The organism is Leptospirales bacterium, assembly GCA_019694655.1.
Classification (GTDB): Bacteria; Spirochaetota; Leptospiria; order Leptospirales; family Leptonemataceae; genus SSF53.
Map to the genome: position 1 here is coordinate 172,295 of JAIBBN010000004.1, position 115,343 is coordinate 287,637.

Genomic DNA, 115,343 nt, shown 5'->3' on the forward strand with positions numbered 1-115,343 from the left:
CCAATCCTGAACGCATTCGGCTCGATGGCGCAAACGGCGCTCAATTCAACTGGTTTGGACAGGCCGACGACAAGAAGTTGCGCGAGGAATCAGAACGCTTGCGGAAGCTGTACCTCAACCATTTCCTTGTGTCCCAGGAACAGTTTTTCTATTTCAGTAAAGTATTGCGTCGCGCCCGTCAGTCGGGGGCTCGGATAGTAGTCTTCTGGCCGCGGGTCAATCCATACCTGCAGAAGGCCTACGCTGGCGAGCCGGCAATTGCCGCAGTCTGGCGACGCGTCGTGCAAATGACTGAAGCCGCAGGCGGCGCAGCGCTCAATCTGAATGAGACCGGCGCCATGCGCTGCAATCTGTTTTACGACGCCAGCCACATGTCCTATAGCTGCTTTCCAGAGGTCAGCGCCCTGCTGTTAGCCCACACGCCGCACTGAAATCCTCTTGCCCAATGCTGTCAGGCGGGCGATACTACAGGCATGAAGCGAGTGCTGGAGCTATTTGATCGCCTGACGGCGGGACTGCCGCCAGCAGCGCTGCAAATCATACGACTTGGCGCCCTGCTGCTGTGGCTGTTGGGCGCTGTGGTCGTATCTTATTTTGCCTGGAATCGCGGCGGTCAAAGCGCCCCGCAGCGTGGCCAGGACCTGTCGCTTTCTGAAATTCGGGAGCGCGTGGAGCGCGAGCAGAACCTGCATCGCACCGGCGACCTGAATATTCCTGATCTGAATGAGCTGGTTCCCGAGCAACGGCCCTACCGCAGTCCCTACGAACACGAAGACCAGCGCGCCGTCGATCTGGCCGGCGAGGATTCTCGATTGCAAGCGCCGGCGCCGCCGCAGGCAATGGAGGGCCGTAATGAGAGTTTGCCCTTTGTCGGCGAAAACCGATTGAGTCCGGTGATGCCGCCGCCGGGGCGCAGCGTCGAACCGCCGCCGGTCTCTTCTGGAATGCTGCCCCTGCCCGAGGATCGTCGACCGCTGCCTGATGCTCGCCCCTCGAACCTGGAGCGAAGCGGCGACCGGTCGACGCCGACGCCATCGACTTCAGGCGCAAGGCCAGCGTTGTTGCCCTCTGCCGCAGAGGACAGCAACGGCGCAAGCGGCCGCGCCAACACGGACGATCTTCCCTTTCTTCCGGAGTAATCTGGGATGACCGCGCGATGCAGTGTGAAACTCAGCGCAACGCTGGCTTTGCTTGCGGCGAGTTTGCTGCCGCTGGCGGCGCAGTCGCCTTCGGATTTGCCGGGCGACAATGCAAGGGTCAACTACGAGCTGGCTTACATTTATCTCTTACGGGACGACTCCGAAGGCGCCCGTCCTTATCTGGAGAGCGCCATCCAGAGCGGCGGACCGTACGCCGACCTTTCGCGCATTGAACTGTTGCGCATTGAAGCGCGGGCGGGCGAGGAGGATGCAGCGCTGGCTGCCGTGCGCAGTCGGACGTTGAGCATGGAAGATCGCCGTTTGTTGCCGCGGGCCTGGCTGGCCGGCGCCCAGGCGCTGGCCGCCGCCGGTCGAAGAGCTCAGGCCTTTGCCTTTGCCTCCGAGCTTGCGCTCCGCTTTCCGGAAGCGGACGAGGCCCTGCGGGCCCTGCTGCTGTGCGCACGTTTGGCGCGCGAAGATGAGCGCACCGACGCCGCCGCTGAGCTGTTGTTGCGAGCAGTGCGGGACTACAGCCAGCTGTCCGGAGCGGATGAGGCTTACCTGTCAATTGCACGCCTCTACCTTGCGCCGGGACCGCGACTGAATCCTTTTCGCGCCTGTTCCTTCCTGACCAGGATGCTGCAGGCGCCACAATTTCGGGAATCGGCGCTGCGGCCGGATGCAACGACGTTATCCGTCGAATTCTGCGGCTACGAGCCCCGCGACAGCCTGGAAGAGCCCCTCTCGCCGGCGGAATAGTTATTGATAGCCTCTCCCGCGCCCGGCACCCCGACGGGGAGGGGCGGCATGCAATTTCGCGCATTGATTGAGTATCCAGAGCTATCTTCAACAGAAACGACTTTGGCGCATCTGTTGTTGCAGATTGAAACGCCGCCGGTCTCCGATTCGCCCAATCGGCGGCCGCTGGTTGTTGGCCTGGCGATTGACAAGAGCAAGTCGATGTATGGCGATAAGATCAGCGCAACGCTCGAAGCGGCTGCCTCGCTGGTCAACTGGCTGACGCGACACGACAGTCTGGCGGTCATTGCATACGACAGCCAGGTGGAAGTGATCCAACCCCTGACTCCCCTGACAGACAAATTCTCCGTTATCAAGAAACTCGATAACATCCGCGTGGGCACCTCCACAAATCTCAGCGGCGGCTGGCTCCAGGCCTTGCGCTCGGTCGAGGAGGCGGAGGTTGAGAACGCTTACCGTCGGGTCATTTTGCTGACAGATGGCATGGCCAACACCGGCGTGGTAAGCCAGTCCGAGCTGGTTCGCATCGCCGAGGATCACTACCAGCGCGGAATCAGCACCACCACCATCGGCTTTGGTCGCGACTTTTCAGAGTCCCTGTTGCGCGAAGTGGCCCGCGCCGGCGGCGGCAACTTTTACTTTATCGAAGGTCCGGAGCAAGCGCACGAAGTATTCTTCAAAGAGTTTGGCGATATCGCCGCCTTGTTTGGTCAGGGCCTCGAGATTCGCCTGCGGCCCTTGCCAGGGGTCACCGTCAAGGAGATCCTCAACGACGCGCCGCATACAACGGATGAGCAGGGCGACATCGTAATTCGACCGGGCGACTTACGTTCCGACGACTTGCGCAATATTGTTATGGTTCTCGAAGTGCAGGGAGCGCAGGCTTCGGCTGCGTCCGGACCGCTGGTGGCCGCGGAGGCATCCTACTACAATATGCTGGAGGGCTCGCGGATGGAGCGCTTCAGCGCCGAGGCAATGGTCAATTTTAAGGCTCGCGCCTCTACCGGCTTCAACCGCCAGGTGCGACTGGAGTCGCTGCTGGCCGCCTCCGGTCGCGCAATGATCGAGGCTTCGCGCATCGCCAGCGAGAAAGACCTGTCCGCGGCGCGGGAAATCCTGGCGCAAATGGCGCGCCGGCTTGAAGAAAATGTCAGCGTCGAACCGGATACGATGAAGCGGATGATTCGTCGCCTGCAGGAGATGGAGCGCAATCTGGAGGAGAATTTGAATCTGGCGCGCAAGCACATGATGGCCGGCGGAGCGGAACTGAGTCTTCGCGGCGGCGGCGAGGTATTCTTTGGCGGCGCCACTCACGATCGCGTGCTTGAGCTGCCGCTGTCGGGGCAGCTGGATCTCTATCGTTGTCCAGATCTGAAAGGCGAAATCAAGAGCCAGATCGACAGCGGCTATCGCTATGTAATTTTTGATCTGACCGATCTTTCCTACATCGATTCATCGGGGATTGGCGCCATGATCCAGATCTCAAACTGGATGAAGCATCGCGGCGGATTGATGGTGCTGGTCAACACGCAGGGTAGCGTCGAAAAGATATTCCAGATGAGCAAACTGGATGAATTCTTTGTGTTTAAGGACTCGCCCACAGAGGCGCGTATGTTTCTCGAGGAATTGATCGAGAACCGAAAGCGTAGCTGAGCGCCCGACTGTCCCGCCGGGAATTGGCTTTCCGCTGCAAAATGGCGGGGAGCGAGGCGTTATACGATACTGTATACAGTGCGGTCCAGTCGGAACAATTTCCACAAATGGATCGTCTAAAGCGATACGCGCAGCCATGCCCCGATTTCGAAGAGGAAATTGGAGCGCCAGCCAGAGGGCGGCGTTCATACTGTTCGCCGGCCTGGCGCTGATCGGCCCGGCGGAGTCGCTTTGGGCGGAGACCTCCAGCCTGCAAAACCTCTGGACGCCGGCAGGATACGGCTCCGGCGCCAACCTGGAGGGAACCGGCTTTGGCTTCAGTACTGGCTTCAAAGAGCTGAACAACGATTACTATCTGGAGGTTTCCCCCTTTCTGGAAATCCCGCTGGGCGGTTTTGCAATTGGGCTGCAGATACCGCTGGAAGTCCTGGTTGTAGATCGCGATCCAAAGGAAGAAGGTAAGACGCCAAGCATCCGCGCCGGGACCTTTGATGACGCTTACGACTATATCAAATTGATACAGTACGTCCGCTACGGCACGCACCTCTATTTTGATCCTGATGATAGTTTCAACTGGTCCTTTTTCTACGGAAAGATGACCGATGGCTGGCTTGGTCACCGCACTGTAATATCGCAATACGTAAACAACTACGATGCTACCGTCTTTCGCGCCGGTTTGATGGCTGATATCAACAATACCTGGGGCGGCCTCGAGTATTTTAGCTCGGATGTGTGGCGACAAGAGGTGGTCGGTTATCGCGGCTACATTCGTCCGGTTGGAATATTTATCTCGGCCCGCAATCTGCTTTTTGCCGATTCCGGGCGCCGGGCGCGGGCCATCGCGTTGCAGTCAATGCCGGAACTCAATCCGGAGCTGGCGCGCACCGGCGGCTACTTCTTACAGCAGCATATCCCGGAGCAGGGGCGCGGCGGTCGACTGCAGCAGCATTTACATGGCCGGGTGCGTGAAGATTTGCGTTCGCGCGGCGTGGATCCTGATCACCCCGATGGCAGCGGATCACAGGCCGGCGGCGCCAGCGGTCCGGGAGGAAACGGCGGAGCTGGACCGGCCAACGGCAGCCCGGGGACGCAACCGCGCTACGAAGAAGTCATCGATCCGATCACGGGGGAACGCAGCGTGCGCGAGGTTGCGCCAGCGGCGGCGGACGAAGCCGCAGGCAGCGAGAGCGACTCGAACGCCTGGGATGCCTCCTTCTGGAGCAGGATCGCCATTGGCGCCTTTCGCATCAGTGATATCGATGCTCCATTGACGCTCGAATCAGACGGTTCGGGAAACCTGGTGGTTGATCCCGATACCTTGCGACCGCGCGGCCTGAGCGTCGAGACGCTGACCTTCGAAGGCTACGACGCAGAGTTTCGCCTTTCGCCGCTGCGCTGGATGGACCTCACGCCTTACGCCGACAGCATCCGGATCAAAGACCTCGATGGCAGCGAAGGCATCCACGCGGGGGTCAACTTTGAATTGAAACTTCCGCTGGATATCAACCTGAGCATCAAGCCGGAGTACCGCGAACACAGCGCCAACTATATTCCAACTTACTTTGACCAATTCCACGTTATTGAACGCACCGTCTATGATCCGACGGCCTCCGGCGTGAGTATTACCAAGCTCAAGTACTTGCAGTCGCTGGACGCTGACGGAGAGCGGGTCAAGGGCTACTTCATTGACCTGCGCTTTGATTGGCTGCACACGCTGGTCGTTCAAGGCAACTACCAGGACTATGATGGTCCGGACAACTCGCAGATCTTTATCGGCATCTACCTGCCTGGTCTTTGGCTGTTCTACTTCAATGGCTACTACACCAAGAAGGACTACGATGCACTGGCCGATTCGTTTGAGTTTGACGATCGATCGCTGGCGGCGGCTCAGCTTGGTCTCAATCTGTTTGCTGGCTTTGCGGTTCAAGTGAACTTTCAGCGTACCTGGGAATGGGATGAAACGCAAAGCGCCTACATCGCGCAGGATGAAACTACCTACGGCTTTGGCTATTCCTCCAATTTTTGAGGCCGGGCGTTTGGCGGGGTTCGCACCGGCCGGCAGACGGCGCTGCAATGCGCCGCGGTCGATTTGCTTCCGGCGGGAAAAAATGCAAACTCCGCTGCGCTTTCTGCCGATTTCTGTGCTATGGAAATACGCGGTCTCAATCCTGAACTTTCGGCCATGGCCCTTCGCGGTCAGCTCAGCGGTCGCAAGCTGGCCGACCTGATTCGGCTGCGGGAAATCGTCGATCGCATTGCTACCAGCCGCTACGTGAGCGAAGAGGCGCTCCGCAAGTTGCAGGAGCGTTTTGGCGTAGGCCCTGATATTGTCAGCTGGGGCGACTACTTTCAGACTGAGCTGGCCAGCCTCTACCATGGCCTGAATGATACGGAATTCAGCGGCATCATTGATACTGTGCGTTTCGATCTAATTGCCGCGCATAAGGTCTTTCTGGGCAAGCCGCCGGAATTTCTGTCCAGCGTTGAAGCCGAGGGCCTTGCCGTCTACGGCAAGGATCGCAATGACTGGACGCCAGCCGACGAGGAAAGCGCGCACCTATATATCCTGATGCAATACTTTCGTGAATTGGGCCTGAACCAGGCGCGACTTGGCGCTGAAGACGAAGAGTGGTTCAATGGCTTCGTTTCTCAGGAACGGCGCCATGCTGCCGGCTAGATTTCACGGTTCGCTTCTTGTTCTGCTGCTTGGCGCTCCGGCAATTCCGCTGGCGGCCCAAAACGCTCCCGCTCAAAATCAGAATGCCGCCGCCAATGCAGATGTGAGTACGCCAGCGACCCCGGCGTCAGGCGGCCAGAACGACTCGTCGCCCGGCGCTGCGGAATTGCCGACACAGGGCGAGCGCGTCCGCCGTCTGCGCCGCGAACAGATTCTGCGCGAAGGCGAGCAGAGTTATGGCTACGCGCGCGAACTGGCCGACGACGGCATGCAGACGCGCGCCATTGAAATTCTCCAGGATTTTCTCGATTTGCACGCTGATCATCCGCGACGTGCAAGCGCACTGCAATTGCTGGCGCGCTTGCAAAGCGAAGCAGGTCATATCGAGCAAGCGGTCAGTGCGCTGGCGCGCGCCTACCGCGAGGCGCCGGCCGCTGAGACTGCGGCGCGCGCCTATCTTCAAGCCGGGCGTTTGCTGGCCGGGCAGGGCGAAACCGAACGCGCCCGCCGCATTTTTGTAGAGGTGCAAGCGCGGGACCCAGGTTCTCTGACCAGTCGGCTGGCCGAGCAGGAACTCCTGGCCCTGGACCTGCCGCCGGCGCAGCGGACGCCAGCCGCCAATGGCAACCGGGAGGCGCCAGCAGAAGCGGCTTCGACGCCCTTGTTCCCCGCGGAAAGGACCAGAGCGGACGACGCGGCGCAGCCGAGGGGGGCGCAGCCGATCCCCGCCAATCCGATGCCCATGTCAGCCGCAGACGGCGGCGAGGCGGCCGCCGGCCGCGCAGCGCAAGAGAGCGCAAACAATATGCGCTCTGCCGCGCTGGACCGGATGGGCGAAGGCATAGAAGCTATGCCAGATGAGCAGAGGGCTGCCGACCAAAATTGATTTACGCTGCCGGGGCGCATAGTTTCCTTCCCGTCAGTCGGTAATCCGGACCCCCGTCTGGCGCCGATATAGATACGCAGCAAGCAGCAGGCGCCTCCGGTCCCGCGCTGCTTCAAGGGACGGACGAGCGAGGGATCGCTTGCGTCGTCTGGCCTTTGTAGTTGAGAGAGTGTGACGGTTTTAGAGAACTATGGCCTTCCAGATGGTACAATTCAAGGCGAACTCCTACGCCATCATCGAAGGGAAAAAGGACGCCAACAAATTCTATATCATCATCCAGGGCAAGCTGCGCACGCAGAAGTCCGCTCCCGTTGTCGGCGAGGAGAGTTCGATTATCCTCGGGCCGGGCGACTTTTTTGGCGTAGAAAGCGCCATGTCCAACCACAGCCGCATTGAAACCGTGGTGGCCATGTCCGATTGCAATCTCATTGAAGTCGGTTCGGATCAATTTGGCCTGCTGATTCAAAAAAACGCCCCGGTGGCAATGAAGATCATTCGCAGCTTCTCGCAGAAGTTGCGCTCCTTCGATAATACTATTGCACGCATCTCTTTTCGAAACGTAGTGGAAGAAGATCCTTCGCACCTCTTCGACCTGGGCGAGTACTGGTTCAAAGAGCAGCGCTTCAACCATGCAGCGTACGCATTCCAGCGCTATTTGCAATGGTGTCCCAAGGGCGAACACATCAGTGAAACGAAGATGCGTTTGCAGGGAATGAATAAGCCGCTGAAGGCCCCGCCCGTGGCAGAAGCCAGCATTAATCGTCATGTAAAATCAGAGGATATGATCTTCTGCGAAAACGAACCCGGCTATGAGCTCTACATCATTCAGGGCGGTCGCATCAAGATCACCAAGATGGTGGATGGACAGGAAGTGATGCTGGCCGTCCTGCAGCCTGGCGATATCTTCGGCGAGATGGCGATCCTGGACAACAAGCCGCGCAGTGCGACTGCCAGTTGCGCGGAGGACGCAACGCTGCTGGCAATCAACAAGGCGAACTTCGAAGGCATGGTTAAGGCGCAGCCGCAGCTGGCGACCAAGCTGATCACGTTGTTATCAGAGCGGATCTGGACGGCTTACCGTCAGCTGGCTAACTTAATGATCAATGATCCAGCCGGCCGCCTCTACGATACGCTGTTAACCCTTGCAGAGAAAAACCACGTAAGAATTGCGGCTAAAGCGGCGTACAATTTCGACATTGGCGGCAAAGACCTGCTGAAGATGGTGGGTCTCGATCCAATCAAAGATGAGCGACTGTTGATGGAGCTGCTCAAGTCGCGCTGGCTAAAGCTTGATGCAGGCAAGCTGATCTGCATGGACCTGGGCGAGTTGGAAAAACAGGTTGCCTTCTACAAAAAGAAAGCCGCTATGGAGCGCAAGCGGGAGCAAACCGCGGCCGTCAAGTAGCGCACCGAGCGCCTGCTTTTTCCGTCGCTCGCTCCCCGGAGCCCACATGAGCGACACTGCCCGCAGCGCAGATTTGTTTTCCGAATTTACTGCTCTTAGCCGCGAACAATGGGAAGATCGCATTCGTAAGGATCTCAAGGGCGCCGACTTCGACAGGAAGATGATCTGGCAGAGCGAAGAGGGCTTCGCTGTGCGTCCCTTTTATACTCGCGCCGATCTTTTGGCAATGCCAGAGAGCTATCCAGGTATGCCTCCCTATTTGCGAGGTTACCGCGCTGGCGGCAACGCCTGGGAGCTTCGTCAGGATATCGTTGCCGAGAATGCCGGCCGCGCCAATGCTCTTGCGCTGGCGGCGCTGCAGCACGGCGCCGAAGCGGTAAGCTTCGTTGGCCGCACTCGATTCCTGAACGGAAGGCTTTCTGGCAGCGGCGCCCTGGCGGCCTCTGCGGCCGAACTTGGAGCGCTGCTGGACGGCATCTGGATCGATCGATGCGGCATTGAAATTGTCGCCGGCGAATTCTCGGCGCCGGCCTTTGATTGGTTGCTGGCCGAATTTGAGAAACGCAAGCTCTCCCCGCGCAATCCCGGACTGCGCCTGGCCTGCGATCCCGCTTCGGACCTGCTGACCAGCGGCGTTAGCGCACTGCCGTGGCCCCAGGCGCTGAAACAATGCGCCGACCTGATGCGTCGCTCTCATGAGTTGGGCCTTGGCTGGCGGACGCTGCGGTTGTCCAGCGACGCAGCCGGCGGCGCCGGCGCCAATCTCAGCCAGCAAACCGCCATTGTGCTTGCGGCGGGACACGAACTGTTGCTGGCGGCCTTGGACGGCGGACTCTCGGCGGAGCAATTTGCTGGCGCAGCCTACTTCCATCTTGGCGTGAGCTCCCAGTATTTCCCGGAAATTGCGCGCTTGCGCGCCTTGCGCGCACTCTGGAGCCGCATCGTTGGCGAGTACGCTGGCGAAAATGCCGCCGCCGGTCGACTATTTGTAAGCGCTGCATCAACTTTATCCAACAAGACAATCTATGATCGTCACAACAATCTGCTGCGCAGCAATGTGGAAGCGATGGCAGCGCTGATTGGCGGTTGCGATAGCTTCAGCGCCATGCCATTTGATCTGGCACTGGGCAAGAGCGATGAATTCTCGCAGCGGCTGGCGATCAACACCCAACTTCTGTTGCGCCATGAGACGCACCTTGATAAGACCATCGATCCGGCCGCCGGCAGCTACTATCTTGAGTCCCTGTCGGAAATGATCGCTGCTAACGCCTGGCTTCTTTTTCAGCAGATCGAAGCGCAGGGCGGTTTCTTCGCCGCCGCACAATCGGGTTGGATAGCTGCAGAGTGCGCCAAATCAGCGGCGCAAACCGAAAAGGCCATTGCCACGCGACGGCGCTCGCTGATTGGCGTGAACCAGTATCCCAATCGAGAGGAGCAGGTTCTAGAACTCTTGCATCCGACCGCCGAACGTCTGCTGGACTCAGAAAATCGTTCCCTGGTCTGCGCGCCCTTGAAGGAATACCGACCGGGCGCAAGTTTCGAGGAGCTGCGTATGCAAACGGAACGCGCGGCCGCCTCCGGTCGCAGGGCGCCAGCCGTCTTCCCGCTGCTTTTTGGCGATCGAGCGCTGCGAACGGCGCGGGCCAGCTTCTGCGCCAACTTCTTTGGCTGCGCCGGATTTACAGTACTCGATCAACCAGCGGCAGAATCGGCGGAGGCGGCCGCGGAAGCGGCTCGTCAGAGCGGCGCCGAAATCATTGTCCTCTGCGCCGGCGACGAGGATTATGCGGCGGAGGGCGTAGCCATCCTCCAGCTCTTGCTGCAAAAAGTCCCGGCCGCCTTGCGGGTAATTGCCGGAAATCCAGAGTCGGCAATAGAAGCGCTGAAGGCGGCAGGCGCTCAGCGCTTCGTTCACCTGCGAACGCCGCTGCTTTCTGAATTGAGCGAGTACCAGAGGATCCTGGGCATCAGCGCCTGATTCTGCCAATACCGGAGACCCCACGGAGCATTGCAATGGTGCGCAAAGATTTCAGCAAGATTCCATACCTTCCCGTGCATCAAAAGGCAAGCGAAGACGTCGCTGCCTGGAAGGCGGCGCTGTTACGTGAAGCGGGCGCCAGCAGCGAGCAGGAATTGCTCTGGCGTACGGCGGAGCAAATTGACGTAAAGCCGGCTTATACGGCCGAGGAATTGGCGGGCCTCAGCCATCTTGAATTTGGCGCAGGAGCGCCGCCCTTTCTACGCGGCCCCTATGCGCCAATGTATGTCACGCGCCCCTGGACCGTACGCCAGTACGCCGGATTTTCTACGGCGGAAGAGTCGAATGCTTTTTATCGCCGCAACCTGGCTGCCGGACAGACCGGTCTATCCGTTGCATTCGATCTGGCCACGCATCGCGGCTATGATTCGGACCACGAGCGAGTTGTAGGCGATGTGGGCAAGGCCGGCGTAGCGATCGATAGCATTGTCGACATGCAAACGCTTTTCGATCGCATCCCGTTGGATGCGGTCTCCGTTTCGATGACCATGAATGGCGCAGTCATTCCGGTGATGGCCTTCTTTATTGTCGCCGGTCTGGAGCAGGGCGTGCCGCTGGCGAAGCTCTCCGGCACCATCCAGAATGATATTCTCAAAGAGTTTATGGTGCGCAATACCTACATCTATCCGCCAGAGCCATCGATGCGCATCATTGCCGATATCTTTGCCTATACCGCGAAGAATATGCCAAAATTCAATTCGATCAGTATTTCCGGCTACCACATGCAGGAAGCCGGCGCCACCAATGATCTGGAGCTGGCCTATACTCTGGCCGATGGCCTGGAATATCTGCGCACCGGTATTCAGCGGGCTGGCTTGAAAATTGACGACTTTGCCCCGCGGCTTTCCTTCTTTTGGGCGATTGGCATGAACCACTTCATGGAGATTGCCAAGATGCGCGCCGGACGTATGCTCTGGTCGCGCATTGTGAATCAGTTCGCACCGGCCAACGCCAAATCGATGGCTCTCCGCACGCATTGCCAGACTTCCGGCTGGAGTCTGACCGAACAGGACCCCTTTAACAATGTGCAGCGTACCTGCGTCGAGGCTCTGGCTGCGGCCCTGGGACATACCCAATCGCTGCATACCAATGCCCTCGATGAAGCGATTGCACTGCCGACGGACTTCTCAGCGCGCATTGCCCGCAACACGCAGACCTTGCTCCAGGAGGAAACCGACATCTGTCGCGTCATTGACCCCTGGGGAGGTTCATACTACGTAGAATCTTTGACGGCGCAGCTGGCCGAAAGGGCCTGGCGACTGATTGATGAGGTTGAACAGCTGGGCGGGATGGCGAAGGCTATTGAGCAGGGCTTGCCAAAAATGCGCATTGAAGAAGCAGCGGCGCGCAAGCAGGCGCGCATCGACTCCGGCCGCGAAGTGATTGTCGGGGTGAATCGCTACCGTCCCAGAGAAGAAGCTCCGCTGAAAATCCTGGAGGTCGACAATACGGCTGTGCGTCGTTCGCAGATTGAACGACTCCAGAAACTGAAGGCGGAGCGCGACGCCAGCGCCGTGGAGTCGGCGCTGAATGCCATCACCCGGGCGGCCGAAGGCGGCCAGGGGAACCTGCTGGAACTGGCCGTCGAAGCGGCCCGCAAACGAGCTACTCTGGGCGAGATTTCCTACGCCATGGAAAAGGTTTACGGGCGCTACCAGGCTGTGATCCGCTCCATATCAGGCGTGTATTCCTCGGAGATTGCAGGCGATGCGGACTTTCAGAAGTCGCAGAAGCTGGCCAACGATTTTGCGGCGTTGGAGGGGCGGCGTCCGCGCATTATGATCGCCAAGATGGGTCAGGACGGTCACGATCGCGGCGCCAAGGTTATCGCTACCAGTTTTGCCGACATGGGTTTTGATGTTGATATCGGTCCGCTGTTTCAGACGCCCGAAGAGGCCGCCCGGCAGGCAATTGAAAACGATGTACATGTAGTCGGCGCCTCCTCGCTGGCCGCGGGTCACAAGACTCTGGTTCCACAATTGATCGCCGAACTAAAGCGACTTGGGCGGCCCGATATTCTGGTCACCTGCGGCGGCGTGATCCCGCAGCAGGACTACGAGTTTCTTTTTCAGGCTGGCGTGGCCGGCGTCTTTGGTCCGGGCACTGTTATTACCAGAGCAGCCATCCAGATCCTGGAGCTTTTGATCCGGCAGGCCCAGAAGGCAGGCAGCGCCAGTTGAGGCTCGCCCGCCATGGCCACCTTTGATCCTGCTTTTTCGCCGGCATCGCGGCCCAGGCGCACTTGCACTGAGTTTGTCGAGGGAATTCTGGCTGGCGACCGAACCATTCTGGGCCAGAGCATTACGCTTCTGGAAAGTGCGCGCAGCGATCATCAGGAACTGGGCCAGCAGATAATTGAGGCAATTCTGCCGCACAGCGGAAAGAGCTTTCGCCTGGGCGTCACTGGAGTCCCCGGCGTTGGTAAGAGCACCTTCATCGAGGCTTTTGGAAAACTGCTGCTGCAACAGGCGCCGCTGAGCGGCGGCCGCGGCCGTCTTGCTGTGCTGGCGATTGATCCATCCAGTGCGCGCAGCGGCGGCAGCATCCTTGGCGACAAGACGCGGATGGTGGAGCTCTCGCGCGATGAGCGTGTCTTCATCCGTCCCTCGCCGGCGGCGGACAGCCTGGGCGGCGTGGCGCGGCGGACGCGCGAGTGCATCATGCTTTGCGAGGCGGCGGGCTATGACACGATCCTGGTAGAGACGGTAGGCGTGGGGCAAAGCGAAACAGCCGTGCATTCTATGACCGACTTCTTTCTGCTTCTAATGCTGTCCGGCGCCGGCGATGAGTTACAGGGTATCAAGCGCGGTATCATGGAGATGGCCGACGCCATTGCCATCACCAAAGCTGACGGCGACAATGTTCTGCGGGCCCGTGCGGCAGCGGCGGAGTATCGCGCCGCAGTGCATTTGTTTCCAAGGCATCCATCGGAACAGCGTATCGAAACGCTAACCTGCTCCGCGCAGAGCGGCGAAGGGCTGAACGAACTGGCGGCTCTGTTGCGACGGTATCGCGAATCGGCCATCGCCAGCGGCTATTTCCTGCGACGCCGCAGCGAGCAGACGCGCTACTGGTTTCAAGAAAGCGTGATGACGGAACTCAAATCAGCGCTGCTTCAAAAACCGCTGGCGGCTGGCGCCGTCGCGGAGATGGAGGAAGCGGCCCTTGCCGGTCGACTGAGTCCCTTTCGCGCCGCGCAGCAGGCCGTCGCAAGGGCGCTCAGCCTGGCGCCGCATGCATGATTGCGTTCAGTCGGCGATGGCGCTGAATGCGCCGCGCAATTGCCCCATCGAATAACCGGTAGCCTGGTCATCGGGATAGCTGGCCTGAATGACTCTTCTTGTCGCAAGGTCGATATCAGCCGGGCCGCCGTGGCAGCGCAGACAGAGGGCATTGCCAATCACAATCGGACTCATGATGCGCAAGCCTTCCGGCCGGCGCTGGTAGTGCAGGCGAGGCGCGCGGCCGGCAGCCAGATCGGCGCGCCAGCTATCCAGAATGGCGCGCTCATAGTCATCGGCCAGATGGGCGGGATTGCGCGGTCGATCGCTGATACGGCGCATAGCTATTCCACTCTCGTGCGATAGCCGTTGCTCGAGCTGTGGGGAGATGGAGGCGCAGACTCGAATCGCCGATTGCGGACCTCCCTGAGCGATGGCCTGCGCCAGTTGTTGTTGCAAATTGGTTTGCAATCTGGCAAAGAGTTCGGCGCTGCGCGCCGCTTGCGCCGCGTCGTCTGATGCACAGGAACTTGATGTGGCAGCAGCGCTCAAACAAGTCGCAAGGACGATGGGGAGCAGGGTTTTGCGGCTCATCCGCCCAGAAGGCTAAGGGCAAGCGACATTGTCCAGAAAATCGCTGAAATCATCTTCGTCGCTCAATCCAATCGAGAGCTCTCCTTTTCCGCCGCCGCAATCCATTCCTGCAGGGCCGGCAGCTGCAGAATAGCCCGCGCATAGTTTGCCGGCTCATGATCCAGTTCGATTTCATAGGTCTGCAATCGACAGATTACCGGTGCGTACATTGCATCAGCAATGGAAAAAGCGCCAAACAGGAATGGGCCGCCCTTGCCAAAGCGCGCGCGGCAATCGCCCCAGAGTTCCAGGATACGGGCGATGTCAGCGGATACTTCCGGCGTAGGCGCCCGACGCAGGCGGGCGCGAATGTTCATAGGGAAGTGGGTGCGCAATGCTTGAAAGCCGGCATGCATCTCATTGGCAACGCTGCGCGCTACAGCGCGCGCCGAACGATCGCCCGGCCACATCGCTTTTTCTGGAAACAATTCCGCCAGGTACTCGCAAATTGCCAGGCTTTCCCAAATGCCCAGATCGCCATGCTTCAGCGCTGGTACGCGAGCGGTCGGCGAGTGGCGGAGCAACTGCTCTCTGGTTTGCGGCTGACGCAGCGGAATCAAGATTTCATCAAAGGGGATCTGAAAATAGCGCAACAGCAGCCAGGGTCGCAGCGACCAGGAGGAATAGTTCTTATCGCCAATGACCAGTGTCAGAGCTTCCATAGACCAGAGCTGCTGTGCTGGTCGCGGCCGGCAAGCCCCTTGGCGCAGCCTGGCCAAAGACAGGGCGCCTCTGCAGGCAGCCGACAAGCGGATTGACGGCCCGCATTGCCGGTCGGCATCGTCCGGTGGCAGGAAGCAGTCGCCTGCGGAGTCGAATGGATGAAAGATGCCAGCGCCAATGCAGAGGGAAAGCGTGCAGCGGGTCTCGCCGCCGCCGCCCTGGTCGAAAATGGACAGTGGGTCGGTCTCGGCACCGGTTCCACGGCGGCCTTTGCCATTTCTGAATTGGGCCGGCGTGTGCAGGAGGAAGGGCTGCAGATCCAGTGCGTGGCCACGTCGCTACAATCGCGCAACCTTGCGCTGGAATCAGGCCTGCGGGTGATGCCGCTGGATCGCGTGGCGCGCATCGATTTGAGCATCGACGGCGCTGACGAAATTGATCCGCAATTGAATTTGATCAAAGGCGGCGGCGCAGCGCATACGATAGAAAAACTTGTCCATAGCATGGCGGATCGCTTTATAGTAGTCGCTGATCCCAGCAAGCTGTCGCCGCGGCTTGGCGATCGCTTTGCAGTGCCAGTGGAAGCGCTGCCTTCCGCCTGCGCTTTTGTGATACGTCGCCTGGAGCAATTGGGCGCAGCGGAAATCAAGCTACGCCATGGCAGCGGCAAAGACGGACCGGTGATCACCGACAACGGCAATCTGGTGCTGGACGCGCGCTTTCAGATCGAGGACCCCTTGCAACTGGAACGATCGATCAAATCCATTCCAGGAGTGGTAGAAAGCGGCATCTTCGCCGCCCGCAAGCCGCGCTCCGGCGACTGTTTGATTGGCGAAGAAGGCGGAGTGCGCCAACTACAATCCGTCTGACGCGGCAACTATGTACTCCATCGATAGTATCAAGCGCATCTATATCGATAGCAGCCTGCAGGGCGGAATGCTTCTGGAACAAATGCTGCCGCGTTTGCCGGAAGGAATTGCCGTGGAGTACACCGACGAACCGCGAGCCATTCTGGATCGCTTCCTACATCAAGGTCGCCGCATTGAAAAAGAGGAGCTACTGCTCTATCGCTTTCCGGGTCGCTTTATTTCCAGCTGCCCTGGTTCGGACGGCATGGTATGTTGCGCCTATCATGTGATCAACTTTGGCATTGGCTGTCTGTACGATTGTCATTACTGCTATCTTCAAAGCTTCATGAACAACCCTTTGATGACGCTGTTTGGAAACATCGAGGATCTGTTTGCGGAGATTGATGAACGCACGCGCGGTAAGAACTTTCATTTTCGCATCGGCACCGGCGAGTACACCGACTCGCTGGCCCTTGAACCGCTCACCGGCCTCTCCTCGCTGTTGGTACGCTACTTTGCCGACCACCCCAACGCCAGCCTGGAATTAAAAACTAAATCGGCTAACGTTGAGGGTCTGCTGGAGCTGGAGCACCGCGGTAATACCGTCGTCAGCTGGTCGTTGAATCCCCAGGATTGGATCGATCAGATCGAGCCCGGTACGGCCAGCCTGGAACAGCGTCTGGCCGCCGCCGAAAAGGTGCAGAGCGCCGGCTATCGGCTGGCCTTTCACCTGGATCCGCTGGTCTATTTCCCGGACTGGGAGCGCCAGTACCATCGCCTGCTGGAGCAACTTTTTGATCGGATTCGGCCCGACCGCATCGCCTGGATTTCAACCGGCAGTTTCCGTTACACCAGGGAGTTGAAAGAGGTCATTCAGGCCCGATTTCCTGAGGATCGACTGACGCGCGAAGGGGAAATGGTTCAAGCGGCCGATGGCAAGAGCCGTTACTTTAAGACGATACGGCAAGAGATGTTTTCCTCCATAAAGAGGAAGATTGAGGCCGCTGACCCGCGCCTGTTTCTGTACCTCTGTATGGAGACGCGTCGCATGTGGCAGGATGTATTTGGTAGTGTTCCAGGCTCCGGCAAGAACCTTGATGCGCTCTTTGAAGGGCGGCGTCAGTACATGGAGACGCAGGCTGGCCGCGCGCCGGCTGGCGCAATGGACCATAGCAGCGATGCTGCTGCTGGCTCAGTGGCTGCCGGCTCAGCCAGCGGCGCATAACCAGGATCTGGCCGGCGCCCAGACGACCGCCGCTGAAGTCAATCCGGCGGCAGATTCGCCGTCCACGCGTTCGCCGCAAGATTCAGTCCTGGTGCAAAATCTGGAGCTGCCCAACTGGCAGGGCGACGATTACGCTCCACAGATCAGTCCCGACGGGCGCTTTCTGGTCTTTCAATCGGATCGCCCCGGCCGATTCGAGAATCACAATCTCTGGTACTCCGAAAACAAGAACGCTGCCGATCGTCTGGGCCCCGCGGACTGGACCATCCCTGCGCCCCTGGCCCTGCCGCTGGAGGAACGTCCCTCGCCGACGATGCGCATAACAAGGCCCATTGGATCGCTGGAAGATCCGGCCGGCGCGTTTTCGCCCAACACCAACGGATTCGACGGTATGGCTTCGCTGGTCTATCGCAACGGCCAGCCGGTGGAGATCTATTTTACGGCAAGCGCCGACGGCCAGAACGGGCGAGTCGGCCAGGCCGGAATGAATCTCTATTTTTCGCGCTATCGCGATCAACGATGGAGTGAAGTGCGCGAGATCCAGGAAGTCAGCAGCGATTTCGATGATCGCATGCCCTTTGTTTCGCAGGATGGGAAGCGGCTTTACTTCAGCTCCAATCGACCCGGCGGGCAGGGCGGCTACGATCTGTGGTACAGCGAGCGAGATCTCAGCAGCGGCCTGTGGTCGCGTCCGGTGAATGCCGGACCGGCGGTCAATACGCGCTTCCATGAAATTTCCCCGCAACTGGATCCGCAAGGTCGCCAGCTTTTCTTTTCTTCCGATCGGCCTGGCGGGCTTGGCAGTTATGACCTTTACGTCAGTCGCTGGTCGGAGGATTCATGGGGCGCTCCACAGAATCTGGGCGAACCCTTCAACAGTAGCCGCGATGAGGAGTATTTCAGCATTCCGGCGGACGGTCTCTGGGCCTATTTTGCCAGCGATCGTCGCTTTGATCGAGCGCGCGGTGAATTTGATCTGTATCGCGTGACCTTGCCGGAGTACTTGCGGACTCCGACGGCAGTCCTCTTCAGCGCGCAAATCCTGGATGGCGTCACGCGCCGCGCGCTTGGCGTAGCGGCAACTGTGCGAATCATCGGCGGCGCTCAAGAAATGGTGGAACGCAGTCGGATCATGCGACGCGACCCGGGCGATGAAGAAGTGAACAACTTCAGTCAGCGACTGGCCAGCGGCCGCATCTATCGTCTGGTTTTTTCGGCGCCCGGTTACGCTCCACAGGAACTCAGTCTGGACTACCGCGGCAACCTGCCAGCCGAGGCTCTGGACCGTCGCGTAATTCTGCTGCGACCGCTTGAAACGCAAAATCCGGACGGCGGCGCAGAAACTCAACCGCCCGGCGCCGCCGAGGAGCAGCTGATCGAGGGGCGCGTGGTCGACGCCAGCAACAACCTCCCGCTGCCCGGGGCCAGGGTCTTGCTGGCAATGGCCGGCAAGCCGCCCGCCGAAGTGCGCATTGGTCGCGAGGGCGAATTCAGACTGCGCATTGCGGCAGGGCAGCAGTTCCGCCTGGATGCAAGCGCTATCGACTTCAGGCCGCGCAGCGAGTCCTACCGTGCCACTCCCGATTTACGTCGCATCATTCTTGCGCTGCAACCGCTTGGCGGCGGCGGGCCGCCCTGTCCAGGCGAGGCGCCCGAGTGTCTCGATAATCTGCGCGTTTATTTTGACATCAACAGTAGCGCCCTTCGACCAGCCGAGCAGCGGGCGCTTGATGCGGTGGTGCGCATTATGAAGGCCCATCCGGAAGTGCGCATTGAGATTCGCGGCCATACCGACCATACCAACACCCAGGAATACAACCAGCGCCTTTCGGAGAGCCGGGCGCGGAGCGTGCTGGAGTATTTGCTTCGTGCTGGACTGGCCCCGGAGCGGTTAGCGCAGACCGGCCGCAGTTTTCTGGAGCCGGCCGTCACGCCGGAGTCAGGAGTTCGCGAAAGATCGCAAAATCGCAGGGTAGAATTTCGTCGAATACTTGAGAATCCTTGAGGCTCCTCGCCGCCGGTCGGCCGGGCATCTACCGTAAAGGCTTGAAATTTTACGGGGGAAGCTCAGGCTAACTGGATTAGCGGGATCCGCGGTCCGGCCTGGCGGCTGACGCTGCGGGGGGAGTCTCGATCGAGGCTATTGAATGGTCACAGCAGGCGCTAGCAAACTGGACGTGCTCCTGGAGAAGGATCGGGAGTGGGACTTTGTCAAGGAGAAGGATCGCATATTGTTTGTACTGCGCGAGCGCCTGCAAGCGGCGCGCTTCTATCTGAAGCATACCGATCCGCCGGCCGAGTTTTATCGCGGCGAGGCCTCGGGCGAAGGCTTCATCTTTCATTGTTCGCCGGAGCTTGAGCTGGATGGGCGTATTACGCTCTATACAACCCAGAAGCGTCAGATTGAGATCGACTTTGAAGTCGGCGCCAAGCCAGAACCAGGCGCCGTGGAGTTGACGCCAGTCGAGGCGCGGATCGGCAAGATCGAACGCTCTTATCCGCGCGCCTTGATTTCCAACGGCGCCATTCACGCCGCTAATTTCCAGATTTCCAAGAGTGAAATCACGGTCGATCCAACCCGGCCGCAGGTAGCCAACAAGGTAGTCTATGCTGAGTTTGAACGTCAGCTGGGCCAGCACATCCCGGGCATCAAGATCTATGAGTTTGCGCAGAAGGATCGCCCCGACGAAACTCTCTTGTTGAACAAGAAGACCGAGGGCATCTTCATAGCCGAGACAGGCGACACGGAAAGCTGGCGGGGACGGGCGCCGGGTTGCCTGGATTACTTTGCGTTGCTGGAAGATGAGGAAAAGGGCCTGGCCGATCGCAAACGGCGTCAGTATACAGACCGCTCCATCCAATCATTGTTAGCCCTTCCCATTCTTTACGAAATGCCCGACGGACGTCAGCAACCGATCGCCTTTTTCTACTGTGAGACGCGCCGCGGCCTGGCAGCGCTTACGCCGGCGGCCGTCAGTCGCCTGCAAGATGCTAACAAGGATATCATCGATCGCATTGAAGACGCAAATCTGATTACGGTAAAGGACAAGCAGACGGTGGTAAACATCAGCGAGGGCGGCGTGGCCCTGGAACTGACCAATGCTGAATTGCTGAAGTATTTGCCCCACCGCCGTACGGTTACCTTCGATCTTGTGTTTCGCATGCAGGCCCCGCTGCGTTTTCGCGGCGCCGTGTGCCATATCCACCGCAGTACGCCGCAATCAATGGTGGTCGGCGTCAACCTCGAGGGATCCGGCCACAGCGACTTTCGCAAGGGGGTCCGCGAAAGACTGAAGAGCCTGGTCAGCATGCTCAAGGGCTAATCTGCCGGGCGCTGCCTGCGAATTGATTTGCCGGCAAATCGCGCGCAGACAGATTGTCCGCGTTCATGGCGCTTTCCACCAAACCCTACATTGGCTCGCGTGACTTTTACCCCGAGCAGATGGAGTTCCGCAACTGGATGTTCGGCGTACAGCGCCAGGTCTGTCGCAGCTACGGCTTCGAGGAGTATGCGGCGCCGTTGCTTGAACCGCTGGATCTCTACCGCGCCAAATCTTCGGAAGAAATCGTAAGCGAACAGCTCTACCGATTTGTGGATCGCGGCGAGCGCGAGGTGGCCATTCGGCCGGAGCTCACCCCCAGTCTGGCGCGTATGGTCGCCGCCAGGCTGCAGGAATTGCCGCGTCCGCTGCGCTGGTTCAACATTGGGAATTTCATGCGCTACGAGCGGCCTGGTCGGGGAAGGCTTCGCGAATTCTTCCAGTTGAATGTCGATTTGCTGGGTTCGACATCGCCGCTGGCCGATCTCGAGTTGATTACGCTGGCAGTGGATTTGCTGCGGGCCTATGGGGCCCAGCCACAAAGCTACCAATTGCGCTATAGCGACCGACGCCTGCTGGATAGCTGGCTCAGCACTGTTGATGTCGATATGCGGCGCGCCATAGGTCGACTGATCGACAAGCGCGACAAGATTGGCGGGCCAGCCTTTGAGGAGCAGCTGCAGGCGCTATGCAACGATCCCGGACTCTGCGAATCGGTGCAGCAACTGCTGGCGCTCAAGAGCGAGGAGCTGCCGGCGCTGGCCGCCGCCGGGCGCGTCGACGCTAAGGCCGCCGAGCTGCTGGCCTGGCTGCCAGGCGAGCTGCAGCGCCGCGGCTACGGCGACGAATGCCGCTTTGATCCGGCAATCGTGCGCGGTTTTGACTACTACACCGGCTTCATCTTTGAACTCTACGACTTGCATCCCGACAACAATCGGGCGCTCTTTGGCGGCGGTCGCTACGACCGTCTGGTCGGCATGTTTGGCAAGGAGGAGCTGCCGGCGGTTGGGTTTGGCATGGGCGACGTTACCCTGGAGAATTTTCTGCGCAGCCGCCAGCTGGTTCCGGACTTCGCGCTGCGACGTCAGGGCGCTTATCTTGTGATGATGGGTTCGGAGCTGGCCGGCGAGCTTGGCCGCCTGGCCTTTGAATTGCGCAGCGCCGGTCTGGAGGCCGAGATTGCTCTGGAAAGCACAAAGAAGCTGGGCCGACAGCTGGAGACTGCCGATCGAAAGAAGCGTCGCTTTGCCTTGATCCTTGGCGAGGAAGAGCTGCAGAAGGATGTCGTTCGAGTGAAGGACTTCGACCGCGGCGATCAGGCCGACTGCCCGCGTTCCGGCCTGGTCGAATTCTTGCGGGAGCGACAGGCGCCGGGTGCGGCCAGAGTCGAACCGAAGTCCTGACCGGCGGACGACACAAATTGATTTGACCCGGCCAGGGCGGGGACTCGGCTCAGGCGCAAATGTGGCGTCGCAATGTCGTCTTCTTCCTGGCAATCCTTTGCTTGCCAGGCGCCTTACTGGCCGAAGGAGGCGAGCATCCGCATACGCCGATTTCAGTTTTCTGGGTGGCGCCCTTTGCCTTGATGCTTCTGGCAATTGCCGTTGTTCCGATGATCCACGCCCATTTCTGGGAGAAGAACCTGTGGTGGATCTCGCTGGGCATTTTTGCTGCGCCAATGGCTGCGGCCCTGGCCACGGTGCTGCGCGATCCGCTGGGCGAATTGGCCATTGAGAAAGCCGAAGAATACATATCTTTTATTCTGCTGCTTGGCAGTCTATTTGTGATTTCTGGCGGCATCCTTGTAACAGGCAAGATTCGTGGAACGCCTTCGGTCAACACGCTCTTCCTGCTCTTTGGCACAGTGCTGGCCAGTTTTGTAGGCACGACCGGCGCATCGATGCTCTTGATTCGACCGCTGTTGCGCGCCCTGCAGGAGCGGCGCAGAAAGGCGCATGTCATAGTATTCTTTATCTTTCTGGTAAGCAATGTCGGCGGGCTGCTGACCCCGCTGGGCGATCCGCCGCTGTTCCTGGGCTATCTGTCTGGCGTTCCGTTTGAATGGACTTTACGACTGTTCCCGCAATGGGCGCTGGCCTCTGGCATTCTACTTACGCTTTTTTTCTTTCTCGATTTCTACATCTACCGGCGCGACGGCCATGCACATTTTGATACGGGACCATTGCTGGAAAGCGAGCTGGAAGTGCTGCGCAGCGAAGTCGATGATAGCATCGAGCGTCTGGACATTCCTAAATTGCGCGAAGGACCAGGCGTCAGCCTGAAGATGTTGTTACGAGTTCGCGAGACGCTGCTGCGCACGCGCGAGGCCCTTGAGCACCTTGCTGCCGAACGGCGCGGCGGAGGATTGCGCATTCGCGGCGGCCTGCAATTCTTGCTGCTGGTCGGCGTGGTTGCCGGAATCTACGGGCAGGGTCTGCTAAAAAAGGCCTTCCCCGACTGGTGGCCGTCCTTTGGACCGCAGGAGTTGTGGATGCTGTTGCTGGCTGGCGTTTCGTTGTTGGTCGCTCCAGTGAAGGGCGATCTGCGTACGCGCAACGGTTTCAGCTTTGGTCCAATCAAGGAAGTGGCGCTGTTGTTTGCCGGAATCTTTGCCACAATGATTCCCTCGCTCTATATTCTGGAGAGCCATGGCGCGAGCCTGGGTTTAAAAAGCGAATGGCAATTCTTCTGGGTCACGGGAGCGCTTTCTTCTTTTCTGGACAACGCACCGACTTATCTGACCTTTCTGGCGGTGGCCAAGGGTCTGGCGGCAAGCGCCGGGCTGCCAAACGACCTTGGATTCGTGCTCAATGACGGCGGCCATTTGACGGCAGGCCTGCTGGCGGCCATCTCCACTGGCGCCGTATTCATGGGCGCCAATTCCTATATTGGCAATGGACCCAACTTCATGGTACGTGCCATTGCCGAGCAGGAGGATGTCAAGATGCCAAGTTTCTTTGGCTATATGGCCTACTCCGGCGCCATACTGATTCCGATCTTCATCCTGTTGACCTTTGTGTTCTTTATATGATGCGCCGTTCTCCCGGCGCAGCTCTTGCGTCGCAGTCTGCTGCCGCTGCGGCAAGCGCGCCCGATACCTAAAAAAGCGCTGGCCCCGTCGCGCATTTCATCGAATCTGCCAGCGTGCTGGCGGTGCGTATCATTCCCTGTCTGGATGTAAAGGACGGCCGGGTGGTCAAAGGCGTGAACTTCGTCGATCTGCGCGATGCTGGCGATCCTGTTGAGAATGCGCGCTTTTACGCGGAGAGCGGCGCCGATGAGCTTTGTTTTCTGGACATCACTGCCAGCTCCGATCGGCGCGAAATCGTTCGCGATCTGGTGGAGCGCGTGGCGGAAGAAATCTTCATCCCGTTTACGGTGGGCGGCGGCATCCGCACAGTGGACGATTGTTACAGTATCCTGCATGCCGGCGCAGACAAGGTCTCGATCAATACGGCGGCTTTCCAGGACCCCCGCTTGCTGGAGCAGGCTGCCGGAAAATTCGGTTCGCAATGCATCGTTTGCGCCATTGATGTCCGGCGTCGGCAGGGTGCGGATGAGACCATGCAGTTCGAAGTATATTTGCATGGCGGTCGCACCGCTACTGGCGTCGATGCCATCGTCTGGGCGCGCGAGGCGGAGCGCCGCGGGGCCGGCGAGATTCTTTTGACCAGCATGGACCGCGATGGCGCTCGCAATGGCTACGATCTGGAACTACTGCGCGCCGTGCGCGGGGCGGTGTCCACGCCAGTCATTGCGTCGGGCGGCGCCGGCGAACCGCAGCACCTGGTCGAAGCGATCGTCGAGGGCCGCGCCGACGCCGCGCTGGCCGCTTCCATTTTTCATTTTCGAGAGTACACTATTGATCAGGTAAAAGACCAGCTGGCGGCGCGCGATTTGCCAGTGCGGCGGAGAGAGAATGCAGTTTTTCATTGAGCTCGAAAACTTGCTCCGTCGTCGTAAGGCGGAGCTGCCCGAAGGCTCCTATACAGCGCGGCTGTTTCGCGAGGGATTGGATCGCATTCTCAAAAAGGTGGGCGAAGAAGCGGGCGAGGTTATTATCGCGGCAAAAAACAATGACCGTGAGGAATTGATCCACGAAACTGCAGACCTCGTTTTTCACCTGCAGGTAATGCTGGTGGAACGCGGCCTTTCAATCCAGGAGATCGAGGCGGCGTTGCGAAAACGCCATGCAGGCGCTTGAAAGCATCGGGGTCCGCAGATTCAGCTTGATCCTGCGGCAGCGCCGCCAAGCATGACCGCCACAAACTGCAAACGCGCTTTGGAGCGCGTATTTCCACTGGAGCAAGGCATATGACTCACCCCCGCGAGGCTCTTTTTCCGGGCGAGAAGGAATTTCCCGTAATTCCAAGCTGCGAGCACTTCGCCGGCAATGAAAAGATGATCCAAAAGGCGCTGGCGCTGCAGGATGAAAAGGGCCCGGTCTTTGATATCACGCAGGATTGCGAGGACGGAGCGCCTACCGGTCAGGAAAAAGAACACGCCGAGATGATTGTGCGCATCACTAACTCGGATGCCAACAAGTTCAAGATGGCCGGCGCACGCATCCATGATCCCAGCAGCAAGCACTGGAAGCAGGACGTCGAAATCCTGGTTAAGGGCGCTGGCGAACGACTGGCCTACCTCACCATCCCCAAGCCGACGGCCGCCGTTCAGGTGAAGGAGATGATCGAATATATCCAGGCCACGGCCCAGAAGGCAGGCCTGAAGCGCAGCATACCAATTCACGTGCTTGTGGAAACCCATGGCGCCCTGCGCGAAGTGGACCAGATTGCTTCGTTGCCCTGGATGCAGGTGCTGGATTTTGGTCTCATGGATTTTATCTCCGGTCACTTTGGCGCCATTCCGCTTATGAATATGAAAAGCCCGGGACAGTTCGAACATGAACTGTTGCGTCGAGCAAAAGCGGAAATGGTCTCCACCGCGCTGGCCCACGGGGTAATACCGGCGCACAACGTTACACTGGATCTGAAAAACTACGAGCAAACCAAAGCGGATGCGAGCCGCGCTCGCTACCAATTTGGCTTCCTGCGTATGTGGTCGATTTATCCGACGCAGATTGACGCCATAGTTGAGGCAATGAAGCCGGATCACAGCGAGGTAGAAAAGGGCGTGCAGGTCTTACTGAAGGCTCAGGACGCCAATTGGGGGCCCATTCAGCATGACGGCGAGCTACACGATCGCGCCACCTACCGCGGCTTCTGGACCCTGGTGCAACGCGCCAAGCTTTCCGGCCAGCCCGTAGGCGCGGCGGCGGATCAGCGCTGGTTCAGTTAATCCCGCCGTAGACGGGCAATAGTCCCACACTTCGAAAAGGGGCGTTTGCTGACTTGACGTCGCAGGCGCCCCTTCCTTGTTTGCGGGTATGGGCGAGAATATTTTGCAATGGCCGGTCTTCAGCTGGGCCTTTGCCGCCCCGGGCCTCATTTTCATTTTCATTCTACTGGTGATCGTATTTATCAGCAGGCTGCGCTACTTGAAAGAGGGCCAGCGTAAAGCGCTGTGGCTGAGCCTGGCCAAATTTGCAGTAAAACGCAAGCTGACGCCAGGCGAACTTTCGTTGCTCAAGCATTTCTATGATCATTTGACGGAAGAAGAACAGGACGAAGCGATGCATAGCAAGCGCAAGCTGCATGCGCGCCTCCATGACTACCTTGCCCATCACAGCCAGATTCCCGCGCGAGAACGCGTGCAGATGATGGACAAGCTTTTTCCCGAAATTGACTTTCACATGGAAGTGAAGTCGATCAACGATGTGCAGCTTGGCGAACTGTGCAGCGCCGAGTTTGAAGAGCACCGCATGCTTGGCGCAATCGTAAAGAAATCGGATGGCGCCTTATTTGTTTCGCTTCCAGATTGGCGTCCCCATCATGACTACGCTGGCGTAGCGGCGCGCCTCTATTTTTTCCGGCTGAACATTGGCGGATTCTTGATGGATGGGTCTCTGCAACGCGCCTCGCCCGGCGGCGTCGTTTTTGAACCCAGCGGCGCTGTAGAGTTCCTGGGCGAAAGGCATCTGATGATGCAGATCTCAATTCCGGCGCTCTTTACAGCGTGGTCCGTGGAGGCCCATGGGCCGGTGCAGGTTGCAGCGCCGCCGCAGGAATCGGGCAGCGCGGCCAGTGCAGCGGGCGCGGATGCGACGGCTGCCCCGCCCGCTGCCAGTTTGCCTTTGCAATTTCAAGGCGTCACCGATCGCGTTTCCGATCGGGCGCTGGTCTTTGTCATCAATCGTCCCTCTTCGGCAATTGAGCAGTTGCTCCATCGCTATGAGGTGTGGGAAGGCGATCTGGAACTGCCTGGCGGCTTCCGATTGCGCTGCCTGGGAAAGATTACGCGCGCCCCCGGTCCGGACCGCTTTCTGTTTCGCTATCTGAATTTAAGCGAGGCGGCCAGGAACGTTCTCTGGCAGACCATCCAGACGCACAATCCGGAGCGTGAAAAGCTGCTCTGAAAGGAACGTCGAATCGGACCCGGGCATGGCACAGGCAATCAGGCAGCTCGACTCGACTCAAGACGCGCCAGCAGACTGTAGGCGGCCGGGGTAACAAAGAGCGTCAGCAGGGTTGAAAGCGCCATGCCTCCAATGACGGCGATGGCCATGGGAATGCGACTTTCGGCGCCCGGCCCCAGAGCCAGGGCCGGCGGAATTGCCGCTGCAATCGATGTTAAAGAAGTCATAAGGATCGGGCGCAGGCGTACGCGGCCGGCCTCCAGCAGCGCGTCCGTGACGCTGGCGCCGCGCCTGCGCGCTTCATTGGCAAATTCCACCAGCAAGATTGAATTCTTTTTGGCAATGCCCATCAACAGCACCAGTCCAATCAGGCTGTAGAGATTGATCGACTGTCCGCTCAAAAAGAGCGCCAGCATGGCGCCGCTGACGCTGAAGGGCAGGGCCAGCAGTACGGCAATGGGGTGCAGAAAACTGTTGAATTGGGCTGCCAGAATCATATAGGCGGCAAGCACGCCCAGCCAGAGTGCAAAGTACAGACTGTCGAAGCTCTCGGCAAATCCGCGGCTGCCGCCGCCGGCATGGTAGGAGTAACCGCGCGGCAGTTCGCTGTGCGCTATTTGAGCGGCCAGAGCGATGGCTTCTGATTGCGAGGCCTGCGGCGGCAGATTGGAGCGTATGCTGATCGCCCGCTGGCGATCCACTCGCGTCAGCGTCGATAAGGCCGGGCCGCTGCTGAAGCGCGCCACGCTGGCCAGCGGAGTGAGTTCGCCAAAGTTATTGCGCACCAGAACATGATTCAGGTCGGAGGGTCGTTGCCATTCGTCAGGCCGCAGGCGCAGACGAATATCATAGCGTCGACCATCGTTGGTAAAGCGCCCGGCGCGAACTCCGCCCATGGCGGCGGCGACCGTGTTGACAATGGCGCTGATGCTTACGCCGCGAATGGCGGCCTGGTTGCGGTCTGGAATCACTCTGGTTTCAGGCATTCCCTGGCGGTAGTCGCTATCCAGATCCAGATACTGTCCGCTGGCTTCCATTCGCTGGATGATGCGTTTTGAGGCCGACTCCAGCTCGCTCCATTGTGGTCCGCGAATTGAGAATTCCACCGGAAAGCCGCGCCGAGCCGTAAGTCCGCGCGTCGAAAAATCGAAAAGCGAAGCGCGCATGCCGGAAATCTGCAGGGCTTCCTTGCGCACCTGCTCCATAATTTGCTGCTGTCGTCGCTGCCGCTGTTCTGCAGGCTTGAGCGTCACAAACATGATGCCGCTCGATGATTCGCCTCCGCCCACGCCGCCGACGATTGACAGGTAGCGAGCGACTTCGGGGATCCGACTGAGTCGTTGCTCCAGCTCTTTGAATTTCTCCGACGTGTACTCCAGCGATGATCCAGTTGGCAGCAGCAATCGTACGCCAAACTGGCTTTGGTCCTGCGCCGGAACAAATTCCTTTCTCAGGAAGAAGGCGGCCAGCATCGAAAGGCAGAATACGGCAAGCGCCAGACCAAGCGTCCAGAGCCGGCGACGCAGTGCGCGTTGCAACCATCGCTCATAGAATATGCCGGCGGCGGCCGTCCAGCCTTGCACGACTCGCACGATGGCCGGCGGCCGTTCGTTGCGACTGAGCAATCGCGAGGCGCGCATTGGCGTCAGCGTTACAGCGTCCAGCAGGCTGAGCGCGACCGCCGCCGTTATTGTTACTCCGAACTGGAAAAAAAACTTACCGATGACGCCCTCCATGAAGGCTACTGGCAGGAAGATGGCAGCCACGGCTGTCGAAGCGGCCACTGCAGCGAAGTATATTTCGCGCGCCCCCTCGCGAGCAGCGCGCAGGCGATCTTTGCCCATATCAAAGTGACGGACAATGTTTTCCAGTACCATGATGTTATCGTCGACGACGATGCCGATGGCCAGCGAAAGCCCCAACAGGGTAAAGAGGTTGAGCGAAAAATCAAGAAAGTAGAGGACCAGGAATGAGCCCACGACGGAAGTCGGAATGGAAAGGACAACATTCAATGTAGACTGAAAACTGCCGAGAAAGAGCCAGCATACTGCAGCGGTGAGTATCCCCGAAAGGATCAGCGTGAATTCCGTTTCCTGGATCGCTTCGCGTACAAATCGCGTGCTGTCAAAGACCGTCTCCAGTTTCATGCCGGGCGGCAGTTCGGCCTGCAGCAGCGCAACCTCGGCCTTGACGCGCTCGCCAACCGCCACCGTGTTGGCGCCGATTTGCTTGCGAACGCCGATCGAAAGCGCGTTGCGCCCGTTGACGCGCGTGATGCGCCGATAATCGCTGAGTCCATCTTCTATTTGAGCTACATCGCGCACCCGAATATCGGCGAAATAGATTGGCGCGCCGGCGCGGCGCGTGATGCGCAGCGATCCGGCCTGTTCCGGGCTAAGCGCTTCGCCCAGAACACGCAGGTTGCGTTCCTCGCGTCGATCGTCCAGATAGCCGGCGGCGCCCTCGGCGTGCTCTAGCTGAAAGGCCTGCTGTAAGTCCAGGATCGTCAACTGTCGCGCGTTCAGCGCGCTGCTGGAGGCCCAGATGCGCAAATTGCGTTCCGGCTGTCCGCCAGCAAAGACCTCGCCTACGCCAGGCAGCAATTGCAGTCGATCAACGATATTCTGATCGGCATATACGAACAACGCATGGGTATCCGCCTCTCCCGAAAGCCCGAGCCACAGGATCGGATCGTCCTCGGGATTGGACTTGCGCACCGTTGGCGGAAGCACGCCGACTGGCAGCTCCAGTCTACTGATAGCGGTTTGCACCTCCTGCAGCGCGACGTCAACGTTGCGGTTGATATCAAACTCCAGATTGACTGTGGCCGATCCCTGGCGGACCGAGCTGGTCATCTCTTTCAGGCCTTCGACAGCAATCAAGCGTCGTTCCAACCGATCGACGATCTCCGATTCCATGACCTCCGGCGCAGCTCCCTCCCAGCTAACGCTGACCGAAAGCAGCGGAAAATCGACATCAGGCATGTAACTGACGCCCAAGCGGCCCAGCGCCACCGCCCCAAAAACAATCAGCGCAAACATGATCATCCAGGCCAGCACCGGGCGAGCGATGGAGAGGTCGGAGAGCCTCATGGCGGCGACCGTCCGGCGGCGATTTGCAATCGAATCGATGCCAGCCTGGTTTGCATCTCGGTTTGAACAATGCTGCGCTCCAGAACAAAGACGCGCGTCAGGGCGCTCAGCGCCTCCAGGTTGGTAACGATTCCCAGGCGGTAGTCGCGAACCTGCACGTTGTAGTTGGCGCGCGCCAGCGCTGCCGCTTCGCGCAACAACAACAGTCTGGCCGCGGCGGAACTGAAATCGCTGTAAGAAGCGCGGACCTCGTAGTCGCTCAGTCGGCGCAGTCGATCAAGATCGAGTTCGCTGCCGCGCAGCCGGGCGGCGGCCTCATCGACGCGCGCCGCCGTGGCGCCCCCGGAGAAGAGCGGCAGATCAATGCGCAGCGTGACGCGCCAGTCGCGACTGCTGTCGGGGCGCTGGCGCAAATAGTATTCTCCCTGCAGGCTGGCCTGCGGCCAGTGTTCGCCGCTGGCGACCTCGCTGCGCTGGCGCGCGGCGCGCAAGGCGGCCGCCGCCTGCAAAAGATCGCTGCGTTCTCCTGTATGTTCCAGGTAGGCGGCAATGTTTTCCGGCGCCGGCGGATCGCTGGCCGGCGCCAGTCGCGTATCGGCTGGAGTGCGACCGATCAAAAATCCAAGCAATTCCGTCGTGGCGCGCGCCAGGCCGCGCTGCAGTTCCGCCTCCACGCGGTTCTGGGCCAGATCGCTTTCAGCTTGCAGTAGATCGCCCTGCCGCGAGCGTCCAAGTCGCACCCGAGCGCGCAACTCCGCTATGCGCTCTTTCAGCGCAGTCTGTTCGCTATCCAGCGATGCCAGAATCTGCGCATACATCAGCGCCTGGTAGTAAACTTCGGCCAGATCCTGGTAGAGCAGCTCGCGAGATCGCTGTCGCTCAAATTCCAGGGCCTGCCGTTCCTGTTGCAAGGCGCGCGATTCATGCAGGGTGCGAAAGCCGCTGAACAGGGGCCAGCTGAGCGCCACTCCGCCGACGTAGGGATTGGTTCCCTGTGCATCGCTTTCCCGCGCCGGCAGGAGCGCCAGCAGCTGCGACTGCTGGGCCGGCGCCAGCAGTCGAATGGCATCTTCGGCCTGCTGCCGCCGACGGTCCTGTTCGATGCGGTCCTGCCAGGTTGGGGCGGCAAAGAGACTGAATTGAGGAAAATAGGCGGCCAGACTCTGGCGGTACCTTGCCTCTGCAGCTTTCAGGTTCTCGGCGCGAATCTGATCTTGCTCGCTGAGTTCCAGCGCCAGGCGGTAACAGTCCTGAAGAGTAAGCCGCCGGCTGCCGCCGATGCCGTCCGCAGCCGCGGCCCGGGTTGCATCGCCCTCGGCCTGCAGCGAAGCGACGGCGATGGTTGCCGCCGTCAGAAATCGAAGGTTCAAGAGCCAGCGCGACAACTGCTCCAACTTAGGCGCCGCATTGCGGACTGCCAGCCAAAAAAGCGGCGCGCTCTCACCGCTAAGCGTCAGCTGCCGTAGATATCGCCCGGATATTCAGCCGGCGCTCGCACGCGGTAATGCATGATCACTGTCTTTTTTTCGCCCGGCCGCAGCTCCACGTTCCAACGGTATACGCCGCTGCCGCGCTCGGTCTCCTCGGCGCCGGCAGTCGTTTCCGGGAGCAAATCTACTTTGACGCTGGCTACGTCGGAGACGGGCGCGCGTTCATAAAGCCGCATCCTTTGCGGCTGCTGGCTTTCGTTTTCCAGCGTCAGCTCCACGCGAGTGTAGAAGTAATGATCGCTGGTCAGCGGGCCTACGTCCTCCCGTCGGCGACTCAGGCTGCGCAAAGTTTTCACACTGCGGTCCGCGCCAAGGCCGGCGTTGAAGCTGGCCCCGGGCGCAGTATAGCGTACGGTGGAGCGGCCTACGAAACCGGAATTGCGGAAGGCCTCCGCCGGGCCGCTGAGCAGCGGAAAATTGCGTGAGTTGCGCAGCTTGAGCGCCAGCGCCGGCGTCAATTGCAGGGCGCCTGCATAGTGCAGGTAGCTCTCCGTTGGCGCCTCCGTAAATTCGGCAATCATCACCCGACGGCTCTCGCGGCTGGAAGGCACATCACTGCGCCGTGGAATGCGAAATATTACCGATTCTCCGGAGCGCTCCAGCTCCGACAGGCCGCCGGTCTGCTGCTCCAGCGGCGCTTCGCCGCCGATGACGTTTTGTTCCTGGGCGCGCGCATCTTCCACTGCGGCAAATTCAGTCCGCGTCTGGACCTCGCGGGCCGAAATGTAAAGCGGTCGTAAGAAATCGCGACGCGCGCCGCGCGCTGGCTGCGCCGTAGAGAGCGAGAGCGAGACGTTGCGCCAGTCCTCGCCGGTTTCCTGTCGGATGACGCCGTAGTATTCAATGCGCACTTTGCCGTCAGTTCCAAGGTGCAGGGCGTAGCTGACATTCCAGCTGGCGCCCGGTATTACATAGGAAAAGCCAAGGTTGCTATCCTCTGCGGCCAGGCTTTGCACCGTGATTTCAACCACGGAATAGTTTTGACCGGCCTGCGAGCGCAGCTGCTCAAGGTTGCCGCGCAAAATCCCCAGCTGATCCTCCAATCTGGCTGCCGTTTCGTCCGACTTCTGGATTTCGGTTTGGGCATTCATCCGCCGCTGCAAGAGGGTGCGATAGGCGCCGCCCCAGCGGCCCGGGTCCTCGCCTGCCGCCGGCGCCTGACGCGAAATCAGCGCATTCAAAAATTGTGCGTAGCGATCAATACTTCCCAGGTCCAGTCGCAGGCGCGCGGACTGTTCGCGCTGTTCGTCGCGCGAGCGTTCCAGCTTGCGAATCTGCTCTTGCAGGCGACGCACCTCTGGATTTTCCGCTTCGTTGCGTCGTTCCAGGCGCCGGCGAATTCCCTGTACGATCAATTTGTCGCTATCGGAGAAGGCGCGCAGCGAGTCGGCGTCCAATGCGGCTGGAGCGCCCGGGAAGAGCAGCGTGTGCTTGCCGGGATTCAGATGCAGGCGCGAAGAGCGCGTAACCAGCGCACGATCGGGGTAGACCAGCGCTTCGGTAATTGGCGCCTGATAGGCCGGCGTCGAAGGACGGCCTTGAGCTACAAGCAGGCCTGGCGTCGCCGCCGCCAGGAGAGTAGCAAGTAACAGGCAACTTGCAGTGCGATTTACCATTGCGGGGCGCCTCCCTCGGCTTCGGCCGGCAGTACGTCGGCCGGATGACGAATTTCATATCGAATCGTGATTGTCTTTTGCTCGCCGGCGCGCAGCGAAAGTCGGTAACGGATCAGTCCGTACTCTTCTTTGCGCTCCGCCGGGGCCTCGCTGAATTCTGGAGCGCTGATGCGAATCCTTTCATCCGAGGAAACGGGTAGTCGTTCAAACAAATCGAGCTGAATATTGTTTCGCTTTTGATTGTGAATCTTGATCTGAACTTCGCGACGTAAAATGCGCTGCGTGCTGATCAATCCGCCGTCCTCGCGCTGATCGGTCACGTGACGCTGGATGCGAATGTCATCCACAGCGCCAAGGTGCACCGGAAATTCAGCAGCGGGGCCCACTGTGGCAATGCTTGCTTCGCCCACATAGTCGCGGTTGTGGAAGATAGCGGCCGGGCCGGCCAGCAGCGGGCCGCCGGCGCTATTGGCAGCTCGCCCTACCAGAAAGGCCAGTTCGCGCCGCTCCGGCGCAGCCTCGTAGCTCAAAGTCAGCGGCAACTCGCGCGATTCCAGCAGGATGCGCGTAAAGCCGGGTTCGGAGGGTGCGCTGTCGCGTCCGGGCGCCTGGTAAGCGACATCAAAGCCGCGCGCCGAGCTGGAAGGCGGCGTCAGCGATCGCATCATGCCCTGCAGTTCCAGCATGTTCAAGGCCATGCGCCGCGTTTCCAGCGAACGGCGCAGGTCTTCGGCAAAGAGTCCCTGATAGCGCGGGTCCAGCGAACGAACACGTTCGATGATAGCTTCGCTTTGAACCAGTGCGCCCTGAAAGTCATCGCGAGTGACTGCCTGATCGCGCGCCTGGACAGAGCTCTGGATGCCGCGCAGTGCATTGCCAGCGGCTTCATTGCGCTGATTGGCCTGTTCTTCCTGTACCAGACGACGATTTTCCATAAAGTAAGCGTTGGAGCGATTGCGCTGCGACTGCAGACTGCCGTAGCCCCCGCCGCCGGGACCGTTGCCTGCCTGGCCGTCGGCAAAGCTATCGATGGCTTCGTCGGCGGCTGCTTCCGGCGCCGGCTGCATCGGCGCAGTACTGGCAACTGCGCCAGAAGACACGGCAGGGGAATCCTGACGTCGACCCGAGCGACCGCTTTCGCGCTCCAGGTCGTCAGCCACCACGCGTTGCTGGATGCGCCAGGTGGGCAGCTGCGCCAGATCGCCGGATTCGCGCGGGTCTGCCGCGGAGAATCGCAAGCGGACGTTGTCCCAATCCTCTCCGCTCTGATTCTTGAGAAGTGCATAGCTGCTGAGCTGCATGTGCGTCTGGCTGCCGGAACTATCGACGCGAGCAGTGTAGATGGGAAACCAGGCGACGCCGCCTACGGTGTAGCGTAGCTCCAGCTGAACGGGGCGCGAGGCATCGCAACGTTCCGGAGCGCACTCAATGGCAATGCTGACCTGCTTGCTTTCAATGTTGCGGGCATCATGATAGCGATCGGCGACAGCGATTGCCACCAGCAACTCCTCGCGCGCCAGATCGATAGACCCCAGCAACTCGCTGACCGCAGCCTGGTTTTCGCGCAGCGAATTCTGGATAAAATCGAGCGTGCGCGTCCAGCGGCCGGAATCGACGGGCGCGCGCCAGGCGGGGTCCTCTGGATCTTCTGGGACGCGCGCCACCTCCAGCTGCGAGAGTTGCTGGGCCTCTTTCTTGAGCGCCGCATAGCGGTCGGTCAGTCGACGCAGATTGCTCTCTGCGGTCTTCAATCGTTCCTCGGCCTGACGCGCCTCATCTGAGAGAAAACGTTCGCGGAAAGCGCTGCGCACGGCCACTTCCTGGATGCGGAGATCATTGCGATCAAAGGCAACGCGCACGCTGGAATCATCCAGCTGCGGCGTAAGTTCATTGATTCGCAGAACATTCTGGCCGGCGTGGATCCGCAATTGCACCCGGCGCGTGACAACGGCCTGATCGCTGTAGACCTGCACCGAGTCGATGCCGGCCGCTACTGCCTGTTGCTGTTCGCCCTGCGAGAGCAAGGGCGCTGCCAGTAGAAGGCCGAGTATGGATACAAAACGGGAGGGGCGCACAACCCTTCGACGCAGCGGTAGTTTCATGGTTCACACGACCACGCCGCAGCCGCCAAAATCTGGCAAGTTTTCTGCAAAGCCCGCCAGGCGCGCTTTGCAGCACGGGATCGTCGGCTGCTTGAACGCGACCCAAAACCCCATCCGTGGGGTTTTGGGACGAACGGAACGGTAATCAAAATTCATTGCATCGCCATCGGCAATGGCGAATTCCCTGGAGAATTCGCACGAATTTTTCAACCGTTCCTCACATTCGCTTTGCGAATGGCGCGACCTCCTGTCGCTAAGAGCCGGTTTTGAGACCGGCGCTCAGGGCGCTGCCGGGCGTCGGAGCTCTGGGGCGCGAAAGCAGGCCAATCAAAAGAAAGAAGCCGGCGCTCAGCAGTCCCAGGACCATGAAGATGGCGCCTACCAGCGGTCCGGCGCGGCCCTCAAAGGAGTAGCTGTAGCCGCTTTCTGCGACCTCTTTCACATACACCGCCTGCGTCAGCTTCAGGTCGGGAAAGATATCCTGAATGTGTTTTTCCAGGTCTGAGGCTGGCGAAAAGCTCCCGACGCGAAGTAGCATCGATTCCTTCGTTTGTGCTTCCTGTGGAATCAAACCAACCATGGCAAAGCCGGCTGAAGACAACATCGCCACACGCTTGTGGTCTACGCCCGGAAAGGCCAGATATTGGCCTTCTGGCGCATAGCGAAGCTCGCGACGCATGGTGCGCAGCCGCCAGGCGGGACCGGCAATCAGCGGCGTAAAGAGCTCCCTGAGTTTTGCATTGCCTTCAGCGCCTTGCTGCAGCGGCGCATTTTGCTTTGTCTCATAACGGTAGACAGAGAGCGGATAAAGCAGGGCAACATTGTTTACACGGTAGGTTTGGCCGCTCACCGGCGATTCCATCATCTGTTCGAAACTCACGGCCTCCGGCGGATGATCCCAGTCCCTACGAATCTGCTGGTAACTCTCGCTGCTTACAATCAGCGCAGCGATTCCAACAACAGTAAGCAGCGCCAGTCCCCCCAGCGTAAGCATTGCAATCGAAAGAAAACTGCTGCCCGAGCTGGCCGACGGCGAACGACTTGCTGCGCCGCCGCCCTGGCTCTGGTATCCAATCGCAGGCTGTGAGGAAGGCGGCATATTGCCGGAGGCTGTGGCCACGGGTTGCTTTTTCTGGAGCCGCGCCTGCAAGAATAAAAAGGCCTGTGCAGGTTGAACGCCGGCCGCTGCCGCAGTACGCTGGCAGGCATCTTCAATGCTGCCGCCGCCGTTTAGGACTTCCACCAGGATCGACTCCTGGGCGGCGATACGCTGGATTTCATCGGCGCTCAGCGTGGGCCGGCGCGCGCCTACCGGCGGCGATTGCAGATCTCTGGTTCCAATGTAGCTGAACAGCGTGGCCAGCAGATAGAAGGGCGTGACGATGAAAGATATGACGCCCCACCAGCCAGCGAAGAGCGTTGTGAGAAAATAGCTGCTGAACAACGAATCCCGGCAGGGGCGACAGACCGCGCCCTCGAAAGTCTGGTACTGGCGCATCACCAACAGACCAATGTTTTTCTTGTAGCTGACTTTCGCCAGAGGGGCCTCGATGCCACAATTGATGCAAAACATGGGCGCTAATGAGGTCGGCGCCTTCTTGCAGTCAATCGGCTTTTGGCGCTGCAAGTGTGAAATTCGCATCTACGTCGAGCGGCCGTTCGGCGAAGCCTGGAAGCGGAGGATGTAACATGATTCTCAGGTATTTTCATACAGAACGAGTCGAGAGCCTGTTCTTCGTAGCGGCCGGCGCAATGGCAATCGCGCTGGCGCTCTGGTTCTGGTTTGGATTGCGCAAGCCCTTTGCTCAGGGCGCGGCGATCCCGCTGGCGCTCATCGCGTTGATTCAGCTGCTGGTGGGCGTTACCGTTTTTGTGCGAACGCCGGCGGATATCGCCCGGGCCGATCAAATCGTAAATCATGAGCGTGCGCGATTGGCCAGCGAGGAAATTCCGCGCATGGACAAGGTTATGCAGAATTTTGTCTATTACCGCTGGACTGAAGCGGCGCTGGCCGGCGTCGCACTGTTCTTGCTGCTTGGCCTTCGCGAATTTCCTTTCTGGAACGGACTGGGGGCCGGCCTGCTTGCACAATCAATTCTGATGCTCTTTCTTGACTTCTTTGCTGAGCGCCGCGGCGCAGCCTACCTGGAATGGCTGCAAGGGCTTGCCGGATAATCGCCGTCTGCGCTGCAGGCGTAATAGAGTCGGATGACGCGACGCAAGCGTCGATGTTTTGCAAGCCTGTCGATGGCGGAACTGACGGCGCTGGCGCGAGCTATCAGCTACCACGAATGGCGACCGGAGCTGCGCTGCGCGGATTCGCTGGCGCATCGTTTTCTGCCCTGGCCATTGCGCGCGGCCATCGCCCTGCGGCCGCTGCGTCGCCTGATTCGACTCTATGGAAAACTATGCTATCCAGGCGCTTACGAATACGTTGCCGTTCGTACACAAATCTTTGACGAGGCCGTCGCTGCCAGCGAATTTCAGCAACTTGTGATTCTGGGCGCCGGGGCCGACAGCCGCGCCTGGCGATTGACTTTGCCGCCCGAATGCCGGGTCTTTGCGGCGGATCATCCGCAGGCCCTGCAGCGCCGCTGGCGGCAGCTGCAGTCGCTCTTTGCCGAGAATGCGCGACCGGTACGTACGGCGGCGATCGACCTTGACCAGGAAGATCCGGGCAGGGCGCTCGTTGAAGCCGGATTCGACGCGGACAGGCGCAGCCTCTTCCTGCTGGAAGGAGTGACCATGTATCTGGACGCTGCAAGCGTATTGCGGCTGCTTGCTTTTGTCGGCAATCGCTGCGCCGCCGGCAGCGCTATCATCTTTGACTACGCAATTGCCGACGCCCTGCACGGCGGAGGCGACTATCCTGGTTTAGGTCCTTTGCTGCGGATCAGCGCGCGCAAGGGCGAGCCGATGCGCACGGGCTTTGATCCGCTGGAACTGGTTCAGCGCCTGGCCCAACTCGGCCTGGAGCTGGAGTGGATGCGCACTGCGCAAGATCTGCGGAGCGGCCTGGAGTCCGCCGCAACGCAGTCGTACTCCTTGCCTGGCTTCTATGGCCTGGTCAGGGCCCGGCGTCCGCAATGAAATCGGCCCGCGCACAAAGCTTGACGCCCCGGCGCGCGCAATCTGTCCTGAAGGGCGCGCTTGCAGGAATATGTCTATGACTGTTGGCCGAGTCCTCATCTTGTGCATCGTTGCCAGCGGGGTGTGCATTTCGGCCCCCGCCTGCATTCCGGCCGATCTGTGCCAGAACAGTGATTCCAGTTGCAACAGTTTTGCCCTCTACGCGCTATACGGAATCCAGAGCCAGGCGGCGCCCTGCAATCCCTGCCGGGTCTTTTTCACCAATGCCACCACCACCGGCGGCGTTGGCGGAAAGGTCGGCGCCGATGCCTTTTGCATGGCCGATACCGCGCGTCCCTTTGTGGCGACGTTCAAGGCGCTGCTGGTAGATCCAACCAATCGCAAGGCCTGTAGCACTGGCTTGTGTAGCGGAGATCCCGCCGAACATGTGGATTGGGTAATGTATGCAAATACTCAGTATTTGCGCAGTCCCGATGGCCTATCGATTGGCGTTACGGATGCTGTGGGTCTCTTGACAGCACAGTCCGCGCCAATTGCGACCGCAGCACAGAATGCCTGGCTGGGCATGTTTACTAACTGGATTCCCAATCCCGGAAACAATTGTACCGGATGGACGGATGGAACAGGCGGGGTTTCTGGAGCTAACAAGGACTTGAGCGCCACGGGCCTGGACAATACTATCAACAATGCATGCAGCAATACTTTTGCGCTACTCTGTGTGCAGCAGTAGGTCGGCGCGAGGCTATAGGGTTCTGATTCTCCAGCGGAGGATTCTTGCCTGGTTTCGACGATGACAGCAGAATTTTCGGAAGAATTGCGGGGGCTGTGGACGGCGCTGCGCCACTTGCTCCACGAATTTGGTCTGATTCAGGATCGACTGGACCCGGCGCGCCTTGGCGAATTCCGCAACCGTCTGGAACTCGCCGCCTCGCCCTTGCGGGCTCAACTGCAGTCTCCAGGCCCGACTTTGCGCGATCAGGATCAAGCAGCGTATGCCGCGCTCAGCCGCTCGGCAACTCAGGCCCTGCAGGGGGCGGCGCGCTTTGCCGCCGCCGGCGATGGCCAGCGCGGTCTATTGCAGGCCTTTCAATCTTTGCGCTCCGTGGCCCGCTCCCAGGAAATCCTCTATGCACTGGCCGGCGTCTCCAGCGAAGTCAGTCGCTTCTTTCTGACTCCTGAGCTCAGCGACGATGCTGAGCTGCTGGATGCACTGCGGCGATCCGCCGGCGCGGCAGCGGAGGATTTCGGCGGCGTCCATGCTGTGGATCATGAACGCGGCAAGCGCGGCGGCTACTCCGTATATGTTCCTGAGTACTACGTAGCATCCCGGGACTGGCCATTGATTGTCGCCCTGCATGGCGGCTCCGGCCATGGCGCCGATTTCTTGTGGAGCTGGCTGCGCGAGGCGCGCACTTTTGGCTGCATTCTGGCGGCCCCCAGTTCCCAGGATCGAACCTGGTCGCTGCATCGACCGGGCGTCGATGCGGCTGCGCTCAATGCAATGCTGGCTTCGATTTCCGAACGCTGGAATATTCGATCGCAGCGCATCCTGCTGACCGGCATTTCCGATGGCGGCACCTATGCCATGTTGCTGGCGACTGCAAAGCAATCGCCCTTTACGCACTATGCGCCGGTGGCCGCAGCAGTTCATGCGCTGCTGGGTCGCGACGGCGAAGCGGCCGTTCCACTGCGCGGATGCAAGGTGTATGATGTCCACGGCGCTCGGGATTGGATGTTTCCGGTCGAGCATGCTCGTCTGGCGGCTGAGGCCCTGCAGCGCGCCGGCGCCGAGCTGGTCTATAAGGAGATCGAGGATCTCTCACATAACTATCCGCGCGACGCGAATACCGGTATTGTTCGCTGGTTCCTGGATCGCGGATGACTTTGGCCGTCCAGGCGACGCAAAGCGAGCAAGTAGCCCGCCGCGCGGCCGCTGGCAACGAACCGGCGGCCGGGCTGGCGCCCAGGCTAAGCCTGGGCCAGGATCTGCTTCACTTTTTCGCCAATCAAGTCGCGGATTTTACGAAATTCTTCAGGCGCCATCTCGCGCGGGTCAGGAATTTGCCAGTCTAGGCGCTGCTTCGCCGGAATCCAGGGGCAGGCATCGCCACAGCCCATTGTTACCACGCAGTCAAACTCAATGGCCGGCAAATCGTTCAGCGATTTCGAGGCGTGAGTTGAAAGATCATATCCCAGCTCCTTCATAGACTCGACAGCCTTCGGATTCACTTTCCCCGAAGGTCTGGAACCGGCGCTGTAGGCCTCTACATTCTCGCCGCCATAGATGCGGGCAAACGCCTGGGCCATCTGGCTGCGATTGGAATTTTCTATGCACACAAATAGCAGTCGCTTCAAATCATCCTCCTCAGGCCGCCGCTGTCCGCGCTGCGCGTCGATTCTTGATATATAGCGCCAGCTTCACCAGCAGGATCATCACGGGCACTTCAATGAGAGGGCCAATGACTGCCGCGAAGGCCTGGCCTGATTCGATGCCAAAGCAGGCAATGGCCACTGCAATCGCCAATTCAAAGTCGTTGCTTGCCGCGGAAAAGGCTACAGCGACTGCGTCATCGTGCGCCGAACCCAGTGAACGAGCCGAAAAAAAGGTCAAGAGCCAGAGCAAAGCGAAGTAGACGATGAAGGGAATGGCGACACGCAGAACATCAAAAGGCTGGGATACAATGACTCTTCCTTTGAGGGAGAACATGACGACGATTGTGAAGAGCAGAGCGACCAGGGTCAACGGACTGATCTTTGGCGCCAGCACCGCATCAAACCATGTGCGCCCTTTGGTCTTCAACACGACGTACCGCGTAAGGAAGCCGGCGATAAAGGGAATTCCCAGATAGATGAAGACAGTTGTGGCAGACTCCGTCATCGAGATAGAAGCAGTCGACGTCGACCCCAGGCCGAAGAGGCGCAATCCAAGAGTCAGAAACAAATACATATAAACCGCATAGAAAAGAATCTGGAATAGCGCATTTAACGCGACGAGCGCCACGCCAAGTTCTCTATTGCCCTGAGCCAGGTCGTTCCAGACGACAACCATGGCGATACACCGCGCCAATCCGACAAGGATGACTCCGGTCATGAGGTCCGGCTTGTCCCGGAGCAAGAGGACGGCCAGGAGAAACATGAGTGCGGGTCCCAGTAGCCAGTTCACGATCATCGAGAGAGTGATCAGTTTTCGCTGCCCCAGGCGTCGGCCGAGATCCTCATAACGCACCTTGGCCAGCGGAGGATACATCATGACAATCAGTCCGACGGCAATCGGAATCGACGTGGTCCCCGCCGACAGGTTTGCAATGGAACTGGCGAACGCCGGGGTAAGATGGCCCAGCAGAATGCCAAGCGCCATAGCAAGAAAAATCCAGAGCGTGAGCCACCGGTCTAATGTTCCCAATCCGCTCGTTTTCACTTTCAAGATCTTCTCCTGTTGCGCGCCGTCATCCTCTGGCCTGGCCCAGCATAGAATTTAGCGAACAATTGCTCTGCATCGCGCCAGCAATCGCCATTGATGCAGTATTTGATTCGCGGCGGTTCGTTACAGGCCTTGATGAGGCCAGCTTTGAGCAGAACTTTAAGGTGCTGGGAGAGCGTTGATGCGGCGACTGGAAGGCGGTCGGCCAGGCTTCCCGCATAGCAGCCCGCTGTTTCCGCGAGCAATCTGGCGACCCTGATCCGGATCGGATGTCCCAATGCTCTGGCATACAGTGCAAGCTTTCTGTCTTCGATCTTTGGCACAAGTATTTCGTTATTCGTAGAATAACGAAATACGCTTTGCAGATACAGGGGAGGGAGGAAAGCTCTTTTTGCGTATCAAACAGGAATTTGGCTGGATGTCGGCTGAGCTGCCGCTACTGCGCAGATCTGCAATCCATCGCAGAGCGACCCATGGGGAGGCCGCCTCTCAACATCCATGTCTCTGGCGGCACTTGTCCATCCATGGACATCGCAAGCGCCCGATGCTTTGCATCGGGCGGAGGTTCAAGGGAATCGCGCGATCAACTGTGAGTCGAACCGCAAGCGAAGTGCAGTTTGCAATTGCGCCCAGGAGAGGCGCGAACCCGCAGAGCGACCCATGGGGAGGCCGCCTCTCAACATCCATGTCTCTGGCGGCACTTGTCCATCCATGGACATCGCAAGCGCCCGATGCTTTGCATCGGGTGGAGGTTCAAGGGAATCGCGCGATCAACTGTGAGTCGAACCGCAAGCGAAGTGCAGTTTGCAATTGTGCCCAGGAGAGGCGCGAACCCGCAGAGCGACCCATGGGGAGCGATGCGCCCGATGCTTTGCATCGGGCGGAGGTTCAAGGGAATCGCGCGATCAACTGTGAGTCGAACCGCAAGCGAAGTGCAATTTGCAATTGTGCCCAGGAGAGGACTTGAACCTCCACAGGATTACTCCCACTAGTACCTGAAACTAGCGCGTCTACCAATTCCGCCACCTGGGCAGGTGCGAAGAGCCATGGACGCACGCCTCGCCGGAGGGGCAAGTCTTTTGCATTGGCGGGGCGCAGCTGCGCGTCAGAAGGAGAGGGTGCGTGTGGCAATTGCATTCACGATGGCCGTGCTGGCCGGCGAGAGCGCCACGCGCCAATCGCTAACAAGTCCCGTTGTCGAGTAGAGAAAGGTTCCATTGGCGCCGCCGGCCAGAAAGCCGCTATCGCTGCAAGCGATGGCATGGAGATCTGCGCTGCAGCCGCTGACAGCAAAGGGCGCCGGATCATAACTCTGTCCATTGGCGCTGACGCTCAGTTCGCAGGCTGTTCTCACGATAACAAAGCGTCGGTTGTGGCAGTAGGCCGCAGCAAAGGGCGCGCCGGCTACGCCGCCAAAGGGAACCGGCGTCGCGCTGGTCCAGAGTCCGGCGGCGTCATCGCTCCAGCGACCGACCGGACTGCCGCCGCTTGCTCCGCCCACCAGCAGTCTTGCCGTGCCATTGATTTCCGGTCCATTGACCACAAAGGCCGGGTCCAGGCCGATGGCGCTGCCGATGGTATTCCAGGAACCAAAGGGCGTGCGCGCCTTGGTCAGCTGTGTTTGTTGCTGCATGGCAACAAACTGGTTCAAGCGAGGAATGTAGGCGATGGACTCGATGGAATTTGCCGCTGTGGCCGCCCCGTCCATGTAATTGAGATTGAGCCAGCTGCCGCCGCCATCCGCCGAGTACATGGATTCGTATCCGCCAGCAAAGCCCTTGCCGACGATGGTAAATACGCCGCCGCCAAAGGCGATTCCGGTGAGCGCGGCGCTGGCGCCGACACAGGAGAGCTGCGTCCAGCGCTCGCCGTCGCGCGACGTCCAGAGGCCGCAGGTATTTCCGCCACGATCGCCGACTGCGACGAAAAGGCCTCCGGCATAGGTCATGGCGTTGACTGCGCCGGCGCTGCAACCGGGCAGAGCATTCAGCGCCGTCCAGTTGCGCCCGTCGAAGGAACGCCAGATGCTGCAGTTTGTGCCGCCGGCCATGTACAGCGGCGGGTACTGATAGAGCAGGCTGGCCAGAATCTGACAGTTGACATCATTGCTGCTGCATACATCAGAATCGGCGCAGGCGGCGCCGCCGAGGCCGGCCGTCAGCGTTAGAATGAGGGCGATGGGAAGAAGCCTGCGCATAGGGCCGCGGGGCGGCGCCTTCTCCTGCCAGGCCCGTCGCCGCCGGCAAGCCCGAAGCGAAAAAGCCGCGCGGCGCAGCGGAATTTCGTCGCTGACGGCGCCGATCCTTATATTCAAGTGACCTCAGCGTTATGAGCCAACCGCCTCGAGCCGATGCCAGCCCCCGACGCGCTCAGCTTGCGCGTCAGACAAGCGAAACCGATATCCGCATGGGCATCGATCTCGACGGGACCGGTCGTTACCAGCTGGACAGCCAGATTCCGTTTTTTGACCACATGCTCAGCCACATCAGCAAGCATGGCCTGATCGATCTGGAACTCTGGCTGCGCGGCGATACGGGCATTGATTGCCACCACTCCGTGGAAGATACGGCGATTGTCTTTGGCCAGCTGTTGCGCGAGGCCCTGGGCGGCCGCGCCGGCCTCTGCCGCTACGGCCACTTTACGCTGCCGATGGATGAAACGCTCTGCACCGTTGCCGTCGATCTGGGCGGTCGTTTTCATTTCAGCTACCGCGGACCGGATTCAATCAAGATGGGCAAGTTCGGCATTTATGATGCCGAGTTGAGCCTGGAGTTTCTACAGAAGTTTGCTATGCATGCGGCAATGAATCTGCACGTCGTGGTTCATCAGGGCGACAATCGCCACCATATCCACGAGTCGGTTTTTAAGGCCCTTGGACGAGCGTTGCGTATGGCGGCGAGCATTGATCCGCGTCTGGATGGCGCGGTGCCATCGACCAAAGGACTGCTGGATTAGGAGCCTGCTGCGATGCGCGAGGTGCTTGTCGTCAATTACGGCATGGGGAACATCCATTCCATTGTGAAGGCGCTGCGCCTTTACGCCGATGCTGTTCACTTCAGTGCAGATCCAGAGCGCATTGCTAAGGCCCCGGCCCTGGCGCTGCCTGGCGACGGCGCCTTTGCCGCCGCGATGCAGGGGCTTCACGGCGAAATTCGCGCCGCCTTTTTGCAGCGCGTGGCTGAAGGCGCTCCGACACTTGGCGTTTGCATAGGATTTCAGATTCTGTTTGAGAATTCGGACGAGGCGATCGGCGCCGCCGCAAACACCACTGACGGACTGGCCTTGATTCCCGGACGGATTCGTCGCTTTCGGCCAGCCAGCGCCGAGGTGCGCGTGCCGCATATGGGCTGGAACGAGGTGCGCTTTGTCGATGGCGCCGCCGCCAGCATGTACTTTATACATTCCTATCGCGCCGAAGGGGTGCCGCCAGAGTTTGTGGCCGGCGTAAGCGAATACGGAGAGGAAAAGTTTCCGGCTGTCGTGCAGCGCGGAAATCTGCTGGCCACACAGTTTCATCCCGAGAAGAGCGATCTGGCAGGCCTTGCTTTTTTGAAGCGCTGGGTAGCGAGTCTCAGTTGAAGGTTGGCCTCAGAGTTTCAGTCCGGCGAAGTTGAACCAAATGAGTTATCGTTTTCAAGTCATACCAGCCATTGACATTCTTGATGGCAAGGTGGTGCGCCTGCATCAAGGGGACTACGGGCAGACCCGCGACTATCGTCGCGATCCGGCCGAACAGCTGCGTCAGTTTGTGGAGCAAGGCGCAGAGTTGATACACCTGGTGGATCTCAATGCCGCTCGCGATGGCGATCGCGCCGTCAACCGTGAAAAGATCGGCGCGACCTTGCAGGCGGCGCGCGAGTGCAAGGTTCGCGTTGAGCTGGGCGGCGGCCTGCGCGATTTGAGCAGTATCGAGGCGATGTTGCAGCTTGGCGTCGACCGCTGCATCCTGGGCACCGCTGCCGTAAAGCAACCGGAATTGGTGCGCAGCGCCGTCGATCAATTTGGCGCCGAGCACATTGTCGTTGGCGTCGATGCGCTGGATGGACAGGTGCGCGTTTCCGGATGGGAAGAGAGCAGCGGCGTTAGCGTCAGCCAATTTCTGGCGCAACTGGAAGTGCAGGGCTGCACAGAGGTGATCTTCACCGATATTTCGCGCGACGGGGCGCTGGCCGGCCCGGCGCTTTCAGCGCTCGAAGCGGTGCTGGAGTGGAGCGGCATGCGCATTGTTGCCTCCGGCGGCATCAGCGCCCTGTCCGACCTGCAAACGCTGATCGACCTGCGTCATCCGCGGCTGGTCGGAGTGATTACCGGCAAGGCAATCTACGAGGGAAAACTCGACCTGGCCGAGGCCCTTCGCCTGGCATCCGCCGTCTGACTCTGGCGGATGCAAAGCGAAAGCTCAATCCCAGATGAAGAGCCAGCGCACTCCGCGGTAGAGTCCGTAGAGCACCCAGCCCAGGGGCCCCGGACGCGTCTCCTGTTCCTTGATCTGCAGCGCCAGTTCGATACGCGACATGGACACGCGCTGGTTCATGTCGCGTAGACGCGCTTCCATGCTTTCCAGTTCATTGGTGACGCGCTGTAACTCGCGCTCGATGGCCAGAACATCTTCCACCTTCTGGGCGCGCGATAGCAGTTCGTGCAGACGTTGCTTGAGTTTTCTGGCGTTCTCGATGCGAATATTGAGATCGGCATGCGCTTCGGTCACATCCTGAATCGTCACGCGCCGATCGACAATCTCGCCCAGCGCTTCCAACTCGCGCAGCGTCTGATCAAAGGCGGCGGACGGAACGGAAATCGTCAGACTGTAGCGGGATTCGGCCAGCACCAGGCCGCCGCGATCCTTGACCAGCTGACGGGCGCGATCCAGCACGCCGGCGCTGGCCTCGTCGGCGACACTGAGATAGAGGCTTGCGCTGCGGATCAGCAGTCGCTCCGCCGGGCCAGAGGCGCCGCCGCGGTCCTGGTCGGCGATCGTATCCGAGGATTCTTCGCCGGACTGCTCTGCGGCGCGAAAGCCCGGGGCGTAGCTGCTGCCGCTGCTGCAGGCAGCCAACAACAACAGACCAAACAACGATAGAGAAAGGCGTAACGGGCGATGATGCATGCTCATGAGACGTTGCCGCACATTGCTGAGTTCTTTGCAAGCACGACCTTTTTGGCGGCGCAGGACCTCCCACGCACTCAGTGAATTCGATGGGGCGCCCAGACGATCGTTTCAATCTTGCGAGCAAAGAGCAAATGCGGCGGCCCTTCGAGGTGAATTCCCAGCGCCTCGGTCATGGAGTTGCGCTCGATCTGGGCGCTGGCTCTCTGCAAGGGCCATGGCGGATGGTGGACCTCGGCGCGAAACAGGCGACCATCGCGACTGCCGGCATAGAGACAGTAACGTTCGGCCAGAAAATATTCCAGACTGCCCGCCTGCGCCTGAAAACCTGCGTCGGCTGGAGCGTAGTCCGCCAGAAATTCTCCGCCGCCGGCGCGCCGGTCCCGTCGTTGCGCGTGGTAGCGAATGCCTTCGCCTGACCGGGCAATAGAGATATGCGAGTTGAAATAGTTTAAGTAAAACCACTGCCGCGCAGCAGCCACCGCCAGGCGATTGTGTGCATCCAGGCTGAAAAACCAGACGCCAGGTTTGCCTCCATGGCGAACGTAGCTGCGCACATTGATTTCTGGAAAACGACTGAGACCCGGCAGCGGCGGCGTAGCGCGCAGTCGAATGCCGCTCATCCAGAAGGGTACGACGGCAATCCAGGCTCGTCCCTCTGTATCTTGATCGATTTCCAGCGGTTCAGGTATCAGCGCGCGCAGCTGCTTTACAGGGACCGGCCAGTGCGCAAAGAGCAGATCATGCCAGTTCTGACGCATGATCCAGGGACCCGGCGGCAGAGCATAAGGCCGATGCGCACTGGATTGCAACAGGCGGCCGGCCGCTCTCATTGCATGCGCTCCAGATTGCCAATACGCATAATCATCTCAGTGAACATTTGTAGATCAAAGAGAAAATTCTCTTTAGTCTTGAATTCATTATCATTGTGGCCCATATATTTTTGATCCGGAAAGGAGGGTCCAAAATTGATGCCATTGGGCAGTTCGCGAGCCGTGGTGGCGCCGGCCGAAGATATTGGGCGACCTTCCCGTCCGCTAACGCCGCTATATACCGCAAGCAGAGTCCGAACCCAGGCGCCTTCAGGATTGCGCATCAATGCATCGACCTGTTGGTACTCCATTTGCAATTGCAACTGCCGCCGACGATTGAACCGATCCACCGCAGCCTGAGCCAGAGCGATCGTTTCTGTAGCGCTGCGACCGGCCGGCAGTCGAGCATTGGCGCCAAGCTCGACGCTGCCGTCCTCCCGGCCTTGAATCTGTGTCAAAGCCAGGGTATAGGGCCCCATCCAATCATGGTCCATTTGTAAATCGAGACCTCGCCCCAGGTAGTCGCGTCCAAAGAGCTCGGTTGCTGCGCAGGCCGCCCGGCTCCAGGTGTCATCGGCGCTCAGCTGATTCTTGCTCAGGACGCAGGCAAATTCCAGCAGCAGCGGCAGCGCGTTCTTACCCTTCTGCGGCTCCATTCCATGAGCTGAAATTCCGTAGGCGCTGGCCAGCAAACGATCGCCGACGCTGCGCAGCTCCAGACGTAGATCCTCATCGCCGGCAATCCCCTCGGCCAGCTGCCGGACACGATCAAGCAAGGCATCAGCTGCGGCGCCATCGGCTGTTTGCCATTCGCCGGCAGCCTGTCCCGGAACCTGATTGATGGCCGGTGCGCCTTGCAGGCGTCTTGTGTAGAGCGGCGCTGAGCGGCTGTTGCTTGCTGCGGGGGCCGGAACCCGCAATCGCAATGCGCCAAAACCCTTTTCCGCCACCACCACCGGATAGGCGCTATCCAGGCCAATATTGTAGGGAGGCAAAGAGTAGTGATCTTTATAGTATCGGATGCCCTCGCCGCCGGTCTCTTCCGTTGTCTCTACAAGCAATCGCACTCCGCGACGCAGGTTCAATCCAGAGCTGCGGGCGGCGCCCATGGCATGGATGGCTGCGACAATGGAACATTTGTCGTCTTCTGTTCCGCGACCATAGAGCCGGCCGTCTATCTCGCGCAGCTGAAAGGGATTGAGCGGCGTTCCGTCGGGCAATCCCCAGGTCTGGGCAATTGCGGGGACAACGTCGACGTGGGCATACATGCCAAACTCTTCGTCGCTCTGTCCACGCAGGCGAATCTCAAAAATGCGGTTTTGACGGTTGAAAAATTGCAGGCCATTTTCCCGGGCCATGCGCTGCAGCTCTTGCCCGGCCTTGATGATTGCCGGATTCTGGTATGGCGCCAGACCATCGCGGCGATAGGTCGGCAGAGCAACAAGGCGCGCAAGATCATCGAGCATGTGCGCGGCGCGCGAGGTGCGCGCTTGAAGCGCCAGCAAGCGATAGAGCGTTGTTTGCTGTTCCGGCTGCAGGGCGTCGCCGTGCTGGTAGCGCCGGATGGTCTGGCTGACCATGGGCGGCGCTGGCAATTGCAAGCTGCTGGAAAGGAATGTAGCAAAATTCAGGGCTGGCTGTCTTTCAAAATGCAGGCGCAGAGGCCGCAGATCATCGCCGTGCGGCGCTTGCTCAGGACCGCAGTGCAGTGCGGCGCAGGCTGAAAAGAGAAAGGCTGCCAGCTGATTATCGAATGACCGGATCCAACGCCAGCTCACGCTCCCGTTGTTGGTCGCGCAGCGTTCAAGGCAAGCGAATGCTGTGTGGCCTGCAATTTCCTGTTGCCTGAGCGTCAAGCGGGCGGCAGGCAGGCGGAATATGCTTCGATTTTATCTGGCGGGTCCGGAAGTGTTCCTGCGCGATCCGCATGCTGTTGGCGAAGCAAAGAAGCAACTGTGTCGCCGCGCCGGAGTGGAGGGAGTATTTCCTCTGGATAGCAGCCTGGATCTTGCCGCACTGGCGCCGCGTCAGGCCGGCCTGCGCATCAGTGCAGCTAACGAAGAGTTGATGCGAAGCTGTCAGGCGGCGATCGCCAACCTGACGCCTTTCCGCGGCCCTGGCATGGATGCGGGCACGGCCTATGAGCTTGGCTTCATGCGGGCGCTGGGCCGCCCGGTTTTTGGCTACAGCAATCGCCGCGGCGGATACAGCGATCGCGTCATCGATTTTTACGCCGGGAAGTTGCAGCCGCGGGCCAGCGGCGAATGGGAGGACCCTGAGGGCTTGCTCGTCGAAAACTTTGGAATGCACGAGAATCTGATGATCGAAGGAGCAATTGTGGCCAGCGGCGGCAGCGTGGTCGTCGGCGATTCCAACGGTTCGCAGAGCTATAGCGATCTTCGCTGCTTTGAGGCTGCGCTTCAGCAGGCCGTTGCAATCATGGGCGATGCTCGGACTTAGTTGATCCGCGCGGCCCGGGCAAGAGCGGCAAGGTTTTCTCCAGCAGCCAGCGCGGCAGCTTACGTTGCAGCGTGGCTTGAATTTCCTCGCGTCCGTAACGCGGCGAAAAGTGAATCAATACCAGCTGCTCAACATCGCGAAAACATTCAGCGTGAGCAGCGATCTCATCGAGGTGCGTATGTCCCCAGAGACGGGCCCGTTCCGTCGGCCGCTTCTCGCAAATGTAGGTGCATTCCAGAAAGAGGATGCGGGCGCGCCTGGCCAGTTCGTGTTCAGTCACGAATTCGATGCGCGTGTCTCCGGAAAAGACCACGTGCGCGGCCAGGCCTTCGTAGAACAGATCATTGCGCTCTTTCTTCAACCTGGCGATTTCCGTCCCCGGCAACGAGCGAAACTCGTCGCGCAGCTTGATAGTTTTTTCCACAATTGCATAGCCATTGGAGGGCACGCGGTGAAAGCTGCGCAGTCCCTGGAAGCCCAGGTTGGAATTGAGCGGGTAGATGCGCTGGTAGTCGACGGCGTGGAGGTTGTAGACCGGCTGGTAGTCCTCGATTTGCGCCCAGAGCTCGAGGATCTTGCGCAGCGGCGGCTCCATTTCCGGCGGCATCCAGATGTCGGCTGGCGGCAGGCGGCGCAGATTGCGCTGCGACACATAGTAAGGAGCGCCGGCGCTGTGATCCAGATGTCCGTGGGTCAAGAGTAGACGCGGAATCTCCGTCAGCCGCGGGCTGCCTACGCCAATATCAAAAAGCAGGCGGACGCGGGGCACGGACAGGCAAGTGTGTACTCCGCCCTCGCTGACGCCGGTGAAGTGCCAGTCCTTGATCTTGTAGTCGTTGAGGCGAATCGTTGCGCTCCCGATCAGTTGGAATGGCCGACGTACAGCGGCGTCTCTGGTTGAACTACGACCACCGGACGAATCTTTTCCAGTTCCGCTTTCAAAGCCGCCGGGCCGGCAACCACCACAAATAAGTTTTCGGCCTGCAGCAGTTGAGCGCTTTCGGCAATCTGCTCCGATCGCACGGCGCGAATTTGTGCCGGAAATTGCTGCAAATAGTTCGGCGGCAGGCCGTCGCGCAAGAAGCGCAATTCATTGGAGACCGTCTCCTCCGGCGTCGAAAACTGGAAGGCGAAGCCATTCAGGATGGAGTCCTGGGCCAGCTTCAACTCGCTTTGACTGACGCCGCGCGAAAGCTCTGGAATCATTTGCAGCATCAGACGCAGCGTATCGGCGGCCTGCGAATTGCGCGTGGCAGAACCGGCGTTGAACTCGCCGTCGCGTGCGCCAAAGTCATTGTAAGAATAGGCATAGTAGGCCAGCCCGCGTTGGACGCGAATCTCGCGCATCAATCGCGAGTTGAAGGAGCCGCCGCCCAGGATGTAGTTGCCGGTTTGCAAAGCATAGAACTGCGGCGAGGCATGCTGCGGCAGATAGGCGCCAAGAGCGATCACTGCCTGCGCCGCCGGCGTGTCGACCAGCAAGATACGATTGCGGTAGGGGTCAGCAGCCGGCCTTCGTCGCAGCAGTTCGCTCATGCCGCCGGCCTCGGGCGGCGGCAGCTCGTTGGCTGTGGGCAGCTTCTGCAGCAGACTTTCCAGATCAGCGGCCAGCGGCAGTCCGCTCCAGTCGCCGGCGGACGCGATCACCATGGATTGCCGGCTCAGACGTCGGCGGAGCTCGGCGCGCATAGCGGCGACGCTCAGCGACTGAACGTTGGCCGCCTGCAGCGAGTAGCCGCGCCGCAAGCCTGGATAGAGCAACTCGTTCATACGGCGTGCGGCGACGCTTTCCGGCCGATCGTTGCGCCGTTCGATGGCGCTGAGCAAGCCCCGCTGGATGACTGGCAGTTCTTCCTCCGGAAAGCGCGGATTCAGCAGCGCTTCGCGCAACAGGCGCATCGCCTCGGCATAATCCTTCTTGAGGAAACGAATGCTCACGGACCAACTGGAGTAGCCGGCATCGAAGCCGATGCTGCCGCCCAGCCGTCCCAGCAAGGCGCTGCGCGCGGCGCCGTCCAGATCGCCGGCGCCGCCCTGATCAAGCATCTGCAGCGTGGATTGCAATAGGCCCGCCTCGCCAATGCGCTCGCGATCCAGTCCGCCGGAAAAGTTGAAGCTTAAAGTGAAAAAAGGCAAGCTGGAATCCGGCGCCGCCAGCCATTGCACCTGACCGCCGGCCAGGTTGCGCCGCTCAATTTGCGGCGCCTGAAACTGCATCGGCGGGAATTGCAGTCCGTCCAGCAATCCCTGTCGTTCCGCGGCTGCGGGCCAGATGGCCAGAACTGCGCCCAGCGCCAGCAGTAAGATGCGCGATTTCATGGCGCCTCCTCTTCGCTGGCCGGCTGACTCTGACTTGATTCGGGCGGCAGCAGCCGCGCCGACATGGCTTGATCGGCGCGCAGGTAGCGAGCCGCGGCCGATTGAATATCTGCGACGCTCAGCGAATCGATGCGCCCGTAGAAATCAAAGAGCGTATGGTAATCGCCAGTCAGGATCTCGTAGTAGGAAAGCGTATCTGCCAGGTCGTCAATGTTGCGCAGCTTGTAGAGGAAGGCGGCGCGCATGCTGGAGCGGACCTTCTCCAGTTCCTCGGAGCGGATGCCGTCGCGCACGACGCGCTGCAGCTCGTCCAGAATTGCCGCCTGGATGCGCTCATAGTCCGCGCCCGGCGCCGGCGTTACGTCGATCATGAAGAGATTGGTATAGCGCTCGCCAGGGTAGTCCGTCCAGACGCCAACGTCGGCGGCAAGCTCATCCTGAACGACCAGGCGCTGGTAGAGCCGCGAATCCTGCCCGCCAGAAAGGATCGCGCTCAGAACTTCAAGGTTCAGATGATCGGGATCAGGCAGGGGCGGCTTGAACCAACCCAGCATATACTCCGGCGAACCTTCCTTGCGCAGCTCGACGCGCAGCGCTCGGCGTTGCACGGGCGGCTCGCGCGGCGGAGCAGGAGTTGGTTTGCGTGCAATGCCCGAAAAGTAGCGTCCGACCAGAGCGGAGGTTCGGTCAAAATCGAGGTCGCCCACCAGCGCAATGACGCTGTTGTTGGGCGCATAGTGGGAGCGATAGAATTTCATCGCTTGATTGTAGTTTAAGAATTGGATGCTGGCCATCGGCCCGATGACCGGACGGGCATAGGGATGTTCCGGTCCGTAAGCCTCGATCAGGAATTTTTCGAGCAGCGCGCGCGCGCCAACATTTTCAACGCGCATGCGCCGTTCTTCAGTGACGACAGTTCGTTCTACATAGAAATCTCGCAGCGTTGAATTCTGCATGCGATCCGACTCCAGCCGCGCCCATACCTCGAGGCGGTTGGCGGGCAATTGCACCTGGTAGTTGGTAAGATCGGCGGTGGTGTAGGCGTTGTAGCCGCGCGAGCCGTTCTGGCCGTAGAGCTGCGAGTCTTCTTCGGGCAAGATGAACTGTCGCGCCATGCCATTGATCATGGCCAGGCGTCGCCGCCAGATGACAATCTGCGTCTGCGCCTCGCGATAGGCCGCATCATCGCCGCGACCTTGCGCTGCCAGCGCCCGGCGACGCCAGTCATCCAGGCGGTTGGCAAAGCTAACGCCAACTTCCAGGTATTTCTGCTCGCGCTGCCAGTCGCGGGTGCCTACCAGGTGCGTTCCTTTGAACAGCATATGCTCCAGCATATGTGCAATGCCGGAGCTGGCATCATCCTCGTCCGCCGAACCGGCGCGTACCTTGAGGTAGCAGGCGACAGTCGGAGCGTAATCCTGCTTCATCATGATCAGCCGCAGACCGTTGGGATACTGGACGCGACGGATACGAGCTTCCAGCAGCCGAAAGACGCTTTGTAAACTGTCATCCTCGGCGGCGGCGCTGCTTGCTGGCGAAAAAAACAGGGCCAGGAGCAGAACTGCAAGGCAGCGTCGTAGTAGAAGCTTCATACTCGGTCACATTGCAATGCGTTGAGGTCGGCGGCGATTGTTTTCCCTGTACTGCGCGCCGCGCTTCAGCGGCGGGCTCTAGCGGGAAATGTACTTGCCGGAGCGGGGCCGGCGCCAACCCTGTCCGAGTCGGTTTTTGCCGACAGACCCCGGGCCAGTAGCTCAGTCGGTTAGAGCACTTCTCTGATAAGGAAGGGGTCGGAAGTTCGAGTCTTCCCTGGCCCACACAAGCGCAGCGCAACTTCAAGCGCGCGCTGCATTTTCCGTACTGCGGTCCAGGTCCATTTCCGCCAGATACCAATCCAGTTCGATAGCCAGTCCGTGCCCCCGCTCATCCCGGCCAAAGCGCACATGGGCGCCGGCCGCGCGGGCCAGATTGCGTATGGCGCGCAGTCCGGCGCCGCGCTGCGGCTCTTCGCTGCCTGCGGTGCGTACCAATCCCTCGCCATTATCAACAATCCGAAAGCGCAGGCGATCGCCCTCGCGTTCCATGGCAATCATCAGCGCTGTCGCCTGGCTGTGCAACACGACGTTATCCAGCGCCTCCTGGCTGAGCCAGTAGAGATTGCGAAATCCGCCGCCAATGCGCGTCGCCAGTTCGCCAAGCGCCGCCTTATCCAGTTGCAGCTGCAGTTGCAGGCCGGCTGCCGCTCTGGCCTGTTCGCCCAGCGTCTCCATCCACTTCTGAAATAGTTTTTCGTGCGGGCCTTCGCCGATCAGCGCCGGCAGCGGCAACGAACTCTGGGCTTCAATCTCTTTGAGGATATCCGCCGGCAGCGCTTCGCCTTCGGGGCTGGACTTGATGCGCTTCAGCGTGCTGTCCGCCAATCGGCGCAAAGCCCCGGCGGCGCGCGCAAAGCGACGATCACGGTAACTGATCGCTTCGCGAAAGTGCTGGATGCGACTGCGATGTAGCTGCAGTTCGGCGCGATGCTGTTCGTAGCGCAAGGCCACAGCAAAAAGCGGTGAAGCGCCAGCCAGCACGCGCATCGTCTGGGCGTCGGTTGGATCGGCGCCGGCAAAGGCAATCGTAATCAGGCCAACGGACTCCTCGCCCTCCAGCAGCGGCAGAAAGACAAATCCGCCAGCTTGAGTTCTGTCCGCTCCAGATGTCGCGCTCAGCCATGCGGCCAGCTCGCCCGGCAGGTCCGGCTCTGAAATCTCCTCGGTCGGCTGAAATTGTAGCGGCTTCAAACCGGTCAGGGCCTGGCCAAATACAGTTTCGCGCAGTGCAAGGGCCGGGGCGCCTTGCGTCTCCAGCGGCAGTCCTTCAAGCAGGGCGCGTTCCAGGCGCAGGGTGGAGCCGCCGGCAAAGCTGAAGACCAGAATACGACGCACCTCGCCGGATGCCGCAATCTGGTCAGAGAGCGTTTGCAATTTCTGATCGAGTCCTGGCTGGTTGGCAATGGCATCGGTCAGTTGTGCCAGACGACGGCCTTCCTCCTGCGAGCCCTGGATACGCAATTGAGCCTGCTGCAATTCTTCGTTGAGTTTTCTTTCGCGACTTTGCATATCGCCAAGCTCGCTGCGCAGCGACTGTATCTCGCGGCGCGCCCCGCTGAAATTTGATTCAAGTTCGCGGATGCGCTGCTGCTCCTCGCTGATGCGCGAATTCAGCCCGCGAATCTCCTCCTGCAATTGAGCAATATTCTGTTCCAGGCGCGCCTCGCGCTCGCGGCGAATGCCAATCTCGCTGCGCAACTTGCCTTCTTCTTCCACTTGCCGGGCGGCCCTTTCTTTGAGTTCGGCTATTTCGGCGGCGCGCTGCTGCAATTGCGCCTCGCGGCCGGACAGCGATGCGCTTTGTTTTTCCAGATCGCTCCGAAGAGCAGCCTCGGTGCGCGATGCCTCGGCGATGGTTGATTCCAGCGTCGCCTTTGTCTCGCGCAGATTGGCCAGCTCGCGCTGCAGATTGTCGACGCGTTGCTGCAAAGCTTCGCCGCGCTGGCGCTGCTCCTGGAGGGCCCGGTCCCGCGACTCGAGGTCTTTGCGTAAGCCGTCTTCGATCAACGACGCCTGCTGCCGCGTCTCAGAAAGCGCTCGTTGCTGTTCCTGTTTCAAGCGATCCACGCTGCCAACGCTATCGCTAAGATCGCGCTCCAGTCGTTGCCGCTGGTCATCCAGTCCGGCGCTGCGCTTTTGCTCCGCGGACAGCGATTTTTCCAGGTCGGCGATGCGGTTACGTAGTTCACTGTTGCGCGACTCGCGATTCTGAAGCTCAGTCTGGTTGCGTTCGCGTTCCTGTTGCAAGGCGGCTTCGGCTGCCGCAGAGCGGGCGCGCAAGGTCTCAGTTTCCTCGTCGAAGCGCTGCTTGCTATCGCGCGCGTCGCGTTGCTGTCGTTCCAGGGACTCGCCCAGGGTTTGAACGCGCTGACGCAGTTCGTAGGTCTGTCCGTGAAGGTCATTTTCCTTTTGCAGCAGTTCGCGGTCCTTGTTTTCCAGCTCCTTTTGCAGCTTCCCTCCGGCCTCAATCGCCGCGCTCAGCTGACGACGAATTTCGGCAGTCTCGCTTTCCTGGGCCGCGCGCCGTTGCTGCAATTCATCGCGCGTCTTTTGTAGCTCGGAGTTCAGCGATTGCGCTTCCGTGGCCGCCGCCGCAAGGCCGCTTTCGCGTTCGCTCAAGTCCTTTTGCAGCGCCTGAGTCTCCTGCAGCCGCTGCTGAAGGTCCAGGCGAGCGCGCTCCAGCTCCTGCCGCGTCCCGTCCAGCGCCCGGCGCAATTCTTCACGCTCCGTTTCAGCCGCCGCCCGCGCCGACTCATTCTCCTGCAGCAATTGAGTAGAAGCCTGGATATCGCCCTGTAAAACCTGTTCGCGCTGGCTGGCCTCGGATTTCAGGCGGTCAATGGCGCTTTGCAATTCCTGCAAACGAGCGGACTGCTCGCTCTCCCGCCTGGCCTGCGCCGCTTCCATGTTCCGCGCGCGTTCCTCGGCGGCCTGCAGCGATTGTTGCGCGGCGCCGGCCTGCGCCTGGAATGCTTCGAGTTCGTCCACGCGGCGCTGCAGCTGCTGGCGCTGCTCATCGGATTTCTTTTGAGCCTCGGCCAGGCGCGACTCGGCCTCGCGCTGGCCGGCAGCCGCTTGCTCTTTGTGTTCGCTCTTGTTGCGCTCCAGTTGCTGCCCCAGCTGGCTCAACTCGGCTTGCAGGCTCTGGCGATGCTCATTGAATTCCGACTGCAATGCGGCTTCGCGTTCCTGCAGCGCACTTTTCAGGGCGGCTTGATGCGACCCGCGCTCTTGCTTTAGCTCCGCTTCCAGCGCGCTGATGCGCTCGCTGGCCTGCTTCTCGCGGCTGGCCCCGGCGGCGCCAAGCTGGCGACGTTCCTGTTCGAGGGCTTGCTGGCGTTCTTCGTCCGCTGCCTTTGCCGCGTTTTGCATAGCGGCTGCGTGTTGTTTCGCCAGCTCCTCGCTTTCCTGCCGTCGCTGGTTCTGTTCCTCTTTCAACCTGTTTTGCAGGCTGTGGTGTTCGCTCTGCAGCGCGCTGTGCTCACGACGCAACTGTTCTGTGCTGTCCTTGTGTTCGCGATCCGCGTCCGACAACCGATGTCGCCATTCTTCTTCAAGCGCTTTGCGCTCTTTCTCTGCCGTCGCCGACCTTTCGCGCAGCTGCTGTTCGCGCTGCTGAGCCTCGCTCAACTGTCGCTCCAGATTCTGGCGCGCGGCTTCCAGGCGTTGGAGATTGCTGCGGTCCTTTTCGGAATGATCGCGCAGCGCTTGCAGTTCGCTGGCTTCGTTCTTACGCGCCTGCTTCTGCTCTTCGATGCTGGCTCGCCAGTGCGCTTCGCGCTCGTGGGCGCTGAGCAGCGCCATGTCCTGTCCCAGCAGCCGTGCGGCGGCTTCTACAATGGCCAGGTCCTGCTCGGTATAGGCTGGCCGCGGATTGGCCAGGTTGACAGCAAGGGCGCCGATCGCCTGCCCGGCGTCGATGCAGGGAGCGACAAGGATCGAAAGCGTCTCCGCCGCATCGAAGGGTTGCGGCGTCGATTCGACCATTCTCATGGGTCGAAATCCGGTTTTGTGTGTGGCAACCAGGGCCGAATCAAGGGCCAGCTGACCGAGTTCAAGCGCCGGACCTTCGGCAATGGAAGCCGCCTGCCAGTACTGACCGTCGGCACTGAGCGCCAGCAAATGCATTTTGCGTCCGCTGCGCATCAGAACGTTGAGACTGGAGAAGCCGGTCTCTTCGTGGAGCACGGCGGCCAGCTCACGGATACGCGCCGAAAGTTCCTTGCCGCGCACGGCATCAAGCATGCGCAGCATGGCGCTGCGACCCTGCGCTGCGGCCGCCGGGCGCGACGCGCTTTTCCTGGCGGCGGGGGCAGGCGCTTTGCGGACGCTGCTCTTTTTGGCGGGCGCGCTCTTCTTTGCGGGCGCCTTTTTCGCTGTCTTCTTTTTGGATACGGCCATCTGCCGCTTCAGCAGTCAGGGCAGGCGCCGCGCGGTCAAGCCTGTTGGGACATAGCGTAGCGAACTGCGGAGCGCATCAACCAGTCGATCAGCGGCCTGGGCAGCAGTCGGTGCAAGGCATAGTACAGGTGCGCATCCAGACCCAGGCGGTAGCGCGCTGCGGGACGCTCTTTAAGGCAGATGCCAGCCAGGCGGCGGGCGGCAGCTTCCGCCGAGGTGGATAGGCGACTGTAGCCCTGGCGGTGGATCTGTTGATTCAGCGGCGCATAAGGAGAGTCCGGTTTCTGGCTGGCCGCCGGCGAGGCCATATTGTTCTTGAAGTTCGTACGGATCAGACCGGGCTCAATGAGCGACGCCTGGATGTTGCGCGCTGCAAGCTCATAGCGTAACGCCTCGGTAAATCCCTCGACCGCCCACTTCGATGAACAGTAGGCTGTTCCTGTCGGCAGGGCGAGAAAGCCAAGCACAGAGCTAACATTGAGGATCCTCGGCCGCAGTCCGGCGGCAGCGCTGGCATGCAGCAGCGGCAGCATCGTCCGCGTCAGATCCAGCAGGCCAAAAAAGTTCGTGGCATATTGATCGCGAAACTCACTATCGCTCAATTCCTCAAAGGCGCCGTACAGTCCGTAGCCGGCGTTGTTCACCAGAACCAGCAGCTGGCGTCCATCCTTCTGAATGACCTTACGAGCCTGGTGCAGTTGCGCCGGTCTGGTCACATCCAGCGGCAAGAGTTTGCGCAGCGGGCTTTCACCCGGGTCCTGCCGGGCCCGGGAAAGGTTGCGCACGCCGGCATATACGAAAACGCCCAGACGCTCCAGTTCCAGGGCAAGGGCGCGACCAATGCCGGAACTTGCCCCGCTGATCAGTACAGCGGTCCGCAGCGCTGACGATTTGGAGCGCATATCAGAACTCATTTCGTCCAGCGTCGCCAGCCGCAAGGCTGCGACAAGGCGCTTTCGGCCAACAGTGGAAAGAGACTTTACAGGGCGCCTGCGGCCCGTTTCTTGACCGCAGTTGCAGCATTAACGGGGACTTAGCTCAGTTGGGAGAGCGTCTGGTTTGCACCCAGAAGGTCGTCGGTTCGATCCCGATAGTCTCCACAATAGCGCCTCTGAAGCCTTGCAGAGCGCCAGCTTTGCGGCGCTCCATTCAGCCGGCCAATAGCGTTTGACATCGTACTTGCACCAGGTCATTACTCGACGTCCACCGGGTCTGGCATGAAGCAACTGCGCAAAGCACTGGGCGATGTCCTCGTACAATCGTTGAATACGCAGCAGATGAGTCACCTCGGTCGGGAGGTGGACGGCGATTTCAGCATTGAAGAGATTTCCGGCTTTGGGGACAAGATTGTCATTCCGCGCAAGGTCGCCGCGGACTGCGTCCTGCAGCATTTTGGCAGCCCCGACAAGTTGATGCAGTACATCGCCTTCATGCTGTCGCGCGAAGGTCAGGGCGCCAGCGGCGGCGTCATTCATGTCAAGGGCGCCGATCGATTGGTAGCGCTGTTGCAGGAGGATGGCTGGATCTTTGACCGACAGAATGCGCGCTTCGTCCGCGACCAGCGTGTGGAACAAAGTTCGGGCTGGGGCTTCATGCGCGACGGCGAAGAGTATCCCTTCTGTCTGGCCAGCATCGACGTTGTCGCCAGTTCGGAATTGGTGCGCACCAATGTGAAGGAAGACGTAGAAGCCACAATGAGTGCGATGGCCGCCAGCATCCAGCGTCAGGTGGAAAACTGGGACGGGCGCGTCTGGTACTGGCATGGCGATGGCGGAATGGCGGCGTTTCATGGCGAAAGCAGCGCGCCAATGACCGTGCTGGCCCTGGTTACAATTCTAAACTATTTGCCATTGTTCAATATCGTAGAAAGCCAGCTGCGCCCTGAGAATGACCTGAAGCTGCGCATTGGCGTCCACTACGGACCCTGCGTTTACCGCAATGATGTCCGTCTGATCGCCAGCGATGATTTGAAATTGGCGCAGGAAGTCGAAAAGAAATACTCCGCGGCAAATTGCCTGGCGGTCACCAGCCCTGTGCATCGATTGCTGCCGGATGAAATTCGGCGACACTTCCGCGAAGGCGAGGAACTTCGCGGCATGCGCGTCTATCAGTACCAGCCGACTTGAACTATGGAAATCCTGATCATTGATCCTGATCGGTCGGTGCGCGAATACTACAAGCGCATGCTGGAATCGGAGTTTCGCCAGGTGCAGGTCCACTTTGCCGCGACGGGGGCCGAAGCGCTGGGCTTTGTCGCCGCGCAAAGCTGCGACATCTGCCTGAGCGAAACGCGCCTCCCGGACCTTGATATCTTCGACCTGCTGATTCATTTTCATCAGCGTCGCATTCCGGTAATCGTTGTTACTTCGGAAGATTCCGAACGCCTGGCAGTGGAGTGCATGCGCGCTGGCGCTGCCGACTTCGTTTCGCGGGGCCATATCAAACTCGGGCACCTGCCGCTGGCGATTGCCCGCGCCGTGCTGGAATATGAGCGCGCCGAAAAAGCCCGCGCGGCTGGAGCAACCGTCGAATTGCCTGCGGAATACGATCGCATCAACCAGCGATTGAAGTCCTACATCCAGGTAGAGCGCGCCGAGTTGCGACGCCGCGTTGAATCGGCGGACGCCGATCCAGCCTTCATTGATGGAGAGCGCTACTGGATTACCTATCTTTATTTGCAGCTTTTTTATCCCGAGTCGATTCGATCAACACTGGATGAGCGGCGGCTGCTGGCCCTGCAGGAACGGATCTTAAGTCGTCTTTGTGATATCCCCGGAACTCACGAGGGCAAGCTCTGGACGCGCAAAGAGGACGGGGCCTTCTTTGCCTTCCCTGGCGACACCTATCTGGGGGCCTTGTTGGCGGCGGTGGAGATGCGAGCGACGGTCAATATCCTGAATATGACTGTGGATAATCTGACTGAATCGGTTCAGATCAATATCGGTCTGGCCGCCGGGCAAACGGTCTACCGCGAGAACAAAAGCCAGATCTACAGCGAAGCGCTGAATCTCAGTGCGCACATGGCTATCAACAATCCGGAGCGAAGCGTTTTGATGATGACCGCCGACATCTACGAGAAGATCGGTCCGCGGGCGCGGAAGTATTTCTTCGCCGCAGGTCAATTTGAAGGGCGCGAGGTTTATCGCTACGAACGCACCGCCTGAGCCCAGGCTCAACTTGAAGCGAATAGAATCAATAGTTGATCAGATAGATGGAGGTGTATCCATCGAAGCTTTCGGTCCGAGCCCCGCATTGCAGGCTGATGCGACTCTTGAAATAGAGAATATAGGGTCGGGTAAAGAAGGTGCGGATTACCCAGCGCAAGAGAGCGCTGACATGTTGCAGAATATAGTACTGGCCCAGGGGGGCGCCAAGCTCCTCGCGAATCGTGCAGCCTTCCGGCGAGCGATACTCGCTCTGCGTCGCGATGCGATAGTTGCTGAATGCATTGAGGCGCTCTTCGCTTGCTGTCAAGCGCAAGCGATCCTCGCCGCGAATTGCGCCGTCAATTCTCGCATAGGATATGAAATCGCCGGCAGCGACATCGTCACTGACGCGCATATGGGCCAGAAACAGTCCGCGGTTGACCTGAAAGGTGCGCGTCAGTTTCAGGCTGCGCGCATAGTGATGCGGCGATGAGGTCGCATAGAGCGCTTCGAGACCGGCAACGCCTTGCAGAATGCGTTCCTGATTGCCGATTTTCAACCGCGCCCGCGCCGGTCCGCCTGCGGCTGGAATATCGGCGCGGATGAAGCCTCCGTCGCCCGAGCTCGCAATCGGACCGCCGCTCAAGCGCAATGCGGCGCCGGCGGCGGGCATCTGTACGTCGGCTTCCAGGCCGTCGAGGCGAACGGTCAGGATGTATTGGCCGTTGTGAAGCGCTATCTCACTGGTATAAACCTTGGCGCCAAATTGTCCGGGCCTGGCTTGCAGCAATTCATCATTGTATTCGGCAGTTTGAATGTGGTCCCGGCCATTCTCATGGACCAGGATGGAGACGCCGTTGTTCAAAGAGCCGGGGCCAAGATTGCTGATAACAATCGTAGCGTAGATGCTGACGCCGCCGCCATGAAAATTGTAATTCCAGGCCTGGGTATACTCGCTGCGCTCGCTGGGCTGATAGCTGACTTCCGCCGCTGGCAGTGCAGCTATGGGCAGGGGGGAGGTCTGCAGCGGCTGTAGAGCGGCGAAAAGCAGTGTGCCAATTTTTGTAAGCGAATGCGAGGAAGTGCGCGGCATGGGCGGAATCCGATGGCTGCAAAGGCCTGGTCCAGTCTTTTTGCGGAAATGAAGCTTGCCGTGGCGGGCGGCTCCCCAGCAAATCCCGGACATGCCCGCGGAACTTGAATTGGCCAACCCACTGCTGCAGCGCGACACTCTGCCGCCCTTTCAGGAAATCGAAGCCCGCCATATTGTGCCAGCGATTCGCAGCTTGCTGGCGGCGCTTGAGCAGCGTCTGCTGGAACTGGAAAAGGCGCCGCCAGCAGACGCCGCGTTGCTCGACGCCCTCGCCGATATCGACTATGAAATCCAGCGCAGCTGGGGGCCTGCCGGGCACTTGCTGGGAGTTATGAACGCCAGCGAATTGCGCGAGGCCTACGAAGCTGTGGAGCAGGAAGTTACCGCCTTCTACTTACGTATTGGGCAAAGTCGTCCGCTTTTTGATGCTCTGGAAAGGCTGGAGGCTTTCGGCGATTCTCTGGACGGGATACGCCGCCGCGCGTTGCATTTGCGGTTGCGCGACGCCCGCCATGCCGGCGTTGGTCTGGATGGCGCGGCGCGACAGGAATTCAACGACAACGCCCGTGAACTGACCCGTCTGGCGACCGAGTTTTCCAATGCGGTGCTCGACGCAACGCGCGCCTACCGGCTGGAGCTTGTGGAGGCGCAGGATGTGGACGGTTTGCCCCCGGCGGCGCTGGCCATGGCTGCCGCCAGCTGGAATCGGTCGCATCCCGGTGAAGCGCCGGCGGGCCCGGAGCAGGGACCGTGGCAATTCACCCTGGACTTTCCTTCCTATATGCCGTTCATGCAGCACGCGACATCGCGTTCGCTTCGTGAAGCCATGTATCGAGCAAGTATTACGCGGTCAAGCGCTGGCGAGTTTGACAACACCGCCAGAATCTTACGCATCTTGAAGCTTCGTCGCAGGCAGGCGCAACTGCTTGGCTTCCAGAGCTGGGCGGAGTTGAGCGTCGATTCCAAGATGGCGCAAAACGTAGAGGAGGTGCGTCAGTTCCTGGAACAACTGCTGGGCGCTTCGCGCGCAGCTGGCAGTCGCGAATATGCGGAGCTCAACAACTTTGCTGCGGAATCCGGTCTGGAGGGCCCACTGCGCCAGTGGGATGTTGCTTACTATTCCGAAAGATTGCGCGAATCACAATTCCAATTCAGCGACGAAGAGCTGCGTCCCTATTTTCCAATGCCGCGCGTTTTGCAGGGGCTCTTTGCGCTGGCCGAAGGTCTCTTTGGCGTGCGAATCGAAGCCGCCGATGGCGAGGCGCCGATCTGGCATCCCGATGTCCGTTATTTTCGAATTCGCGATGGCGGCGGCGAGGCGCTGGCCTCGTTCTATCTGGATCCCTACTCGCGTCCGGAGAACAAGCGCGGCGGCGCGTGGATGGATGTCTGTATACCGCGTCGACGCCGGAAGCAAGACCTGGAATTGCCTGTCGCCTATCTGGTATGCAACGGTACGCCGCCGATAGGCGAGCGACCTTCGCTGATGACCTTTCGGGAGGTGGAGACGCTCTTTCACGAATTTGGCCACGGTCTGCAGCATATGCTCACAGAAGTAGATTTCCCCGATGTTTCCGGAATCAGCGGCGTTGAATGGGACGCTGTGGAACTCCCCAGCCAGTTCATGGAAAATTGGTGCTACCATCTGCAAACCTTGCAGGGGATTTCGGCGCACATTGACAGCGGAGCGACTATCCCGGAGGACCTATTTGTACGCATCAAAGGCGCGCGCACCTTCCGTGCAGCTTCGGATATGCTGCGGCAACTGCGCTTTGCGCTGCTCGATCTCCAGTTGCATCACGACTGGCGTGGCGGCAGCGCCGACGAGCTGTTTGCTCTACAGCGGGAGATGGAGGCGCGGACTTCCGATCTGCCGCCGCTGGACGAAGACCGCTTTCTCTGTTCTTTTTCACATATTTTTGCCGGCGGCTACAGCGCCGGATATTACAGCTATAAATGGGCCGAAGCCCTCTCGGCCGATGCCTTCGAGGCCTTTGAAGAAGCGGGATTGGGAAATGCAGCGAGGGTTGCGGAAGTTGGACGCCGCTTTCGTCATACGGTGCTTGCTATGGGCGGCAGCCGACCGGCAATGGAGGTCTTCGAGCTATTTCGCGGGCGCAAACCTGGCATTGAGGCGCTCCTGCGACAGAGCGGCGTGGCCGCCTGAGGTAGCCCAACATGCTCGAGCTGCAAGGGATTGAGCAGGGATCGCTGATTCATGCCAATGCCGAGTTCGAGCTGTACAATGGTCGCTACCTGTCCTCAGCCCGTAGCGCCTGTCTGATCAAGGCGCCGACGCCGGGCGCGCTGGACCCTGGCGCTCTGCTCAGACTGAATCGCGAAATTCGGATCGTGCGCGCCTTGAAGGGCGGTGCGCCGGCGCTGCTTGAAGTTCGTTCACACCAGCGCGGATCGATCCAAATTCTGGAGCATCCCGAAGGCGAGCTGCTGGCTCATATTTTGGAACGCAATCCCTTGCGGCCCGAGCAATCGCTGCGCGCCGCAATCGCGATCGCTGCGGCGCTGGAAGCGATCCACGCGGCGCAGGTCGTTCACCGAAGCCTCGCCCCGGAGCGCATCTTCGTTGATGTCAACGCCGCTCGAGCTTCGGTGATCGATTTTTCCAGGGCCGCCAGGCTCTCCCGGCTGAATCGGCAACGGGAACGCTCCACTGATCCGCCGCAAAATCTGATCTGTATGGCGCCGGAACAAAGCGGCCGCACCAATCGTGACAGCGATCATCGCACCGATCTATACGCCCTGGGTGTGATCCTCTTCTGGATGCTTGCCGGTCGTCCGCCCTTTCAAGCCGCTTCGCCTGGCGAATGGGTTTATCTTCACCTGGCTGCAGCCCCGCCCTTGTTCAAGACGCTGCGACCGGAACTTCCGCCTATGCTCGATGAAATCCTCGCCCGCCTGCTGGCCAAGGACCCGGAACAACGCTATCGCAGCGTTTCCGGACTGATACGCGACCTGCGTACTGCAGAAGACGTCTTGCAGGGAAACGCGTCGGGCGATGGCGGCATTGCCGGACAGGATGATCCGCCGGAAAGATTCGGCCTCAGCCAGCGTCTCTACGGCAGAGATCGCGAACTGGAATTGCTGGCGCAGGCTCTGGCCTCGGCGCGACAGGGACGACTGGCTGCGGTTGTTGTCGAAGGGGAGGCGGGAGCAGGGAAATCGGCGCTATTGCGTGAAGTTGAAACTGTCGCGTTGCGCCAGGCCATGTTCTTTAGCTACGGCCGTTTTGACGCGCTGGAGGCCGGCATTCCTTATCGCGCCTGGCTGCAGGCCGCGCGGCGATTGCTGGCTGATCTGCAGGTCGCCGGCGGTTCGGCGCCGGCCAGTGTGCGCGCCGGTTTGCAGAGCGCCCTGGGAAATAGCGCAGCGGCGCTGATCCAATTGTTGCCAGAGCTGGCTCTCTGGCTGGGGCCGCAAGCTGCTGCGGAAGAACTGCCGGCGGCCGAGGCGCGGAACCGATTGCATCATCTGTTTCTGACTTTCTTTCGTGAATTTGCCGCTGGCGATCGAAGCCTTGCTCTGGTGCTGGATGATTTGCAATGGGCGGATCTGGCCTCGATCGATTTGCTGCGCAGCCTCTTGCACCTGACTGATGTTCGGATTGCCGTCTTGCTATCTTCGCGTCCGGCCGACGAACTTTCGCGTCAGCGCCTGGGAGCGGCAATGGAGGAACTACGTCGCAGCGGTTCGACGCTGCAAGAGATACAACTTGGCCCGCTGCGCGCCGAAGATCTGGCTCAGATGATCGCCGAGAGTCTGGCGGCGCCGTGGGAAGAGGCGCTGAGTTTGGCGGCGGCGGTCCATGTGCGTACCGGCGGCAATGCCTTCTATTCGCTACGCCTGCTGTATGCCGGCGCCGGCGAAGGCTGGATTCGTTACGATGCCGGTCGTCGCCGCTGGAGCTGGAATCTGGAGGGGATGGGGGCGGTCGTTCCGGGCAGCATCACCGAATTTCTGGTCGGTCGCCTTGCTGTTTATTCGGAGCAAACGCGTCAGGCCCTGGGAGCGTTGGCCCACATTGGCGCTGCGCCGGAGGAGGAGCTGTTTCAGCATATCTGGGCTCAGCTGCGCGGCGGCGATGCATCGGATCCGCTTGAAGAAGCGCTGGCCGATGGTCTGATTTCCTTTCGCGATGAAGGCGAGCGACGCCTGATCGAATTTGCTCATGATCGCGTGCAGGAAGCGGCCGCCGCATTGCTGGGCGAGGATCAGGCAACTCAGCTTCGATTGCACGTCGGGCGTCGTCTGCTGCAAAAGCTGGATCAGGGAGAAGCGATCAGCATTTTCGCGATTGTTCGGCAATTGAATGGGGCAAGCGTTTCGGATCTGACGCAAGCTGAAAGAATGCGCCTGATCGAACTCAATCTTTCCGCGGCGGCGGAGGCCATGCGCAGCGCAGCATGGGATCAAGCGGCGCAAAACTCGCGCGCGGCAATTGCCCTGCAGGAGGATCAGCTCTGGTCGCAGCGTCCGGAACTGGCTGCGCGCGCCTGGTCTCTTGCTCTGGAAAGCGAGTATCTCAGCGGGGACTACGGTTCAGCCGAGCAACGCTTTGCTGTTCTCGTGCAACGCTGCAAAGACCTGGATCTGGTCGCCGCAATACATCAAAAGCTGGTCGTACTCTACACCAATCAGGGCAGACACGGCGAGGCAATTCGAATGGGCCTGCGCGGTCTGCGTCTGCTGGGCCTGCGTTTGCGCGAGCGGCCGGGGAAAGCAGCGGTACTCTGGGAACTTGGCCGTCTGGAAATTGCCCGTCGCGGTCTGAGCGCCGCCGATTTTCAGCAGCTGCCTTTGATGCATCGGCCGCGACTGCTCATCGCCATGGAGCTGATGATGGCCCTTGCGCCGCCGGCCTTCTTCACCGATCAGAATCTGTTTGCGGTACTGTCGCTCCGGATGGCGCGGTTTTCTCTGCGTCATGGCCTGTCCGGCGCCAGCGGCTATGCATTTATGATCTACGCGGCGCTGCTTACCGAGCCCCTCGGTCGACATGCAGAGGCCGATCGCATTGGTCGCGTCGCGATGGAAATCAACGAGGCCGCTGGCTCGGCCGCCTTGCGTGCAAGGATTCTGGTAATCTATGGCGGCTTCATCAACCACTGGCAGAATCCGATGCGCAGCAATCACAGCTATCTGCGGCGCGCCTTTCGCTCTGGCCTGGAAACGGGCGATCTGGTCTATGCCGGCTACGCTCTTGCCAATCGAATTTTCTGCGCCACGGCGCGAGGCGAACCGCTGCCGGAGCTGACCAGACTGGCGGAGACCTTCCTCCGCTTTACGGATCGCAGCGGCGATCGCGATGTAGAAGGCGACTTCCTGCTGGCGCTTCATTCCTGCCAGCAGCTCAGCGGGCAAAGCTCTTCGGCGCTTGCGGCGCGCGCCTACGATGCCGCCGAGCATCTGCGACAGATGCAAAGCGGCAACCCGGTGACCTTAATTTTTCGCCATTTTCTGGACCTGCGCGATGGCGTGCTGTTCGGGCAGTCGGAACGCGCGCTGCAGGCCATTGCCCTGGCAACGCCGATTTTTGAACCGGCGCGCCCGCTGGCCTTGGGGGTCTGCTTCGAAGTCTATGTGGTTTTGGCTCTGTCACAGCAATTGCGCAAAGGCAGCTTGTCGCGCCGGATGCGCTGGCGTCTGCGTCAGGCGGAAAAGCGAATTCGAAGACTACGACGCGATGACCCCGCGCCGCATTTTGAAACTCAGCAATACTTTGTGGAGGGGGAGGCGCGGTGGCGACGCGGCGATCTTAGCGGGGCAATTTCTGCCTTCAGCAAGGCGCAGCGCAGCGCCATTGGCGACGAAGATCTGCCGCTGGCGGCGATTGCCGCGCTGCGCAGTGCGGAATTGTTAGAGACCCTGGACGCCCGAGCTGCCGCGGACAGTGCGCGCGCCGGAGCCCGCCTGACACTGGAGCGCTGGGGTGCGCGCAAAGTAGCGGCGCTCTTGCATCCTGGTTCGCATCCGGTGCGCGCTGAAGTAGCGTTAGCCTCATCCTCTCCGCTTGTCGCCGCGGCGCTCAACGCGGCGCGCGCCATCTCCGGCGAGATTACGCTGGAGCGACTGGCGCCCCGGGCGCTGGAAGCGATCATGGTAGTTTCCGGCGCCCGTCGAGGCGCATTCTTGACGCCAAACGACACGGAGCTACGCGTACGCGCCTTTGGCGCCTTCGCCGCAGATTTGCAGGTGGAAGCGGCCGATTTGCCGGCGGCTCGCCTGGAGTTCTTGCCGCAAGCCGTGCTGCAACGGGTTCATGCCAGTCAGCAAGCCATAGCACAGTATGATGTGCGCGAACAGCTAGGCGCCGTCGATGGACCGGAGGGCGCCCGCTCGCTGTACTGCGCGCCAGTGCTGCAACGCGGGCGACTGATAGCGTTGCTTTATCTGGACAATGATCTGGCGCCCGGTATTTTTACTCCGGAGCGTATCGAGCTGATTGGGCTGCTTTCCGCACAAGCGGCGGCGGCTCTGGATAATGCCAGCCTCTATGCCCAACTGGAAGATCGAGTGGCAACGCGCACCCAGGAACTACAGCAAACCCTGCGTCAGTTGCGCGAACTGAAGCTGCAGCAGGACCTGGACTACTATCTGATCTCACAACTGGTTGAGCCGCTATCCAGCATTCGCTACGATTCAAAGCGCGTAGCGGCGCAGGCTTTCACCAGACAGATCAAGCAGTTTCAATTTAAACGATGGAACGAACAAATCGGCGGCGATATCAGCCTGGTGCGACGTTTACAGGTTGGCCAGCGGGACTGCGCTGTCTTCGTCAATGCTGACGCCATGGGCAAGTCGCTGCAGGGCGCCGGCGGAGTCTTGATTCTTGCAGCGGTATTTGAGGCGCTGACAGTTTCCGGTCGAAGCATCGAAAGTTCTCCGGAGGCATGGCTGCATCGCTGCTACCGCGAGTTCAGCTTGATCTTTTCGTCTTTTAGCGGATATATGATGGCCTCCTGCATTCTGGGCGTGATCGACGCCGGCACTGGCGACTGCTGGCTGTCGCTGTCCGATCATCCGCCTCCGGCTTTGCTGGAAGGGGGAGAGGTGCGGTTGTTGAGCGAGGCCACGCAGGCGCCGCGCCTGGGGATGCCCGTCGCGCCAGATTTGCGTCTGCCGATTCATCATTTGCGTCTCAGCGCCGGCGCCTCGCTCTTGGCCGCCACGGATGGTCGCGACGATCTCTTGCTTGGCGATAGCGAGGAAGCGCGCAAGCTGGTCAGTTCTCCCGAAGTCTTTCTGGCGGCGGCCCGCGAGGCAATGGGCGATCCAGCCGAAATTTACCAGCTATTGCAGCGCCGCGGTCAGCTGACCGATGATATTTCTATTCTTCGACTGAAGTATCTTGGTCCCGCTGCCGGCGATACTGTGCCTTGAGCGGCATGGGCGCGCCAGATCAATGAAGCAGCTGTTTGGTCAGTCGATGATTCAAGGCGTAACAGACGGGGCTTGCCAGCAGCCATGATGCAACTCTTACAGCGATTTACATACTGGTTTCCGCTCTGGACCATTCTGGCTGCGATCATTGGCCTGATCCATCCGCCAGCATTGTCTTGGGTCAAGGGCCCGATGATCTCCATTGGTCTGGCCGTAATCATGCTTGGCATGGGCTTGACCTTGAGTCTGGCGGATTTCCGACGCGCATTGTCGCGGCCAGCGCTCATCCTGCTGGGAGCATTGCTGCAGTTCACAATCATGCCGGCCGCTGGCTACATTCTTAGCCGCTGTCTCCCGCTTGAGCCGGCAATGGTGGTTGGTCTGGCGCTGGTGGCGGCAGCGCCGGGCGGAACTGCGTCGAATGTGGTAACGTTTCTGGCGCGCGGCAATCTGAGCCTATCCGTTTGCATGACAGCCCTGTCGACGCTGCTTGCCGTGTTGCTGACGCCATTCTGGACCTACGTTCTGGCCGGCGACTATATGCCGGTCGATCGATTGCAACTGATGCTGGATACGATCAAAGTAATTGTCGCCCCCGTCGTGCTGGGGCTTTTGCTGCGGCGCTATTTCCCACGCTTCACGCGTCTGCTCTTGCCCGTCGCGCCGCCGCTGGCGGTGATCGCGATTGCGATGATCGTCGGCGCGGTACTGGCCGCGCGCCGCGATGTAATCCTCGACGCCGGCTGGATGGTAGTGCTGTCCGTCTTCCTGTTGCACAGCACAGGCTTTGGTATTGGTTATCTGGCCAGCCGTCTATTGGCCAACGAAACGGAGGCGCGCACTATTTCCATTGAAGTTGGCATGCAAAACAGCGGTCTGGCCGTGGACCTGGCGCGTAACAATTTCCCCGGCGTGGCAGCAGATTTACCGGGCGCGATTTCGGCTATGACACATTGTTTGATCGGCAGCCTGCTGGCCGCCTTCTGGAATTGGCGCAGTCGTCGGCTTCAGCCTTCAATGGCGACAGCAGCCCTCAAGCCGGATTGAGTTTTGCCAGGCGTTTGCGAATCGGCCGGTAGTCCTTGCTCAACGGAAATTCGATGCGCGCCACGGTACGCTGTCCGTCGGAAAAGACGCGAAAATACTCTGGATCGAATCCAAGATCGCGAATCAGAAGAACGATCATAGCCAGCCCCAGCCCGCGCCCCTCCGTCTCGTCGCCATAGTGCATACTGAACTCGACGATGTTCTTGATATTCATCGACCCTGCCAACTGCCGACGGATGCGGCGCTCCTCCTCTGCGAGTATCAGCGCATTGTTGCGCACGTAGATCAACGCCCGTTCGTGGCTTACATCCACTTCAACATTCACGTGCAGATCGAGCTCATTGAGCGCCTGCTGGTATTCGAGATCGTCCGTGTTGCCGTAGTCGCCCATAAAGGACGCTATGCCCGCGGCGTAGCTTTCGCTGTTATCCATGTCGAAGTTGTGTCGGGCAAAATAGACGCGCTTGAGGTTCGCCTTTACAGCATTGCCTACAAGCTCCATCAGCACAAAGTGCATGGCGTGGGCCAGACCTTCGATCTTTAGATTGCCCTCGAGCTCTTCAGAGATATCCGTCAGCTGCTGGCGGACAAAATCATCAAGGGAGCGCAGAGTGAGCAGCTTGCGAGTTGGATCTACCATGCGCTTGCCTTCGGTCAAGCCTGCGGCGCTTGCTGAAACTCTGTCAATTACAAAGACGCGGAGCGACGGTCGACTCATCGGCCATACAGCTTGATTTTGCTTGTCGCCGAGCGAAGGCGCGCCATTGCGGAGCGATGGCGGCAGCGTCGGAAGCGTCCATCCTCTGGAACCCATCGCCAGAGCGGGCCAGCGCCTCCCGATTGGCTGCCTTCTGGAACGAGGCCCGAAGGCTAAGCGCCAGGCCGCTTGAGAACTATGAGCAACTGCATCGCTGGTCGACCGAAGAGCCAGGGCCATTCTGGGCGCTGGTTGCGGCAAATTGCGGCCTGCGCCTTCGAGTTCCCTGGACCGAGGTAGTAGACGATGCAGGGCGGATGCCAGGCGCGCGCTGGTTTTCCGGCGCGCGTCTCAATTTCGCCGAAAATTTGCTGAGCCGCTCCGACGACGCCATTGCATTGATTTCCGTAATCGAGGACCAGGCGGCCAGGCAGATGAGCTTTGCCGAGCTGTCGCGCGCCGCGCGCGGTTTTGCCGCCTGGCTTGGCCAGCAGGGCGTCCGTTCCGGCGACGTGGTCGCGGCCTTGATGCCCAACAGCAGCGAGACGGTCATTGCCATGCTTGGAGCGACGATGATCGGCGCCGTGTTCACCTCTTGCTCGCCGGACTTTGGCGTTCAGGGCGTACTCGATCGCTTTGGCCAGGCCTCGCCGCGCGTCCTGGTTTGCAGCGATGGCTATTTTTTTAAGGGTCAGAAGATCGATATCCGACAGCGCTGTGCCGAGATCATTGCTGCGCTGCCTTCGTTGCAGGCGGTAGCCCTGGTTTCTGTATGTGGTCTCGACTCTGGCGGATCGCCCTCAGTTCGCAGCGTCGACTTCGAGCAGTGCTGCGCAAACTCGCCGCTCGCCGCCGAAGATACTCCAGACTTTCCCTTTGATCATCCAGTCTATATCATGTATTCTTCGGGCACCACCGGTCTGCCCAAGTGCATGGTACAGGGCGCGGGCGTGCTGCTCAACCACCTGAAGGAGCATCAGTTGCATTGCGATCTGCGCGCCGGTCAGCGGATTTTCTATTACACAACCTGCGGCTGGATGATGTGGAACTGGCTGGTCAGCGCGCTGGCAAGCGGCGCCACGCTCTTGCTATTTGACGGGAATCCCTTTTACCCAGACCCCGCTATTCTCTGGCGCCTGGCCGAACAGCATCGCCTGAGCATTTTCGGAACCAGCGCGCGCTATCTGGCGGCGCTGGAACAGAGTGGAACCAATGTTGCCGGCGAATTTCGGCTGCATGACCTGCAGTGTGTGCTTTCCACCGGCTCTCCCTTGCCGCCAGAGAGATTTGATTTTGTCTACCATTCCATCAAGCAGGATGTACAGCTTTCCTCAATATCTGGCGGAACCGATCTAAATGGCTGCTTTGCTCTGGGCAATCCTATGCTGCCGGTGCGTCGCGGAGAGTTGCAATGTCTGGGCCTTGGCATGAGCGTCGAGATCTGGGACCAGAATGGCCAGAGCGTGATCGAACAGCAAGGGGAGCTGGTCTGTACGCGCGCCTTCCCCTCGATGCCGCTCCATTTCATCAATGATCCGGATGGCGAGCTCTATCGCCGCGCTTACTTCGACGTATATCCCGGGGTTTGGCGCCATGGCGACTTTGCAGAAATCACAGCGCATGGCGGCCTGCGCGTATCGGGTCGCAGCGACGCCACATTGAATCCGGGCGGCGTGCGCATCGGTACTGCCGATATCTATCGCGTAGCGGAGTCTCTGGCGGAGGTCGAGGACAGCGTTTGCATCGGGCAGGATTGGCAAAACGATGTGCGTGTCGTACTGTTTGTAAAGTTGCGCAATGGTCTGGAGTTGAATGCACAACTTGAGGATCGGATTCGTCGCCAGATTCGAGCCGAGCTCAGCCCGCGTCATGTCCCGACAATCATACTGCAAACGCCGGAGATTCCCTATACCCGCAATCTGAAGAAGGTTGAGATCGCCGTACGTCGGGCGGTGATGGGTTTGCCCATCCCGAATCTGGAGGCCCTTGCCAATCCTCAGGCGCTCTTGCACTTTCAAAATCGTCCCGAATTGCAAGCTTGAGCGCCGTAATTTTGGCCGCCGCGGCCGGCCTGTTGCGTTGTTACGCTCCGGGGCCGGACCTTGTATCGGTCAGCAAGCTCGGCGAAGGTTCGTCCGGTACCTGGACAAATTACGCTCGCCGAAGATTGATGGCATCGATATTTGTTTTACGGAAATGATCTGAGCAGAGGTTTGATTGAATGGTGCGAAGAATATTCCTGATGTCGCTGACGGTGGTTTTGATCGTATCCACGATCACCTTTTTGGCCGCAGCTCTCGGCCTGGGCCGCTACCTGCCAGGAAACTACGTCGGCCTTTTCGTAATGGCGACGATCGTTGGCTTTGGCGGCGCTTTCTTTTCGCTGGCCGCCTCGCGCTGGATGGCAAAGACGATGATGGGCGTTCAGGTGATTGCGCCCAGCAGCAGCGAGCCGCGATTACGGCAGCTTGTGGAGCGAGTGCACCGCCTGGCGCGCGCCGCCGGACTGGAGACAATGCCCGAAGTCGGCGTCTGGCATGGCGCCGAGATGAACGCCTTTGCTACCGGCCCCTCCCGCAATCGATCGCTGGTAGCCGTCTCCAGCGCTCTGCTGCAGCACATGGATGATTCAGAATTGGATGGCGTACTGGCCCACGAAATCGCGCACATTTCTAATGGCGACATGGTGACCATGACTCTGCTGCAGGGCGTCATCAATACCTTTGTATTCTTCCTGGCGCACATTCTGGCCACCGCTGCCACCGCCTTCTTGAGCGGTCGCGGTCAGGACGACGATCGGCGATCGTTTGGCGGCGGCTTTGCTTACTACGGAATCCTGATGTTGATGGAACTTGTCCTCGGTCTGCTCGGGATGCTGGTGGTCTCGGCCTTTTCGCGCTTCCGTGAATTTCGGGCCGATGCCGGCGGCGCCTCGCTGGCCGGCCGGCAGAAGATGATTGCAGCGCTCCGGGCGCTGCAGCAGAACATGCGGCTGCCCTCGCAGAAGCCAGCGGAAAGCTTTGCGTCGATGCAGATTTTCGGACGCAATGAAGGTTTCCGCGCTCTGTTTGCGACCCATCCGCCGCTGGAAAAGCGTATTGCCGCCCTGCAGGCCGCCAGTATTCCGTGATCGAATGCTGGAACGTCCCAGACGCAATCGACGCAGCGCAGCGCTGCGAAACCTGACGCGCGAATCAAGCGTTTCTGCGGCCAATTTGATTCAGCCGCTGTTCGTGGTCGATGGTCGCAATCAGCGGCAGGCGATCGAGTCCATGCCGGGCATGGAACGGTTGAGCATTGATCAGCTGCTGGTTGATGTCGAAAAGCTTTTGCAGCTTGGCGTGTCGGCGGCGGCGCTTTTTCCGCGCATCGAAGAGGAGCGCAAGGACGCTCGCGGCAGCGAATCGCTGCGCGTAGATGGACTTTATCCGAGAGCCATTCGCGCCCTGAAAGAGGCATACCCGCAATTGTGCCTGTTCAGTGATGTGGCCCTCGATCCTTACAGTTCCGATGGCCACGATGGATTGCTGTCTGCGGATGGCCGCATCTTGAATGATGAGACGCTGCCGCTGCTGGCGGAGATGGCCTTAGTCCAGGCGCAGGCTGGCGCCGACTTTGTCAGCCCCTCCGATATGATGGACGGACGCGTCGCCTTCATTCGCAAGGCGCTCGACAATCAGGGCTACACTGAAACGGGCATTCTGGCCTATACGGCTAAGTATGCTTCCGCCTTCTATGGCCCTTTTCGCAATGCTCTGGAAAGCGCGCCCCGCTCCGGCGACAAAAAGACCTACCAGATGGATCCCGCCAATCGTCGCGAGGCGTTGCGCGAGGCGCGTCTTGATGCCAGCGAAGGCGCCGACATTCTCATGGTAAAACCTGGCCTGCCTTATCTCGATGTGATTCGGGCCCTTGCCGAGAGCAGCGACCTGCCGATCGCCGCCTACAACGTGAGCGGCGAATACGCCATGCTGCGCGCCGCCGGCGAACGCGGCTGGCTCAACTATCGCGCAGCGGCGATGGAAACCCTGCAGTGTTTGCGCCGCGCCGGCGCTGATATGATTCTTACCTATCATGCCGCAGAAGCCGCGGCCTGGTTGCGGGAAGAACCGTACTGAGATCCGGCTGGCGCCGGCGATTCAAATCATTCTGCACGCCGCCAGCGCAGCAACGGACCTTCGCCTTCGATGCTGCGATAATAACAGCTGCCTCGCGTTTGTCCATCGCTGTCGCGCGTGTGGCAGACGCCCGCCGCCGGTCGCACCAGAAAAAGCAACGAGTTCTGCTCACAGTTAACCAGCGCCTGTACCAGCTGCATGCGATCGCCGGAGCTTTCTCCCTTGATCCAGAGTTGCTGGCGCGATGTGCTGTAAAATACACAGCGTGATTCGCTGAGCGAACGCTGTAAGGCCTCTCGGTTGACGTAGGCCAGAATCAGTACTTCGCCGCTATCAGCGTGCTGGACAACAACCGGCAGGACAGCCTCGCCGGCGGCCACGCTCTTCAGCTTGTCAAAATCCAGCTGTAGCTTGAGGCCCTCTTCCAGTTCCCGACGTTCCACATCGGCAGCCTGCACTCCGCCAGCCGGCGGTCAATGTTTCTCTGCGAGGCCAGTCGGCGAAGATTTTTGTTTCGCCTGACGGGGCGCAGGGCGCTGCTGTTCCTGTGAAGTCGGAACTGTTCTTGCCGAAGATCGATTCGTTTCAAGGGCAGTGTGTTGCGCCTGGTTCGAAGTCCATTGCCAATCGCGCGCTGCTGCTGTCGGCCTTGAGTTCCGGTCGAACTCTGCTGCACAATCTTCCCGATGCCGAGGATATTGACGTCCTGCGCCGCGCCCTGCCGCAACTGGGTGTGCGTCTGGAGCGCGACCTGGCTGCTGCCGACAGTTGCACAGTCTATGGCGTCGGCGGCGCCTTTCCGGCCGCTGGCGCAGAGCTGCAGCTGGAAAACGCCGGCACTGCATTGCGGCCGCTTACTGCCATCCTGTGCGCCAGTCACGGGCATTTTCGCATTGATGGCAACGAACAGATGCGTCGCCGACCGGTGCGCGATTTGATTGATGCCCTGCAGAAATTGGGGATCGCCATTCAGAGCAGTCCAGATGGCTGTCCGCCGGTGACGCTGGAAGCCCGGGGCATCCCGGGCGGCAGAGTGCAATTGTCCGGGGCCGTTTCCAGTCAGTTTTTATCGGCGCTGCTGATGGCCGCGCCGCTGGCCCAATCGCCGCTGGAAATCGAACTGCCGGAGGAGCCGGTCAGCAAACCTTATATCGATCTGAGTCTGGCGATGATGGCTGACTTTGGCGTGCTGGTTGAGCGCGAGGGATATCGCCGCTTCCGCATCCAGGCGCCGCAAGTCTATCAGGCGCGCGGCGAATATTTCGTGGAAGGCGACGCCAGCGCCGCTACTTACTTTCTGGCGGCGGGCGCGCTGCCTGGCTCGGGCCCGGTGCGTGTGCGCGGCCTCGGTAAAGAATCGCGGCAGGGCGACATCGGTTTCTTGCAGTTGCTGCAGCAAATGGGCGCGACCATTGAGAGCGGCGATGACTATCTGCAATGCAGCGGACCGCCGGCCGGCGCTGCGCTGCGGGCCCTTGATGTGGACATGAACGCCATGCCGGACGCGGCAATGACTCTGGCCGTACTGGCGCTTTTCTGTACTGGCCAGACGCGCATCCGCAATATCGCCAACCTGCGCGTCAAAGAGTCGGAGCGCATCCGCGGCCTTGCCGCGGAGCTTGGCAAGCTTGGCGGCATCGTAGAAGAATTTCCTGACGCGCTCTATATTCTGCCGCCGAAGCAATGGCGTTCGGCGCATATCGAAACCTACAGGGATCATCGCATGGCCATGGCCTTTGCACTGGCGGCGGCCGGCGTCGATCTTTACATTCGGGATCCAGGTTGCGTCGCCAAGACCTACCGCCGCTTCTTTGATGATTTTCTGCCGCTGGCGCGGAGGAGCGCCAATGCGATCGCATAGCGATTTCTTGCGCGATATTGAAGAAAGCGAAAACGGCCGCTTTCTGGTGGAGGAGCGCAACGGACGCGCGCTGCTGTCGGTCTTTGCCCCCGGCGCACGCGGCAAGGCCGTGCGCAGTCAGGATGTTTTTGCGCGCCTGGATCTGTTCAAGATTGAATACGCCGACCGTCCGGCGATTGAAGAGATCGTAGCGCAGGCCGACGGCGCGACTCATGATGTCGGCGCCTGGCGGCCGCCGCAGTCTGTCGATGCCAGCGTTGTTGTGGAAGTAGACAAGGACGCCATGCGCGCCTGGCTGGAATTAGCCCCGCCGCGCTTTGGCGGTCGCCTGCCGGCCGCTGATGAACTGCGGGCGCTCTTGGCCGAGAGCGGCGTCGTCGCCGGTATTGATGAGTCGCTGCTGCAACGTGTGGCCAGCGGCGCGGTTTTCCAGCAATCGGCAGATACTTCCGCCAGACGCTTGCCGCCCGTCGGACCGGCGGCGCCGCTGGGCGAGATCTTTCAAAGTCCGGAACGCTTGCGACTGGAAGCGGCGCGCGGAAGCCATCCAGCGCCAGGCCGACCGGCGAAAGTGAATTATCGTTTCAATCCCCATCCGCGCGCGGCGCCGGAATCGAGCGAGGGTCGCGTCGACTTTCGCCAACTGAATGTAATTCAGACCTGCCACAGCGGCGAGTTGCTTGCTGAACTGCTGCCGGGAGAAGAGGGATCTGCCGGCTTCAACGTACGCGGAGAGTCGCTGCCGCCGCCGGCCAGTGCTACGCCGGAAATCATTGCGGGCGCCAATGTAACATTTGATAGCGCCCTGCGCACGGTGACAGCAGGCATCGATGGACATGTGCGCGTGGAACAGCCCGAGGGACTCTGCCCGCGCATCTCCGTCGAGCCGATTCTCGAATTGAACGATGTCGACTACAGTGTGGGTAACATTGATTACCCCGGTACGGTACGCATTCAGGGAACTGTCCTCGACGGCTTTTCCGTAACAGCCAGCGGCGATATTGCCATCGAGAAAACAATTGGCAATGTGCGATTGCAGGCTGGAGGCGATATCAGTTTGGCCGGCGGCGCCTTCTGTCGCAACGCCGGAATGATACATTCCGGCGCAAACGTTTACGCTCGCTTTGTCCAGGACGGCAATATCTCAGCCAATGGCAGCGTTTATATCGAGGAAGCCGCGATCAATTCGCGAATCAGCGCCGGTAAGGATATCATCGTCCTTGGCGGCCGCGGCGAAATCATCGGCGGCGTACTTCTTGCGGGCGCACGCGTCCGCGCCAGCAAGCTCGGCGCGCGCTCGGAAGCCCTGACCCAGATTACCGTTGGCGTTACGCCGGAAGAAATGGCGCGCATCCAGACCCTGCTTGCTGAATTGTCCGAGGCCGAAAATACGCTGCGACGCGCTGAGGGTCACCTCGCCCAGCTGAACGAATCGCTGCGACGCGGCCGTCCCGCCGCGAAGGAAGAAGAGGCAACTCGCGACAAACTGGAACGCATTGTAGCGAAGTATCAATCCGCAGTGCGCAACCTTGAAGACCAGCGCAAGAAACTCTACGCCGCGACGACTCCGGCGCCGGAAGCTGAGGTCAGCGCCGAGCAGGCCATCTTTCCCGGCGTGGAAGTCGACTTTGGCGCCGGCATCCGTCGTTATCGTCTGGAGGGCGGCGGGATCAGCGGCGGCGGCCGCTTCCTGTTGATGGACGGCCGAATCATACTGCGGCGACGTGATTTTGGCTCATGATATCGAGACGCAGTCTCAAAAAAATTGTTGCCAGGATTTGAGCCCCGCCTGAGTCGGTTGCGGACTCTTCCCTGGACCAAGCGTTCCAGGGACAAAGGAACAATACTGAATATGGCTCACATCCGCCGCCGACTGCTGCAACTTAGCCAGGGACTCTCCCTGCTACTGCCCCTGATTCTGCATACGACCCTGGCTGCCCAGACGCAGCCGACTGCTCCGCCCGCGTCACAGCCTTCAGCCGAGGAGCGCATTGGAATCCTGGAAGAGGAGCTGGAAAAGTTGCGCCTTTCGCGAGCGACGCACAGCTACGAAAGCGTCGGCGGACTGGGACCGGCTGCCTCCAGCGCCTACACCAGCGGCGAAGGACTTTCGTGGGGCGGCTATGGCGAGGTGAAATACCGCAACTACCGCTCCAACTACCGCAGCGACCAGACCGATCTGCATCGTTTCATTCTGTATGCCGGCTATCGCTTCAATGACTGGATTGTGCTCAATAGCGAGCTGGAGTACGAGCACGCCGGCTTCGAAGAAGAAACAGTTGTGACTGAAGTATCGACGGATTCAAGCGGCCTGGTAACTTCCAGCGAGAGCGAATCGATTGCCGCTTCAGAGGTCGCAGTGGAGTTTGCCTACCTTGATTTGCATTTTGCCGATGCCTTGCAATTGCAGGCCGGGCTCAATCTGGTTCCCTTCGGAATATATAACTATCGTCATGAACCAACCACATTTCTGCCCGTAGAGCGCACTCGCACAGAGACGGACTTGATCCCTTCTACCTGGCGCGAGATCGGGCTCTTACTGCATGGCAATCTTGGAGATTTGCTGTACTACCGCGCCGGTATTGTCAACGGGCCGCGCGGTTCGAAGTTCAGCGACAGCACGTGGATTCGCAGCGGACGCAGCAAGGGATCGCAGGCGCGCGCCGAAGATTTTGCCTGGGTAGGACAGCTGGATTTGCACCTGGCCGAAGGCTTCAGTCTGGGTGCGGCGTATTACTCGGGCGAAGCCGACCAGGGAGAACTTGCCGCTGTAGATTGGAAAAGCAATCTCTATGATCCGCTGGCAGGGCTGAATGATTCCACCGGACTGCTTGCTGTGGCCAATCAGATCAAAGGCAATTTGCGCAAAGACGCACGTTTGCGCGTCCAGATGGCCGAAGGCCACCTGGAATTGGACCGCGGGCCGTGGCGCGGCCGGGCCCTTTACACAGAGGGATGGCTCAATGAGGACGGCGTACGTGCAGTGAACAATGCAACGAACAAAAATATTGGCAAGCGCGTCTGGGGCGCCTACGGGGAGATCGGCTTCAACGTGCTGAGCCTGTTCGCTTCAGAGCAGAAACTTTATCCCTACCTCCGCTACGAGCGACTCAATACGCAATGGCAAACTGTGCAGCGCTATCCGGGCGGAGAGGAGGACCAGCTTGATCTCCTGTGTGCGACTGCACTTGGCGGAAGCTGTCCGGGCAATACGCGCAGCGCGGCGTTGAACCGGGCCCGCGGCATTATCCAGAGCCGCGCCGCCGAGACCGAGGCCTACGGCGTTCAGGGTTTGGCCGATCGCGTCAACGACCAATCGATTGTGACCATGGGCCTGGCCTGGTATCCCCATCCGAATGTAGTTATCAAAGCGGAGTATGAACAACATGAATCCGCAACCAGGCTGCATCGCGATATTGAGGGGCGCCGTCCTTCCAACAACAAGGTCGATCAGATCAATGTAGCCGTCGGTTTTATCTTCTAATAGGCCGGGCGATTGTAAGCCGGATGGCGAGCCATCCGGCGGTAAAAAGCGAGCTTCCAAGGTAAAGTAGAACCGAAGCAAGACGAAAGCTGCCAGGCAGGTCCAGCGCTCTGGTCAGAAAAGGCGCCGCAAGTTCGATTGCGCATAGCGCATAGTAGACGCCAAGCCATGCGTCGACCAAGAAGGGCGGACCCTGGCAGCTGCTGCGCAGCAGGTGGCCCAGAACAAAGGCCGTAAGACCATAGACAAAAACATGTGCCAGACCGAGTTTGAGAATGCCGTCGTAGGTCTTTGCCTGCAGATAGCGATCTGGAGTTCCGGGATAGCGTAGCATCGCCGCCTCCGAACCTGCATAGTAGGCATAGGTTGTCGCGGGCGTATAGCCCTGGCGCAGGCCGTAAAGCGCCGCTGCGCTGACCAGCTGAATTAGAAAATAGAGCAAGAAAACGGCTACAATACTGCGCTGGCCAGATTGCTCGTTCACTTCGCCGCCTTCCCGTCCGATCTGCGCCACAGTACGGCCAGCAGCGTTGCAATGGATGCCAGGTAGCACAGGTATAGCGCCGGCGCTGTGGCCAACGCTGCCCAGGCCAGATTGGCGTAGAGGTGCATCAGGTATCGAAAGCATTGATAAAGCAGCGGCGTTAGCGCGGCGGCGCAAATCAGCGTACGCTTCCAGGCCGCGGGCAGCGGCAGCGCCTGTAAAGTCGAGGCAATCAGCAGGAATAGAAAAGAAAATAAGAATAGATCAATGTGCAGGTCTTGCAGGGCGGCGCTGCTTTCCGGCGAAGAAAAGTTGCGAGGCTGCCCATCCGGCGCGGCCAGCTCGGAGGCGACGCGCTCCGGGGAAAAGCTCCAGTAGGAGGCTTCGCGCAGCGCGTGAGCGCCCAGAAAACAAAGCGCAAAGAGCAGAGCGAAGCTGAGCAGCAGCCGCGGACCCTCCGCTCCCTGCAGCTTCCCTGTGGCCAGAAACTTCACAGGCCATCTATCCCGCGGCTGCGCAGCAGATCATAAAGCCATAGGGCGCGACGGACAGCGCGCGCGCTGGCCGTGCTGGTCATCGTTGCGCCGGTGATGGCTGGCAAATCTGAGCCTGGCTGTAGCGAGTCGGCGCGCGTTCTGTTGCGAAAGAGATCGAGCCAGCGTTGCGGCGGCAAAAAATCCGTTGGTTCAAAGAACGAGATGATGCGGACCTGCAGGATTCGGCCGCCCGGCGCGACGGCGATGCAAAGCGTCTGTTCTTTGGTTCGGACGCGGTGTGTATCAAAGAAGGCGATGCCTTCGAGCCGACCCTGGCGCCGGGCCAGGTATGCCGTGAAAAAACGGCCGGCATCGCCGCCGCCCTGCATTGCCAGCTGAGACTGTTCTGCCTCACTGAGATAAATGCTCTGGCGTTGCACTTCGCTTCCAGGAAAGACTTGTTCCAGAGCGCGCTCTGGCAGCAGGTAGACGCGAGCCGTAACCGCTCCTGCCATCAATGCAGGCATAGTTACAGCCAGCGCGGCAACCAGGCGACGTCGGGGCACGCATCCAGGCTGCCGGCGGCAGGGGAGAGGTCAAATGGAAATGAAACAAGTTGCGGCAGCGCTTTGCCTGTTTGTGGCGCTGGCATCCTGTCAGAGCGCAGCGGCCCGATTCAGCCGCGATAACCAGATTGATGTTTACGGACGCCATGGCTGCGGTTTCTGTCAGGAAATGGTGCGTAATCTTGAGCAGAGCGCGTTGGCCTACCGATTCTTTGACATCGACGAGAGTGAAAGTCGGCGCAGAGAGATGTGGCAGCTGGTTCGCCAGACCGACCCGACCGTAGAGAGCTTCCATCTGCCGGTCATGCGCGTCAATGGCGCGGTGCTGATCGGTCCGGAATGGTCGGCGGTGGAGGCGCTTCTGAAGCCGGCGCCCAGGCCGGCCACAGCGGAGCAGGCGGAAGAAGATGACTTTGATCCCGACTACAATGCCAATCCAAACAGTCGATGAGACTCAGAGCGTGTCGCCGTCAATGCGCGTAACGTGAATCACCCCCGGAACGCCCTGCAGCGACTCGAAAATTTCCCGCAGATGGTCAATGTGCTCCACCTCCACCAGAAAACGAGCGTGCATCGTGTCCTCGCCGTTGCGCGGAATATCCGCTTCGGCCTTTAGTATGTTGGTGTAGGTTCGAGTGATTCCGCCCACCAGATCGAGATACAGTCCCTGCCGGTCGCGAGCGCGGATTTCAATTGGCACCGGATATTTCTCAGTGAGACCTTCCCATTTGACAGAAATGATGCGATTGCGCTCGCTGCGGGTAAGGTGCGGACAATCAACGCGGTGTACGGTAACGCCTCGGCCGCGAGTAACAAAACCAATGATGCGGTCGCCTGGCACCGGTCGGCAGCAGCCGGCATAGCGCACCGGAATATCGGTAGCGCCCGCTACCTCAATGGGCACCAACTTCGGGTCGTCGGTCTTGGCGCGGCGAATGCGGATTTCCTCCAGATCCTCCAGCCGCCCGCGTTTCCGCGGCGGAGTCTGCTGCACGTCGTCGCGCGCTGGCGCTGGCTGCTCTTCTTCCTGGATGCGCCGAAAGTAGGAGCGCAATTTCTGCCGGGCCCTCGGCGACTTGATGTAGCGCAGCCAGCTGGGAGAAGGTTGTGCGCTCTTATCGGTTAAGATTTCTACACGGTCTCCGCTTTTCAATTCGTGACGCAGGGGGACAATGCGATCATTGACGCGCGCGCCCCTGCAGCTCAGGCCGATTTCAGTGTGAATGCGAAAGGCGAGATCGAGAACAGTGGAGCCAACCGGCAAATCAATAACATCCCCCTTTGGCGTAAAAACGTATACCTCATCGGGGTGTAGCTCCTGGCGCAGGTCCTCGATAAATTCGCTGGAATCGTCGCCGCCTTCCATCAATCGCTTCAGCCGCTTGAGCCATTTGATGCGCGTTAAGTCCATGGTAGCGGCGCCGCCGCTTTTGTAGATCCAGTGCGCAGCAACGCCGTAGTCCGCGACTTCGTTCATTTCCTGGGTCCGGATTTGAATCTCCAGGGGCTTGCCGTCCGGTCCCACCACCGTAGTATGCAGACTCTGGTAGCCGTTGTTCTTGGGCATTGCAATGTAGTCTTTGAATCGGCCCTGGATCGGCGGCCAGAGCGTATGGACGATGCCCAGCGCGCCGTAGCAATCGCGCATTTCATTGACGATGATGCGAATGCCGCGCAGATCGTAGATTTCGCTGAGCCGTTTCTCCTGCTGAATCATTTTCTGATGGATGGAGAAGGTATGCTTGGCTCGACCTTCAATGCGCGCCGAGATATGAATCTCCTGCAGGCGCTGAAACAGGACCTTCTTGATTGTATTGATGAATTCTTCGCGATCGTGCCGCGATTGCGCCAGCGTCGCTTCGATAGCGCTGAATTCATCCGGATTCAACCGCGAAAAGGCAAGGTCCTCCAGTTCCGATTTCATACGAAACATGCCCAGCCTGCCGGCAATCGGCGCATAGATATCCAGGACTTCGCGGGCAATGCGTTGCACCTTTTCCGCCTTCTGGAATTGCAGCGTTCGCATATTGTGCAGCTTGTCTGCCAGTTTGATCAGAATGACGCGGACGTCCTGGGCCGTGGCCAGCAGCATCATCCGAATGTTTTCCGCGGCTTCGCGCTCCTTCAGTCGCGAATAGAGGCGCGGATTGTCCTCCCGTACGCTCTTGTTCTTCACCAGCGAGATCTTGGTGACCGCTTTGACCAACGCGTTGACTTCGTCGCCGAAGCGACGCTGGATCGAATCAGCGCTGAATTTTGTATCTTCGACGACATCATGCAGAAGTCCGGCGGCAATGCTGGCTGAATCGAGGCTCTGTTCAGCCAGCAAGGCGCTTACGGCTAAGGGATGGATGATGTAGGGCTCGCCAGAAAGGCGCTTTTGATCGCGATGTGCGCGGTTGGCAAAGCGAAAGGCCTGGCGAATTTGATGAAGATCTGGATTGCGTACGTTTTTGCGCACGAGACGGATCAAATCGCGGTATGATTTGAGTATCTTGAACGCCGATGCGTCCGTAGCAATCATAGCAGAAGGAGGGGGCCGGGGCGGGTCGGGGGCAAGTCAAAAATATGTGACGTCAGGATCGCGGTTTCTGCGTCATTCCCGAAGGCGCAGCAGCAGCGCGCTCAGACCATCTAGAAATTTGTTGCGATTTGCCGCGGCAAGTCGTCCCGATAGTTCGGCGACGCTTTCAAATTCAATGCGCAATTCGAGGCGCAGATCCTCCAGATCCTCCGGGATTTCCAGCTGAACGCCGCGCGGCAGGCCGAGGGCCCGCTTGAGCCGATAGACCTCGCTCTTCAAGGCGCTGTAGGCCGGTCTGCGCAGGCTGCGAACGGTATCACGAATCAACTCCGCCGGAAAACTCTGGCTTTTGCCACTAAAGCCGCGATCCTCAGCTTCGGCGCTTTGCCAGGCTTCCTGGCGCCTGGCTTCGTCCAGTTCGACCAGATCCAGCATCAGATCGCGCACCAGATTGCGACGTATGGACCGCTTTCGAAAAAGATTGCTCCAACGATTTCTTTCGAGCTCTGGAAGTCGCTCCCAGAGGCGCAAGATCGGGAAGGGCGGATCAAAGTCGACTGCCAGCTGCAAACAATCCTCGGCCAGTTTTGCCCAGCCCTGCCATTCCTCCAGATTCTTGTAGTTCAAGGATTGCCCGAGGGCGTTCAAAGCTGCCTGTGGACTGGCCTCGGCAAATTGCCCAAGCCAGCGCGCCAGTTGGCCTTTATGCAGCGGAAAGAGGCGCATCAAGATCTTCAGCGAGCGATCCGAAGCCAGGTCGTCAATCTCCAGCAGCAGCGCAGCAGCGGACGGATCTGCACTCTTGCGCAACAGATAGACGGACTCCCCGCGCTGCAGCAGGAGTTGGAGACCGCAGTCATCTTTCCCCGGATAAGCATAGCTATGGTCGGTGATGGCCTTCAGCTGATCGCCATGGATCCATTTCATCTGCCGCCAAGCGGCCCGCCGCCTCCTGGATTGCCAGAAAAATCTGGCAGCGCGAAGCAAGGCAGCCGCTACTGCCCTGTGCGACAGGCCTGGCTGACGCTGATCTGGATTCTCTTATTTCCGGCATGCGTCTATGCCTTCCAGACGCTTGCAGTTGCCATTCTTGAGGCCAGAGCCGGCTTCAACGGCAGCCGTCCGGCGCTGCTATCTGCCGATGGTCGACTGCTGCTTCGCGAGTTTGATGCGCTACGCAGCAGCGCGCCGCCGCCAACAGCATTGGCGTCGATCGATCGATTGCCCGAGGCCTGCCTGGTTGGATTGCTTTTCCAGGAGGACCAGCAATTCTACGAACATCGCGGCTTGAGTCTTCGTGAATTGTCGCGGTCGCTGCGACGAGCGCTGGCTGGCGGTCGGTTGCGAGGCGCTTCGACCATCACCCAGCAACTGGCGCGCAGCCTATTCCTCAGTCGAGAGCGGACGCTCTGGCGCAAGGTGCGCGAAGCTCGTATGGCGCAGGCCATGGAAGCGAGCTTCAGCAAACGGGAAATCCTGGAGTTGTATTTGAATCGAGTCTACTGGGGCGGCGCCGAATCTGGACTGGAATCTGCGGCGCAACGCCGCTTTGGTCGGCCGGCCAGCCGCCTGGATCGCGAGCAATGCGCGATGCTGGTAGCCGGACTTCCCTCGCCGGCGCTATGCGCGGACAGCAGGAACTGCCGCGATCTTGCAACCTTGCGGCGAAAGCGTCGTATCCTTAGTTTTCTGGAAAAGCGCGATCGTGGTCGCCTTCGCGGGGAGGGCGAACCCTTTCGCGTCGAATAGGACCGCCGCCGACTGCTGGCTCAGAGTCTGGTGAAAGCAATTTCTGGTTGCGGGCGCCGCCGGTCCTCGCGCGGCTAGTATGGCTATGGAAAAGGTCACGAGCCTGTTACAAAAGATCTATCTGTTTAAGGACATGAGTCCGCAGGAGGTCGACCGCATCGCTCGCCTGATAGAGGAAAAGAGCGTCAGTTCCGGCCAGACCATTTTCTATCAGGGCGAGGAACCACAGGCGATCTATTTCGTGGCGCTGGGTACCATGCGCCTGGTGGGCAAAGACGAAGACCGCGACTACGGAATTCTGGGGAGCGGGGCCCATTTTGGCGAATTGCCTTTTCTGGACGGACAGCCGCATACTTTTACGGTGCGAGCGGCGGAGCCCGGCGCTCTATTTGTGCTGAGCTACGAAAGACTGCGCAAGTTGCTGGAACATGAGCCGGCGATTGCCTCCAGTTTTTACCGCTCTGTAGCGCACTATCTCTCCACGCGTCTGCGGGCTGTCACCAGCGACCTGATGTTTGCTCGCGAACAATATCAGGCGCTACACGACCGACATCACTGATTAAGCGCAGAAAGGGGCGGACCGCTGGCTGAAGCTCAATCGACTACCGATTGGAAGTAATTGCCCCCGGGCAATTCGCGGTAACGCTGAAAATCGAGCGCCTGACCGCGCGGATAGTAGGGACTGGCTGCAGCGGCGCGATCGATTTCCAGACCAACGAACAGCGAGTAGACTCCGGCAGCCAGCGCCCGCGCCACCTCCTCGCGTTTGCCCATCAGTAGATCGCGGTCCCGTCGTACGTCAATATAGCCAATTTCCAGGTAGGCATTGATTGCATTGATCAATTCGGGCATACTGTAAGCGCTCACGTAAGGAGGCGCCAATCGTCCCATGGCCCGGGCGCGTCTGGCCGGCGGCAATTGTGCGCGTACTGCAAACTGAACAAAGCGCATCAACTCATCGGAGGCCAGGTAGTTGTCGCCGCCAAAACCCATGACTCCTCCCTCGCGTCTCCACGCTTCGGCTTGCGCCTGCTCTCGTTCCCAGAAAACGCCAGTCGGCCGAAAATCGGCAAAGGAATGGGCATAGGGGCCAGGTTGATTGGGCTCGTACAGTTTTTCCCAGCCCGGCGGTTGGGCATAGCGCCATTGGACCATGTTCTGTCGCAAACCGCGATTCTTGCGCGAGTCGATGCGCGATCCATCGCGCAACGTGCGGTAGCCATTGAAATAGACCCAGGTGTCGGCGCGCGCCGCTTCCCACTGACTCCATCCCGGATCAGTAACCAGCCACGTCCCGTACCAAGGGCTCTGCTTGAAGTCTGCAAGCGGACGTTGTCCCAGATGAATGGCGCGCAGCATGTCAAAGGTGGCATAGCCTGGCGTAAGTACTGCAGCCATGCCGCCCGGATGGTTGGGTCCGGCTGGATTCATGTGCAGCGATAGCACCAGCTCTGGCTGGCGACTGTTAATGAAGGAAATGCGGCCGGGTTGGATGCGGCCATCGGCATCCGGAAAGTCATAAAGTCGAAAGGGCGCGTTGCGGTCTTCGCCGCTGCGATAGCGGTGCGTTGCAAAGTTATCCGTGCGCGACATTGAAGTTTCAAAGATCACACGCTGGAATCGACTCTGCCTGGAGAAGCGTTGCAGGATTGACTGGAATTCGCGCCAGCCAGACTCCGTCTGCGTCAGGTCCAGGTAGCGCTGTACACGCTTTCCCAGATCCAGAACGATTACATGTTCGCGGTAACCGCGATATCCGGCGCCGTACAGGAAGGGACTGAGGTACTGGCGGGTTACCGGATCCCACTTGTCGTCGTTACCGCGGCCATTGGCCCCGCCATGACCCGGATCAACAACTACCCGATAAACCGGTATGCCGTTTTCGCTGCCCAGCGGCGAAAGCGCGGCACAAGATACGATTAGAAGAAATGCAAAGAGCAGTCTGCCAGTCACCGGCCAAGCGGCCCCGTCAGGACGAAGCCCCCCCCTGCTGGCCTTGATTGCCAGACAGTCCTTCGGCGTCCAGGAGATCTACATGATAGCGATCGGCGACTTCGCGCTGTTTGGCGGGATCATTTTGAAGCTGGGACAGCGCCGAAATTGCAAAGCGCTTTGCCAGCCGCAGATGATCTACGGCCAGGTCCGGCCGTTGCTCATTGAGCATCTGCCGCGCGTTAGCCGACTGCTGGTAGGCCAGCTGCAATTTGAAGGCGCCCTGCCGAATGCGACGGCCGTCCTGGTAGTTGGCGACTTGTCCAGGTTCCGTTCCAAAGGTCATCTCCTGATCGACGATCTGGCTGGAGAGTTGCGTGATGATTTCGGAAAGCTGCCGTTGAAAACGATCGGCGAATTTGCCATACGCAGCCCGAGCCAGTTCATGCGCTTCACGGTGCTTGCTGCGAGAAAGCAAATAGCGGCGGGTATAAAAGGCTTCCTGGGCTTCGCGGTAGAGTTCCTTGATTTTGGTCAGATCTTCGGCGGTTCCCTGAACCTGCGTGCCGAAGTTGGCAACCAGCACCGCCAGTCGCCGGATATCTGTAAGATTGAGCCGCTGGAGAATCTCCACTTCCTGCGAGGCCAGGTGGCGATCAAGGGCATTGCCGCCTTCCGCCTGGAGATTGGCTGGCGCTGAGTCTGAAGCGCCTGGTTCCACGTTCTGAGCGCCAAGCGGCGCCAGGCCTGCGGCAAAGGCCAGGCCAAGCAGGAATAGGGAAATCCGACTGTGAATCGTCATATTAGAAGAGCTCCGGGGAAAGCGGCCTGATCGGGCTGTTTTTTCAGCAATCTGTCAAACGAAAAACCCGCCCCCTGCCGCAAGCTCGATTCGTTTCTTCTGCACTCTTAAGCGGAAGCGATCGACATAAGAAGGAAGGGCGGCAAACGGTTCGAAACGATGGTCAGGCGGAGAATTCTAATCTGGACAGCTGCAGCGCTCTTGCTGACAGCTCTGTCGCCGGCGCGAGCCATAGAGCTGCGCGTCAGTTTTCCGGGGCGCACCCTGGCGCTTGCCGACCTCCATGCCGACGACTGGCGCGGGATGTCGCTTCCGGAAAAGCGCCTGCTGATACCCCACCTGATTGAGTACGGCGCCACACTCCTCTCGCCAAGCGAACGTCGCAATTGGCTGAGCGTATGGAGTACGGAAAGCGACGAGTTTCTACGGGCTGCAAACGGAATTGCTGCCATCTACTTTCAGACTTCCGATCCGGCAGAGCGGCAGAGTCGCTTGATTCGCCTGCGCGCCGCGCTGCCCGGTCCGGTGACGCGCGCTCTGGTTGAATATCATCTGGCTCTGGAAAAGCAGCGCAGCGGCGCGACGGTAGGCGCTGTCAGCTTTACTTCCATTTGCTCTTTTGCCGAGCAGGCTGCGTCCTGTCGTCTGGCCCGCCTGCTTCTGGCCAGCGAGAAGATTGAAGCCGCCGGTCCGGATAGCGCGTCGCTCCGTTCTCTCTTGCAACTGGGTCAACCCTACCTGGCGCGGGAGGCTCTGCGACCGCCTTTCTTCGATGATGTGGCAGCGCCATTGCCCGATCGACTGTTTCATATCGGACTGCCGCTGGAAGCGGCGCTGCTTGCCGAACGGATGACGCACAACGAAAGCGGGGTTGTCGTCGATCATTTGCGTTCGCGCATCCCGCTGTATCTGGCCGGCGCCGGCGATTTTGATTCGGCGTTGCGCTACTCGCGGCGACTCAATGAACAACCGGGGCCGGAAGCGATGGCAGCCTGGCTCGATTGGCTGACTCTTGCCGGGCGCTACCGCGAGGCGCTGAATCTGGTAGCGCAGGCCGGCCCAGCACGCCTTGCCTCCTCGCGACTGGCCGCCCAGTCGGACTACTGGACTGGATTTCGGTATTCAGCAGAGGGGCTGCGGCTGCGCAGCGCTATGCTGCTCTATCTTGCCGGGGATGTAAAGAAGGCGGCCGAAGGGCTGGAACTGCTCAAAGAGATGTCCGGCGATTTCCATGGCGAACCGGCCCGCTACTTCGCCCGCTTGCGGTTGGCGCAGATTCTGCTGCGCGAGAACCCGGAGTTAGCCCAGAAGATAGCGGAAGACATCAGCTATGTTGCTCAGGAAAATAGCTGGCCGGTACTGGAATACCACGCAACCATTCTGGATGGTTGGGCGCACCTGAAATGCGGTCGACCCTACAAGTCCGTAATCAACTTCATTAAGGCCCGCGGCATCCTTCCGACCAACCGCGCCGATCATGGCGCGGAGTACTCGCGTCTGCTCGGGCTGCTGGCCTCGCGCAATGCGCTGGCCCCGCGCAGCAACAATAGCTCCCTGATTCAGGAAATCAATGCGCTGCTGGAGCGTCGCCCTTACAACGAAGCGATCTATGCCATCCGCGACTGGTCCCCGGTGGAGTCCGCGCCGGACTACTTTTTGCGTGAAGCTGTCCGCAACATGACGGTGCGCGGCGCTCGCTGGGATGCGCTCAATTTATTGCTCGATCATAGCCGTCGTCGCGAAGCCTTCTTCGAACCCGGAAAAAATCCAGGCGGGATTCGCGGCTTTCAGTCTTCTGTGCTCTGGACGGCAGAAGAAGGGCGCTTTGCTTATGTCGATGCAAGGCGCTTTCGGTTGAGCGCCGGCGCCCTGGCTGCCGCCCGCCGCGGCGCCATCGGACCGGAACGACCGGTTCTCGGGCCTCGCAACTTCTTGAGAAATGGCGTCTATGTGTTCAGCTTTCCAGTGGCCGGAGGGCAATATGTATTCCTGGTGCGCGGAGCGGCGCGCGGCGGCGAGATCGATGTTCAGTTCTTGAAATCGGAAGAGGCAGTGCAGTTGAGTAGCGCCTGCATGCCCGGTCGCACCGAAGGCTGTCAGCTTGGGGCGGAGATGCTTGGCGGACTGCGGCGGGCTGTTCCCTCCGGACGTCCGATTTATGCTCAGTACAATCCGGAATTCAACATCGATTGGCGCAGCGCCCTGGCCGGAGCTCAGGGTCCGGCGCTGGTTCGTTTCTACCGCGCAACGCCGGGAAGCGCCTGGAAGCTTCGCAGTCAGAATCGCTACCGTTCCGATGCTTGCCCCGCGACAACCGGGCTCAACGCGATTCCCCAACCGGGCTTCGAGGCAAGCTTCAGCGGTGCGCTTGCCGCCCCCGCTGCTACCTGGATCTGGCCGGAACTCCTTGATGAACGTTTGGGCAGCGATGGACAGGAACGTCCGGTTTACCTGCGACGTTTTCTTTGTGGCCGAGAACGCCTGCGTCTCTGGGATCTCGATCGATTCTTTGCCTCGACCGATCTTGACCTGGTCATATACCGCCGGCGTTCTGGAGAAGCGGCCCTCGACCGGGCATTTGCGCGTCCCTTTGCCGAGCAGGGGGCGGCGCTGCTGGAGATCGGCGGCAGTTCCGGCGATCGAGCTCTGATTGAAGCAATCTTGAGCAGCGACGAGCCCCTGTCCAGCTACCAGCAATCCGCGGCTGAGAGTACGCTGACCCTGATTCTGCCGGCGTTGCCCTGACTTTCAAGGGAGCGGCCAAAGATTCTGGATTGCCCGATGCCTGCTCTGGCAGCGTTTGGCCACCATGCCACCAAGAGAGCCGCCGTCCGCTCCCTCGCGCAGCTCCGCTGGCGAGTCTGCCTATCAGTACTTTGGTTCGATCGGGGCGCTTGCCGTGTTGCTCTTATGTGTGCTGGCTTTCAAAGATTTCATCATGGATGCCAACAACATTCCAACCGGCTCGATGATTCCGACGCTAAAGGTCGGCGACTATCTTTTTGTCAATCGTATGCGCTATTCGCTGCGTATCCCCTTCGTTGAAACCGAAATCGCCCACATTGATGATCCATCGCGCGGAGACATCATTACCTTTCTGCCGCCGATTGATCAATACACGGACAAGAACTATGTCAAACGGGTCATGGCTTTGCCCGGAGATCGGATTCGTATTCGCAATATCAAAGCCTGCCAGTTGAGCGAGTATCTGGCAGGCAGTTCCACAGGACCGGAGGGCTGGAAGCCGGAAATGGCCTCGTTGCCTGCGGCGGAGCGCGAGTATTCCTGTGCGCCGGGCGATCCCGGACGAGAGCCTCAGCCGGTGGTTGCAGTTGTAGAATATCGCGAGCAAGACGCAGGGCCCTGGCGCAACTACGGTCCGGTGCAGCTCAGCGCGGAACTCTCCCGCGAGATGACCAGCGACGCCGACGACGCCAATATCCTGCATCCTGACATGCGCGATACTGTGCGTCTCGATCCCTCCGGCCCGCGCTCAATCTTTCAGGAAACGGTCGGCGGCATAACCCACTTCTTTGCCGAATCAGACAATGCACCGGGGACCGGCGGCGGCGCCTTCTGCCAGGAAATTGAAAGCGCCGGATGCATAGTGCCTTCCGGCAGCTACCTGGCGATGGGCGACAATCGCGACGATTCTCAGGATTCAAGGGTCTGGGGCTGGGTCAGTCGAGATCGCATCTTTGGCAAAGCGATCATCATCTACTTCAGTGCAAATTGGTATGATCAGATCTGTCGCGAGTACCGATTGCCTGGCTTCGCTCTGCCGGAGTTCCCGCCTGAGGCTCAGGCGCGCTGGTGCGCTCCGGAAGTTGGGCGCGAGTACGGCGAGATATTGCCGCGGTTCCTGGGTCGCTGGATCTGGTACACCTTGCGCTATCGGATTCCACGCATGAGTGTTCGCTGGTCGCGCATCGGTCATCTCTTGCATTGAGGCGTTATCATGGCCGCATCCGGGCCAAAGGTTACCGCATATTCGTACGCCGGCCTGGGTTTTGAATTCCTGGGCGCCCTGGGCATGTTTGGCCTCCTGGGTTTTTTTGGCGACCGCTGGCTTGGCTGGCAACCCTGGCTATTGATCGTCGGCGTCTTTATTGGATTTGGCGCGGGTCTCTGGCATGTGATTCGACGGGCATCAGCTATTCAAAGGGTGCTGGAAGAACAGGAGCGAGAAGAAGCCGGCGCGGCGCCGCTGGTCAGCGATCGGCAGCGACTCGATCAGCTGGATGCACGTCTGCAGCAAACAGAGCGGCAGCTGCAATCCGGCATCGAAGAAATGCAGAGGAAACTGCGCAAAACGCAGGAACGCGGAGATAAATCGGGAGCCGAGGACTGAACAGTCTATTCAAGAGTCTGCTGCGATTGAGTCCTGGTCCGCTGGCCTTCGCGACGATCCTTGGCCTGCGACTCTATTTTCAGCGTTACGAGGCCCCGCCGGCATTCTGGATGGGAGCAATTCCGGCGTCGCTGGCTTATTTTGCGCCACAGCTGGCAATCGAGGCGGCCCTCCGTCTGCGGCCGGAAGCGATTACAGCAATTGTGCTGAGTTCGACCTTGATTCGCTTGCTGGCCCTTGCCCTCAGCATAGCGCTGGCCTGGAAAATTGAATCGCAGGATGCTGCGCCGCAAGCAGCGCTGGCTTTTGTCGCTGTCGCTCTGGCCGCGATGCTTTTTACGGTTGTCACGATGTTTGCGGCGCCAATTCATGGCGCCGGCCCGGAACCTTCCGGGGATGCTTGAAACGGATGCACCTTCGACTTGTCAGGTCCTTCATCTTGCTTGCTGCACTGCTCATCGCCCCTGCGGCTTTGCAGGCCGAGGGCGGTGAATTCGATTTTCAGGCCAAACTGAATCATCACCTGAACGACTCGGTGATTTTTCCGCTGCAGATCTGCGATTTTGGAACGCGCGCCTGCTCGAAAATCCGTCCAGGCGATGCCGCCTATGAGGACGTGAAATTTGTCCGCACCTATGAGTTTCGCGACGAGCAGGGGCTCTTCAAGTACAGCGAGGGCTTGCCATTGCACATCACGCGCCGTGTGGCGATGATGTTGGTGGCCGCGTTGATCCTGTGCGTGTCTCTGATCTACGCTGCGCGCAAAATCGCGCGCAACCCCTACCGCGTCAGCAGTCGCTGGGGTAACATGATTGAAAGCATGTTCCTCTGGATGCGCAGTGATGTTGCCGAAGAGGGGATGCACGATCATTCGCGCGGATTTGAACCCTATTTGCTCACGCTCTTTTTCTTCTTGCTGGTTTGCAACCTCTTCGGACTTTTCCCGCCGATCGGAGAGGCAGCAGTCAACATCGTTGGCGCCCTGAGCGGCCATCCCCACCACGAGCACGTAGCAGGCGCAACGGAGTCGCCGCTGATCGCCATCTGGCCGGGCATCACTGTGACGGGCGACATAGCCGTCACCATGTCGATGGCCCTGATTACAATGGTGATGACCTGGGTTACCGGTTTTCGCTACCAGGGCTTTAAGTTTCTCTGGACTGTCGTACCTAATGGCGTTCCGCTGCCGCTCTACTTCATCATGTGGCCGCTGGAATTTATCGTCAGCCCTATTGCGCGTTCCTTTGCACTCACGGTGCGTCTTCTGGCCAACATGACCGGCGGTCACGTTCTGCTGCTGGCGCTGATCGGCTTTATATTTCAGGTCAAGATGTTATGGTTTTCCGGGGTTGGCAGCGCCATGGGCGCCGCCGGTATTACCCTGGCTTCGGTGGCCGGTTCGGTCGCGATTTACATGCTTGAGGTCTTTGTGGCCTTCTTGCAGGCTTTCATATTTGCAATTCTAACATCGCTTTTCATTGGCGGAGTAATGCATCGCCACTGATTCAGCGGCGAACGATGGTTTGTGGTCTTAAAATGAATTCTAAGACAAGTGACTGGAGGAGTAAATGATCTCTCTTGGTATTATTGGAATTGGTCTGGGCGCTGGACTGGTCCTTCTGGGTATTGGTCTGGGCATCGGTCGCATTGGCGGCGGCGCAGTAGAAGGCATCAGCCGCCAGCCAGAAGCATCCGGCAAGATCCAGACGGCTATGATTATCTCGGCCGCTCTGATCGAAGGCGCCGGTCTGTTTGCACTGGTAATTGTCCTGCTGGCTGGACTGAACTTCGACAAAGCGCTGCTTGAGAAGTATGCTCCGCAAGCGCCGGCGCAGACGATCGAACAGCCGCGCTGATCGCGTAACACACTCCAGCAAGGCGGTGGATCATGACGCTTGAATTTCTGGCAGGAGAGGGCGGAATCGCTCTGCTCGACGTAAATCCCGGTTTGGTGATCTGGACATTCCTGATCTTCGGACTGGTGCTTCTGATTCTCTGGAAGTTCGCCTGGTCACCCATCGCCTCGGCTCTCGATGAGCGCGCTCGCCGGATTCATTCCGATATTGATCGGGCTGAACAGCTGCGGGTTGACGCCGAGTCTAAGTTGCAGGAGTATATGGAGAAGCTCAACGGCCTTCGCGCTGAAGGTCAGGAAATCCTGGCCGAGGCGCGCAAGGATGCGGAGCACGTGAAACAGCAGATTCTCAGTGAAGCGCGCAAAGATGCTGAAGACGTAAAATCGCGCGCGTTGCGGGAAGTTCAGCTGGCTCGCGACGCAGCGCTGGAATCGATCCACCAGACTGTAGCTACTCTCTCTATGGAAGTCGCTGCTCAAATTCTGGAGCGCACGGTGCAGGCGCCAGACCATGACAAGTTGGTCAAAGAGTCTGTGGCGCGCATCAAGGCGCTGAACTGAGCGGAAACTTCCAGAGCAGGAAGCGGAAATGCAATCCGATCCGAAATTGAACAATGTCTACGCTGAGTCGCTGGTCGAGTTAGCCGAGGAGCAAAAGACCCTCGAGCAAACCGATCAGGAACTACGCGAGGTCGCCGCATTGTTGCACGCCGATACCGCCGTGTGGGCCTTCTTTCGTTCTCCGGTAATGGACCCGGCGGAGAAAGTGCGCGCGATGGAGCGTTCGCTGAAGCCGGCCTTGAGCGCGACGCTCTACAATTTTCTGGGCGTACTGGCCCGTCGTCGCCGCTTTGACAGTCTGCCGCAGATTGCACTGGCATTCAGCAAGCTGGCGGATGAGAAGCTGGGACGTCGTCATGTGCGTGTGCAAAGCGCTCGCGCCCTCACTGATTCCGAACGCAAAGATCTGAGCGAAGCGCTGACCGCTTATTTGAAGCGTAAAGTGCTGCTCGATGAAGAAGTGCAGGCCAGCTTGATTGGCGGCGTTGTGGTGCGTTCCGGAGATCTTGTAATCGATAGCAGTATTTCCAGTCGCTTGAAGCGGCTCAGACAAATTCTTCTGGCGCGCAAAGTTGCCGGCGAGGCGTTCTATGAAAATTAAAACAGACGAAATTACAAGCGTTCTCAAGAAAGAGATCTCCAGCTTTCAGAGCAAGCTGGACCTTGCCGAAGTCGGCGAAGTCATCTCGGTGGGCGACGGCATTGCCCGGGTCTATGGCCTGGACAATGTAATGTTCAACGAAATGGTGGAGTTCAGCAACGGGACTCTGGGCCTGGCGTTCAACCTGGAAGAAAGCTCGGTGGGCGTTGTCGTCCTTGGCGAGTATACCAACATTACGGAAGGCGATCAGGTCAAGCGCCTGGGCCGCGTTCTGGAAGTTCCGGTCGGCGAGGACCTTCTCGGACGCATCGTCGATCCAATGGGCCGTCCGGTGGACGGACGGGGGCCGATCAAGTCCAGGGGTACGCGCCCAATTGAAATTATCGCTCCGGGCATTGCCCGCCGCCAGCCGGTCCACGAGCCGATGCAGACTGGCGTCAAGGCCATTGACGGCATGATTCCGATCGGCCGCGGCCAGCGCGAATTGATCATTGGCGACCGGGGCACCGGCAAGACCGCCATTGCCCTCGATACCATTCTCAACCAGAAGGGCAAAGACGTAATCTGCGTCTATGTTGCCATCGGTCAGAAATCATCCAGTATTGCGGCGATGGTAGAGCGGCTGCGCGGCAAGGGCGCTATGGATTACACGATTGTGGTTCTCGCCTCCGCCTCTGATCCGGCCCCGCTGCAATACCTGGCGCCTTTTGCTGGCACGGCCATGGCTGAGTACTTCATGTACGATGAGAAAAAGGCCACGCTTTGTGTCTACGATGACCTCTCCAAGCATGCCAACGCCTATCGTCAGATGTCGCTGTTACTTCGCCGCCCGCCAGGTCGCGAGGCCTATCCGGGCGACGTATTTTATCTGCACAGCCGCCTGCTGGAACGCGCCGTGAAGATGTCCGACAAATACGGCGCTGGCAGCCTCACGGCCCTGCCGATCATTGAGACCCAGGAAGGCGAAGTTTCGGCTTACATCCCGACCAACGTCATTTCCATCACTGACGGTCAGATCTATCTGGTGCCCAACCTCTTTGCTGCGGGCCAGCGTCCGGCGGTCGACGTGGGTATTTCAGTGAGCCGCGTCGGCGGCGCTGCGCAAATCAAAGCCATGAAGTCGGTGGCCGGCAAGCTCAAGCTTGACCTTGCCCAGTTCCGCGAGCTGGAGGCCTTTGCCCAGCTTGGCACCGAACTGGACCCCGCCACCCAATCGCAGCTGGACCGCGGCTACCGCGTTCTGGAAGTGCTCAAGCAGAGTGAATCCGAGCCGTGGCCAGTCGAAGAGCAGGTGGTGTCCATCTTTGCTGTGACACGCGGACTGATGGACAAGATCGAGGTCGGTCGCATTCGCGAGTTTGAAAAGCTTCTGATCGAGCATATGCGCAGTGCACATCCGGAGTACCTGAAAGGCATTCGGGAATCAAAGAAGATCGATGATGAGCAGGGATTGGAGCGGACCATTCTCGATTTTGCAGACTCTTTCCGCAAGGGGCAGGCGGCGGACGTTCGCGCCCGTTGAACTGAGCAGGACCAGAGGCAATGGCTGGCGCCAAAATAATTAAGAAGCGGATCGCCTCCGTTAAGAACACGCGTAAGATCACGCGCACCATGGAGATGGTCTCCACGGCCAAATCCAAGAAATTGGTCACGAGGGTCGCCGGGGCGCAACCCTACGCTCGCAAACTGCGCGAGATGATGGCATCGCTGGGCGATTTGGGATCGCGTATCGACTCCCCCTTCTTGCGGGTGGAAGAGCATCCGCGCAATGTCGCTTTCGTTGTGATAACCGCCAATCGCGGATTGTGCGGCGGCTACAATTCCAACGTGCTCAAGCTGTTGCGCGCGCAATATCTGATTCAACAAAGCGAGGGACGCCAGCCAACGGTCTATGCCATAGGCAAGAAGGCGATCAGCTATCTGCGCTTTGTCAAGATCGGCGTGGCCAGGAGCTGGACCCATTTCGATGACAACTTCAGCTACGAAATGGCGGAGGAGCTGGCCGAGTTCTTGATGGAAGAATTTGCCGCCGGACGTCTCGATCGTGTGGAAATTATTTCGACTATCTATCACTCGGCAGGCAGCCAGCGTCCTGGCATCACCCAGCTGCTGCCGCTCTCCTACGCCGAAGCGGCTGCCGACGGCGCTGCGCCCAAGGAATCGCCAGGTCCGGTTATCTATGAGCCGGCGCCAGAATTGATCGCCGCGCAGATGATTCCGCTCTCGATCAAGACCTCGCTTTTTCGAGCGCTGCTGGAAGCGGTGGCTTCGGAGCAGATTGCACGGCGCGTGGCAATGAAGAATGCTACCGATGCCGCTGGCGAAATGCTGCGCCTCATGACTCGATATTACAATCGCGTGCGTCAGGCCGGAATTACGCAGGAACTGGCCGAAATTGTGGGCGGCGCGGACGCCCTTTGAGCGGCGGCAAATATCACAGGCAGGATTGAAAGGAATATGAGCGCAAATAAGAACGAAGGCAAGATTCTGCAGGTACTCGGCTCCGTTGTTGACGTGGCTTTCGATGAGTTGCCTGAGATTTACAATGCACTGGAGATTGAAGTAGAAGTCGTCGGCAAGAAGGAGACGATTGTGGCCGAAGTCCAGCAGCACCTGGGCGGCAACGTCGCACGCTGCGTAGCGCTCTCTTCCACGGACGGCATGGTTCGCGGCCAGCGGGTAGTGGATCGCGGTCAGCCGATCAGCGTTCCGGTTGGCGAAGCGACGCTCGGTCGCATTTTCAATGTGCTGGGCGAAACAGTTGATGAGCTGGGTCCGGTGCAGGTCAAAGAGCGTCGGCCCATCCACCAGAAGGCGCCGCGTATTGAGGACCTTGAGCCCAAGGTCGAGGTCTTTGAAACAGGCATCAAGGTCATCGATTTTCTGGCGCCCTATACGCGCGGCGGTAAGACCGGACTGTTTGGCGGCGCGGGCGTAGGCAAGACCGTCATCATCCAGGAATTGATCAACAACGTGGCCAAGGCGCACGGCGGCTACTCCGTGTTTGCCGGCGTGGGCGAACGCACTCGCGAGGGCACGGACCTCTGGATTGAAATGAAGGAATCAGGCGTAATCGATCGCGCCGTTCTGTGCTACGGTCAGATGAATGAGCCGCCGGGAGCGCGCCTGCGCGTCGCCCTGTCGGCGCTGACGATGTGCGAGTTTTTGCGCGATACTACCGGAACCGACTGTCTGCTGTTCGTAGACAATATCTTCCGCTTTTCGCAAGCCGGCTCGGAAGTATCAGCTCTGCTGGGCCGCATGCCGTCGGCGGTAGGCTACCAGCCGACGCTGGCCACCGAGATGGGCGCCTTGCAGGAACGCATTACGTCGACAAAGCACGGATCGATTACCTCGGTGCAGGCCATTTACGTCCCTGCCGACGACCTTACCGACCCGGCGCCTGCGGCCGCCTTTACGCACCTCGATGCAACGACCGTTCTCTCGCGTGCCATCTCCGAAAAGGGGATCTATCCAGCCGTCGACCCGCTGGACTCCACCTCGCGCGCCCTGCAGCCGCAAGTGGTCGGCGAAGAGCACTACGCGACGGCTCGCGAGGTGCAGCGCGTGCTGCAGCGTTACAAAGACCTCCAGGACATCATTGCCATTCTTGGTATGGATGAACTGTCTGAAGACGATAAGATCCTGGTAGGCCGCGCTCGCAAGATCGAGAAGTTCCTCTCACAGCCCTTCCACGTGGCTGAGCAGTTTACCGGTCGTCCGGGAATCTACTGCAAACGGGAAGATACAGTGCATTCCTTCAAGGAGCTGCTGTCCGGCAAGTTTGACCATCTGCCGGAGGGCGCCTTTTATATGACCGGCACCATTGAAATGGCGCTTGAAAATGCCAAGAAAATGGGCATCGCGGTGTAAGGCGGATGGCCGGCATAGATCGAAACATCGAGCTGAGCATTGTTTCGCCCTCGAAGAATCACTACGAGGGCGAGGTGCTCTCCGCCCAAATCCCGATGCACGATGGGCTGATTGGCGTTCTGCCAGGGCACGCTCCGCTGGTCGGACTGATGGGCTTTGGTCTTCTAACGCTGCAGGATGATGCCGGAAGGCGTTCCTTTGTGATCGATAGCGGATTTGTAGAAATTCAGCCAGGCCGCATCACCGTACTGGCCAACCATGCCGAAGACCTGGAGCTTGTCGATCTGGCGCAGGCGGAAAAATCGTTGAAAGAGGCCCTGGCAATGCATGCCGAGGGCGAGTATCAGGTTCAGCAGCGATTGGACCGAATCGCTGCGGCGCGCACCCGGGTCCGCTACGGCGCCGCCTGATCCCTGCTGACGCAAATCTACGAGCTACGGACCACTGATTGCTCCAGGAAATGGGGCAATGATGTCCCGCCGGCAGCTTTTTGATCGCTCTTTTGTCTCGCCTGCATCAAATTTGTGGGGGGCCGTTTCCGACACTTTAGAAGGCGTCCAGGCAGGTCCAGGAACCGCTGCTGGCCAGACTCAGGATGAGCAGGACCAGCCGCCAATGACGACAGGAAACAGGGATGGAAGAGCAACAAGCCCAGAATGGTGAGCTGGATGATTTTCCGGCCCTGGACGATCTGGACTTCAAGCTGGATGAAAGTCCGCTGAGTCTGGATTCGCAGGATGATTCTGGAGACGACCCCTTTTCGCTTGGCACTTTGCACCCCTTGGACGAGCCCGCGATGGGCGACGACCTGAATCTCGAGCCGCATGATGAGCAATTGCCTGCTCTCGATGATTTAGCCGGAGACCTTTCCGTTGACTCTTCAGAGCCGGAACAGGTCGCCTTCAGCATGGATGCCAGCGAAGGCGCGGACCTGCCCCCGGAACTTTCCATCCTGGAAGGCGACGGCGATGAATCTGTCAGTCTGAGTGAAGACGAACTGGAAAATATCCTGGGATCGACAGACGATAGCTTCGGCGAAATTTCCGAAGGCGATCTTCGGGCCGAAGTGAGCGATGAGTTTGCCGATGTGCCGGAAGTTGATCTTGCGCCCATTGCGCCTGCCAGCGGCGAATTGAACCCCGACGAAGAACTCGGCTTTGACGATTTCCAGTCCGGCGCCGGGGCAACTGAAGAACTGGTCATTCCTGAGCTGGAAGAAAGCAACGGCGATGGAGCAGGCGGCATCGAGAGCGAATTGCTGTCGGGCGACGACGACGAACCGATCGCGCTCTCCGCTGATGAACTGGACAATATCCTGACGGACGTTGAACCAACGGAGAGCGCTGACGAATTTGCGATGAGCGATACATCGGAGCTGCCAGCGGTCGACTTTGGCGAAGTTGATGTGGGCGACGATTTCAGTGCGCCCAGCTTTGATGCAGATTTTGGCGCGTCGGAAATGGAAGTCGGAAGCGACGCTGAAACGCCCGCCGAAGCCTTTGCCGGCCTCGATGCAGAAGAAGAGAATATCACGCTTTCGGACGACGAACTCAGCCAGGTGTTGCTGGACGGCGATCTGCCGGCGGAAATCAGCGAAGAGCTGCCGGCTGGCATGCTTGATCTGGACGACAATGAACCGATCGCGTTGACGCCCGAAGAATTGGGAAATATCGTTTCTGAAGTCGGCGAGGGCGAAGTTGGCCTCGGCGATATCGAATTTGCCGAACAGGCACCGTCGCTGGAGTTCGAAAGCGGCGACCAGAGCGAACTCAGTCAATTTTCCAGCATGGAGGAGGGGCCAACGGCCCTCTCCGACAATGAGCTCAGCTCCATTCTCGAAGACACAGACGCCGAGGGCGTCCAGGCGCGCGCCGGATTGGAAGATGAGAGCGCCATTGCCGCTCTGGAACCGCCCGTAGATGTCATCAATCTGGATGAATACGGCGAAACGATCGAGGCCGGGCATGGCGAAGCGCCGCCGATGCGCGCCGCCGTCGCCGAACGGGTTGCCGTAGACTCAGGCGTAAACAAGGAAGAGTTGCGCAAGATGATCTCCTACCTGGACGGTCTTTTTGACCAGCTTCCGGAAACGGCCATTCGCGAATTCAGCCATTCTGAATACTTCGATCTTTACAAACGCATCATGGACGAGCTCGGGCTCTAATGAGCTTGCCATTGCCCAATCCGCTTTGAGGCTTTGCGCCGATGGGCCTGCTCGACAAAGCCACGCTGGCGCGCGAAGAAACGTCCACAGACGCGCCTGAAGCGCCTGGCCGCAGCACGCTGAGCGCAGCGGCCGAGGGGCTCCGGGCCCGCGCCGAGCGACTTCGCCAGAGTGCAGGCAGCGCATCATCGGACAGCGGCATCCGCATCCACGGACTGCGTCGTCGCGCCGAGGCTATGGCTGGCGAAGCGCCATCGTTGACTGGGCCGATTGCCGCGCCTCCGCGGCGCGGCTTGCGCGATCGACTGCGCGAATTGGAGGCGGGCGCCCAGCCGGCCAGCGCCCAGCAGCGCCGCCAGGGATTGCGAGCGCGCGCCGAGGCGTTGCAACATGCGCAGTCGGCAAGGACCTCCGACGCCGACTTAGAGGCGGCGAAGCCTCCTGCAGAATCGACGCTGGCCGGCGCAGACGCGCTTGGTCCATTTGCCGCCGCTCTTGATGATTTCGATACCAGCATCGCTCCGGCGGTCGCCGCCGCTCGAACGGAAGAGGCGGAACAAACTGAAGCGACGCATCCCGTCGGCCTCGATCCCTTCGACCTTGCTCTGGAGGAGCCGCCTTCCGCCCTGGCGGGGGAAGAACAATCGGCAAACCTCGCGGCCGAGTCGCCCGTTTCCTTGCAGCCGGAGGGAGGCGATATCTTACATTCCGGCGAAGAGCTAGATGCTGAGGCCTTTCCTGATCTGACTGAATCTCTGGAGCGCGATACTCCGGAACTCAAAGACGAGTTTGCTGCGCCCTGGACCCCGCAGCTGGTGCAGCCTGAATCAGAGGCAGGCGCCGATGAGGCGCTGGAGGCATCCGCCTCCCCGGCGTCGGATAGCGAAGAGGATCCTTTTGGGGCCTGGCAGCAGGAAGCGGAAAAAGAGGCAGAGCAACACGCCGCCCAATTGCAGCAGGAACAAAGTCCGCGTCGACCAACGGATCGCGACTTTCTTTTTGATGGCGATGATTTGAGTACGGCGCCCGCCGAAAGCTACATTGCCAGCCAGCGCAAGGTCGACCACTATCTGGCGCTATTTGATATTACAAAAGAGATATCAACTATTGATCGCTTTGAGGACCTCTGGGATAGTTTGAACTACGCCGTTATGGGACAGGTCGGCGCTGAAACTATTTGTATCTTCTCAGCTGTGCAGCGTAGCGCCAATGGCGGCATCTTTTATCCTGTAGCACATAGCGGATTCGAAATGCCGCAGGGCTGGGCGCTGAAGCGCGGCGATGAGATCTATGATCGTCTGGCCAAGGAAGATGGGGTTAAGTACGTTGAAGAATTCCTGAATCAGCCGCGCACTGCGCTATCGCCGGTGGAGCGCCGCATCCTGGAAACCTCTCGCGCCAGGCTGGTGGTTCCGCTAAAAAACATGGGTCAGCTCTACGGCATTGCATTTGTTGGCGCACAATTGAGCGGCAATGACTATACCGTGGATGATCTTGAGTTCCTTTCGCTGCTGGGCGAGATCGCAGCGGTGGGCGCGGACCGGGTGTTGTCGCGACTGGAATTTGAACGCGATACGGAAGAGCTTCGTCGCCGTAACATGATCCATGGCAGCATGTTCTCCCTGGCCCGCCGGGCAGCTAACGTGCGCGGCCTGGATGAACTATACGATTTGCTTGCTGAACGGTTGCGTGAAGACTTTCACGTTGATAGCTTTTCGTTGGTCCTGCTTTCGCCGCGCGACCGAGAGTATCGAATTTTTGCCGGGAATCGAATCAGCCCCGACACCATGGAACGCTTCCATCTGGGAGTCAATTCAGAGCTCGTCGCCATGGTTTCCAATCTGACGCGAGTCTACGATTTGGCCGATTTTCGCAACCATCCGGAAATTGCTCGAAATTATACGAACGACGATCTGGCGCTTATGCAGCACTACTGGATTGCGCCTCTGATCAATATGCACTGGTTGGCCGGATTCATTACCATCCATCGCACAACCGAACCCTGGACGGAATTGAATCGTGAGTTGATGGTCACGGCGGCTGAAATCATTTCCTCGGCGGCGGCCAACTGCATCATTCTTGGCGAACGCGAGTCCCTGTTCCGGGATCCGTTCAGTCCGCTGGAGGAACGCCTCAAAGACGAGTTGCGCAAGGCGCGAGAATTCAATGCCCCGTTGACGCTGGTCGATTTTCGGATAAAGAATATTCGGCGTCTGAACGAACTGGCGCCCGCCGAGCGCGTGGCCGATTTTCTGGCCGGCCTCACCCGTTCGATGTCCGGGCTGCTTTTTGAAACGGATTTTATGGCCCGTGTTGCGCAGGGCCGTTTTGCCCTGATTTTGCCCGGTCGAGATCGCGAAGAGTCTGAAATCTTCATTCGCAAATTGAAGGCCGAAATTCGTCGAGCTCGTTCCTTGCCGGGTTCGCCGGTGGATCCCCAGCTGGTTCACTCGCTGGTCAGTTATCCCCGCGATGCGCAAGACGCCGGAAAAATGTTGTCCGTATTCGATTGACGGCGCGCCCTGCAGTTACGGCCCGTTGCGCCGCCCTGGAGTCCGACCGATGACCTCATTGTTTCGCATCCTGCGATACGCGCTGGCGATGGCAATTGCCGCGGCTGCGGCATTGCTAATATCCTGCGCCGCCGGAGATGCCGGCGGCGAGGGCTCTGCGGCTCTGGCCTATGATCCGGCCAATGAACCGGATGCGCCGACGGAGCAGGACGATCCCTTCCTGCGCGCTGCGCCCGATGGAACCACCTTCCGAATTCTGATTGATCGCGATGGCTACCATGTGCGACAACTTGCTCGCCGCGAATTATTCCGTCGCAAGAAGGACATTGAAGGCGATCGCGAGCAGTTTGATTTTTTTCGCAGCGAGCATGACAAGGCCGACTTCATGGATCTGCGTCTGGAGGGCGTGCTGCAGATTCGGCTCAATCCGCTCTCCGGCGCCATCGAGCATATCGCTTACCTTGCCGGGCGCACGCCGCGCACCTGGCAGGCCAGCAAATTCTTCCAGGACGACATCAGCCGTTTTCGCTTCGACTTCCTGGCCGGCGGGGTGAATCCACGGGAATTCAAGGCGCACTACCTCTGGGTGATCCACAAGCGCGAAGGCCTGAGCGATGAAGAGCAGCGACGCCGGGCGATTGAGTACTTGAACTCGCAAGTGCGATGAGCGCGCTTGCGATTATTACGCCGGCCGCTCTGACCTTTGCAGCGGCGCTGCTGGGGCTGGCGGCCTTGCTGGGCGTATCCTGGATTCTGTACATTGTTGTTGTGGCGCCGGCCCGTCGAGTGAAGGCGGAGCAGGACGCTCCGCCGCCGCAGGTTGGCTACGCCCTGGATCTATTTCTTTCCGATCAGAATCGACAGCGCAAGGTAAGCATCGGTCTGCTCGATTCCGACATCAAACTTCGGCTCAGCGGCATCCGCGAGGACCAGTTGATTCTGCGCTTTGAAAAGGAGCGAGGCCTGGAGGAATACCAGATCAACATTCAGCCTGGCGCCAATGTGTACTACCGGCCGCCCCATGGTCGCAAGATCGAGGCAATGAAGGATGGGGAAACCGTGGAAAGCCGCGAATTGATCGGTCACGCTGCCGCCTTTCGCCTGGCGGCCAGCGTGAAGAACAATCGAGCCCTGCAATATGTTGAATTTGAATTGTCAGTCAAATTTGTGATTAACAACCTGGGCGAAGAAGTGATGCGATTTACGCTTTCCTTAACTCGCATATTCCCGGGCGTCGACACCGGCTCGCGCAACAAGCAAGGACTCTATGGATTCAGTCGCTTTCGCGGCGGGCAGGAGGAGCCCACGGAATGATCCCGCCAGCAATTTCAGGTCTGAAGGCCGTCTTGCGTTGTATCGAATGCGGTCGACAGTATTCTTTGCACGTCGTTCTCTATCGGTGTCAACACTGCGACGGACTGCTTGAAGTTTTTCATGACGTTTCCGCCCTGCAGGCGACGCCGGCTCAAGAATGGAAGCAGCTTTTCGAAGGTCGGATGAGCGATTTTTGTCATCCTTGGAATTCGGGCGTCTGGGGGAAACGCGAGTGGGTGCTGCCGGAGATCGATGATCAGGATATTGTCAGTCACAGCGAGGGTCGATCGCCGCTCAGCGAGCTCCACGAGCTGGCGCACGAACTCGATCTGAGCAGGCTCTGGATCAAACAATGCGGCATTTCCCACACCGGCTCCTTCAAGGATCTGGGTATGACCGTTCTGGTGAGTCATGTGCGCTCCCTGATCCGCCGCGGGATTTCGATCCGAGCCGTAGCATGCGCCTCGACCGGCGATACCAGTGCAGCGCTGGCAGCCTATGCCGCCGCTGCCGGCATTCCGACGATTGTGTTTTTGCCGGCCGGAAAGATTACGACGGCGCAGCTGGTCCAGCCGCTGGCCTCGGGCGCCATCGTACTATCGCTGGATACTGATTTCGACGGATGCATGGAGGTGGTGCAAGCGATCACCGCCGATCAAAGCATCTATCTGGCCAATTCAATGAATCCGCTGCGTATCGAGGGGCAAAAGACAGTTAGCATCGAGCTGGTCCAGCAACTGGGCTGGCAGGCTCCAGACTGGGTCATCATTCCGGGCGGCAATCTCGGCAACGTCAGCGCACTCGGGGCTGGTTTCAAACTACTGCGCGACTGCGGCCTGATCGATCGGTTGCCGCGGATCTGTGTTGCGCAATCGGAGCGCGCCAATCCGCTCTACCTGAGTTTTCAGAAGAACTTTTCCGCCCTGGAGCCAGTGAAGGCCAGAACCACCCTTGCTTCCGCCATTCAGATCGGCAATCCTGTAAGCTATCCGCGCGCCGTGCGCACCTTGCGTGAATTTGAGGGAGTGGTGGAGCAGGCCAGTGAAGAGGAGCTTGCTGAGGCCTCCGCTCGAACCGATCGATTTGGACAGTTCTGCGATCCGCACACGGGCGTTGCCCTGGCTGCGCTTTTCAAGCTGCGCCAGCAAGGCGCTATCAAGGCGCAACAGAGCGTCGCATTGATCTCTACCGCGCACGGACTCAAATTTTCTGATTTCAAAATCGGCTACCATGAAGGCCGCCTGAGCGATGTCGGCCAGCAACGCTATCGAAATATGCCGGTCGCGCTGCCGGCCGACATCAAGCGCGTGCGCGCCGCCCTGGCCGAGCGTCTCGGAAAGTAGAGCGATGACCGCGCCCAACGTCCTACAGGCCTTGCAGCAGGGCAGAGCAATTACGCTGCGCTCGCGCGTATTGAGCGAACATAGCGAGGAACGGCTGCTGGGAACAATGGAGGCGGTTTATGGCTATTTTAATCGCGCGGAGTTGGCCGGGCCGCTCTATGCGGCCGTTCGCGAATTGATTCAAAATGCTGCCAAAGCAAATATTAAGCGCATTCTGTTCGATGAGCTGGGTATTCAGCCAGGCGAGGTGCGCGACTACGTTGAGGCGATGTCGATCTTTCGAAAACAGTTGAATCGGACGCACATTTCCGGATACCTGCAGGCGATTCGTGCTCGCGATTTGTTTGTCGACGTACGCTTTGAACACAGTCCGCGCGCGGTCGCTATTACAATTTCCAATCCCTTTCCGCTTTATGCCGAAGAAGAACTACGCATTCGTCAGAAGTTCCGTGAGGCGCAATTTGCCGATGGCCTCTATGAGTTTTATTTGCAGCATGGCGATCAAGTGGAGGGCGCCGGAATGGGGATTGCGATGGTGCTGATATTGCTGCAACAATTGGGATTCGATCCGCGGCTTTTTTCAATCCACTCCGATGCTGCCAGCGGGCGAGCGATCTCGCGAATGATCACGCCCATGAGCGATGACTATGAGTCGCCCAGACGTCAATTTCATCGGCTATGTCTGGAGCGCGACTGTACTCCGCAGCAATTGCGTCTCGCAATTCGCGGCGGCAGCGTGCAGCTGGCCAGGCTTTGATCGACGAGATTCTACTGAGCGGCGGAAGCCGTCGGCTGAGCGCTTTGCGCATCCTCGACCAGCAGCTGGATTCCGGAGCGATCGCGCAGCATTTCTTCGATGTGGCGCGCAAGTTGAATTTCAAGCGGGAAAGGGCGGCGCCGGCGTCCGAGAATTCGATTTTGCGCCGCCTTCATGCGCTGGCAACCGCCGTGCGATGATAGCGCTGCCTTCAATTGGCCATCGTAGATCTGCGCCTGAAAGTCGTCGACTGGTCGATTGAGCAGGCCCAGCACGCGGCTGCGCTCGGGCCCCTCCAGCGCCAGGGCCTGAATCCAATCTTCGATAACATCGCGGTCATCGTCGCTGGGCCCTCCGTTACGCCAGGCTTCAGCGATCAGGACTTTGAGCAGAATTTCGCGGCAATTGTCGTCTTCAGTGAAGGCCATGTAACTCTAATGTCCTCGTCTCTTGCGCCTTTGCTCAATTGACCGCTTGCGGGGCGACCAGTTGGAAGGGCGCAATTCGTGCCTCAAAACTTGCGCCATCATCATAGGCCATTTCATAGCTGCCTTCCATCGATCCGAATTCCGTGGGCAGCGGGCAATAGCTGGTATACTCAAAGCTTTCGCCGGGACTCAAACGCGGTTGTCGACCCACTACGCCGGGTCCGCGCACTTCCTCGATTCGCCGGAAGGCATCGCGTATTTTCCAATGGCGGTTGAGCAATTGGACGGCCTGCGCCCCTTCATTGCTGATCGTTACATGGTAGGCAAAGAAATACAACGGCTGCATTGGATTGGATCGTTCCGGTACGAACTCGCTATTGACTCGAATCCGAACGCCTTGCGTTACCGCCTCGGACATAGGCGCATCGCAGCGGGGGCGCGGTCCCAAGCAAGCCCGAAACTTCCCGTCTTCTGATTTAAGAATCGGCCAGAGCGGCTCAGGACCAAAGCACTCAATGAGCGCTCAAATACTGTACTCTGTATGTTTCCTTTCCGTTCCGGTTTTGCAAGAAGGCCATGGCGCCGCTGTCGAGGGCCGGGATTTGGAGATGTAGCTGATTGGCGCCGCACGATTGCGACCAGGCATGCAGCGAGCTGAGCGCGGCTGTCGCCAGGCCCAAACGTCGCCGATCGGGCCGCGTCCAGAGCACCGGAACTGTCGCCGCCGTTTGCTCTAACACGGCGAGGCCGATTGTCGATGCTTCGCCCTGTAGATAAGCGACAAGCAGGGCCCGTCGTGTTGGAATTTGTTCTAAGATGGCGGCCAGGCGCGGCAGCAGTTCCGGGCTACAGTAGTCGCACTCCGCAGCTGCCGCCAGCCAGGAATGGAGCCCGCGTTCCTCAATTGCGACCGAACATTCGGCGGGCGGCGGAATTTTTATTCCGGCGGCGGCCAGGCGGAACAAGCAATACTCAGCTTCCGCCCGGAAACCCCGGGCCTGCAGCGCCTCAGACAGGCGGCGATGGTCCTCCAGCGGTGCAATTCGAAATCGCGCAGGCAGCCCCGCGGAGCGCATGATCGCCGCGCCAAGCGTCAGGCGATCTTGCAAAGCGCCGCGGCCTGGCCAGAGTTGAAGTGCGCAATTGGACTCCGGTCCAAAGGCGCCGCTGAGGCGCAGCACCATACCGTCCACATAGAGGCGGCGACTGCCGGGCCACGCATTGAGCCGGTACTCTTCCAGTCTGCGAATCATGAGACTCTGCAATTCTGTGTCCGATCTGCGCCTCCGCGCCGCGGCGGGCAAATCGAAATTGCTTGCCTGGCGACAGCCTCGGGGTTCTGCTGAGCGACGATGGACCGACTGAAAGAGCTGCTGCTTGGCGCCGAGCAGCCCGACGCCGCGGTAGTCAACGATCGCGTCGAAGTAGTCGGACTGAGCATTGCATCCTGCCTGAACCGCGCTGCGGAATTCTTGCGCACCGATCTCGCCAATCTGGACTACGAAATTCTGGAGCGCGGCAAGCGATCGCTGCTGAATCAAACGCCCTACCGTCTGGAAGTGGCGGTTTTGCCGCCGGAGGATCGTTTTGCCGACCTCGAGGAGTTTTCGGCAAAGCTTGGCGTCGGCGACCGGTTGATGTCCGAGGCGCTGGAACAGTATATCCAGCCCAAGCATCTGGATGGTCGCGCCATTGTTCGAAACTATCGCAGCGGGGTATTTTTGATCGTATATTCTCCGCTGGGCGAGGGGCGCGCCGTGGAATTGTCGGCAGTGTTGCAACGTATCCAGCAGGCCGGCTGTCAGAACTTCGACCAGGCCCGCGTCGAGGAGACAATACGCGAAGGGCTTGGCCAGCCCATCAAGATTGCCAACTACATGCCCAGGCCGGAACTCGATTCCAACCTCAAGGTCGATATTTCTCCCGATGAAATGAAAGCCTTTGTGCGCATCACGGCGCCGCGGCCTGGCGGGCGACATCTGGAAACCAGCGATGTGGTTGCTGCGCTGCGCGCACACGGCGTAGTGCTGGGCTTCAAGGAAACGGAAATCGAAGCCGCGCTGCTGGACGATCGCTACATGCAAGACATCCTGGTAGCCGAGGGGCAGCCAGCAAAGCACGGCGCAGACGCGCGCATTGACTACAAGGTCAAAGTGCGACGCGAAGGCGTCAACTACGAGGAGGACGCTCACGGCAAAGTTGACTACAAGCAGATGAATCTTGTGGAGAACGTTGTCGTCGGCCAGATCCTGGCTGAAAAATTGCCGGCAACGCGCGGGACAATTGGCAAGACGATATTCAATCGCCTCGTGGAGGCGCGCGATGGAAAGGACATTGAGCTGCGGCAGGGACGGGGAACGATCCTTTCCGAGGATCGCACCAAGCTGATTGCCGAAATCAATGGCCAGGTTGTCTATTCCAACAATCGGATCTCTGTCGAACCGATCTTTCGAATCGTTGGCGACGTCGGTCCCAAAACCGGCAATATCATGTTTCTTGGTTCCGTGGTTGTCGGCGGCAGCGTGCTGGACAACTACGAAGTCAAGGCCGCTGGCAACATTGAAATTGGCGGCAGCGTGCAGAAGTGCAAGCTGGAAGCTGAGGGCGAAATTGTCGTGCGCGGCGGGATCCTGGGCGCCCGCATCGAGTCGACTGGCGGCGACGTCCAGGGAAAATTCATTCAGAACGCAGAGATCTACGCGGCCGGCGATGTGACGGCCGCCGAAGGTATGATGCACAGCAAAGTAGAATCCGGCGGCTCAGTTTATTGCAATGGGCGCCGGGCTCAGATTGTGGGCGGATCGGTACGCGCTCGAAAAGAAATACGCGCTCGATTGATCGGTTCAACAGCCGGCACAGCCACTGAAATTGTCGTTGGCGTCGACCCGCGAGTGCTTTCGCAGTATGAAGAACTGAAGGCAATGGCTGCGGAAAACGATGATAAGCTCTCCAAGACGCGCAAGACCGTAGCCACTCTCAAGGCGCGACAGACTGCGGACCCCGACGGCTTTGCAGAAGAGCAGGCCGAGTTGCTGGAAAAGAGCGAACACGGCATCGATAAGATGGAACGTAAGCAACAGGAGATCGCCGAAGAGCTTCTGAAGCTCGAAGAATTCATGAAGCAACTCAGCGCGGAAGGCAAGGTGCACGCCGAGAAGGAACTCTTTCCGGGCGTTACGATCTCAATTCGCGATGCCGTTTTTAATGTGGGCGATGTCTATCGCGCCGTTACACTGGCCTATGAGGTCAGCGGCGAACGGGGACTGATCAAACCGGGAAAGTTAGAAAAGGCTCAGAAACCGGACGCCCACCACCACGGACGATGAACGGATTGCGATCATGATTCGGCCTCTGGAATTGCAGGCTGCTTTTCAGGCCATACCCGAGCAGGCGGCGAGGGTCAACCAGGAGCAGGCGGCCATTGTCTATCGCCAGATTCAGGAATTTACCAGAGCTCGCAGTGATAGCCTGCAGAAGCCAGTCCAGGCGCAGCCTGCGGCACGGCGCGATGACGCCGCCTTTCAGATGGTTACGAATCCGGGCGAGGAACCGCCGCGGCGCGGCGAACTCCGGGAGCAGGCTCGTCGACGCTTTGATGAAATCCGCAAGGAGGGCCGTACCTACGGGCCAGGCGGAATGATACGGTCACGTTTTGCTGTGCTGGAGGACGAACTGGGGCTGGCCCTGGATTTCCTGGGCTGAGTTTGGCCCGCGCTCGCTACGGCAGTCGCCTTATGCGACATAATTTAGTGGACGGGCGCCGGGGCGCAGGCAATCCTCGGGCCATGGAACTGGCCGCGCTAATCCTGGTGAATCTGTTCCTGGCCGCGTTGATGTACCTGTTCTTTTCGATGCGCTTTTCGCGCGCCCTGAGCGAAGCGCGGCGCTCGGCCCTGCCGGAGGAGCTGAAAGAGAACGTCCGTCTGGCTGTGCAATTCATCGACAATTCGATTGAGTTTATCCAGGACAAGCATCAATCCTTCTACAGTCTGGTGCGGCATGCCGAAGGAATCAGCCGCAGCCTGCGCGAATCGATGGAGCAGCTTGAGGCGCAGAGCAAGAAGGGGCGACGGGGGGCCGCACGTTCGCGCAAGGCAGTAGAGGATCTGTTTGCTGCGACACAAAGCGACGGGCGCAAGCCGACCCATGCGGCCGAGGCGTCGGGCAAGGAACCGCAAAGCAGCGCCGAGCCAGATGCCGCCCTCCGCGCAAAGCAACCTTCGCGCAAGCTTACTCAGTCGTCGTCGACGCCTCCGGAAGATGCACTGCGCAGTGATACGGCTATCGAGCGCGCCCTGGGACGGCTGGGAAATGATAGCCTGGAATTAAGCGCCGCACCAGGCAGCGCCGAGGCAGCATACCGCGAGGGAATGCTCTCGCGTGCGCCGCGTGATGATGCGCCGGCCTCCGCTCCGAATGGCGGCGAGCTGGTTGCTGGCGTACTGGGGCGCATTGGCGGCGCGGTAATGAAGCTTATGGGCGCGGAGGGGCTTTCGTCCAGTGCAGCGCCGGCGGCGTCTGTAGAGAGCATCCGACGCAGTCAGCGATTTGAGATTCCAGAAGCGCCGGCGGAGACCATCGCGCCCCACTCCGTAGCGCGCCTCCCTCCATCGTCGCCGCGCGTCGATCGCTTTGAGCGAAGCTCCGACGACGACCTCGCGCCGGTGTTTTCGGCGGCGTCGCGCGAAATCGCGGCCCCCGGCCGGTCATCCAATGCGTCTGCCTCAGATGGCAACCAGAGCTCCCTGGAAGCGGAGCTGGAGCTTGCGCTGCGTCAGGCCGACTTGCGTAGCTTGCTGGCGCGTCGCCCGGAGGAGCGTAGCGCGATCCTCAGATTGCTCTTGAGCTATGGCTACGATGCAGAGCAGGTAGCGCGGGAGAGCGGCGCTGCGCGAGCGGAAGTGGAACTACTGGCTTCGCTGCCTGGAGTCCGTCAGCGTCCGCGTCGCCAACGATTGGAACACTGACCTTCGCGCGACGCCACACACAGCCGTGTCCGAATACCTGGAGATTGCCGATCTGAACCTGGAGCAGTTTCGCCGCTTTGCGGCGCTGATCCATGACCTGGCTGGCATCAGTCTCAGTGATCGCAAGATCACGCTCCTATCCAATCGCTTGCGCCGCCGTCTGCGGGCGCTTGGCATGCGCGACTTCGACGAGTACTACCGCATCATTGCCGGGGAGCAGGGCGGCGAGGAATTGCATCGATTTCTGGAGGCGGTTACTACCAACGAGACCTACTTCTGGCGCACTACGCCCAATTTTCAACTGTTGCGAGAGGATTTGCTCCCTGATCTGCTGCATCGTTTCTCGCAACGCTCGCTTCGCTTCTGGTCGGCAGGCTCCTCCTCCGGCGAGGAAGCCTACAACATGGCGATTGAACTTGTGGAGGGCATGAAGAAGACCGGTGTTTTCGAGTTTTCTATTGTTGGCACAGACATCTCGGAGCGCGTTGTGCAGTTTGCACGCGAGGCGCTATACTCCGGCCGTCGCATCGAAAAAGTACCGGCGGCCATTCTTCATCGCTATTTTCGACCGGATGCGGACCATGCTGAGGCCTTTCGGGTTCGTTCCGATATTCGAGCGCGGGTGCGCTTTGAAATCGAGAACTTATTTCAATCAAAGCAGTCAGGCATGCATGGGATCTTCTGCCGCAATGTCATGATTTACTTTCGTCGCGAAGAGCAGGAAACGCTGGTGCGGCGTTTCTACGACGCGTTGGAACCCGGCGGATATCTGGTGGTCGGACATTCTGAGAG

The 115,343-nt window shown here is 59.7% G+C and carries 98 protein-coding genes and 3 tRNA genes (2 of these 101 running past the window's edge); 67 read left to right on the forward strand and 34 right to left on the reverse strand.

Annotated elements, in window-relative coordinates:
• The 11 genes from K1X75_08555 to meaB form a co-directional block, all read left to right on the forward strand.
• Window positions 1–431 carry the end of a DUF1574 domain-containing protein gene (locus K1X75_08555; GenBank protein ID MBX7058106.1) on the forward strand. Its footprint begins 733 nt before the window's first position, so 431 of the gene's 1,164 nt are visible here — the last part of the coding sequence; its start codon lies beyond the left edge, outside the window; the stop codon is at window positions 429–431.
• A gap of 42 nt (window positions 432–473) precedes the next feature.
• Window positions 474–1,139 (forward strand): hypothetical protein, encoded by a 666-nt coding sequence (locus K1X75_08560; GenBank protein MBX7058107.1) that lies wholly within the window; start codon window positions 474–476, stop codon window positions 1,137–1,139.
• Window positions 1,140–1,163: 24 nt separating this feature from the next.
• On the forward strand, window positions 1,164–1,898 hold the full coding sequence (locus K1X75_08565) for a hypothetical protein (protein ID MBX7058108.1): 735 nt from the start codon (window positions 1,164–1,166) through the stop codon (window positions 1,896–1,898).
• Between the two features lie 48 nt (window positions 1,899–1,946).
• Window positions 1,947–3,551 carry an anti-sigma factor antagonist gene (locus K1X75_08570; protein MBX7058109.1) on the forward strand — a complete coding sequence of 535 codons (1,605 nt, stop codon included), beginning with the start codon at window positions 1,947–1,949 and terminating at the stop codon, window positions 3,549–3,551.
• Between the two features lie 136 nt (window positions 3,552–3,687).
• Complete coding sequence (locus tag K1X75_08575) at window positions 3,688–5,577, forward strand: hypothetical protein (protein ID MBX7058110.1); 1,890 nt, start codon at window positions 3,688–3,690, stop codon at window positions 5,575–5,577.
• Between the two features lie 120 nt (window positions 5,578–5,697).
• Window positions 5,698–6,228 (forward strand): hypothetical protein, encoded by a 531-nt coding sequence (locus K1X75_08580; GenBank protein ID MBX7058111.1) that lies wholly within the window; start codon window positions 5,698–5,700, stop codon window positions 6,226–6,228.
• The gene (locus K1X75_08585; GenBank protein MBX7058112.1) at window positions 6,215–7,114 is read left to right on the forward strand and encodes a tetratricopeptide repeat protein; all 900 of its coding nucleotides are present in this window, start codon (window positions 6,215–6,217) and stop codon (window positions 7,112–7,114) included. The genes K1X75_08580 and K1X75_08585 overlap by 14 nt, the downstream gene beginning before the upstream one ends.
• Window positions 7,115–7,304: 190 nt before the next feature.
• On the forward strand, window positions 7,305–8,519 hold the full coding sequence (locus tag K1X75_08590; protein ID MBX7058113.1) for a Crp/Fnr family transcriptional regulator: 1,215 nt from the start codon (window positions 7,305–7,307) through the stop codon (window positions 8,517–8,519).
• A gap of 46 nt (window positions 8,520–8,565) precedes the next feature.
• The gene (locus K1X75_08595; GenBank protein MBX7058114.1) at window positions 8,566–10,497 is read left to right on the forward strand and encodes a hypothetical protein; all 1,932 of its coding nucleotides are present in this window, start codon (window positions 8,566–8,568) and stop codon (window positions 10,495–10,497) included.
• A gap of 35 nt (window positions 10,498–10,532) precedes the next feature.
• Window positions 10,533–12,737 carry a methylmalonyl-CoA mutase gene (scpA, locus tag K1X75_08600; protein ID MBX7058115.1) on the forward strand — a complete coding sequence of 735 codons (2,205 nt, stop codon included), beginning with the start codon at window positions 10,533–10,535 and terminating at the stop codon, window positions 12,735–12,737.
• Between the two features lie 12 nt (window positions 12,738–12,749).
• Window positions 12,750–13,799 (forward strand): methylmalonyl Co-A mutase-associated GTPase MeaB, encoded by a 1,050-nt coding sequence (gene meaB, locus K1X75_08605; protein ID MBX7058116.1) that lies wholly within the window; start codon window positions 12,750–12,752, stop codon window positions 13,797–13,799.
• A 6-nt stretch (window positions 13,800–13,805) separates the two neighbouring features.
• Here meaB and K1X75_08610 read toward each other — a convergent pair whose 3' ends face one another.
• Complete coding sequence (locus K1X75_08610) at window positions 13,806–14,372, reverse strand: DUF3365 domain-containing protein (protein ID MBX7058117.1); 567 nt, start codon at window positions 14,370–14,372, stop codon at window positions 13,806–13,808.
• A 62-nt stretch (window positions 14,373–14,434) separates the two neighbouring features.
• Entirely contained in the window at window positions 14,435–15,073 is a 639-nt protein-coding gene (locus tag K1X75_08615) for a glutathione S-transferase family protein (GenBank protein ID MBX7058118.1), read from the reverse strand.
• Window positions 15,074–15,232: 159 nt separating this feature from the next.
• Here K1X75_08615 and rpiA point away from each other — a divergent pair, with 159 nt between their 5' ends.
• From rpiA to K1X75_08665, 10 genes are all read left to right on the forward strand, one after another.
• Complete coding sequence (rpiA, locus tag K1X75_08620) at window positions 15,233–15,943, forward strand: ribose-5-phosphate isomerase RpiA (GenBank protein MBX7058119.1); 711 nt, start codon at window positions 15,233–15,235, stop codon at window positions 15,941–15,943.
• Between the two features lie 10 nt (window positions 15,944–15,953).
• The gene (locus tag K1X75_08625) at window positions 15,954–17,147 is read left to right on the forward strand and encodes a hypothetical protein (protein MBX7058120.1); all 1,194 of its coding nucleotides are present in this window, start codon (window positions 15,954–15,956) and stop codon (window positions 17,145–17,147) included.
• Complete coding sequence (locus K1X75_08630; GenBank protein MBX7058121.1) at window positions 17,101–19,152, forward strand: OmpA family protein; 2,052 nt, start codon at window positions 17,101–17,103, stop codon at window positions 19,150–19,152. Before K1X75_08625 ends, K1X75_08630 begins: the two co-directional genes overlap by 47 nt.
• Window positions 19,153–19,294: 142 nt before the next feature.
• Window positions 19,295–20,470, forward strand: coding sequence for a DUF1577 domain-containing protein (locus K1X75_08635; GenBank protein ID MBX7058122.1), 1,176 nt, complete (start codon window positions 19,295–19,297; stop codon window positions 20,468–20,470).
• A 65-nt stretch (window positions 20,471–20,535) separates the two neighbouring features.
• On the forward strand, window positions 20,536–21,870 hold the full coding sequence (hisS, locus tag K1X75_08640) for a histidine--tRNA ligase (protein MBX7058123.1): 1,335 nt from the start codon (window positions 20,536–20,538) through the stop codon (window positions 21,868–21,870).
• Window positions 21,871–21,929: 59 nt separating this feature from the next.
• Window positions 21,930–23,498, forward strand: coding sequence for a sodium:proton antiporter (locus tag K1X75_08645; protein MBX7058124.1), 1,569 nt, complete (start codon window positions 21,930–21,932; stop codon window positions 23,496–23,498).
• A gap of 113 nt (window positions 23,499–23,611) precedes the next feature.
• Window positions 23,612–24,403, forward strand: coding sequence for an imidazole glycerol phosphate synthase subunit HisF (gene hisF, locus K1X75_08650; protein MBX7058125.1), 792 nt, complete (start codon window positions 23,612–23,614; stop codon window positions 24,401–24,403).
• A complete protein-coding gene (gene hisE / locus K1X75_08655; GenBank protein MBX7058126.1) occupies window positions 24,387–24,671 on the forward strand; it encodes a phosphoribosyl-ATP diphosphatase in 285 nt (94 codons plus the stop codon). The genes hisF and hisE overlap by 17 nt, the downstream gene beginning before the upstream one ends.
• A gap of 110 nt (window positions 24,672–24,781) precedes the next feature.
• Window positions 24,782–25,765, forward strand: a complete 984-nt coding sequence (locus K1X75_08660) for a CoA ester lyase (GenBank protein MBX7058127.1) — start codon at window positions 24,782–24,784, stop codon at window positions 25,763–25,765.
• Window positions 25,766–25,853: 88 nt separating this feature from the next.
• Window positions 25,854–26,942 (forward strand): hypothetical protein, encoded by a 1,089-nt coding sequence (locus K1X75_08665; protein MBX7058128.1) that lies wholly within the window; start codon window positions 25,854–25,856, stop codon window positions 26,940–26,942.
• Window positions 26,943–26,980: 38 nt separating this feature from the next.
• Here K1X75_08665 and K1X75_08670 read toward each other — a convergent pair whose 3' ends face one another.
• Genes K1X75_08670 through K1X75_08695 form a run of 6 tightly spaced genes read right to left on the reverse strand, consistent with a single transcriptional unit; the run spans window position 26,981 to window position 36,884 of the window.
• Entirely contained in the window at window positions 26,981–30,034 is a 3,054-nt protein-coding gene (locus tag K1X75_08670; protein ID MBX7058129.1) for an efflux RND transporter permease subunit, read from the reverse strand.
• Window positions 30,031–31,428: a TolC family protein gene (locus K1X75_08675; protein ID MBX7058130.1), complete on the reverse strand. Its 1,398-nt coding sequence runs from the start codon at window positions 31,426–31,428 to the stop codon at window positions 30,031–30,033. Before K1X75_08675 ends, K1X75_08670 begins: the two co-directional genes overlap by 4 nt.
• 59 nt (window positions 31,429–31,487) lie before the next feature.
• Window positions 31,488–33,140, reverse strand: a complete 1,653-nt coding sequence (locus K1X75_08680) for a mucoidy inhibitor MuiA family protein (protein MBX7058131.1) — start codon at window positions 33,138–33,140, stop codon at window positions 31,488–31,490.
• Window positions 33,134–35,242: a DUF4139 domain-containing protein gene (locus tag K1X75_08685; GenBank protein MBX7058132.1), complete on the reverse strand. Its 2,109-nt coding sequence runs from the start codon at window positions 35,240–35,242 to the stop codon at window positions 33,134–33,136. Before K1X75_08685 ends, K1X75_08680 begins: the two co-directional genes overlap by 7 nt.
• Before the next feature lie 3 nt (window positions 35,243–35,245).
• On the reverse strand, window positions 35,246–35,452 hold the full coding sequence (locus K1X75_08690) for a hypothetical protein (GenBank protein ID MBX7058133.1): 207 nt from the start codon (window positions 35,450–35,452) through the stop codon (window positions 35,246–35,248).
• 43 nt (window positions 35,453–35,495) lie between these two features.
• A complete protein-coding gene (locus K1X75_08695; GenBank protein ID MBX7058134.1) occupies window positions 35,496–36,884 on the reverse strand; it encodes a hypothetical protein in 1,389 nt (462 codons plus the stop codon).
• 47 nt (window positions 36,885–36,931) lie between these two features.
• Here K1X75_08695 and K1X75_08700 point away from each other — a divergent pair, with 47 nt between their 5' ends.
• The 4 genes from K1X75_08700 to K1X75_08715 all read left to right on the forward strand — a co-directional run bounded on the left by K1X75_08700 (window position 36,932) and on the right by K1X75_08715 (window position 40,214).
• Complete coding sequence (locus K1X75_08700) at window positions 36,932–37,417, forward strand: hypothetical protein (GenBank protein MBX7058135.1); 486 nt, start codon at window positions 36,932–36,934, stop codon at window positions 37,415–37,417.
• 72 nt (window positions 37,418–37,489) lie between these two features.
• Window positions 37,490–38,332: an SAM-dependent methyltransferase gene (locus K1X75_08705; GenBank protein ID MBX7058136.1), complete on the forward strand. Its 843-nt coding sequence runs from the start codon at window positions 37,490–37,492 to the stop codon at window positions 38,330–38,332.
• 76 nt (window positions 38,333–38,408) lie between these two features.
• Window positions 38,409–39,062: a DUF1554 domain-containing protein gene (locus K1X75_08710; GenBank protein MBX7058137.1), complete on the forward strand. Its 654-nt coding sequence runs from the start codon at window positions 38,409–38,411 to the stop codon at window positions 39,060–39,062.
• A 60-nt stretch (window positions 39,063–39,122) separates the two neighbouring features.
• Window positions 39,123–40,214 carry a hypothetical protein gene (locus K1X75_08715; GenBank protein ID MBX7058138.1) on the forward strand — a complete coding sequence of 364 codons (1,092 nt, stop codon included), beginning with the start codon at window positions 39,123–39,125 and terminating at the stop codon, window positions 40,212–40,214.
• Window positions 40,215–40,300: 86 nt separating this feature from the next.
• Here K1X75_08715 and K1X75_08720 read toward each other — a convergent pair whose 3' ends face one another.
• The 5 genes from K1X75_08720 to K1X75_08740 all read right to left on the reverse strand — a co-directional run bounded on the left by K1X75_08720 (window position 40,301) and on the right by K1X75_08740 (window position 43,950).
• Window positions 40,301–40,687 (reverse strand): arsenate reductase ArsC, encoded by a 387-nt coding sequence (locus tag K1X75_08720; GenBank protein MBX7058139.1) that lies wholly within the window; start codon window positions 40,685–40,687, stop codon window positions 40,301–40,303.
• Between the two features lie 10 nt (window positions 40,688–40,697).
• Window positions 40,698–41,690 carry an ACR3 family arsenite efflux transporter gene (arsB, locus tag K1X75_08725; protein MBX7058140.1) on the reverse strand — a complete coding sequence of 331 codons (993 nt, stop codon included), beginning with the start codon at window positions 41,688–41,690 and terminating at the stop codon, window positions 40,698–40,700.
• Between the two features lie 62 nt (window positions 41,691–41,752).
• The gene (locus tag K1X75_08730; protein MBX7058141.1) at window positions 41,753–42,076 is read right to left on the reverse strand and encodes a helix-turn-helix domain-containing protein; all 324 of its coding nucleotides are present in this window, start codon (window positions 42,074–42,076) and stop codon (window positions 41,753–41,755) included.
• Between the two features lie 625 nt (window positions 42,077–42,701).
• Window positions 42,702–42,785, reverse strand: a tRNA-Leu gene (locus tag K1X75_08735).
• A 73-nt stretch (window positions 42,786–42,858) separates the two neighbouring features.
• Entirely contained in the window at window positions 42,859–43,950 is a 1,092-nt protein-coding gene (locus K1X75_08740; GenBank protein MBX7058142.1) for a hypothetical protein, read from the reverse strand.
• Between the two features lie 131 nt (window positions 43,951–44,081).
• On the opposite strand from K1X75_08740, the gene K1X75_08745 reads away from it, so the two are divergent.
• Genes K1X75_08745 through hisA form a run of 3 tightly spaced genes read left to right on the forward strand, consistent with a single transcriptional unit; the run spans window position 44,082 to window position 46,128 of the window.
• The gene (locus tag K1X75_08745; protein MBX7058143.1) at window positions 44,082–44,708 is read left to right on the forward strand and encodes an imidazoleglycerol-phosphate dehydratase; all 627 of its coding nucleotides are present in this window, start codon (window positions 44,082–44,084) and stop codon (window positions 44,706–44,708) included.
• Between the two features lie 12 nt (window positions 44,709–44,720).
• Window positions 44,721–45,332, forward strand: a complete 612-nt coding sequence (gene hisH, locus K1X75_08750) for an imidazole glycerol phosphate synthase subunit HisH (protein ID MBX7058144.1) — start codon at window positions 44,721–44,723, stop codon at window positions 45,330–45,332.
• 40 nt (window positions 45,333–45,372) lie between these two features.
• Window positions 45,373–46,128: a 1-(5-phosphoribosyl)-5-[(5-phosphoribosylamino)methylideneamino]imidazole-4-carboxamide isomerase gene (gene hisA / locus K1X75_08755; GenBank protein ID MBX7058145.1), complete on the forward strand. Its 756-nt coding sequence runs from the start codon at window positions 45,373–45,375 to the stop codon at window positions 46,126–46,128.
• Between the two features lie 24 nt (window positions 46,129–46,152).
• On the opposite strand, the gene K1X75_08760 is transcribed toward hisA, so the two are convergent.
• From K1X75_08760 to K1X75_08770, 3 genes are all read right to left on the reverse strand, one after another.
• Window positions 46,153–46,866, reverse strand: coding sequence for a DUF4349 domain-containing protein (locus K1X75_08760; GenBank protein ID MBX7058146.1), 714 nt, complete (start codon window positions 46,864–46,866; stop codon window positions 46,153–46,155).
• A 71-nt stretch (window positions 46,867–46,937) separates the two neighbouring features.
• On the reverse strand, window positions 46,938–47,693 hold the full coding sequence (locus tag K1X75_08765; GenBank protein MBX7058147.1) for a DUF2071 domain-containing protein: 756 nt from the start codon (window positions 47,691–47,693) through the stop codon (window positions 46,938–46,940).
• Window positions 47,690–49,450, reverse strand: a complete 1,761-nt coding sequence (locus K1X75_08770) for a dipeptidase (GenBank protein ID MBX7058148.1) — start codon at window positions 49,448–49,450, stop codon at window positions 47,690–47,692. The genes K1X75_08765 and K1X75_08770 overlap by 4 nt, the downstream gene beginning before the upstream one ends.
• Before the next feature lie 100 nt (window positions 49,451–49,550).
• Between K1X75_08770 and K1X75_08775 the strand changes: the two genes are divergently transcribed.
• Window positions 49,551–50,132 carry a nucleoside 2-deoxyribosyltransferase gene (locus K1X75_08775; GenBank protein ID MBX7058149.1) on the forward strand — a complete coding sequence of 194 codons (582 nt, stop codon included), beginning with the start codon at window positions 49,551–49,553 and terminating at the stop codon, window positions 50,130–50,132.
• Here the strand turns inward: K1X75_08775 and K1X75_08780 are convergent.
• The 3 genes from K1X75_08780 to K1X75_08790 form a co-directional block, all read right to left on the reverse strand.
• Window positions 50,110–50,901 carry an MBL fold metallo-hydrolase gene (locus K1X75_08780; GenBank protein ID MBX7058150.1) on the reverse strand — a complete coding sequence of 264 codons (792 nt, stop codon included), beginning with the start codon at window positions 50,899–50,901 and terminating at the stop codon, window positions 50,110–50,112. The two genes, K1X75_08775 and K1X75_08780, sit on opposite strands and share 23 nt — an antisense overlap.
• Before the next feature lie 92 nt (window positions 50,902–50,993).
• Window positions 50,994–52,451: an insulinase family protein gene (locus tag K1X75_08785; GenBank protein ID MBX7058151.1), complete on the reverse strand. Its 1,458-nt coding sequence runs from the start codon at window positions 52,449–52,451 to the stop codon at window positions 50,994–50,996.
• Window positions 52,448–54,043 (reverse strand): insulinase family protein, encoded by a 1,596-nt coding sequence (locus K1X75_08790; protein ID MBX7058152.1) that lies wholly within the window; start codon window positions 54,041–54,043, stop codon window positions 52,448–52,450. Before K1X75_08790 ends, K1X75_08785 begins: the two co-directional genes overlap by 4 nt.
• A 151-nt stretch (window positions 54,044–54,194) precedes the next feature.
• Here K1X75_08790 and K1X75_08795 point away from each other — a divergent pair.
• Window positions 54,195–54,268: transfer RNA gene (locus K1X75_08795), tRNA-Ile, on the forward strand.
• A gap of 18 nt (window positions 54,269–54,286) precedes the next feature.
• Here K1X75_08795 and K1X75_08800 read toward each other — a convergent pair.
• Window positions 54,287–58,447, reverse strand: a complete 4,161-nt coding sequence (locus K1X75_08800) for a hypothetical protein (protein MBX7058153.1) — start codon at window positions 58,445–58,447, stop codon at window positions 54,287–54,289.
• A 35-nt stretch (window positions 58,448–58,482) separates the two neighbouring features.
• Complete coding sequence (locus tag K1X75_08805; protein ID MBX7058154.1) at window positions 58,483–59,349, reverse strand: SDR family oxidoreductase; 867 nt, start codon at window positions 59,347–59,349, stop codon at window positions 58,483–58,485.
• A gap of 125 nt (window positions 59,350–59,474) precedes the next feature.
• Between K1X75_08805 and K1X75_08810 the strand changes: the two genes are divergently transcribed.
• The 3 genes from K1X75_08810 (at window position 59,475) to K1X75_08820 (ending at window position 61,611) form a co-directional block, all read left to right on the forward strand.
• Window positions 59,475–59,547: transfer RNA gene (locus K1X75_08810), tRNA-Ala, on the forward strand.
• A 117-nt stretch (window positions 59,548–59,664) separates the two neighbouring features.
• On the forward strand, window positions 59,665–60,573 hold the full coding sequence (locus K1X75_08815; GenBank protein ID MBX7058155.1) for a hypothetical protein: 909 nt from the start codon (window positions 59,665–59,667) through the stop codon (window positions 60,571–60,573).
• A gap of 3 nt (window positions 60,574–60,576) precedes the next feature.
• Window positions 60,577–61,611 (forward strand): response regulator, encoded by a 1,035-nt coding sequence (locus tag K1X75_08820; GenBank protein ID MBX7058156.1) that lies wholly within the window; start codon window positions 60,577–60,579, stop codon window positions 61,609–61,611.
• Between the two features lie 28 nt (window positions 61,612–61,639).
• On the opposite strand, the gene K1X75_08825 is transcribed toward K1X75_08820, so the two are convergent.
• Window positions 61,640–62,686 (reverse strand): hypothetical protein, encoded by a 1,047-nt coding sequence (locus tag K1X75_08825; GenBank protein ID MBX7058157.1) that lies wholly within the window; start codon window positions 62,684–62,686, stop codon window positions 61,640–61,642.
• A gap of 91 nt (window positions 62,687–62,777) precedes the next feature.
• Between K1X75_08825 and K1X75_08830 the strand changes: the two genes are divergently transcribed.
• The 3 genes from K1X75_08830 (at window position 62,778) to K1X75_08840 (ending at window position 71,131) form a co-directional block, all read left to right on the forward strand.
• Complete coding sequence (locus K1X75_08830; protein ID MBX7058158.1) at window positions 62,778–64,853, forward strand: M3 family metallopeptidase; 2,076 nt, start codon at window positions 62,778–62,780, stop codon at window positions 64,851–64,853.
• A gap of 11 nt (window positions 64,854–64,864) precedes the next feature.
• Window positions 64,865–70,084, forward strand: coding sequence for an AAA family ATPase (locus K1X75_08835; GenBank protein MBX7058159.1), 5,220 nt, complete (start codon window positions 64,865–64,867; stop codon window positions 70,082–70,084).
• An 87-nt stretch (window positions 70,085–70,171) separates the two neighbouring features.
• A complete protein-coding gene (locus tag K1X75_08840) occupies window positions 70,172–71,131 on the forward strand; it encodes a bile acid:sodium symporter family protein (protein MBX7058160.1) in 960 nt (319 codons plus the stop codon).
• Here the strand turns inward: K1X75_08840 and K1X75_08845 are convergent.
• Complete coding sequence (locus K1X75_08845) at window positions 71,118–71,789, reverse strand: hypothetical protein (GenBank protein MBX7058161.1); 672 nt, start codon at window positions 71,787–71,789, stop codon at window positions 71,118–71,120. The two genes, K1X75_08840 and K1X75_08845, sit on opposite strands and share 14 nt — an antisense overlap.
• Window positions 71,790–71,905: 116 nt before the next feature.
• On the opposite strand from K1X75_08845, the gene K1X75_08850 reads away from it, so the two are divergent.
• From K1X75_08850 to hemB, 3 genes are all read left to right on the forward strand, one after another.
• Window positions 71,906–73,870: an acetoacetate--CoA ligase gene (locus tag K1X75_08850; GenBank protein ID MBX7058162.1), complete on the forward strand. Its 1,965-nt coding sequence runs from the start codon at window positions 71,906–71,908 to the stop codon at window positions 73,868–73,870.
• Between the two features lie 179 nt (window positions 73,871–74,049).
• A complete protein-coding gene (htpX, locus tag K1X75_08855) occupies window positions 74,050–74,958 on the forward strand; it encodes a protease HtpX (protein MBX7058163.1) in 909 nt (302 codons plus the stop codon).
• Between the two features lie 4 nt (window positions 74,959–74,962).
• Complete coding sequence (gene hemB / locus K1X75_08860) at window positions 74,963–75,946, forward strand: porphobilinogen synthase (GenBank protein MBX7058164.1); 984 nt, start codon at window positions 74,963–74,965, stop codon at window positions 75,944–75,946.
• 26 nt (window positions 75,947–75,972) lie between these two features.
• Here the strand turns inward: hemB and K1X75_08865 are convergent, their stop codons facing one another.
• Entirely contained in the window at window positions 75,973–76,389 is a 417-nt protein-coding gene (locus tag K1X75_08865; protein MBX7058165.1) for a phosphoribosyl-AMP cyclohydrolase, read from the reverse strand.
• Between the two features lie 104 nt (window positions 76,390–76,493).
• On the opposite strand from K1X75_08865, the gene aroA reads away from it, so the two are divergent.
• From aroA to K1X75_08880, 3 genes are all read left to right on the forward strand, one after another.
• Window positions 76,494–77,807, forward strand: a complete 1,314-nt coding sequence (gene aroA, locus K1X75_08870) for a 3-phosphoshikimate 1-carboxyvinyltransferase (GenBank protein ID MBX7058166.1) — start codon at window positions 76,494–76,496, stop codon at window positions 77,805–77,807.
• Window positions 77,794–79,548, forward strand: coding sequence for a FapA family protein (locus K1X75_08875; GenBank protein MBX7058167.1), 1,755 nt, complete (start codon window positions 77,794–77,796; stop codon window positions 79,546–79,548). The genes aroA and K1X75_08875 overlap by 14 nt, the downstream gene beginning before the upstream one ends.
• 111 nt (window positions 79,549–79,659) lie before the next feature.
• Entirely contained in the window at window positions 79,660–81,291 is a 1,632-nt protein-coding gene (locus K1X75_08880; protein MBX7058168.1) for a hypothetical protein, read from the forward strand.
• On the opposite strand, the gene K1X75_08885 is transcribed toward K1X75_08880, so the two are convergent.
• Genes K1X75_08885 through K1X75_08895 form a run of 3 tightly spaced genes read right to left on the reverse strand, consistent with a single transcriptional unit; the run spans window position 81,281 to window position 82,817 of the window.
• Window positions 81,281–81,805 (reverse strand): hypothetical protein, encoded by a 525-nt coding sequence (locus tag K1X75_08885; GenBank protein MBX7058169.1) that lies wholly within the window; start codon window positions 81,803–81,805, stop codon window positions 81,281–81,283. The genes K1X75_08880 and K1X75_08885 overlap by 11 nt on opposite strands.
• Window positions 81,772–82,269, reverse strand: a complete 498-nt coding sequence (locus K1X75_08890; GenBank protein ID MBX7058170.1) for a hypothetical protein — start codon at window positions 82,267–82,269, stop codon at window positions 81,772–81,774. The genes K1X75_08885 and K1X75_08890 overlap by 34 nt, the downstream gene beginning before the upstream one ends.
• Entirely contained in the window at window positions 82,266–82,817 is a 552-nt protein-coding gene (locus K1X75_08895) for an FMN-binding protein (GenBank protein MBX7058171.1), read from the reverse strand. The genes K1X75_08890 and K1X75_08895 overlap by 4 nt, the downstream gene beginning before the upstream one ends.
• A 34-nt stretch (window positions 82,818–82,851) precedes the next feature.
• On the opposite strand from K1X75_08895, the gene K1X75_08900 reads away from it, so the two are divergent.
• Window positions 82,852–83,268, forward strand: coding sequence for a glutaredoxin (locus K1X75_08900; protein ID MBX7058172.1), 417 nt, complete (start codon window positions 82,852–82,854; stop codon window positions 83,266–83,268).
• Between the two features lie 3 nt (window positions 83,269–83,271).
• On the opposite strand, the gene K1X75_08905 is transcribed toward K1X75_08900, so the two are convergent.
• Together K1X75_08905 and K1X75_08910 are read right to left on the reverse strand one after the other, a co-directional pair.
• Window positions 83,272–85,341, reverse strand: coding sequence for a bifunctional (p)ppGpp synthetase/guanosine-3',5'-bis(diphosphate) 3'-pyrophosphohydrolase (locus tag K1X75_08905; GenBank protein ID MBX7058173.1), 2,070 nt, complete (start codon window positions 85,339–85,341; stop codon window positions 83,272–83,274).
• A gap of 72 nt (window positions 85,342–85,413) precedes the next feature.
• A complete protein-coding gene (locus K1X75_08910) occupies window positions 85,414–86,268 on the reverse strand; it encodes a hypothetical protein (protein MBX7058174.1) in 855 nt (284 codons plus the stop codon).
• Window positions 86,269–86,346: 78 nt separating this feature from the next.
• Between K1X75_08910 and K1X75_08915 the strand changes: the two genes are divergently transcribed.
• Together K1X75_08915 and K1X75_08920 are read left to right on the forward strand one after the other, a co-directional pair.
• Window positions 86,347–87,090: a transglycosylase domain-containing protein gene (locus K1X75_08915; protein ID MBX7058175.1), complete on the forward strand. Its 744-nt coding sequence runs from the start codon at window positions 86,347–86,349 to the stop codon at window positions 87,088–87,090.
• An 85-nt stretch (window positions 87,091–87,175) separates the two neighbouring features.
• A complete protein-coding gene (locus tag K1X75_08920; GenBank protein MBX7058176.1) occupies window positions 87,176–87,649 on the forward strand; it encodes a cyclic nucleotide-binding domain-containing protein in 474 nt (157 codons plus the stop codon).
• Between the two features lie 35 nt (window positions 87,650–87,684).
• On the opposite strand, the gene K1X75_08925 is transcribed toward K1X75_08920, so the two are convergent.
• Window positions 87,685–89,043 carry an N-acetylmuramoyl-L-alanine amidase gene (locus tag K1X75_08925; GenBank protein MBX7058177.1) on the reverse strand — a complete coding sequence of 453 codons (1,359 nt, stop codon included), beginning with the start codon at window positions 89,041–89,043 and terminating at the stop codon, window positions 87,685–87,687.
• Window positions 89,044–89,059: 16 nt separating this feature from the next.
• Window positions 89,060–89,824 (reverse strand): hypothetical protein, encoded by a 765-nt coding sequence (locus tag K1X75_08930; protein ID MBX7058178.1) that lies wholly within the window; start codon window positions 89,822–89,824, stop codon window positions 89,060–89,062.
• A gap of 159 nt (window positions 89,825–89,983) precedes the next feature.
• Between K1X75_08930 and K1X75_08935 the strand changes: the two genes are divergently transcribed.
• The 18 genes from K1X75_08935 (at window position 89,984) to K1X75_09020 (ending at window position 109,156) form a co-directional block, all read left to right on the forward strand.
• Entirely contained in the window at window positions 89,984–92,569 is a 2,586-nt protein-coding gene (locus K1X75_08935) for a hypothetical protein (protein MBX7058179.1), read from the forward strand.
• Window positions 92,570–92,633: 64 nt separating this feature from the next.
• Window positions 92,634–93,773, forward strand: coding sequence for a signal peptidase I (gene lepB, locus K1X75_08940; protein MBX7058180.1), 1,140 nt, complete (start codon window positions 92,634–92,636; stop codon window positions 93,771–93,773).
• Between the two features lie 9 nt (window positions 93,774–93,782).
• On the forward strand, window positions 93,783–94,175 hold the full coding sequence (locus K1X75_08945; protein MBX7058181.1) for an AtpZ/AtpI family protein: 393 nt from the start codon (window positions 93,783–93,785) through the stop codon (window positions 94,173–94,175).
• A gap of 26 nt (window positions 94,176–94,201) precedes the next feature.
• Window positions 94,202–94,579, forward strand: coding sequence for a hypothetical protein (locus K1X75_08950; GenBank protein MBX7058182.1), 378 nt, complete (start codon window positions 94,202–94,204; stop codon window positions 94,577–94,579).
• Window positions 94,580–94,614: 35 nt separating this feature from the next.
• Window positions 94,615–95,679 (forward strand): F0F1 ATP synthase subunit A, encoded by a 1,065-nt coding sequence (atpB, locus tag K1X75_08955; GenBank protein MBX7058183.1) that lies wholly within the window; start codon window positions 94,615–94,617, stop codon window positions 95,677–95,679.
• Window positions 95,680–95,743: 64 nt separating this feature from the next.
• Window positions 95,744–96,031, forward strand: a complete 288-nt coding sequence (locus tag K1X75_08960) for an ATP synthase F0 subunit C (protein ID MBX7058184.1) — start codon at window positions 95,744–95,746, stop codon at window positions 96,029–96,031.
• A 32-nt stretch (window positions 96,032–96,063) separates the two neighbouring features.
• Entirely contained in the window at window positions 96,064–96,591 is a 528-nt protein-coding gene (atpF, locus tag K1X75_08965; protein ID MBX7058185.1) for a F0F1 ATP synthase subunit B, read from the forward strand.
• 28 nt (window positions 96,592–96,619) lie between these two features.
• A complete protein-coding gene (atpH, locus tag K1X75_08970; GenBank protein ID MBX7058186.1) occupies window positions 96,620–97,192 on the forward strand; it encodes an ATP synthase F1 subunit delta in 573 nt (190 codons plus the stop codon).
• A complete protein-coding gene (gene atpA, locus K1X75_08975) occupies window positions 97,182–98,714 on the forward strand; it encodes a F0F1 ATP synthase subunit alpha (protein MBX7058187.1) in 1,533 nt (510 codons plus the stop codon). Before atpH ends, atpA begins: the two co-directional genes overlap by 11 nt.
• A 20-nt stretch (window positions 98,715–98,734) precedes the next feature.
• Window positions 98,735–99,613: an ATP synthase F1 subunit gamma gene (atpG, locus tag K1X75_08980; GenBank protein ID MBX7058188.1), complete on the forward strand. Its 879-nt coding sequence runs from the start codon at window positions 98,735–98,737 to the stop codon at window positions 99,611–99,613.
• Window positions 99,614–99,649: 36 nt separating this feature from the next.
• Window positions 99,650–101,065, forward strand: coding sequence for a F0F1 ATP synthase subunit beta (atpD, locus tag K1X75_08985; protein MBX7058189.1), 1,416 nt, complete (start codon window positions 99,650–99,652; stop codon window positions 101,063–101,065).
• Window positions 101,066–101,070: 5 nt separating this feature from the next.
• Window positions 101,071–101,475: an ATP synthase F1 subunit epsilon gene (gene atpC / locus K1X75_08990; GenBank protein MBX7058190.1), complete on the forward strand. Its 405-nt coding sequence runs from the start codon at window positions 101,071–101,073 to the stop codon at window positions 101,473–101,475.
• A 224-nt stretch (window positions 101,476–101,699) separates the two neighbouring features.
• Complete coding sequence (locus K1X75_08995) at window positions 101,700–103,229, forward strand: hypothetical protein (GenBank protein ID MBX7058191.1); 1,530 nt, start codon at window positions 101,700–101,702, stop codon at window positions 103,227–103,229.
• A gap of 41 nt (window positions 103,230–103,270) precedes the next feature.
• The gene (locus K1X75_09000) at window positions 103,271–105,742 is read left to right on the forward strand and encodes a hypothetical protein (GenBank protein ID MBX7058192.1); all 2,472 of its coding nucleotides are present in this window, start codon (window positions 103,271–103,273) and stop codon (window positions 105,740–105,742) included.
• Between the two features lie 49 nt (window positions 105,743–105,791).
• Window positions 105,792–106,409 (forward strand): hypothetical protein, encoded by a 618-nt coding sequence (locus K1X75_09005; protein MBX7058193.1) that lies wholly within the window; start codon window positions 105,792–105,794, stop codon window positions 106,407–106,409.
• A complete protein-coding gene (locus K1X75_09010; GenBank protein ID MBX7058194.1) occupies window positions 106,406–107,056 on the forward strand; it encodes a hypothetical protein in 651 nt (216 codons plus the stop codon). Before K1X75_09005 ends, K1X75_09010 begins: the two co-directional genes overlap by 4 nt.
• Window positions 107,053–108,399: a threonine synthase gene (thrC, locus tag K1X75_09015; GenBank protein ID MBX7058195.1), complete on the forward strand. Its 1,347-nt coding sequence runs from the start codon at window positions 107,053–107,055 to the stop codon at window positions 108,397–108,399. The genes K1X75_09010 and thrC overlap by 4 nt, the downstream gene beginning before the upstream one ends.
• A gap of 4 nt (window positions 108,400–108,403) precedes the next feature.
• Window positions 108,404–109,156 (forward strand): hypothetical protein, encoded by a 753-nt coding sequence (locus tag K1X75_09020; GenBank protein MBX7058196.1) that lies wholly within the window; start codon window positions 108,404–108,406, stop codon window positions 109,154–109,156.
• Window positions 109,157–109,167: 11 nt separating this feature from the next.
• Here the strand turns inward: K1X75_09020 and K1X75_09025 are convergent, their stop codons facing one another.
• From K1X75_09025 to K1X75_09035, 3 genes are all read right to left on the reverse strand, one after another.
• A complete protein-coding gene (locus K1X75_09025; protein MBX7058197.1) occupies window positions 109,168–109,584 on the reverse strand; it encodes a hypothetical protein in 417 nt (138 codons plus the stop codon).
• A gap of 34 nt (window positions 109,585–109,618) precedes the next feature.
• Window positions 109,619–110,002 (reverse strand): Co2+/Mg2+ efflux protein ApaG, encoded by a 384-nt coding sequence (apaG, locus tag K1X75_09030; protein MBX7058198.1) that lies wholly within the window; start codon window positions 110,000–110,002, stop codon window positions 109,619–109,621.
• A gap of 94 nt (window positions 110,003–110,096) precedes the next feature.
• Window positions 110,097–110,837, reverse strand: coding sequence for a hypothetical protein (locus tag K1X75_09035; protein MBX7058199.1), 741 nt, complete (start codon window positions 110,835–110,837; stop codon window positions 110,097–110,099).
• A gap of 99 nt (window positions 110,838–110,936) precedes the next feature.
• On the opposite strand from K1X75_09035, the gene K1X75_09040 reads away from it, so the two are divergent.
• The 4 genes in view from K1X75_09040 to K1X75_09055 are tightly spaced (at most 32 nt apart) and all read left to right on the forward strand, a layout consistent with a single transcriptional unit that may run on beyond the window.
• Window positions 110,937–112,910, forward strand: a complete 1,974-nt coding sequence (locus K1X75_09040) for a FapA family protein (protein ID MBX7058200.1) — start codon at window positions 110,937–110,939, stop codon at window positions 112,908–112,910.
• A 13-nt stretch (window positions 112,911–112,923) separates the two neighbouring features.
• On the forward strand, window positions 112,924–113,286 hold the full coding sequence (locus K1X75_09045) for a hypothetical protein (GenBank protein ID MBX7058201.1): 363 nt from the start codon (window positions 112,924–112,926) through the stop codon (window positions 113,284–113,286).
• A 32-nt stretch (window positions 113,287–113,318) separates the two neighbouring features.
• Window positions 113,319–114,551: a hypothetical protein gene (locus K1X75_09050; GenBank protein ID MBX7058202.1), complete on the forward strand. Its 1,233-nt coding sequence runs from the start codon at window positions 113,319–113,321 to the stop codon at window positions 114,549–114,551.
• Window positions 114,552–114,576: 25 nt separating this feature from the next.
• Window positions 114,577–115,343 carry the 5' portion of a hypothetical protein gene (locus K1X75_09055; protein MBX7058203.1) on the forward strand. It continues 94 nt past the right edge of the window, so 767 of the gene's 861 nt are visible here — the first part of the coding sequence; it begins with the start codon at window positions 114,577–114,579; its stop codon lies beyond the right edge, outside the window.

What these genes read in the sequence shown, in the direction of transcription:
- K1X75_08560 (MBX7058107.1), top strand. Translation starts at nt 474, where the DNA reads ATGAAGCGAGTGCTGGAGCTATTTGATCGCCTGACGGCGGGACTGCCG.
- K1X75_08570 (MBX7058109.1), top strand. Translation starts at nt 1,947, where the DNA reads ATGCAATTTCGCGCATTGATTGAGTATCCAGAGCTATCTTCAACAGAA.
- K1X75_08575 (MBX7058110.1), top strand. Translation starts at nt 3,688, where the DNA reads ATGCCCCGATTTCGAAGAGGAAATTGGAGCGCCAGCCAGAGGGCGGCG.
- K1X75_08580 (MBX7058111.1), top strand. Translation starts at nt 5,698, where the DNA reads ATGGAAATACGCGGTCTCAATCCTGAACTTTCGGCCATGGCCCTTCGC.
- K1X75_08585 (MBX7058112.1), top strand. Translation starts at nt 6,215, where the DNA reads ATGCTGCCGGCTAGATTTCACGGTTCGCTTCTTGTTCTGCTGCTTGGC.
- K1X75_08590 (MBX7058113.1), top strand. Translation starts at nt 7,305, where the DNA reads ATGGCCTTCCAGATGGTACAATTCAAGGCGAACTCCTACGCCATCATC.
- K1X75_08595 (MBX7058114.1), top strand. Translation starts at nt 8,566, where the DNA reads ATGAGCGACACTGCCCGCAGCGCAGATTTGTTTTCCGAATTTACTGCT.
- scpA (MBX7058115.1), top strand. Translation starts at nt 10,533, where the DNA reads ATGGTGCGCAAAGATTTCAGCAAGATTCCATACCTTCCCGTGCATCAA.
- meaB (MBX7058116.1), top strand. Translation starts at nt 12,750, where the DNA reads ATGGCCACCTTTGATCCTGCTTTTTCGCCGGCATCGCGGCCCAGGCGC.
- K1X75_08610 (MBX7058117.1), bottom strand. Translation starts at nt 14,372, where the DNA reads ATGAGCCGCAAAACCCTGCTCCCCATCGTCCTTGCGACTTGTTTGAGC.
- K1X75_08615 (MBX7058118.1), bottom strand. Translation starts at nt 15,073, where the DNA reads ATGGAAGCTCTGACACTGGTCATTGGCGATAAGAACTATTCCTCCTGG.
- rpiA (MBX7058119.1), top strand. Translation starts at nt 15,233, where the DNA reads ATGAAAGATGCCAGCGCCAATGCAGAGGGAAAGCGTGCAGCGGGTCTC.
- K1X75_08625 (MBX7058120.1), top strand. Translation starts at nt 15,954, where the DNA reads ATGTACTCCATCGATAGTATCAAGCGCATCTATATCGATAGCAGCCTG.
- K1X75_08630 (MBX7058121.1), top strand. Translation starts at nt 17,101, where the DNA reads ATGCTGCTGCTGGCTCAGTGGCTGCCGGCTCAGCCAGCGGCGCATAAC.
- K1X75_08635 (MBX7058122.1), top strand. Translation starts at nt 19,295, where the DNA reads ATGGTCACAGCAGGCGCTAGCAAACTGGACGTGCTCCTGGAGAAGGAT.
- hisS (MBX7058123.1), top strand. Translation starts at nt 20,536, where the DNA reads ATGGCGCTTTCCACCAAACCCTACATTGGCTCGCGTGACTTTTACCCC.
- K1X75_08645 (MBX7058124.1), top strand. Translation starts at nt 21,930, where the DNA reads ATGTGGCGTCGCAATGTCGTCTTCTTCCTGGCAATCCTTTGCTTGCCA.
- hisE (MBX7058126.1), top strand. Translation starts at nt 24,387, where the DNA reads ATGCAGTTTTTCATTGAGCTCGAAAACTTGCTCCGTCGTCGTAAGGCG.
- K1X75_08660 (MBX7058127.1), top strand. Translation starts at nt 24,782, where the DNA reads ATGACTCACCCCCGCGAGGCTCTTTTTCCGGGCGAGAAGGAATTTCCC.
- K1X75_08665 (MBX7058128.1), top strand. Translation starts at nt 25,854, where the DNA reads ATGGGCGAGAATATTTTGCAATGGCCGGTCTTCAGCTGGGCCTTTGCC.
- K1X75_08670 (MBX7058129.1), bottom strand. Translation starts at nt 30,034, where the DNA reads ATGAGGCTCTCCGACCTCTCCATCGCTCGCCCGGTGCTGGCCTGGATG.
- K1X75_08680 (MBX7058131.1), bottom strand. Translation starts at nt 33,140, where the DNA reads ATGGTAAATCGCACTGCAAGTTGCCTGTTACTTGCTACTCTCCTGGCG.
- K1X75_08685 (MBX7058132.1), bottom strand. Translation starts at nt 35,242, where the DNA reads ATGAAACTACCGCTGCGTCGAAGGGTTGTGCGCCCCTCCCGTTTTGTA.
- K1X75_08695 (MBX7058134.1), bottom strand. Translation starts at nt 36,884, where the DNA reads ATGCGAATTTCACACTTGCAGCGCCAAAAGCCGATTGACTGCAAGAAG.
- K1X75_08700 (MBX7058135.1), top strand. Translation starts at nt 36,932, where the DNA reads ATGATTCTCAGGTATTTTCATACAGAACGAGTCGAGAGCCTGTTCTTC.
- K1X75_08705 (MBX7058136.1), top strand. Translation starts at nt 37,490, where the DNA reads ATGGCGGAACTGACGGCGCTGGCGCGAGCTATCAGCTACCACGAATGG.
- K1X75_08710 (MBX7058137.1), top strand. Translation starts at nt 38,409, where the DNA reads ATGACTGTTGGCCGAGTCCTCATCTTGTGCATCGTTGCCAGCGGGGTG.
- K1X75_08715 (MBX7058138.1), top strand. Translation starts at nt 39,123, where the DNA reads ATGACAGCAGAATTTTCGGAAGAATTGCGGGGGCTGTGGACGGCGCTG.
- arsB (MBX7058140.1), bottom strand. Translation starts at nt 41,690, where the DNA reads ATGGCGCTTGGCATTCTGCTGGGCCATCTTACCCCGGCGTTCGCCAGT.
- K1X75_08740 (MBX7058142.1), bottom strand. Translation starts at nt 43,950, where the DNA reads ATGCGCAGGCTTCTTCCCATCGCCCTCATTCTAACGCTGACGGCCGGC.
- K1X75_08745 (MBX7058143.1), top strand. Translation starts at nt 44,082, where the DNA reads ATGAGCCAACCGCCTCGAGCCGATGCCAGCCCCCGACGCGCTCAGCTT.
- hisH (MBX7058144.1), top strand. Translation starts at nt 44,721, where the DNA reads ATGCGCGAGGTGCTTGTCGTCAATTACGGCATGGGGAACATCCATTCC.
- hisA (MBX7058145.1), top strand. Translation starts at nt 45,373, where the DNA reads ATGAGTTATCGTTTTCAAGTCATACCAGCCATTGACATTCTTGATGGC.
- K1X75_08760 (MBX7058146.1), bottom strand. Translation starts at nt 46,866, where the DNA reads ATGAGCATGCATCATCGCCCGTTACGCCTTTCTCTATCGTTGTTTGGT.
- K1X75_08765 (MBX7058147.1), bottom strand. Translation starts at nt 47,693, where the DNA reads ATGAGAGCGGCCGGCCGCCTGTTGCAATCCAGTGCGCATCGGCCTTAT.
- K1X75_08775 (MBX7058149.1), top strand. Translation starts at nt 49,551, where the DNA reads ATGCTTCGATTTTATCTGGCGGGTCCGGAAGTGTTCCTGCGCGATCCG.
- K1X75_08785 (MBX7058151.1), bottom strand. Translation starts at nt 52,451, where the DNA reads ATGAAATCGCGCATCTTACTGCTGGCGCTGGGCGCAGTTCTGGCCATC.
- K1X75_08790 (MBX7058152.1), bottom strand. Translation starts at nt 54,043, where the DNA reads ATGAAGCTTCTACTACGACGCTGCCTTGCAGTTCTGCTCCTGGCCCTG.
- K1X75_08800 (MBX7058153.1), bottom strand. Translation starts at nt 58,447, where the DNA reads ATGGCCGTATCCAAAAAGAAGACAGCGAAAAAGGCGCCCGCAAAGAAG.
- K1X75_08805 (MBX7058154.1), bottom strand. Translation starts at nt 59,349, where the DNA reads ATGCGCTCCAAATCGTCAGCGCTGCGGACCGCTGTACTGATCAGCGGG.
- K1X75_08815 (MBX7058155.1), top strand. Translation starts at nt 59,665, where the DNA reads ATGAAGCAACTGCGCAAAGCACTGGGCGATGTCCTCGTACAATCGTTG.
- K1X75_08820 (MBX7058156.1), top strand. Translation starts at nt 60,577, where the DNA reads ATGGAAATCCTGATCATTGATCCTGATCGGTCGGTGCGCGAATACTAC.
- K1X75_08825 (MBX7058157.1), bottom strand. Translation starts at nt 62,686, where the DNA reads ATGCCGCGCACTTCCTCGCATTCGCTTACAAAAATTGGCACACTGCTT.
- K1X75_08830 (MBX7058158.1), top strand. Translation starts at nt 62,778, where the DNA reads ATGCCCGCGGAACTTGAATTGGCCAACCCACTGCTGCAGCGCGACACT.
- K1X75_08835 (MBX7058159.1), top strand. Translation starts at nt 64,865, where the DNA reads ATGCTCGAGCTGCAAGGGATTGAGCAGGGATCGCTGATTCATGCCAAT.
- K1X75_08840 (MBX7058160.1), top strand. Translation starts at nt 70,172, where the DNA reads ATGCAACTCTTACAGCGATTTACATACTGGTTTCCGCTCTGGACCATT.
- K1X75_08850 (MBX7058162.1), top strand. Translation starts at nt 71,906, where the DNA reads ATGGCGGCAGCGTCGGAAGCGTCCATCCTCTGGAACCCATCGCCAGAG.
- htpX (MBX7058163.1), top strand. Translation starts at nt 74,050, where the DNA reads ATGGTGCGAAGAATATTCCTGATGTCGCTGACGGTGGTTTTGATCGTA.
- hemB (MBX7058164.1), top strand. Translation starts at nt 74,963, where the DNA reads ATGCTGGAACGTCCCAGACGCAATCGACGCAGCGCAGCGCTGCGAAAC.
- K1X75_08875 (MBX7058167.1), top strand. Translation starts at nt 77,794, where the DNA reads ATGCGATCGCATAGCGATTTCTTGCGCGATATTGAAGAAAGCGAAAAC.
- K1X75_08880 (MBX7058168.1), top strand. Translation starts at nt 79,660, where the DNA reads ATGGCTCACATCCGCCGCCGACTGCTGCAACTTAGCCAGGGACTCTCC.
- K1X75_08900 (MBX7058172.1), top strand. Translation starts at nt 82,852, where the DNA reads ATGGAAATGAAACAAGTTGCGGCAGCGCTTTGCCTGTTTGTGGCGCTG.
- K1X75_08905 (MBX7058173.1), bottom strand. Translation starts at nt 85,341, where the DNA reads ATGATTGCTACGGACGCATCGGCGTTCAAGATACTCAAATCATACCGC.
- K1X75_08910 (MBX7058174.1), bottom strand. Translation starts at nt 86,268, where the DNA reads ATGAAATGGATCCATGGCGATCAGCTGAAGGCCATCACCGACCATAGC.
- K1X75_08920 (MBX7058176.1), top strand. Translation starts at nt 87,176, where the DNA reads ATGGAAAAGGTCACGAGCCTGTTACAAAAGATCTATCTGTTTAAGGAC.
- K1X75_08930 (MBX7058178.1), bottom strand. Translation starts at nt 89,824, where the DNA reads ATGACGATTCACAGTCGGATTTCCCTATTCCTGCTTGGCCTGGCCTTT.
- K1X75_08935 (MBX7058179.1), top strand. Translation starts at nt 89,984, where the DNA reads ATGGTCAGGCGGAGAATTCTAATCTGGACAGCTGCAGCGCTCTTGCTG.
- lepB (MBX7058180.1), top strand. Translation starts at nt 92,634, where the DNA reads ATGCCACCAAGAGAGCCGCCGTCCGCTCCCTCGCGCAGCTCCGCTGGC.
- K1X75_08945 (MBX7058181.1), top strand. Translation starts at nt 93,783, where the DNA reads ATGGCCGCATCCGGGCCAAAGGTTACCGCATATTCGTACGCCGGCCTG.
- K1X75_08960 (MBX7058184.1), top strand. Translation starts at nt 95,744, where the DNA reads ATGATCTCTCTTGGTATTATTGGAATTGGTCTGGGCGCTGGACTGGTC.
- atpF (MBX7058185.1), top strand. Translation starts at nt 96,064, where the DNA reads ATGACGCTTGAATTTCTGGCAGGAGAGGGCGGAATCGCTCTGCTCGAC.
- atpH (MBX7058186.1), top strand. Translation starts at nt 96,620, where the DNA reads ATGCAATCCGATCCGAAATTGAACAATGTCTACGCTGAGTCGCTGGTC.
- atpA (MBX7058187.1), top strand. Translation starts at nt 97,182, where the DNA reads ATGAAAATTAAAACAGACGAAATTACAAGCGTTCTCAAGAAAGAGATC.
- atpG (MBX7058188.1), top strand. Translation starts at nt 98,735, where the DNA reads ATGGCTGGCGCCAAAATAATTAAGAAGCGGATCGCCTCCGTTAAGAAC.
- atpD (MBX7058189.1), top strand. Translation starts at nt 99,650, where the DNA reads ATGAGCGCAAATAAGAACGAAGGCAAGATTCTGCAGGTACTCGGCTCC.
- atpC (MBX7058190.1), top strand. Translation starts at nt 101,071, where the DNA reads ATGGCCGGCATAGATCGAAACATCGAGCTGAGCATTGTTTCGCCCTCG.
- K1X75_08995 (MBX7058191.1), top strand. Translation starts at nt 101,700, where the DNA reads ATGGAAGAGCAACAAGCCCAGAATGGTGAGCTGGATGATTTTCCGGCC.
- K1X75_09000 (MBX7058192.1), top strand. Translation starts at nt 103,271, where the DNA reads ATGGGCCTGCTCGACAAAGCCACGCTGGCGCGCGAAGAAACGTCCACA.
- K1X75_09005 (MBX7058193.1), top strand. Translation starts at nt 105,792, where the DNA reads ATGACCTCATTGTTTCGCATCCTGCGATACGCGCTGGCGATGGCAATT.
- K1X75_09010 (MBX7058194.1), top strand. Translation starts at nt 106,406, where the DNA reads ATGAGCGCGCTTGCGATTATTACGCCGGCCGCTCTGACCTTTGCAGCG.
- thrC (MBX7058195.1), top strand. Translation starts at nt 107,053, where the DNA reads ATGATCCCGCCAGCAATTTCAGGTCTGAAGGCCGTCTTGCGTTGTATC.
- K1X75_09020 (MBX7058196.1), top strand. Translation starts at nt 108,404, where the DNA reads ATGACCGCGCCCAACGTCCTACAGGCCTTGCAGCAGGGCAGAGCAATT.
- K1X75_09025 (MBX7058197.1), bottom strand. Translation starts at nt 109,584, where the DNA reads ATGGCCTTCACTGAAGACGACAATTGCCGCGAAATTCTGCTCAAAGTC.
- apaG (MBX7058198.1), bottom strand. Translation starts at nt 110,002, where the DNA reads ATGTCCGAGGCGGTAACGCAAGGCGTTCGGATTCGAGTCAATAGCGAG.
- K1X75_09035 (MBX7058199.1), bottom strand. Translation starts at nt 110,837, where the DNA reads ATGATTCGCAGACTGGAAGAGTACCGGCTCAATGCGTGGCCCGGCAGT.
- K1X75_09040 (MBX7058200.1), top strand. Translation starts at nt 110,937, where the DNA reads ATGGACCGACTGAAAGAGCTGCTGCTTGGCGCCGAGCAGCCCGACGCC.
- K1X75_09045 (MBX7058201.1), top strand. Translation starts at nt 112,924, where the DNA reads ATGATTCGGCCTCTGGAATTGCAGGCTGCTTTTCAGGCCATACCCGAG.
- K1X75_09050 (MBX7058202.1), top strand. Translation starts at nt 113,319, where the DNA reads ATGCGACATAATTTAGTGGACGGGCGCCGGGGCGCAGGCAATCCTCGG.